102 protein-coding genes and 2 pseudogenes (1 of these 104 cut by a window edge) are annotated in these 113,413 nt (G+C 60.5%); 58 read left to right on the forward strand and 46 right to left on the reverse strand.

Annotated features, from left to right (window positions below; all coding sequences use genetic code 11):
* Positions 1 to 73 precede the first annotated feature (73 nt).
* Both amn and ACXR0M_RS20720 read left to right on the forward strand, forming a co-directional pair.
* Positions 74 to 1,573, forward strand: a complete 1,500-nt coding sequence (gene amn, locus ACXR0M_RS20715) for an AMP nucleosidase (protein WP_458833753.1) — start codon at positions 74 to 76, stop codon at positions 1,571 to 1,573.
* Between the two features lie 72 nt (positions 1,574 to 1,645).
* The gene (locus ACXR0M_RS20720) at positions 1,646 to 2,281 is read left to right on the forward strand and encodes a pseudouridine synthase (protein WP_458833629.1); all 636 of its coding nucleotides are present in this window, start codon (positions 1,646 to 1,648) and stop codon (positions 2,279 to 2,281) included.
* Here ACXR0M_RS20720 and ACXR0M_RS20725 read toward each other — a convergent pair.
* Both ACXR0M_RS20725 and ACXR0M_RS20730 read right to left on the reverse strand, forming a co-directional pair.
* Positions 2,276 to 2,485 carry a DUF2788 domain-containing protein gene (locus ACXR0M_RS20725; protein WP_458833630.1) on the reverse strand — a complete coding sequence of 70 codons (210 nt, stop codon included), beginning with the start codon at positions 2,483 to 2,485 and terminating at the stop codon, positions 2,276 to 2,278. The genes ACXR0M_RS20720 and ACXR0M_RS20725 overlap by 6 nt on opposite strands.
* A gap of 217 nt (positions 2,486 to 2,702) precedes the next feature.
* Positions 2,703 to 3,182, reverse strand: a complete 480-nt coding sequence (locus ACXR0M_RS20730) for an Lrp/AsnC family transcriptional regulator (protein ID WP_007909658.1) — start codon at positions 3,180 to 3,182, stop codon at positions 2,703 to 2,705.
* 454 nt (positions 3,183 to 3,636) lie between these two features.
* Here ACXR0M_RS20730 and ACXR0M_RS20735 point away from each other — a divergent pair, with 454 nt between their 5' ends.
* Positions 3,637 to 4,647 (forward strand): DUF6515 family protein, encoded by a 1,011-nt coding sequence (locus tag ACXR0M_RS20735; RefSeq protein WP_458833631.1) that lies wholly within the window; start codon positions 3,637 to 3,639, stop codon positions 4,645 to 4,647.
* A 27-nt stretch (positions 4,648 to 4,674) separates the two neighbouring features.
* Here the strand turns inward: ACXR0M_RS20735 and ACXR0M_RS20740 are convergent, their stop codons facing one another.
* Both ACXR0M_RS20740 and ACXR0M_RS20745 read right to left on the reverse strand, forming a co-directional pair.
* Positions 4,675 to 5,583: a cation diffusion facilitator family transporter gene (locus ACXR0M_RS20740; RefSeq protein WP_458833632.1), complete on the reverse strand. Its 909-nt coding sequence runs from the start codon at positions 5,581 to 5,583 to the stop codon at positions 4,675 to 4,677.
* A gap of 15 nt (positions 5,584 to 5,598) precedes the next feature.
* A complete protein-coding gene (locus ACXR0M_RS20745) occupies positions 5,599 to 6,018 on the reverse strand; it encodes a polyribonucleotide nucleotidyltransferase (protein ID WP_458833633.1) in 420 nt (139 codons plus the stop codon).
* A gap of 363 nt (positions 6,019 to 6,381) precedes the next feature.
* Here ACXR0M_RS20745 and hrpB point away from each other — a divergent pair, with 363 nt between their 5' ends.
* On the forward strand, positions 6,382 to 8,901 hold the full coding sequence (hrpB, locus tag ACXR0M_RS20750; protein ID WP_458833634.1) for an ATP-dependent helicase HrpB: 2,520 nt from the start codon (positions 6,382 to 6,384) through the stop codon (positions 8,899 to 8,901).
* A 105-nt stretch (positions 8,902 to 9,006) separates the two neighbouring features.
* Here hrpB and ACXR0M_RS20755 read toward each other — a convergent pair.
* Both ACXR0M_RS20755 and ACXR0M_RS20760 read right to left on the reverse strand, forming a co-directional pair.
* A pseudogene (locus ACXR0M_RS20755) lies at positions 9,007 to 9,904 on the reverse strand (EamA family transporter).
* A gap of 45 nt (positions 9,905 to 9,949) precedes the next feature.
* Positions 9,950 to 11,227 (reverse strand): MFS transporter, encoded by a 1,278-nt coding sequence (locus ACXR0M_RS20760; protein WP_458833635.1) that lies wholly within the window; start codon positions 11,225 to 11,227, stop codon positions 9,950 to 9,952.
* 151 nt (positions 11,228 to 11,378) lie between these two features.
* Here ACXR0M_RS20760 and ACXR0M_RS20765 point away from each other — a divergent pair, with 151 nt between their 5' ends.
* On the forward strand, positions 11,379 to 11,831 hold the full coding sequence (locus ACXR0M_RS20765) for a winged helix-turn-helix transcriptional regulator (protein ID WP_458833636.1): 453 nt from the start codon (positions 11,379 to 11,381) through the stop codon (positions 11,829 to 11,831).
* Between the two features lie 16 nt (positions 11,832 to 11,847).
* Here the strand turns inward: ACXR0M_RS20765 and ACXR0M_RS20770 are convergent, their stop codons facing one another.
* A complete protein-coding gene (locus tag ACXR0M_RS20770; protein WP_458833637.1) occupies positions 11,848 to 12,927 on the reverse strand; it encodes an endonuclease/exonuclease/phosphatase family protein in 1,080 nt (359 codons plus the stop codon).
* A 74-nt stretch (positions 12,928 to 13,001) separates the two neighbouring features.
* A complete protein-coding gene (locus ACXR0M_RS20775; protein ID WP_458833638.1) occupies positions 13,002 to 13,676 on the reverse strand; it encodes a YciC family protein in 675 nt (224 codons plus the stop codon).
* 178 nt (positions 13,677 to 13,854) lie between these two features.
* Between ACXR0M_RS20775 and ACXR0M_RS20780 the strand changes: the two genes are divergently transcribed.
* From ACXR0M_RS20780 to ACXR0M_RS20790, 3 genes are all read left to right on the forward strand, one after another.
* Complete coding sequence (locus ACXR0M_RS20780) at positions 13,855 to 14,610, forward strand: DUF2076 domain-containing protein (RefSeq protein WP_458833639.1); 756 nt, start codon at positions 13,855 to 13,857, stop codon at positions 14,608 to 14,610.
* Between the two features lie 244 nt (positions 14,611 to 14,854).
* On the forward strand, positions 14,855 to 15,334 hold the full coding sequence (locus ACXR0M_RS20785; RefSeq protein WP_007949802.1) for a LabA-like NYN domain-containing protein: 480 nt from the start codon (positions 14,855 to 14,857) through the stop codon (positions 15,332 to 15,334).
* Between the two features lie 36 nt (positions 15,335 to 15,370).
* On the forward strand, positions 15,371 to 15,976 hold the full coding sequence (locus ACXR0M_RS20790; RefSeq protein ID WP_458833640.1) for a 3'-5' exonuclease: 606 nt from the start codon (positions 15,371 to 15,373) through the stop codon (positions 15,974 to 15,976).
* A gap of 131 nt (positions 15,977 to 16,107) precedes the next feature.
* On the opposite strand, the gene ACXR0M_RS20795 is transcribed toward ACXR0M_RS20790, so the two are convergent.
* On the reverse strand, positions 16,108 to 16,560 hold the full coding sequence (locus tag ACXR0M_RS20795) for an Lrp/AsnC family transcriptional regulator (RefSeq protein WP_458833641.1): 453 nt from the start codon (positions 16,558 to 16,560) through the stop codon (positions 16,108 to 16,110).
* A 163-nt stretch (positions 16,561 to 16,723) separates the two neighbouring features.
* On the opposite strand from ACXR0M_RS20795, the gene yedA reads away from it, so the two are divergent.
* Complete coding sequence (yedA, locus tag ACXR0M_RS20800) at positions 16,724 to 17,665, forward strand: drug/metabolite exporter YedA (protein ID WP_458833642.1); 942 nt, start codon at positions 16,724 to 16,726, stop codon at positions 17,663 to 17,665.
* A gap of 52 nt (positions 17,666 to 17,717) precedes the next feature.
* Entirely contained in the window at positions 17,718 to 19,055 is a 1,338-nt protein-coding gene (locus ACXR0M_RS20805) for a DEAD/DEAH box helicase (RefSeq protein ID WP_458833643.1), read from the forward strand.
* A 422-nt stretch (positions 19,056 to 19,477) separates the two neighbouring features.
* Here ACXR0M_RS20805 and ACXR0M_RS20810 read toward each other — a convergent pair.
* The 3 genes and pseudogenes from ACXR0M_RS20810 to ACXR0M_RS20820 form a co-directional block, all read right to left on the reverse strand.
* Positions 19,478 to 20,620 (reverse strand): annotated as a pseudogene (locus ACXR0M_RS20810) (IS481 family transposase).
* Between the two features lie 112 nt (positions 20,621 to 20,732).
* Positions 20,733 to 21,980 (reverse strand): TIGR03862 family flavoprotein, encoded by a 1,248-nt coding sequence (locus ACXR0M_RS20815; RefSeq protein ID WP_458833644.1) that lies wholly within the window; start codon positions 21,978 to 21,980, stop codon positions 20,733 to 20,735.
* 278 nt (positions 21,981 to 22,258) lie between these two features.
* Entirely contained in the window at positions 22,259 to 23,179 is a 921-nt protein-coding gene (locus tag ACXR0M_RS20820; RefSeq protein ID WP_458833645.1) for a histone deacetylase family protein, read from the reverse strand.
* Positions 23,180 to 23,274: 95 nt separating this feature from the next.
* Between ACXR0M_RS20820 and ACXR0M_RS20825 the strand changes: the two genes are divergently transcribed.
* The 3 genes from ACXR0M_RS20825 (at position 23,275) to ACXR0M_RS20835 (ending at position 25,409) form a co-directional block, all read left to right on the forward strand.
* Entirely contained in the window at positions 23,275 to 23,844 is a 570-nt protein-coding gene (locus ACXR0M_RS20825) for a GNAT family N-acetyltransferase (RefSeq protein ID WP_458833646.1), read from the forward strand.
* Between the two features lie 105 nt (positions 23,845 to 23,949).
* Complete coding sequence (gene tesB / locus ACXR0M_RS20830; protein WP_458833647.1) at positions 23,950 to 24,819, forward strand: acyl-CoA thioesterase II; 870 nt, start codon at positions 23,950 to 23,952, stop codon at positions 24,817 to 24,819.
* Positions 24,816 to 25,409 (forward strand): HAD family hydrolase, encoded by a 594-nt coding sequence (locus tag ACXR0M_RS20835; RefSeq protein ID WP_458833648.1) that lies wholly within the window; start codon positions 24,816 to 24,818, stop codon positions 25,407 to 25,409. Before tesB ends, ACXR0M_RS20835 begins: the two co-directional genes overlap by 4 nt.
* Positions 25,410 to 25,525: 116 nt before the next feature.
* Here ACXR0M_RS20835 and ACXR0M_RS20840 read toward each other — a convergent pair whose 3' ends face one another.
* Together ACXR0M_RS20840 and ypfJ are read right to left on the reverse strand one after the other, a co-directional pair.
* Entirely contained in the window at positions 25,526 to 26,479 is a 954-nt protein-coding gene (locus ACXR0M_RS20840; protein WP_458833649.1) for an alpha/beta fold hydrolase, read from the reverse strand.
* Positions 26,480 to 27,370, reverse strand: coding sequence for a KPN_02809 family neutral zinc metallopeptidase (gene ypfJ, locus ACXR0M_RS20845; RefSeq protein WP_458833650.1), 891 nt, complete (start codon positions 27,368 to 27,370; stop codon positions 26,480 to 26,482).
* Positions 27,371 to 27,725: 355 nt separating this feature from the next.
* On the opposite strand from ypfJ, the gene ACXR0M_RS20850 reads away from it, so the two are divergent.
* Entirely contained in the window at positions 27,726 to 28,604 is an 879-nt protein-coding gene (locus tag ACXR0M_RS20850) for a DMT family transporter (RefSeq protein WP_458833651.1), read from the forward strand.
* A 123-nt stretch (positions 28,605 to 28,727) separates the two neighbouring features.
* Here ACXR0M_RS20850 and ACXR0M_RS20855 read toward each other — a convergent pair whose 3' ends face one another.
* Positions 28,728 to 30,065 carry an MFS transporter gene (locus tag ACXR0M_RS20855; RefSeq protein WP_458833652.1) on the reverse strand — a complete coding sequence of 446 codons (1,338 nt, stop codon included), beginning with the start codon at positions 30,063 to 30,065 and terminating at the stop codon, positions 28,728 to 28,730.
* A gap of 340 nt (positions 30,066 to 30,405) precedes the next feature.
* On the opposite strand from ACXR0M_RS20855, the gene quiC reads away from it, so the two are divergent.
* Positions 30,406 to 32,307 (forward strand): 3-dehydroshikimate dehydratase QuiC, encoded by a 1,902-nt coding sequence (gene quiC, locus ACXR0M_RS20860; RefSeq protein WP_458833653.1) that lies wholly within the window; start codon positions 30,406 to 30,408, stop codon positions 32,305 to 32,307.
* A gap of 102 nt (positions 32,308 to 32,409) precedes the next feature.
* Positions 32,410 to 33,087 carry a TetR/AcrR family transcriptional regulator gene (locus ACXR0M_RS20865; RefSeq protein WP_458833654.1) on the forward strand — a complete coding sequence of 226 codons (678 nt, stop codon included), beginning with the start codon at positions 32,410 to 32,412 and terminating at the stop codon, positions 33,085 to 33,087.
* Positions 33,088 to 33,197: 110 nt separating this feature from the next.
* On the opposite strand, the gene ACXR0M_RS20870 is transcribed toward ACXR0M_RS20865, so the two are convergent.
* The 4 genes from ACXR0M_RS20870 to ACXR0M_RS20885 form a co-directional block, all read right to left on the reverse strand.
* Positions 33,198 to 34,052, reverse strand: coding sequence for a shikimate dehydrogenase (locus tag ACXR0M_RS20870; RefSeq protein WP_458833655.1), 855 nt, complete (start codon positions 34,050 to 34,052; stop codon positions 33,198 to 33,200).
* Positions 34,049 to 34,498, reverse strand: coding sequence for a type II 3-dehydroquinate dehydratase (gene aroQ, locus ACXR0M_RS20875; RefSeq protein WP_458833656.1), 450 nt, complete (start codon positions 34,496 to 34,498; stop codon positions 34,049 to 34,051). Before aroQ ends, ACXR0M_RS20870 begins: the two co-directional genes overlap by 4 nt.
* A gap of 196 nt (positions 34,499 to 34,694) precedes the next feature.
* Positions 34,695 to 35,774, reverse strand: a complete 1,080-nt coding sequence (gene trmA / locus ACXR0M_RS20880; RefSeq protein WP_458833657.1) for a tRNA (uridine(54)-C5)-methyltransferase TrmA — start codon at positions 35,772 to 35,774, stop codon at positions 34,695 to 34,697.
* The gene (locus ACXR0M_RS20885) at positions 35,771 to 37,066 is read right to left on the reverse strand and encodes an NCS2 family permease (RefSeq protein ID WP_458833658.1); all 1,296 of its coding nucleotides are present in this window, start codon (positions 37,064 to 37,066) and stop codon (positions 35,771 to 35,773) included. The genes trmA and ACXR0M_RS20885 overlap by 4 nt, the downstream gene beginning before the upstream one ends.
* 222 nt (positions 37,067 to 37,288) lie before the next feature.
* On the opposite strand from ACXR0M_RS20885, the gene ACXR0M_RS20890 reads away from it, so the two are divergent.
* The gene (locus ACXR0M_RS20890) at positions 37,289 to 37,738 is read left to right on the forward strand and encodes a DUF4879 domain-containing protein (protein WP_458833659.1); all 450 of its coding nucleotides are present in this window, start codon (positions 37,289 to 37,291) and stop codon (positions 37,736 to 37,738) included.
* Between the two features lie 67 nt (positions 37,739 to 37,805).
* Positions 37,806 to 38,357 carry a DJ-1 family glyoxalase III gene (locus ACXR0M_RS20895; protein WP_458833660.1) on the forward strand — a complete coding sequence of 184 codons (552 nt, stop codon included), beginning with the start codon at positions 37,806 to 37,808 and terminating at the stop codon, positions 38,355 to 38,357.
* 5 nt (positions 38,358 to 38,362) lie between these two features.
* Here ACXR0M_RS20895 and ACXR0M_RS20900 read toward each other — a convergent pair whose 3' ends face one another.
* Positions 38,363 to 38,644 carry a HigA family addiction module antitoxin gene (locus tag ACXR0M_RS20900; RefSeq protein ID WP_458833661.1) on the reverse strand — a complete coding sequence of 94 codons (282 nt, stop codon included), beginning with the start codon at positions 38,642 to 38,644 and terminating at the stop codon, positions 38,363 to 38,365.
* 111 nt (positions 38,645 to 38,755) lie between these two features.
* The gene (locus tag ACXR0M_RS20905; protein ID WP_458833662.1) at positions 38,756 to 39,994 is read right to left on the reverse strand and encodes an MFS transporter; all 1,239 of its coding nucleotides are present in this window, start codon (positions 39,992 to 39,994) and stop codon (positions 38,756 to 38,758) included.
* A gap of 542 nt (positions 39,995 to 40,536) precedes the next feature.
* Here ACXR0M_RS20905 and ACXR0M_RS20910 point away from each other — a divergent pair.
* The 3 genes from ACXR0M_RS20910 (at position 40,537) to ACXR0M_RS20920 (ending at position 43,268) form a co-directional block, all read left to right on the forward strand.
* Positions 40,537 to 41,982: a cytochrome ubiquinol oxidase subunit I gene (locus ACXR0M_RS20910; RefSeq protein WP_458833663.1), complete on the forward strand. Its 1,446-nt coding sequence runs from the start codon at positions 40,537 to 40,539 to the stop codon at positions 41,980 to 41,982.
* A 3-nt stretch (positions 41,983 to 41,985) separates the two neighbouring features.
* Positions 41,986 to 42,993 carry a cytochrome d ubiquinol oxidase subunit II gene (cydB, locus tag ACXR0M_RS20915; RefSeq protein WP_458833664.1) on the forward strand — a complete coding sequence of 336 codons (1,008 nt, stop codon included), beginning with the start codon at positions 41,986 to 41,988 and terminating at the stop codon, positions 42,991 to 42,993.
* A 107-nt stretch (positions 42,994 to 43,100) separates the two neighbouring features.
* Positions 43,101 to 43,268, forward strand: coding sequence for a DUF2474 domain-containing protein (locus ACXR0M_RS20920; RefSeq protein ID WP_458833665.1), 168 nt, complete (start codon positions 43,101 to 43,103; stop codon positions 43,266 to 43,268).
* 73 nt (positions 43,269 to 43,341) lie between these two features.
* Here the strand turns inward: ACXR0M_RS20920 and ACXR0M_RS20925 are convergent, their stop codons facing one another.
* Together ACXR0M_RS20925 and ACXR0M_RS20930 are read right to left on the reverse strand one after the other, a co-directional pair.
* Positions 43,342 to 44,466, reverse strand: a complete 1,125-nt coding sequence (locus ACXR0M_RS20925; RefSeq protein ID WP_458833666.1) for a methyltransferase — start codon at positions 44,464 to 44,466, stop codon at positions 43,342 to 43,344.
* A gap of 148 nt (positions 44,467 to 44,614) precedes the next feature.
* On the reverse strand, positions 44,615 to 45,343 hold the full coding sequence (locus ACXR0M_RS20930) for an autoinducer binding domain-containing protein (RefSeq protein ID WP_458833667.1): 729 nt from the start codon (positions 45,341 to 45,343) through the stop codon (positions 44,615 to 44,617).
* A 316-nt stretch (positions 45,344 to 45,659) separates the two neighbouring features.
* On the opposite strand from ACXR0M_RS20930, the gene ACXR0M_RS20935 reads away from it, so the two are divergent.
* Positions 45,660 to 46,436: a ferredoxin--NADP reductase gene (locus ACXR0M_RS20935; RefSeq protein ID WP_458833668.1), complete on the forward strand. Its 777-nt coding sequence runs from the start codon at positions 45,660 to 45,662 to the stop codon at positions 46,434 to 46,436.
* A gap of 42 nt (positions 46,437 to 46,478) precedes the next feature.
* On the opposite strand, the gene mscL is transcribed toward ACXR0M_RS20935, so the two are convergent.
* Positions 46,479 to 46,892, reverse strand: coding sequence for a large-conductance mechanosensitive channel protein MscL (gene mscL / locus ACXR0M_RS20940; protein ID WP_458833669.1), 414 nt, complete (start codon positions 46,890 to 46,892; stop codon positions 46,479 to 46,481).
* Between the two features lie 285 nt (positions 46,893 to 47,177).
* Between mscL and katB the strand changes: the two genes are divergently transcribed.
* The 3 genes from katB to radA are packed head-to-tail and all read left to right on the forward strand — an operon-like array spanning position 47,178 to position 50,725.
* On the forward strand, positions 47,178 to 48,719 hold the full coding sequence (gene katB / locus ACXR0M_RS20945; protein WP_458833670.1) for a catalase KatB: 1,542 nt from the start codon (positions 47,178 to 47,180) through the stop codon (positions 48,717 to 48,719).
* A 58-nt stretch (positions 48,720 to 48,777) separates the two neighbouring features.
* On the forward strand, positions 48,778 to 49,314 hold the full coding sequence (locus ACXR0M_RS20950; RefSeq protein ID WP_458833671.1) for an ankyrin repeat domain-containing protein: 537 nt from the start codon (positions 48,778 to 48,780) through the stop codon (positions 49,312 to 49,314).
* A 43-nt stretch (positions 49,315 to 49,357) separates the two neighbouring features.
* Entirely contained in the window at positions 49,358 to 50,725 is a 1,368-nt protein-coding gene (gene radA, locus ACXR0M_RS20955) for a DNA repair protein RadA (RefSeq protein WP_003228407.1), read from the forward strand.
* A 99-nt stretch (positions 50,726 to 50,824) separates the two neighbouring features.
* On the opposite strand, the gene ACXR0M_RS20960 is transcribed toward radA, so the two are convergent.
* Positions 50,825 to 51,193, reverse strand: a complete 369-nt coding sequence (locus ACXR0M_RS20960) for a PilZ domain-containing protein (RefSeq protein WP_458833672.1) — start codon at positions 51,191 to 51,193, stop codon at positions 50,825 to 50,827.
* Between the two features lie 159 nt (positions 51,194 to 51,352).
* On the opposite strand from ACXR0M_RS20960, the gene ACXR0M_RS20965 reads away from it, so the two are divergent.
* From ACXR0M_RS20965 to lanM, 5 genes are all read left to right on the forward strand, one after another.
* Positions 51,353 to 53,419 (forward strand): carbon starvation CstA family protein, encoded by a 2,067-nt coding sequence (locus ACXR0M_RS20965; RefSeq protein WP_458833673.1) that lies wholly within the window; start codon positions 51,353 to 51,355, stop codon positions 53,417 to 53,419.
* Between the two features lie 15 nt (positions 53,420 to 53,434).
* Positions 53,435 to 53,632, forward strand: a complete 198-nt coding sequence (locus tag ACXR0M_RS20970; RefSeq protein ID WP_003228401.1) for a YbdD/YjiX family protein — start codon at positions 53,435 to 53,437, stop codon at positions 53,630 to 53,632.
* Positions 53,633 to 53,794: 162 nt separating this feature from the next.
* Complete coding sequence (yjiA, locus tag ACXR0M_RS20975) at positions 53,795 to 54,766, forward strand: GTPase (protein ID WP_458833674.1); 972 nt, start codon at positions 53,795 to 53,797, stop codon at positions 54,764 to 54,766.
* Positions 54,767 to 54,959: 193 nt separating this feature from the next.
* The gene (locus tag ACXR0M_RS20980; RefSeq protein ID WP_458833675.1) at positions 54,960 to 55,112 is read left to right on the forward strand and encodes a hypothetical protein; all 153 of its coding nucleotides are present in this window, start codon (positions 54,960 to 54,962) and stop codon (positions 55,110 to 55,112) included.
* 58 nt (positions 55,113 to 55,170) lie between these two features.
* Positions 55,171 to 58,251, forward strand: a complete 3,081-nt coding sequence (lanM, locus tag ACXR0M_RS20985) for a type 2 lanthipeptide synthetase LanM (RefSeq protein WP_458833676.1) — start codon at positions 55,171 to 55,173, stop codon at positions 58,249 to 58,251.
* A 6-nt stretch (positions 58,252 to 58,257) separates the two neighbouring features.
* On the opposite strand, the gene ACXR0M_RS20990 is transcribed toward lanM, so the two are convergent.
* The 7 genes from ACXR0M_RS20990 to ACXR0M_RS21020 all read right to left on the reverse strand — a co-directional run bounded on the left by ACXR0M_RS20990 (position 58,258) and on the right by ACXR0M_RS21020 (position 68,136).
* Positions 58,258 to 58,959: a GntR family transcriptional regulator gene (locus tag ACXR0M_RS20990; RefSeq protein ID WP_458833677.1), complete on the reverse strand. Its 702-nt coding sequence runs from the start codon at positions 58,957 to 58,959 to the stop codon at positions 58,258 to 58,260.
* A gap of 26 nt (positions 58,960 to 58,985) precedes the next feature.
* A complete protein-coding gene (locus tag ACXR0M_RS20995; protein ID WP_458833678.1) occupies positions 58,986 to 59,690 on the reverse strand; it encodes a FadR/GntR family transcriptional regulator in 705 nt (234 codons plus the stop codon).
* Positions 59,691 to 59,774: 84 nt separating this feature from the next.
* On the reverse strand, positions 59,775 to 61,088 hold the full coding sequence (locus ACXR0M_RS21000; protein WP_103303615.1) for a C4-dicarboxylate transporter DctA: 1,314 nt from the start codon (positions 61,086 to 61,088) through the stop codon (positions 59,775 to 59,777).
* Between the two features lie 259 nt (positions 61,089 to 61,347).
* Positions 61,348 to 61,902, reverse strand: a complete 555-nt coding sequence (locus ACXR0M_RS21005; protein WP_458833679.1) for a hypothetical protein — start codon at positions 61,900 to 61,902, stop codon at positions 61,348 to 61,350.
* A gap of 81 nt (positions 61,903 to 61,983) precedes the next feature.
* Positions 61,984 to 62,556 (reverse strand): hypothetical protein, encoded by a 573-nt coding sequence (locus ACXR0M_RS21010; RefSeq protein ID WP_458833680.1) that lies wholly within the window; start codon positions 62,554 to 62,556, stop codon positions 61,984 to 61,986.
* 240 nt (positions 62,557 to 62,796) lie between these two features.
* Positions 62,797 to 64,050, reverse strand: coding sequence for a serine hydroxymethyltransferase (gene glyA, locus ACXR0M_RS21015; RefSeq protein WP_458833681.1), 1,254 nt, complete (start codon positions 64,048 to 64,050; stop codon positions 62,797 to 62,799).
* A gap of 240 nt (positions 64,051 to 64,290) precedes the next feature.
* A complete protein-coding gene (locus ACXR0M_RS21020) occupies positions 64,291 to 68,136 on the reverse strand; it encodes a sensor domain-containing protein (RefSeq protein ID WP_458833682.1) in 3,846 nt (1,281 codons plus the stop codon).
* Between the two features lie 285 nt (positions 68,137 to 68,421).
* Here ACXR0M_RS21020 and ettA point away from each other — a divergent pair, with 285 nt between their 5' ends.
* Positions 68,422 to 70,086, forward strand: coding sequence for an energy-dependent translational throttle protein EttA (gene ettA / locus ACXR0M_RS21025; protein ID WP_458833683.1), 1,665 nt, complete (start codon positions 68,422 to 68,424; stop codon positions 70,084 to 70,086).
* A 479-nt stretch (positions 70,087 to 70,565) separates the two neighbouring features.
* Positions 70,566 to 71,906: an NADP-specific glutamate dehydrogenase gene (gene gdhA / locus ACXR0M_RS21030; protein ID WP_458833684.1), complete on the forward strand. Its 1,341-nt coding sequence runs from the start codon at positions 70,566 to 70,568 to the stop codon at positions 71,904 to 71,906.
* On the opposite strand, the gene ACXR0M_RS21035 is transcribed toward gdhA, so the two are convergent.
* From ACXR0M_RS21035 to ACXR0M_RS21050, 4 genes are all read right to left on the reverse strand, one after another.
* Complete coding sequence (locus tag ACXR0M_RS21035) at positions 71,903 to 72,397, reverse strand: GreA/GreB family elongation factor (protein WP_458833685.1); 495 nt, start codon at positions 72,395 to 72,397, stop codon at positions 71,903 to 71,905. The genes gdhA and ACXR0M_RS21035 overlap by 4 nt on opposite strands.
* A gap of 70 nt (positions 72,398 to 72,467) precedes the next feature.
* Complete coding sequence (locus ACXR0M_RS21040) at positions 72,468 to 72,824, reverse strand: hypothetical protein (protein ID WP_458833686.1); 357 nt, start codon at positions 72,822 to 72,824, stop codon at positions 72,468 to 72,470.
* Between the two features lie 155 nt (positions 72,825 to 72,979).
* On the reverse strand, positions 72,980 to 74,833 hold the full coding sequence (locus ACXR0M_RS21045) for an Lnb N-terminal periplasmic domain-containing protein (protein WP_458833687.1): 1,854 nt from the start codon (positions 74,831 to 74,833) through the stop codon (positions 72,980 to 72,982).
* Positions 74,834 to 75,097: 264 nt separating this feature from the next.
* Complete coding sequence (locus ACXR0M_RS21050; RefSeq protein WP_007909797.1) at positions 75,098 to 75,586, reverse strand: DUF3015 domain-containing protein; 489 nt, start codon at positions 75,584 to 75,586, stop codon at positions 75,098 to 75,100.
* A 301-nt stretch (positions 75,587 to 75,887) separates the two neighbouring features.
* On the opposite strand from ACXR0M_RS21050, the gene ACXR0M_RS21055 reads away from it, so the two are divergent.
* Both ACXR0M_RS21055 and ACXR0M_RS21060 read left to right on the forward strand, forming a co-directional pair.
* Positions 75,888 to 78,326, forward strand: a complete 2,439-nt coding sequence (locus ACXR0M_RS21055; RefSeq protein ID WP_458833688.1) for a Lon protease family protein — start codon at positions 75,888 to 75,890, stop codon at positions 78,324 to 78,326.
* A gap of 327 nt (positions 78,327 to 78,653) precedes the next feature.
* On the forward strand, positions 78,654 to 78,971 hold the full coding sequence (locus ACXR0M_RS21060) for a PA4575 family protein (protein ID WP_458833689.1): 318 nt from the start codon (positions 78,654 to 78,656) through the stop codon (positions 78,969 to 78,971).
* A 51-nt stretch (positions 78,972 to 79,022) separates the two neighbouring features.
* Here the strand turns inward: ACXR0M_RS21060 and ACXR0M_RS21065 are convergent, their stop codons facing one another.
* Positions 79,023 to 80,855, reverse strand: coding sequence for a hypothetical protein (locus ACXR0M_RS21065; RefSeq protein ID WP_458833690.1), 1,833 nt, complete (start codon positions 80,853 to 80,855; stop codon positions 79,023 to 79,025).
* A 174-nt stretch (positions 80,856 to 81,029) separates the two neighbouring features.
* On the opposite strand from ACXR0M_RS21065, the gene ACXR0M_RS21070 reads away from it, so the two are divergent.
* The 3 genes from ACXR0M_RS21070 to ACXR0M_RS21080 all read left to right on the forward strand — a co-directional run bounded on the left by ACXR0M_RS21070 (position 81,030) and on the right by ACXR0M_RS21080 (position 82,699).
* The gene (locus ACXR0M_RS21070; protein ID WP_458833691.1) at positions 81,030 to 81,518 is read left to right on the forward strand and encodes a TIGR00645 family protein; all 489 of its coding nucleotides are present in this window, start codon (positions 81,030 to 81,032) and stop codon (positions 81,516 to 81,518) included.
* A 135-nt stretch (positions 81,519 to 81,653) separates the two neighbouring features.
* On the forward strand, positions 81,654 to 81,959 hold the full coding sequence (locus ACXR0M_RS21075) for a DUF6482 family protein (protein WP_458833692.1): 306 nt from the start codon (positions 81,654 to 81,656) through the stop codon (positions 81,957 to 81,959).
* Between the two features lie 122 nt (positions 81,960 to 82,081).
* Positions 82,082 to 82,699 carry an FKBP-type peptidyl-prolyl cis-trans isomerase gene (locus ACXR0M_RS21080; RefSeq protein ID WP_003228367.1) on the forward strand — a complete coding sequence of 206 codons (618 nt, stop codon included), beginning with the start codon at positions 82,082 to 82,084 and terminating at the stop codon, positions 82,697 to 82,699.
* A 110-nt stretch (positions 82,700 to 82,809) separates the two neighbouring features.
* On the opposite strand, the gene ACXR0M_RS21085 is transcribed toward ACXR0M_RS21080, so the two are convergent.
* The 3 genes from ACXR0M_RS21085 to ACXR0M_RS21095 all read right to left on the reverse strand — a co-directional run bounded on the left by ACXR0M_RS21085 (position 82,810) and on the right by ACXR0M_RS21095 (position 84,781).
* Positions 82,810 to 83,067, reverse strand: coding sequence for a PA4570 family protein (locus tag ACXR0M_RS21085; RefSeq protein ID WP_458833693.1), 258 nt, complete (start codon positions 83,065 to 83,067; stop codon positions 82,810 to 82,812).
* Positions 83,068 to 83,273: 206 nt separating this feature from the next.
* On the reverse strand, positions 83,274 to 83,615 hold the full coding sequence (locus ACXR0M_RS21090; RefSeq protein WP_095057175.1) for a zinc ribbon domain-containing protein YjdM: 342 nt from the start codon (positions 83,613 to 83,615) through the stop codon (positions 83,274 to 83,276).
* Positions 83,616 to 83,812: 197 nt separating this feature from the next.
* Complete coding sequence (locus ACXR0M_RS21095; RefSeq protein ID WP_458833694.1) at positions 83,813 to 84,781, reverse strand: polyprenyl synthetase family protein; 969 nt, start codon at positions 84,779 to 84,781, stop codon at positions 83,813 to 83,815.
* A gap of 241 nt (positions 84,782 to 85,022) precedes the next feature.
* On the opposite strand from ACXR0M_RS21095, the gene rplU reads away from it, so the two are divergent.
* The 5 genes from rplU (at position 85,023) to ACXR0M_RS21120 (ending at position 88,778) form a co-directional block, all read left to right on the forward strand.
* Positions 85,023 to 85,334, forward strand: coding sequence for a 50S ribosomal protein L21 (rplU, locus tag ACXR0M_RS21100; RefSeq protein WP_003228361.1), 312 nt, complete (start codon positions 85,023 to 85,025; stop codon positions 85,332 to 85,334).
* A gap of 35 nt (positions 85,335 to 85,369) precedes the next feature.
* Entirely contained in the window at positions 85,370 to 85,627 is a 258-nt protein-coding gene (gene rpmA, locus ACXR0M_RS21105) for a 50S ribosomal protein L27 (RefSeq protein ID WP_003228360.1), read from the forward strand.
* Positions 85,628 to 85,820: 193 nt separating this feature from the next.
* On the forward strand, positions 85,821 to 87,044 hold the full coding sequence (gene cgtA, locus ACXR0M_RS21110) for an Obg family GTPase CgtA (RefSeq protein ID WP_108590524.1): 1,224 nt from the start codon (positions 85,821 to 85,823) through the stop codon (positions 87,042 to 87,044).
* 134 nt (positions 87,045 to 87,178) lie between these two features.
* Positions 87,179 to 88,297 (forward strand): glutamate 5-kinase, encoded by a 1,119-nt coding sequence (gene proB / locus ACXR0M_RS21115; protein ID WP_458833695.1) that lies wholly within the window; start codon positions 87,179 to 87,181, stop codon positions 88,295 to 88,297.
* A 13-nt stretch (positions 88,298 to 88,310) separates the two neighbouring features.
* The gene (locus tag ACXR0M_RS21120; protein WP_458833696.1) at positions 88,311 to 88,778 is read left to right on the forward strand and encodes a CreA family protein; all 468 of its coding nucleotides are present in this window, start codon (positions 88,311 to 88,313) and stop codon (positions 88,776 to 88,778) included.
* Between the two features lie 173 nt (positions 88,779 to 88,951).
* On the opposite strand, the gene rpsT is transcribed toward ACXR0M_RS21120, so the two are convergent.
* Entirely contained in the window at positions 88,952 to 89,224 is a 273-nt protein-coding gene (gene rpsT / locus ACXR0M_RS21125; protein WP_003228351.1) for a 30S ribosomal protein S20, read from the reverse strand.
* 252 nt (positions 89,225 to 89,476) lie between these two features.
* On the opposite strand from rpsT, the gene murJ reads away from it, so the two are divergent.
* The 6 genes from murJ (at position 89,477) to ispH (ending at position 97,052) form a co-directional block, all read left to right on the forward strand.
* Complete coding sequence (gene murJ / locus ACXR0M_RS21130) at positions 89,477 to 91,015, forward strand: murein biosynthesis integral membrane protein MurJ (RefSeq protein WP_458833697.1); 1,539 nt, start codon at positions 89,477 to 89,479, stop codon at positions 91,013 to 91,015.
* Positions 91,016 to 91,144: 129 nt separating this feature from the next.
* Positions 91,145 to 92,083: a bifunctional riboflavin kinase/FAD synthetase gene (ribF, locus tag ACXR0M_RS21135; RefSeq protein ID WP_458833698.1), complete on the forward strand. Its 939-nt coding sequence runs from the start codon at positions 91,145 to 91,147 to the stop codon at positions 92,081 to 92,083.
* Between the two features lie 13 nt (positions 92,084 to 92,096).
* The gene (gene ileS, locus ACXR0M_RS21140) at positions 92,097 to 94,928 is read left to right on the forward strand and encodes an isoleucine--tRNA ligase (RefSeq protein WP_458833699.1); all 2,832 of its coding nucleotides are present in this window, start codon (positions 92,097 to 92,099) and stop codon (positions 94,926 to 94,928) included.
* Positions 94,921 to 95,433: a signal peptidase II gene (gene lspA / locus ACXR0M_RS21145; RefSeq protein WP_458833700.1), complete on the forward strand. Its 513-nt coding sequence runs from the start codon at positions 94,921 to 94,923 to the stop codon at positions 95,431 to 95,433. Before ileS ends, lspA begins: the two co-directional genes overlap by 8 nt.
* A 7-nt stretch (positions 95,434 to 95,440) precedes the next feature.
* Complete coding sequence (gene fkpB / locus ACXR0M_RS21150; RefSeq protein ID WP_262143304.1) at positions 95,441 to 95,878, forward strand: FKBP-type peptidyl-prolyl cis-trans isomerase; 438 nt, start codon at positions 95,441 to 95,443, stop codon at positions 95,876 to 95,878.
* A 229-nt stretch (positions 95,879 to 96,107) separates the two neighbouring features.
* On the forward strand, positions 96,108 to 97,052 hold the full coding sequence (gene ispH / locus ACXR0M_RS21155; protein ID WP_086792860.1) for a 4-hydroxy-3-methylbut-2-enyl diphosphate reductase: 945 nt from the start codon (positions 96,108 to 96,110) through the stop codon (positions 97,050 to 97,052).
* Here the strand turns inward: ispH and ACXR0M_RS21160 are convergent.
* Complete coding sequence (locus tag ACXR0M_RS21160; RefSeq protein WP_458833701.1) at positions 97,009 to 97,578, reverse strand: GspH/FimT family pseudopilin; 570 nt, start codon at positions 97,576 to 97,578, stop codon at positions 97,009 to 97,011. The genes ispH and ACXR0M_RS21160 overlap by 44 nt on opposite strands.
* A 130-nt stretch (positions 97,579 to 97,708) precedes the next feature.
* Between ACXR0M_RS21160 and ACXR0M_RS21165 the strand changes: the two genes are divergently transcribed.
* The 7 genes from ACXR0M_RS21165 to thiO are packed head-to-tail and all read left to right on the forward strand — an operon-like array spanning position 97,709 to position 104,478.
* Positions 97,709 to 98,182: a GspH/FimT family pseudopilin gene (locus ACXR0M_RS21165; protein ID WP_458833702.1), complete on the forward strand. Its 474-nt coding sequence runs from the start codon at positions 97,709 to 97,711 to the stop codon at positions 98,180 to 98,182.
* The gene (pilV, locus tag ACXR0M_RS21170; RefSeq protein ID WP_458833703.1) at positions 98,179 to 98,628 is read left to right on the forward strand and encodes a type IV pilus modification protein PilV; all 450 of its coding nucleotides are present in this window, start codon (positions 98,179 to 98,181) and stop codon (positions 98,626 to 98,628) included. The genes ACXR0M_RS21165 and pilV overlap by 4 nt, the downstream gene beginning before the upstream one ends.
* Positions 98,625 to 99,338: a PilW family protein gene (locus ACXR0M_RS21175; RefSeq protein WP_458833704.1), complete on the forward strand. Its 714-nt coding sequence runs from the start codon at positions 98,625 to 98,627 to the stop codon at positions 99,336 to 99,338. The genes pilV and ACXR0M_RS21175 overlap by 4 nt, the downstream gene beginning before the upstream one ends.
* A gap of 11 nt (positions 99,339 to 99,349) precedes the next feature.
* Complete coding sequence (locus ACXR0M_RS21180; RefSeq protein ID WP_458833705.1) at positions 99,350 to 99,829, forward strand: pilus assembly PilX family protein; 480 nt, start codon at positions 99,350 to 99,352, stop codon at positions 99,827 to 99,829.
* The gene (locus tag ACXR0M_RS21185) at positions 99,816 to 102,905 is read left to right on the forward strand and encodes a pilus assembly protein (RefSeq protein WP_458833706.1); all 3,090 of its coding nucleotides are present in this window, start codon (positions 99,816 to 99,818) and stop codon (positions 102,903 to 102,905) included. Before ACXR0M_RS21180 ends, ACXR0M_RS21185 begins: the two co-directional genes overlap by 14 nt.
* Before the next feature lie 15 nt (positions 102,906 to 102,920).
* Positions 102,921 to 103,322 carry a type IV pilin protein gene (locus ACXR0M_RS21190; RefSeq protein WP_458833707.1) on the forward strand — a complete coding sequence of 134 codons (402 nt, stop codon included), beginning with the start codon at positions 102,921 to 102,923 and terminating at the stop codon, positions 103,320 to 103,322.
* 55 nt (positions 103,323 to 103,377) lie between these two features.
* On the forward strand, positions 103,378 to 104,478 hold the full coding sequence (thiO, locus tag ACXR0M_RS21195) for a glycine oxidase ThiO (RefSeq protein ID WP_458833708.1): 1,101 nt from the start codon (positions 103,378 to 103,380) through the stop codon (positions 104,476 to 104,478).
* A gap of 129 nt (positions 104,479 to 104,607) precedes the next feature.
* Here the strand turns inward: thiO and ACXR0M_RS21200 are convergent, their stop codons facing one another.
* From ACXR0M_RS21200 to ACXR0M_RS21215, 4 genes are all read right to left on the reverse strand, one after another.
* The gene (locus ACXR0M_RS21200; protein WP_458833709.1) at positions 104,608 to 105,954 is read right to left on the reverse strand and encodes a sigma-54-dependent transcriptional regulator; all 1,347 of its coding nucleotides are present in this window, start codon (positions 105,952 to 105,954) and stop codon (positions 104,608 to 104,610) included.
* Complete coding sequence (locus ACXR0M_RS21205) at positions 105,951 to 107,540, reverse strand: sensor histidine kinase (RefSeq protein WP_458833754.1); 1,590 nt, start codon at positions 107,538 to 107,540, stop codon at positions 105,951 to 105,953. The genes ACXR0M_RS21200 and ACXR0M_RS21205 overlap by 4 nt, the downstream gene beginning before the upstream one ends.
* A complete protein-coding gene (locus tag ACXR0M_RS21210; protein WP_458833710.1) occupies positions 107,530 to 107,763 on the reverse strand; it encodes a PP0621 family protein in 234 nt (77 codons plus the stop codon). The genes ACXR0M_RS21205 and ACXR0M_RS21210 overlap by 11 nt, the downstream gene beginning before the upstream one ends.
* Before the next feature lie 126 nt (positions 107,764 to 107,889).
* On the reverse strand, positions 107,890 to 108,906 hold the full coding sequence (locus tag ACXR0M_RS21215; protein WP_458833711.1) for an outer membrane protein assembly factor BamD: 1,017 nt from the start codon (positions 108,904 to 108,906) through the stop codon (positions 107,890 to 107,892).
* A gap of 150 nt (positions 108,907 to 109,056) precedes the next feature.
* On the opposite strand from ACXR0M_RS21215, the gene rluD reads away from it, so the two are divergent.
* The 3 genes from rluD to clpB all read left to right on the forward strand — a co-directional run.
* Positions 109,057 to 110,019, forward strand: a complete 963-nt coding sequence (gene rluD / locus ACXR0M_RS21220; RefSeq protein ID WP_007963852.1) for a 23S rRNA pseudouridine(1911/1915/1917) synthase RluD — start codon at positions 109,057 to 109,059, stop codon at positions 110,017 to 110,019.
* Positions 110,016 to 110,738: a peptidoglycan editing factor PgeF gene (pgeF, locus tag ACXR0M_RS21225; RefSeq protein ID WP_458833712.1), complete on the forward strand. Its 723-nt coding sequence runs from the start codon at positions 110,016 to 110,018 to the stop codon at positions 110,736 to 110,738. Before rluD ends, pgeF begins: the two co-directional genes overlap by 4 nt.
* Before the next feature lie 130 nt (positions 110,739 to 110,868).
* Positions 110,869 to 113,413, forward strand: the 5' portion of a protein-coding gene (gene clpB, locus ACXR0M_RS21230; protein ID WP_458833713.1) for an ATP-dependent chaperone ClpB. 20 nt of this gene lie beyond the right edge of the window; only the first 2,545 of its 2,565 coding nucleotides appear in the window; the start codon lies at positions 110,869 to 110,871; its stop codon lies off the right edge, out of view.

Consider the following 113,413-nt stretch of genomic DNA (forward strand, 5'->3'; position numbering starts at 1 on the left):
GGTATCTCCATATTTGGGAGATTTGGTTGCAGCCACAACGCCACTGTTCCCGTGCGACCACGATGCAGGCAAGATGAAGGCCTGCAAGTCAGAACACAGGAAGCTGATCGTGACCGAAGCGTTTATTGTCGTTCAAACCGCCGAACAAGCCGTGGACCGTCTGGCCGAGCTGCATGAGCGGGCCACCACTGCGCTGAACTCGGCGCTCAAGCGTTATCTCAAGGATCGCGTCGAACCCGACGCCGAACAGCGTGCCCTGTTTCGTTATCCCGAACTGCGTCTGACCTACCTGTGTCAGGGCGAGGTCCCGCAGTCCACCCGCGCCTACGCCAAGGTGCAACTGCCGGGCACTTACAGCGTCACCGTCACCCACCCCAAGGCGTTCCGCAAATACCTGCTGGAACAACTGGTGCCGTTGATGCACGACTTCACCGTGACCGTGGAAGTCGGCGTCAGCCAGCAGAATATTCCGTACCCCTACGTGGTCGAGCAGGGCGATGAACTGGCCGGTTCCGGCGTCACCGCTGCGGTGCTGGCACGGGTGTTCCCGAGTACCGACCTGTCCGCCGCCACCGATGGCATCGCCGACGGCCTCTACGACTGGGAAAACACCGATCCGCTGCCGCTGGCGCTGTTCGACGCCGCGCGCGTCGACTTTTCCCTGCGCCGCCTGGTGCACTACACCGGCAGCGACTGGCGCCATGTGCAGCCGTGGATCCTGCTGACCAACTATCACCGCTACGTCGACCAGTTCATCGTTCATGGTCTGGAGCAACTGCGCAACGACCCGCGTTTCGTGCGCATGGTCCTGCCGGGCAACGTGATCATCGAGAAGGGCATGGATCACGGCGAAGCCTCGGCGATTGCCGCCGGCGTGGTCTGGCACCGTTATCAGATGCCGGCCTATCACCTGATCGCCAACGATGGTCATGGCGTGACCCTGGTCAACATCGGCGTCGGCCCGTCCAACGCCAAGAACATCACCGACCACCTGGCGGTGCTGCGTCCGCATTGCTGGCTGATGATCGGCCACTGCGGCGGTCTGCGCCAGTCGCAGACCATCGGCGACTATGTGCTGGCCCACGCCTACATGCGCCGCGACGGGATTCTTGATCGCGTGGTACCGCCGAACATTCCGATCCCGGCGCTGGCCGAGGTGCAACTGGCGCTGCAACAAGCGGCGGCCAATATCACCGGCGAGAAGGGCGAACAGCTGAAAAAACGCCTGCGCACCGGCACAGTGTTGACCTATGACGACCGTAACTGGGAGCTGCGCTGGGCTCAGGAACGTCCGTTGATCAACCTGTCGCGCGCCGTGGCCGTGGACATGGAAAGCGGCACCATCGCCGCCCAGGGTTATCGTCTGCGGGTGCCGTACGGCACGTTGCTGTGCGTGTCGGACAAACCGCTGCACAGTGAAATCAAGCTGCCGGGTTCGGCCAACGCGTTCTACGAGCGTGCGGTCAGCCAGCACTTGAAGATCGGCATCGAGGCAGTGGATCTGCTGCGCACCGAACTCAACTCCCTGCACTCGCGCAAACTGCGCAGCTTCGACGAGCCGCCGTTCCGTTAACGGTTAGTCGTGGCCATTTGGCGGTCGGGGCACTAGCATTAGCAGCCTTGATCGCCAGATGTTGTTTTGCCCATGTCCCGTCCCCCACGCCCACCTTCGCGCCGCCCTGGCGTGAAGCCTCAGTCGTCCTCACCGCGCCGTGTCGCCAAGGCGCCGCCGGCCGAGCCGAAGCTGATCCTGTTCAACAAACCGTTCGACGTGCTGACGCAGTTCAGCGACGAAGGCGGCCGGGCGACGCTCAAGGATTTCATCGACGTGCCCGGCATCTACCCGGCCGGACGCCTTGATCGCGACAGCGAAGGCCTGTTGCTGCTGACCAACGACGGCCAGTTGCAGGCGCGCATCGCTGATCCGAAACACAAACTGGCGAAAACCTATTGGGTGCAGGTCGAAGGCGTGCCGACAGCCGAGCAGTTGCAGCGTCTGCGTGATGGCGTCGAGTTGAACGACGGCATGACCTTACCCGCCGAAGCGCGGCAACTGGACGAGCCTGAACTCTGGCCGCGCAATCCACCGGTGCGCTTTCGCGCAACCATACCCACCTCATGGCTGGAGTTGGTGATTCGCGAGGGGCGCAACCGCCAGGTCCGGCGCATGACTGCGGCGGTCGGGCTGCCGACGTTGCGGCTGGTGCGGGTAAGAATCGGCGACTGGACGATCGACGGTCTCGATCAGGGCCAATGGAAAGAAGTGCCGGCGCGGCTATAGCGCGCCGGATTCGATCAGGCCGATCACCACGCTCTTGATGATGAACGCGGCCACGCCCAGGCCCAGCACGAAAAACAGAATGAACGAGCCGAAACGCCCGGCCTTGGACTTCTTCGCCAGATCCCAGACGATGAAACCCATGAAAGTGATCAGGATGCTGACCAGGCCGGTCATCATCCACTCTTCGAATACTGCAGGATCCATCGGGCATCTCCGGCGCAGGCGCGGCTGAAAGGGCTTGGCGATTATACGCCGAGGGTGGCTCAGGCCGCATTGATCTGCGTCGGTGTGCCGCAGTGATGGGCTGCCTGTACCGGCCTCTTCGCGAGCAAGCCCGCTCCCACAGGTGATCTCCGTTGTACACAAATTGTGTGCTCGACGAAGATCAAATGTGGGAGCGGGCTTGCTCGCGAAAGCAGTTTCAGCTGCGCAAATGAGTCAGCGGCAATTCAGTGCTGTTGAGCACCTGGTTCAGCACAAAGCTCGAGCGCACGCTGGTCACGCCTTCAATGCGGGTCAGGTGCCCCAGCAGCAGTTTCTGATAGTGATCCATGTCCGGCACCACCACCTTCAATTGATAGTCAGCATCGACGCCGGTCACCAGGCTGCATTCCAGCACCTGCGGCAGGGTGCGGATCGCCGCTTCGAAGTTCTCGAAACGCTCCGGCGTGTGTCGGTCCATGCCGATCAGCACGTAGGCGGTCAGGCTCAGGCCCAGCATCTTGCGATCAAGCAGGGCGACCTGACGGGAGATGTAGCCGTCGTCCTCCAGTTGCTTGACCCGGCGCGAGCACGGGGAGGGCGACAGACCGATGCGCTCGGCCAGTTCCTGGTTGGAGATGCGGGCGTCGCGCTGCAATTCGGCCAAAATACTCAGGTCGTAGCGGTCGAGTTTGCTCATGAATCTGTCCTTGTTTGTAACTATTGCGGCGGATTATCTATCCAGGGTTAAAAATTGCGCAAGTAGTGTTTATTTGAGCAATCTTCGCAATCCTCTGTCGCGGCCTCCGGCCTATTCTTATCACCAGAATCACTGCTCGGTAACACAGTCCACTGCGGCCCGCCAATCAGGCCCGCCGCGGCCGCCACCCCCACCGGGGATGTGCCGGCCCCCGAGCTGCACACTGTCCAGAAGACGGCGTGAGGTGAGCCGACGTCAAAAGCGTCGAGCCAGGACGAAGTTCTCTAAAGGGAGGCCGACGGGTCTCCCTTTTTTCTTGCCTGCGATTTTTGTGCCTTGCCGCCCGGCGATCCTCAATAAATAAGTTGCGTGACTGATAACCTGTCGCAGAACCCGGTGTGTGTGAGCCCGGTCTTAGTAGCAAGCCCTCTTGATACCCGTAGTGAGGAAAAGCATGAAGTCGCGCATCTGGCGTCTGGCCGGTGTTGGTTTGCTGTGTGTGAGCGTCAGTGCGCAAGCGCTGGCCGACGAGCCACAGAACCGTGGCCCCGAAAACAATGGGCGCGGTGGTGAGCATCAGGGCAATCAGGGGCATGGTGGGGACCGTCAGCCCCACGGGCCGAACAATCCGCCACCGCAGAACAACGAAATCATTCGTGGCGACAACAGCCGCCAGTTCGAGCACAACGGCCCGCAGCACAATAACGGCCAGTGGCAGAACCGCGAGCCCAATCAGCCTGCGCCGGGTCGTCAGGCGCCGCCAAACAGCCTGCCGATCCAGCCACGGCCCGACACCGTGCGCCAGACTCAGGAGCCGCGTCAGGGTTATTACCGTGACGAGCGTCCGCAGAATGGCTACCACAACCAGCAATGGCAAACCGACAACCGGCCCAATGAGCATCGCTGGCCGGGTCGCCCGGACGGGCATGGCAACGGCTGGGGGCCTGGCCCGCAATACCGCCCGGGGCATGTGATCGACCGCTTCCCGGATCGCGAATACCGCGTGCCGTATCGTGGTCAGGATTACTTCTATTCCGGCGGCTACTGGTATCGCCCGCAGGGCCCGCGCTACATCGTCGTGCAGCCGCCACGCGGGATTCGCACCCAGTATCTGCCGGACTACGCCCGTGAAGTATGGATCGGCGGTGCGCTGCTGTTCCTCGCTGCCGGTTCCTACTACGCCTATGAGGAAGCCACCCAGGATTACGTCGTGGTCGAGCCGCCGGTGCAAGCACCGCCGCCACCGCAGCCGCAATCCCAGGGTTATGACGTCGTGGCTTATCCAGCCAACGGTCAGTCGCCGCAACAGGTCCAGCAGGACGGTTACCAGTGCTACCAGTACGCGGTGCAGCAAAGTGGTTTCGATCCGCGCACCGCAACCTATCAACCAGCGCCCGAAGTGGTGCAGGCGTACCGCCAGGCTCAGGGCAATTGCCTGAGCAGCCGCGGTTATCAAGTGCAGTAGAAACAGTTGCGAGCTGCAGGTTTCGAGCTACAAGCTTGAAGCTTGGGGCTCGCGGCTTGGCGCTGCTTTTATCGGATCGGCGTGCACCAGCACCTCAGCTCGCGGGTAGGCGGCGTGAATCGCATCCGCCGCCTGATCGCTGATGCCATGCGCGACTGACAGTGTCAGCTCTCCCGGCAACTCCAGGTGCAATTGCACGAACCAGTGATTGCCCGAGATCCGCGTACGCAGGTCATGCGCGCCCAGCACGCCGGGTACACCGCAGGCCAGTTCGAGCATGTGCTGGCTGACATCGGTGGGCAACTCTTCATCCATCAGCACCGAAAAACTTTCCCGGGCGATCTGAATCGCACTCCACAAAATATACGCGGCAATCCCCAGACCGAACCACGCGTCGAGCTGATGAAAGCCCATGCCGGCGAGGATCAGCGCAAGCAGAATGCTGCCATTGAGCAGCATGTCCGAGCGGTAGTGCAGCGAGTCGGCGCGCACCGCGTTGGACCCGGTCTCCTTGATTACCCGATGTTGCAGCGTCAGCAGCGCGGCGGTCAGCAACAGCGAGAACACGATCACGCCGATGCTCAGCCACGGAGCGCCCAGCGGCTCCGGCTGCTGAATGCGCTCGTAAGCCTGAAAGGCGATCAGCAGCGCACTGCCACCGATGAACAACGCCTGCGCCATGCCTGCCAGCGATTCGGCCTTGCCGTGGCCGTAACGATGATCGTCATCGGCCGGGCGCAAGGCGTAATGCACCGCCAGAAGATTGAGCAGCGAGGTGATGCCGTCCAGCGCCGAGTCGGTGAGGCCGGCGAGCATGCTCACCGAACCGCTGAGCCACCAGGCGATGGCTTTGGCGATGATCAGCGTGCAGGCCACCGCCACCGAGGCGCGGGTTGCCAGTCGCAGCAGGCGGGCGTGTTCGGGGCTGGATGTCATGGGCTATTGAGATCCTTATGCGGCAGGTTGCAGGCCATACATCGCCAGTTGCTGGGTGCTGCCCTTGTGCTGGATCAGGCGCGGATCGTCCAGCGGCAGGTTGCGGCCCAGCTCGGTTTCGAGAATAGCCTGCAACTTGAGGTTATCGACCTGACCGTCCGGGCCGATGGCCTGTTTCAGTTTGGCTGGATCGACTTGTGCGGTGTGACCCGGCTCGAAATAGATCGCGCCGGTGGTGAAGTCCACTGCAAACGCGATCAGCCCGGGAATTACGTAGAACAGCAGGCCCACGGCGTCGAGCACGGCAATCGCCGGATCAATCTTGCCATCGATCTGCCCGCGCCGGTCCGGGTAGAAAATCGAACCGCAGGCGCTGATTTGGGTGAGCAGGGTAGCGACCAGTACACCGCCGATCAGGCGAGAAGGTAAACGCATGGGAAATCTCCTGAGTCATCTGATAACGAAGCTTCGTCTTGTGAAGTTAAGACCCTGACGAACGCCCGGCAGTTCGCCGTTATACTCGCCGCTGGCAGGGCGTGCCCACAGTAAATTGCGGCCTCGTCTCACCCCTACCGAAATATGTTGAGGATTGAAGTTGTTTTCTCCAGATCGACACCGCGTGAAGGCTGATGAATCCTGTAGGGGTTTGGCCCTCCGGGCTAAAGCTGTGAGCGCGCCATGCTGCGTTGCGGAACTTGGCAAGGAAACGACCCTTACCTGCGTCCCGCGCCTTGCCTGGCACGCTCACAGCTTTAACGCGACTCGCAATTTACTGTGGGCACGCCCTGGGGAGCCAGCATGATTTCCCTGCCGATCGATGAAGTTTTACCCGCCCTGCGTGAAGCGTTGGCGACACGTCACGAAGCCGTGCTCGAAGCACCGCCCGGCGCCGGTAAAACCACCCGCGTGCCCTTGGCCTTGCTTGATGAAGCGTGGCTGGCCGGGCAGACCATTCTGATGCTCGAACCACGCCGTCTGGCGGCGCGGGCAGCGGCGGAACGGTTGGCCAGTGAGCTGGGCGAGAAGGTCGGGGAAACCGTCGGTTATCGCATCCGCCTCGACAGCAAGGTTGGCCCCGATACCCGTATCGAAGTGGTCACTGAAGGCATTCTCACCCGACGTCTGCAGGATGATCCGGCGCTGGAAGGCGTGGGCCTGCTGATCTTCGACGAATTTCACGAGCGCAGCCTCGATGCCGATCTGGCACTGGCCCTGAGTTTGAACGGGCGCGAACTGTTCCGCGCTGAACAGCCGCTGAAGATTTTGCTGATGTCCGCCACGCTGGAGGGCGAGCGCCTGTCCGGCTTGCTGGATGACGCGCCGATCCTGCGCAGCGAAGGGCGCATGTACCCGGTGACGATGCGCTGGGGCCGGCCGTTCCAGCCCGGCGAATACATCGATCAGCGCGTGACCCAGACTGTCCTCGAAGCCCTGCACGATGAGACCGGCAGCCTGCTGGTGTTTCTGCCGGGGCAGGCGGAAATCCGTCGCGTGCATCAGCAATTGAGTGATGCCATTGGCGAGCGCAGCGACGTTTTGCTCTGCCCATTGCATGGCGAACTGGATCTGAACGCCCAACGCGCCGCCATCGATCCGGCCCCGGCCGGCCAGCGCAAAGTGGTGCTGGCGACCAACATCGCCGAGACCAGTCTGACCATCAACGGCGTGCGCGTGGTGATCGATGCCGGGCTGGCGCGGGTGCCGCGTTTCGATCCCGGCAGCGGCATGACCCGCCTCGACACCCAGCGCATTTCCAAGGCCAGCGCCACCCAGCGCGCCGGACGGGCGGGGCGGCTGGAGCCGGGGGTGTGTTATCGCCTGTGGTCGCAGGATCAGCACGAACAACTCGCCGCGTATGGCAGTGCGGAAATTCTTTCGGCGGACCTCGCGAGTCTGGCGTTGCAACTCGGACGCTGGGGCGTGACCCCGGGCGAACTGGTCTGGCTCGACGTGCCACCGGCCGCAGCGTATGCCCAGGCGCAGGATTTACTCGCACGTCTCGGCGCACTCGACGGGCAGAGCCTGAATGCTCACGGTCAGGCCATGGCCGAATTACCGGCGCACCCGCGCATCGCGCATTTGTTGCTGCGCGGTCAGGCGCTGGGGCTGGCGAACATGGCGTGTGACGTCGCGGCACTGCTCGGCGAGCGCGACATCCTGCGCGGTGCCGGCGCGGATCTGCACAGCCGCCTGGTTCTGCTCTCCGGCGAGGAACGTGCGGCGCGCGGCGCTCAGGGCGGGGTGCAAAGAGCCCGGCAACTGGCGCGGCAGTATCGTGGTTATTTGCGCGGCAAACCCAGCGAGCCGGTCAGCGATCCTGATCATCCGCGCTGGCTCGGTGCGTTGCTGGCGCTGGCCTATCCGGACCGCGTCGCCCAGCAGCGTCGTGCCGGCGGTGCGGAATACCGTCTGGCCAATGGCCGCGCAGCGCTGTTCGCCGAAGCGGACAGCCTGATGAAGGAGCCGTGGATTGTCATCGCCGACCTCGGCAGCCGGCAGGGCCAGCGTGAGGAGCGGATTTATCTGGCGGCGGATTTCGATCCGGCGCTGTTCGATTCGGTGTTGGCCGAGCAGGTGAGCTGCGTCGATCAACTGGACTGGGACGAGCGCGAAGGCGTGCAGCGTGCCGAGCGCCAGCGCAAGGTCGGCGAGCTGATCCTCAGCCGCGAACCGTTGACCGGTCTCGACGAGGCGGCGCGCAGTCAGGCGCTGGTCAATCTGGTGCGGCGCAAGGGCCTGGAGCTGCTGCCGTGGACACCTGAGCTACGCCAGTGGCAGGCGCGGGTGGCGTTGTTGCGCAAACTGGATCTCGACGGCAAGGGTGAAAGTCAGTGGCCGGATGTCAGCGACGCGACCCTGCTCGAGACTCTCGAAGACTGGCTGATGCCCTATCTGGGCAAAGTCTCGCGACTGAGCCATTTCGCCAACCTCGACCTGTCGAACATCGTGCGTAACCTGTTGCCGTGGCCATTGCCGCAGCAGCTCGATGAGCTGGCGCCGCATCATCTGAGCGTGCCGTCCGGGTCATCGATTCGTCTGGATTACAGCGAGCATCCGCCGATTCTCGCCGTGCGTTTGCAGGAACTGTTCGGCCTCGCCGAGACCCCGCGAATTGCCGGCGGGCGGCAGGTGGTCAAGTTGCACCTGCTGTCTCCGGCGCGGCGGCCGGTGCAGGTGACGCAGGATCTGGCCAACTTCTGGCGCAGCACCTATGCCGAGGTGAAGAAAGATCTGAAGGGGCGCTATCCCAAGCACTATTGGCCGGACGATCCGCTGGTGGCAGAGGCGACGGCGCGGGCCAAGCCCAGAGGGACGTGAGCCTGGTGTGAGCCCCGGCTGACCGGGGCCTGGCTCAAACTCCATGGCTGCGGTGGGCGATGCGCTCCGGGCAACGCGCGTCGCCAATTTCACGTCTTCCCAGACTCATATTGAAGTGCGCGCAGAACGCGCAAACGCAGCATTGAAAATCCGCTGTCCATAGAGGCCGACGGCCAGACCCAGCACGATCAGCACCACCGCCAGCACTTTGTTCGCCGGTACGCTTTCGTGAAAGATCACCACCGAGCCGAGCATGCCGAAGATCGGCACCAGCAACGACAGCGGCGCGACCGTCGATACCGGGTAGGTCTTGAGCAGCGAGTTCCAGATCCAGTAGGCGAACAGCGTGTTCGGATAAACCTGGAACAGAATCGACAACACCGCCGTGCTGTCGGCCTGCTGGATGAACGTGGTGTAACCGGCGCTGCCGTTCACCGCGTAATCCAGAGCAAACAGCGGGATGGGCGCAAAGGCGCTCGACCACACCAGAAAGCCGAAGACCTCTTTGGTGCTGGCCTTCTTGTTGATGATGTTGGCGACACTCCAGGACGCTGCGCCCAGCAGCACCAACAATACGCCCGGCAGACTGACCGAACCGTCACTGATGAGGATGATGCACAGCAGGCCGCCGAGTGCGATGAGCATGCCGAGCACTTGAAAGCGGGTCAGTGCTTCCTTGAATACCCAACCACCGAGCAGGAGGGTGAAGAACGCGCTGAACTGCAGCACCAGCGAGGCGATGCCCGCCGACAGCCCGGCCTTGATGCCCAGGTTGACGACGCCCCACAGACCAATGCCGAACACCAGGCCGTAACCGATGATGAAGCGCCATGGCACGTTCGGTTTACGGATGAAAAAGATCGCCGGTAATGCACAGAGACTGAAGCGGATTCCCGCCAGGATAAACGGATCGACGGTGGCCAGGCCCAGCTTGATCACCGAGAAGTTGACCCCCCCAGATTGCCGTGATCAGAACAGCCAATACGACGTGCAATGGTTTCATGGATGATTCGCCTTGTTAGGTGCGGAGGATGGCATGCGACGGATGTCAGGTGTTCGGCGAGGATCGGGCGGTCAGTTGCAGATAACACCAATACAGCAGGGCAACGCCGCTTATCAGCGCGCCCAATAGACAAACAGCGACCCAGCCCAGGTGCGCATAGGTGTAAGTAGCGGCAATTGCACCGGCGCCGCTGCCCAACGAGTAGAAACACATGTAAGCGCCCACCAGTCGGCTCTGGGCGTCGGGCCGTGCGGCGAAAAGCAGACTCTGGTTGGTGACGTGGACGGCTTGCACGGCGAAGTCCAGCAGCACCACGCCGACGACCATGGCCAACAGCGAGCTTTCGACAAATGCAGTGGGCAGCCACGACATCGTCAGCAGCGCCAGGGCTATGCCGGTGGTGCGATTGCCCTGGCCCTTATCGGCCAGGCGCCCGGCCTTGGCCGCCGCCAGCGCACCGGCGACACCGGCCAGCCCGAACAGGCCGATCTGGGTGTGCGACAGCGACAGCGGCGGTGCGCTGAGCGGCAGCACCATGGCTGTCCACAACACGCTGAACGCGGCGAAGATCAGCAGGGCAAAGATGCCTCTGACGCGCAAGGTTCGTTCAGTCAGAAAGAGCTGCAACACCGAACCCAGCAAACGCCAGTAGCTGCCTTTGGCCGGCGGGGTGGTGGAGGCCGGCAGGGTCCGATACAGCACCAGCGCCATGCCCACCATCAGCGCCGCCGAGACGAAGTAGACACCGCGCCAGCCCGCCAGATCGGCGACTGCGCCGGAGACGAAACGCGCCAGAAGAATCCCCAGCACCACGCCGCTGGTCACCGTGCCGATGGCTTGGCCTCTCTGCTCGGGGCTGGCCAGGGTGGCGGTGTAGGCGACCAGCACTTGCACCACCACCGCCATCATTCCGACCAGCACCATCGTGCCGAGCAGCATGCCCCAATCCTGCGCCGCACCCACCGCGCACAGCGCAGCGGCGGACAGCAGCATTTGCGTGAGGATCAAGCCTTTGCGGTTGAGCAGATCGCCCAATGGCACGACAAACAGCAAGCCAAGCGCGTAGCCAGCCTGGGTCGCCGTCACGACGATGCCGATGGTGCCGGGCGCCACGGACAAGCTGGCGGCCATGGATTGCAGAAGGGGCTGGGCGAAATAGACGTTGGCCACCGCCATGGCGCAGGTGATGGCGAAGAGGAATGTCTGGTAACGGCTTAGCTCGCTGTTTTGTGCATTGCCGAGCGATGCATTTGTACGGACTGCCGCGCCTGAGTTTTCGGTTTCGACGTCCATTTTCGAAGGCTTCAGGGGATTCAACGGCATCATTTCGTCCTTGGAAATACTGGTTTCGAAACGAAACCGATGCGTTGATTTTTAACTGAGCTGGTTTTAATCTGCAACCGGTTTTATAGATATTTTTGTCTGTCGTTAGCGCTTTTTTTCTAGCGTGTTACCCCTCAAAAACTGGAGAGACATGGCCAGACAACAATTACTGGCTGAAAGCGAATGCCCTGTGGCGCGCACGCTTGAGGCCATCGGCGACCGCTGGATGCTGATGATCATCCGCGACGCCTTCGACGACGTGCGTCGTTTCAGTGAATTTCAAAAACGCCTGGGTCTGGCGAAAAACATCCTGACGGTCAAGCTCAAGAAGCTGGTCGAGTTGGGCGTGTTGGAGATTCAGCCCGCCTCAGACGGCACGGCTTATAAAGAATATGTACTGACCGAGATGGGACGATCGGTATTCCCCATCGTCATCAGCATGCGGCAGTGGGGCGAACGGTTTCTGTTCAGTCAGGGCGAGAGTCATTCGGTGCTGCTGGATAATGAGAACGCCGAATCCATCGAGACGATTAGCGTGCGCTCGAAGGCTGGCAAGGTGCTGGGGCCGGCCGACTGCCACCGGCGGCTGGTCAAGCGCCGCTGATGGCAACGCCGTCCGTTCAAGGGGCGGCGGGCAGGAGGAAGCGCGCGATGACTGGTAAATGGTCGGAAATCCGCAACGTGTCGTCCTGGCGTACGGTGGCCTCGAGCCGTTTGATCTTCGGACTGTAGAACAGGTAGTCGACCGTGCGATCCGGGCCATTCAGGCCGGGGTCGTTGGGGTAGTGGGTCAGCCACTTCGCGCGGTCGATGCCACTGGCTTCGTTGTTGGTCGGGATCATCGGATACTTGTCCCACAGCAGGTGCAGCGCGCTGTCGATCGAGTAGGGCGTGCGCTGCTCGGCGGGCAGGCGTTGATACTGACCCAGCGGCAACAGATTGAAGTCACCGCCGATCAGCCATGGCAGTCCCTGACTTTCATACTTGTCGAGCACTTTGGCCACCGCCGTCACTTGCGCCTGCACGGTGTCGTCGGGCTGGCTGGCGCGGTCCAGATGGGTGTTGAACACCGTCAGTTGTCCGCCATCACTCAGCGGCAGTCGAGTAGCGAGCAGGGCATCCTTGGGGGCGAATTGACGGGTGATAAAGTTCGCCGGGGGAACCGGCAATTGCAGGCGTTCCGCATGATCGATGCGGTAGCGGCTCAACGTCGCCAGCTGTCGGCCAACGCTGCCGAAGATATGCGGGTCAGGGACGAAATCGGCCTTCCAGTCGAAGGCGTGGGCGCTGCATGGGTAGAGGTCGGTAACCCGCTCCTGCAGCAGTTTCAGCTGATTCTGGTAATCACTGGCCTTGGCGCCATCATCCAGTTCCTGCAGCAGCACCACGTCCGGCTGCTCGTCGCGAATCACCCGCGCCACTTCGTCGAGGCTGAAGGCCATGTCTTCGGTGGTCGGCGCTTCGTCAGTGCCCTGGGCCAGATCATTCCAGAATACGTAGCGCTTGCCCGCCAGGTACTGCACGTTCCAGGTCATCACTTTCAGGGCTTGCCCGGGCACCAGACTCGGTGGGCTACCCGTGCAGGTGACAGGCAAGGTTTCCCGGGCCTCCGGGCGCCAGGTCAGGCTGTAGATCAACCCGCCGATCAGGGCGATGGCGAGCACAATCAGTAACAGGGTGTAGCGCAGCAGACGGGGCATGGCTCGGCTTATCGCGTTACAAAGATGGCCCCGAGCATACCCGAGCGCAGGCGTCTGGCCCAAGGCCTCTGCAGTCAGATTGCTCCACTGCGTTTGTCAGGCAATTCGCTGATCAGCATGAACAGACGGAACAGCACCACGCTGGTGAAAAGTTGCAGGAAGCTGTGCGCACTGTCGATCAATATCGCGAGCAACGGATTTTGCGGGTCGGGATACACCGCCAGGGTCGCGCCCTTGAGCAGCCACAACGGCCCCATCACACACAGAATGCACAACAGGATCCGCCAGAAATGCCCACGGGTCAGGCGCAGGCTTTCCTTCATCGCCTGCAACGGCCCGAGGCCGCGCAGCACCAGCAGGTATTCGGCGAACGCCAGCATCACCATCAGCATCAGGCCCGGCAGAAAGTACAGCGACAGCCCCAGCAGAATCAGCAAGGTATTGAGCGCGGTGAGCAGGGCGAAGCGCGGCCACAGCCGGGCAGACATCGCCAGCAAGTCGAGCGTGCCGGGGGCTTCGCCACGGGTGCGAGCGTCGAGGAACAGGATCAGCGCGGCGGTGTACAGCGGATACACCAGCAGACCGACCACCACACTGGCGGCAGAGAAACTGTCCGGGTCGGTGACGTGGTCCACCACTTGCTGCAACGCAGCCTCGAAGATCACCAGCGGCAGGCACAGCTGCACGATGCTGACCAGGTGGCGTTTGAAAAAATACAGCGAGTCACGCAGTACATCGAAGGCATTCATCAGTCGGTATCGCAGGTCGAAAACAGTGGCTCACTTTAACCGATGATGCGCGGGCCGACACAAACGTAAACATTCGGTAAAGGTCGTTGAAACATCCTCTTACTGCCTCCATTACAGAGGGGCGCCATGTCCACCGTGGACACGGGCAACGTTATCTCCGGCAATCTACGAGGTCGCCATGAACAGCGAAGAGCAAACCCTGATCGATGGACTGTTTTCCCGGCTGCAACAGGCCGAAACGGAGGCAGCCCCGCGCGACGCCCAGGCCGAGGCGCGGATCAAGGAACACCTGACCCGCCAGCCGGCGGCAGGTTATTTCATGACCCAGGCGATTCTGGTGCAAGAGGCGGCGATCAAGAGCCTCGACGAGCAGAACAAACAACTGACCCAGCAAGTCCAGCAATTGCAGGCCGAACTGCAAGCGGCCAAGGCCCAGACGTCGGCCCCGGCATCCAGCGGTGGCGGTGGCTTTCTGTCCAGCATCTTCGGCGGCAGCTCGCGTCCGGCCCCGACTCAGAGTGCTCCGGCGTCCACCGGCGGCTGGCGTGAACCGGCCCCGCAACAGAATTACGCAGCACCCGCGCCCCAACAGAACTATGCCGCGCCACCGCCCAACTACGCACAGCAGGCGGCGCCGGCAGCTGGCAGCAGCTTCCTCGGCGGCGCCCTCAAAACCGCCGCTGGCGTGGCCGGTGGTGTGATGCTGGCACAGGGCATCAGCAGCCTGTTCCATCACAATCAGCAGCCTGAAGAAATCGTTGAAGTGATCAAGGAAGAGCCGGCGCAAGTGGCGGACCAGAGCAACAACGACTGGGGCAACGATCAGCGCATGGCCGGCAACGACAGCTTCGGCAACGATCAGGGCGGGTTCACCGATACCGACTACAGCGACGACAACTCGTCGTTCTTTGATGACGATGATTCCTTTGTCTGACTGATCAGCCGCCAGTACCAAACTTGTGGTGAGGGGATTTATCCCCGATGGGCAGCGCAGCGGCCCCCTGAAATGGGACTGCTGCGCAGTCCATCGGGGATAAATCCCTTCGCCACATCCACCATCCGTCCGGAGGGGTGGGGCGATTATTCGCTGAACATTCCTCTTGGCTGGCATACTGAGCGCCTTTTTCGGGCCCGGCGCCTGATCCCGCTTCGTGCGCTACGCGCTCACAGGAATCCCGGTGAAAAAAATCGCAGTGTTCGCCGACGTGCAGAACCTCTACTACACCGTGCGTCAGGCCTATGGTTGTCACTTCAACTACGCCGCGTTGTGGGCCGACATCAGCAAGGACGGGCAGATTGTCGAGGCCTATGCCTATGCGATCGACCGTGGCGACAGCAAGCAGCAGCAGTTCCAACAGATCCTGCGCAACCTCGGTTTCACCGTGAAACTCAAGCCATATATCCAGCGCAGTGATGGCTCGGCCAAGGGCGATTGGGACGTCGGCATCACCTTGGACATCATGGACGCCGCCGACCATGTCGACGAAATCGTCCTGGCCTCCGGTGACGGCGACTTCGACATGCTGCTCGAACGCATCATCAGCAAGCACGGGGTCCAGGCCGTGGCCTACGGCGTGCCCGGCCTGACCGCCAACTCGCTGATCCGCGCCGCCAGCCGTTACGTGCCGATCGAAGGCGCGCTGTTGTTGAAGAACTGAACAGTTATTGAAGATTTGTACGGAGTTGAACCCGGTTTGGAACGCATTGCAGTCATCGACTTTGAAACCACCGGCCTGTCGCCGAACAGCAGCTGTCGCGCCACGGAAATCGCCGTGGTCATGCTGGAAAACGGTCGTATCGTCGAGCGTTACCAGAGCCTGATGAACACCGGCGTGCGCGTCCCGGCCTTCATCGAACAACTGACCGGCATCAGCAACGCCATGCTGCGCACCGCGCCTGCGGCCGAGCGAGTGATGGAAGAGGTCAACGAGTTCGTCGGCTGCACGCCGCTGGTCGCGCACAACGCTTCGTTCGACCAGAAGTTCTGGGACTTTGAACTGGGGCGGATCAAGCGTACGAGATTGCAGAACTTTGCCTGCTCGCTGCTGCTGGCGCGGCGCTTGATGCCGGCGGCGCCGAATCACAAGCTCGGAACGCTCACCACCTTCGCCCGCCTGCCGCACACCGGCCAGGCGCACAGGGCGATGGCGGATGCGGAGATGGCGGCCAACCTGATGGCGCATCTGGCCGGAGAATTGCGGCACAAGCATGGCGTGCGTGAGTTGAATCACGACCTGTTGTGCAAATTGCAGAAAGTCCCCGCCGCCAAAGTCAGCGAACACCTGCAGCGCTACCGCTGATCACAAAGCCCCCCTGTAGGAGCTGCCGCAGGCTGCGATCTTTTGATCTTGCTTTTAAGAAGATCAAGGTCAAAAGATCGTCCGATCGCGGCCCGAGCCTGCGGCAGCTCCTACAGGGGACGGTGCCCGAATCATTTTCCGTTATGTTCGATATGGCTGAGCGGCACGCGCTTCTCGATCGCGCTCGACAACACAATCGAGGTCTTGCTGAAGCCGAACTTCGCCACGCGATTGATCAACTCCTCCAGCTCTGTCATCGATCCCACTGCACCCTTCATCATCACGCATGGATCGCCCGTGACCCGGAAACATTCGGTCAGTTGCGGGATTTTCACCAGTTCGTCGTAAACCTTCTGGCTGCCGTTCTGGTGCAGGCGCAGTTCGATCATGCACTGGATCGGCAAACCGATTTTCGACAGGTCGATGTTCGCCTGATACCCGGTGATCACCCCGGACGCCTCAAGCTTGGCCACGCGCTCGGCCACCGCCGGGGCGGACAGGTTCACTTTGCGCGCCAGATCGGCGTAGGACGCGCGACCGTTTTCCAACAGGGCGCTGAGCAGCATGCGGTCGTATTTGTCCACGGCCGGACTCCTGAAATTGCCAGACTTTCGAAATCGTGGTTTATTCCGCCGATCTCCGTTCTTTCAAAAGTGTACCGGCGCGATAAACAGGTTTTGTAGCTTATTTTTGCTCGCGGGCCTTTCTAGAATAATTCATCCGCTACCGCTGACTGTCGAGCTGCCCATGCCTGCCTTGCGCCGTTTTTCCTTGCCGTTGATCGCTGCGTTTTTCGCGTTGTATGTGATTTGGGGATCGACCTATCTGGTGATCCGCCTCGGCGTCGAATACTGGCCGCCGCTGCTGCTGGGCGGGGTGCGCTTCGTGATTGCCGGTAGTCTGATGTACGCTTTTCTGCGCTGGCGCGGGGCACCGGCGCCGACCTGGGCGCAGTGGAAAGCGGCGGGGCTGATCGGAATTCTGCTGCTCAGTTTCGGTAACGGTGCGGTCAGTGTCGCCGAGCACACCGGCGTGGCTTCCGGTGTGGCCGCTTTGGCGGTTGCCACGGTGCCGTTGTTCACATTGCTCTTCGGTTATTTCTGGGGCGCGCGCAATACGCGGCTGGAATGGGCCGGGGTAGCGTTGGGGATTATCGGCATCGCCATGCTCAACATGGGCTCCAACCTGCAATCCAGTCCGCTGGGCGCGGCGTTGCTGATCTTCGCGGCGGCGACCTGGGCGTTTGGTTCGGTGTGGAGCAAACACCTTCCGCTGCCCCAAGGCGCGATGGCCAGTGCGGTGGAGATGCTGGTGGGCGGCGTAGTGCTGTTGATTGGCAGCGCGGTCAGTGGCGAACATCTGCAAGCCATGCCGCCCCTCGAAGGCTGGCTGGCGCTGGCCTATCTGATCTTTTTCGGCTCGATCATCGCCTTCAATTCCTACATGTACCTGCTCAAACACGTGCGTCCGGCGGCGGCCACCAGTTATGCCTACGTCAACCCGGCGGTGGCGGTGTTGCTGGGGATCGTGTTTGTCGGCGAAACCATTGGCGTGGAAGAAGCGCTGGCCATGCTGGTGATCATCAGCGCGGTGGTACTGATCGGTCTGCCGCAATGGCGGCGCCCGGCGCAGCCGCTCGTCGCGGAGCCAACGAAGACTGCCGTGTCCGCGGAGCAGCGTGCGAATTAGGGTAAACTGCGCGCCATCGCACACTTGCTCTGATTTTTCCTACGGTACTCCCATGACTTTCGCCTCTCTTGGCCTGATCGAACCCTTGCTGCGCTCCCTCGAGACGCTCGGCTACCAGACTCCAACGCCGGTTCAGGCGCAAGCCATTCCGGCGGTGCTGGCCGGTCGTGACCTGATGGCCGCGGCCCAGACCGGCACCGGCAAGACCGCCGGTTTCGCCTTGCCGCTGCTACAGTTGCTGGCCATGGAAGGGCCGAAAGTAGCCGCTAATTCGGCGCGTGCGCTGATTCTGGTGCCGACCCGCGAGCTGGCGGAGCAGGTTCATGAGTCTGTGCGCCAGTATGCGGAAAATCTGCCGCTGCGCACTTATGCGGTGTACGGCGGCGTCAGCATCAATCCGCAGATGATGAAGCTGCGCGGTGGTGTGGATGTGCTGGTCGCCACGCCTGGTCGCCTGATCGATCTGTTCCGCCAGAACGCGTTGAAACTCGATCAGTTGCAAACCCTGGTGCTCGATGAAGCAGACCGCATGCTCGACCTGGGCTTCTCCGAAGAACTGGCGAACATTTACCGCATGCTGCCGAAAAAACGCCAGACCCTGCTGTTCTCCGCGACCTTCTCCGATGACATCCGCCTGCTGGCCGGGCAGATGCTCAACGATCCGCTGAGCATCGAAGTCAGCCCGCGCAACGTCGCAGCCAACACCGTCAAGCAGTGGGTGGTGACGGTGGACAAGAAGCGCAAGCCGGAACTGTTCGTGCACTTGATGCGCAAGAACAAGTGGAAGCAGGTGCTGGTGTTCGCCAAGACCCGCAACGGCGTCGACGCGCTGGTGGAAAAACTCCAGGGCCTCGGGGTTAACGCCGACGGCATCCATGGTGACAAGCCGCAAGCGACCCGTCAGCGTGCGCTGGATCGTTTCAAACTCAGTGAAGTGCAGATTCTGGTGGCCACCGACGTGGCAGCCCGTGGTCTGGATATCGAAGACTTGCCGCTGGTGGTCAACTTCGACCTGCCGATCGTTGCCGAGGATTACATCCACCGCATCGGTCGTACTGGCCGCGCGGGTTCGACCGGTGAGGCGATCTCGCTGGTATGCGCGGATGAAGTGAACATGTTGTCGGCGATTGAAATGCTGACCCGCAGCACGTTGAAGCGTGAGGTTGAGCCGGACTTCGTGCCTGAGCACCGCGTGCCGGACACCGATGCCAGTGGCCAGGTGATCAAGAAGCCGAAGAAACCGAAAAAGCCGAAGACCTCCGGCGGTGGCGGCAAGCGTAATCTCGGCAAGTGGGTGGACAGTGGCGAGACTCAGGCGCCGGAGCCTTCGATCAAGCCTGTGCGTAAAGTGCCGGTGTTCAATACCGGGCCGCGCAAGCGTAAACCTTAAAGATCAAAAGCCCCTCACCCTAACCCTCTCCCAGAGGGAGAGGGGACTGATCGAGTTGTTTTGGCGAGTTATGCCGACCTGAAATCCCGAGTCGAACTCAGGTTATGCAAAGCACCTGATCGAAGAATCCATACTCGACTCGGTCTTTCAGGTCGACGGATGACGCTCGGTCGGCACCCTCTCCCAGAGGGAGAGGGGACTGATTGGGGGATGCTCGAATTTACGCCGACCTGACTCTGTGGCGGTGAATCCATAATCGACCGGGCGTTCGCCAGTTACCTCGTCGGCTGACCGAATCCATACTCGACTCGGTCTTTCAGGTCGACGGATGACGCCAGACGCCTCGGTCAGCTCCCTCTCCCTCTGGGAGTGTATGTACCGGAGACATGGTGGACACATGTTCGGAGACATGGTGGACGGTTTTAGATCTTCTTACCTGCCGTCACGATCTGCAAGTTCAAGTCGATTCGGGCGATACGATGTCTACTCCAGTAGACATCGTGGATGCCGTCCTCCGTCGTTTCCCGGATAGCTACTTATCTTCCGTAAAAAGCCTTTCCGACCGTGTATTCACGATTCCCCCAGTAAATCTCGCCTTTCACCTGAACCTTTCTGACCACATCACCCTCGTCGTACTCCGGGGCCGCAGGTTGCTCCTGATATTCCCGTGGGCTGCTGCTGTAGCGAGTAGCAGGCACCTGCATGTCCAACGCTTGATGTGGACGCTTCTGGTTGTAGATATCACGCCAGATATCAAACGCCCGTTGCGCGTCGTTGAGATCGATAAAGTGCCGGTCTCGCAGGACTTCATTTTTCAGGCTGCGGTGGAAGCGTTCCAGCTTTCCTTGGGTTTGCGGATGATAAGGACGAGAGTGGCCGACCTTGATGCCTTGGCTCATCAGCCAGACCTCCAGTGCGGTATAAACGCCTGTCTCATCACCCCAAGGCGAACCGTTGTCCATCGTCATGCGTAAAGGCAGGCCGAAGCGCCGAAAGGACCGGATTAGGTGCTCCTGAACGGTTTGGCGGCGCTCATTGATGCATGCCGCGATGCACAGCGAAAACCGTGAATGATCGTCCAATATCGTCAACGGATGGCAACGCCCCTGAGCCAGGCTGATATGCCCCTTGAAGTCCATCTGCCAAAGAGCGTTGGGCGCTTCATGCTCGAACCGGATAAACGGTTTGATCTCAGCGGCCTTTGGATCAACGCGCGAATGACGCTGTAAAACCGCATGCACGGTACTGACTGAAGGCATCACTTTGCCGTCGTCTTCCAACACACGCTTGAGCTTGCGAGCGCCCCAAGCGGCGTACTCCTGACTCACAGTCAGAATCTGATGCTCAACCTCGCCAGCGCAGCGTTTGGGTGATGTCTTTGGTCGTCGAGACTGATTGATCAATCCCTCTGCACCTGAGGTTTCAAACCTCTTGAGCCATTTGTAGGCAGTGCTTGGGCTGATATTGAATCGGCGGCAAAGCTGCCGAATATTGGCCCCTTCCTGCCGAGCCAAAAGCACGAATTCTGTACGAAGCTGCACGGTGGACACCTCTTCCCAAGACACAGGCCATCTCCTTCGTGATGAGCAATGTGTCTATTAAAAAGTGTCCACCATGTCTCCGAACACCTGTCCACCATGTGTCCGGTACATACAGGGAGAGGGGTGGGGTGAGGGTTCAGGCAGACGCCTCGGACTTGAGCCACTGCAAGACGCCCAACCCCGCCGCCCGCCCGCTGGCAAAACACCCGGTCAGCAGATAGCCGCCCGTCGGCGCTTCCCAATCCAGCATTTCCCCCGCGCAGAACACCCCCGGCAACGCCTTGAGCATCAAGCGCTCATCCATCGCTTCGAACGTCACGCCACCAGCGCTGCTGATCGCTTCGTCCAGCGGACGGGTTTTCACCAACGTCAGTGGCAATGCCTTGATCGCCCGGGCCAACGCCGCTGGATCGGCAAAGGCCGCGGCATCCGTCAGTTCGCGCAACAACGCGGCTTTTACACCATCAATCCCGACCTGACTGTGCAGATGCTTGGCCATCGAACGCGAACCACGCGGCTTGCTCAACGCGGCCTGCACTTTATCCACAGGCCGGCCGGGCAGCAGATCGATGTGCACTGTGGCTGAGCCATGCGCGTTGATCGCCTCACGAATCGGCGCCGACAGCGCGTAGATCAGGCTGCCTTCAACCCCGGTGGCGGTGATCACGCATTCACCCAAACGCGGGATGTTATCGCTCAGGCCGATGGCGACATTTTTCAGCGGGGCGCCGGCGAATTTGCTGACAAGCAATTCGCTCCAGGCCTGCACTTCGAAGCCGCAATTGCTCGGCTGCAGCGGCGCCAGTCCCACGCCTTTTTGCTCCAGTGGCAGCATCCACGCACCATCGGAACCCAGACGCGACCAACTGCCGCCGCCGAGGGCGAGCAGGGTGGCGTCGGGGCTGACGCTGATTTCGCCGTCCGGGCTGGCGATGCGCAGTGCGCCGTGTTGATCCCAGCCGAGCCAGCGATGGCGGGTGTGGATAACCACGCCGCTGTCACGCAGGCGCTTGAGCCAGGCGCGCAGCAATGGCGCGGCTTTCATGTCGGTGGGGAACACCCGGCCGGAGCTGCCGATAAAGGTTTCGATGCCCAGATCATGAATCCAGCGGCACAAGGCGTCGGCGTCGAAGGCGCGCAGCAACGGCGCGATCTGCGGTGCACGTTCGGCGTAGCGCGCGAGGAACGCCGGGTAGGCTTCGGAATGGGTAATGTTCATGCCGCCGACCCCGGCCAGCAGGAACTTGCGCCCCACTGAAGGCATGCCGTCGTACAGATCGACACGCACGCCGGCCTGGCTCAGCACTTCGGCGGCCATCAGGCCGGCGGGGCCGCCGCCGATAATGGCGACGTGAGCGGGGGAAGGGGCGGAAGTCTGGGTCATGGCTGCGCTGCGGTATGGCGGAATAAGGCGCGCATTCTAACAGCCGGGATCCCTGTAGGAGCTGCCGCAGGCTGCGATCTTTTGATCTTGAATCTGGGAAAACAAGATCAAAAGATCGCAGCCTTCGGCAGCTCCTACAAAGGAAGCAAGAGCGGACTTCGGAATCTGGTTGAAAATTGATCAGCGCGCTACAGGCCATAGTCAGTATGGCCTGTAGTCCCTTTCGCTCAGGTTATCCACAGGCCGTTCCACAGCGATTGTGGGTAACGCAGCACAGCTTAATGACAGCCGTGTGACGTCCAGACCCGTTGCGCGCTGTGATGCAGGATGCCGTGGCGGCGGGCGAGGGCGTGGCGGTCCTTGCTGTAGCCGCCGCCAATCACGCCCATCACTGGAATATCGCGGCCCAGGCAATGGCGCATCACGCTTTCATCGCGGGCGGCGACGCCTTCGTCGGTCAGTTGCAGATAACCGAGGGCGTCGTCCTTGTGCACGTCGACCCCGGCGTCGTACAGCACCAGGTCCGGTTGATACAGCGGCAGCAGGTAGTTGAGCGTGTCTTCCACCACCTTCAGGTAATCGGCGTCGCCCATGCCTTTGGGCAACGGAATGTCCCAATCACTTTCAGCTTTGCGTGCAGGAAAGTTCTTCTCGCAGTGCAGGGAAACGGTAATCGCCTCCGGCGTGTCATGCAGAATTCGCGCAGTGCCGTCGCCCTGATGCACGTCGCAATCGAAGATCAATATCCGATTCACCCGGCCACTTTGCAGCAGGTAATGGCTGATGATCGCCAGGTCATTGAAGATGCAGAACCCGGCCGGGTAATCGTAGTGGGCGTGGTGGGTGCCGCCGGCCAAATGGCAGGCCAGACCGTGCTCCAGGGCTTTCTCCGCTGCCAGAATCGAGCCGCCGACCGCCCGCACGGTGCGTCGGGCCAGCGCTTCGTTCCACGGCAGGCCGAGGCGCCGCTGGTCTTCGCGGGACAACTCGCCGCTCATGTAACGTTCGATATAACCACAGTCATGGGCCAGGGCGAGGATGTCGTTGGGACAGATCGGCGGGCGCAGCAGGTCGGCGTCGCGGGTCAGGCCGCTGTCGACCAGGTGATCGCGCAGCAGACGGAACTTGTCCATCGGGAAGCGGTGCTCCGGCGCAAATTCGGGGCTGTAGTCTTCGTGATAGATCAGCGGCAAGGGCATGGCAATTTCGTATGGCTGTTGAAGAGAGGGAACGCAGGAAAGCGTGAACGATCCTACCAGCGATGTAGACTTGCGGCATGGAAATGGAGGGCACGATGGAGCCGATACTGCAACTCGAAAGCGCACGCCTGCTGTTGCGTCAGTGGAGCGATGAAGATTTGCCGGCATTTGCCGCGATGTGCGCCGATCCGCAGGTGATGCGCTACTTTCCACAAGCGCTGAGCAGGCTGGAAAGCGCATCGATGATCGGCCGCGTGCGCGGGCATTTTGCCGAACACGGATTCGGTCTATGGGCGCTGGAGCGCAAGGATACCGGCGAATTCATCGGTTTTACCGGGCTTGGCGTGGTTGGCTTCGATGCGCCGTTTACTCCGGCAGTGGAGATCGGCTGGCGTCTGGCCAAAGAGCATTGGGGCCTGGGTTACGCCAGTGAGGCGGCATGGACGGCGCTGCGCGCCGGTTTCGATCGGTTGGCGCTAGAGGAAATCGTGTCCTTCACCGCGCAAAGCAATCTGCCGTCGGAGAAGGTCATGCAGGCGATTGGCATGCATCACGATCCGGCCGATGATTTCGATCACCCCAAGCTTGCCGCCGATCACCCGTTACGCAGGCACGTGCTGTATCGCATCACCCGGGAGCAATGGCTGCAGACCTTGCATGGCTAAGCCGACACGGACGTTTACAATGGCGCGACAATGGCTCGCGCCAGAACCAGAATGGGCCGCCGCAGCCAAGACTGCGCGGCATAGCGTTGTGTGAGGAGAGTCTGAATGAGCCAAGTGTTGGAAGATCTGGTCGATTTGCTGACCCTGGAACCGATCGAGGAAAACCTGTTCCGTGGCCGCAGCCAGGACCTGGGTTTCCGTCAGTTGTTTGGTGGTCAGGTGCTCGGCCAGTCGCTGTCGGCGGCCAGTCAGACGGTTGAAGAAACGCGCCATGTGCATTCGATGCACGGCTATTTCCTGCGTCCGGGCGACGCCAAGTTGCCGGTGGTGTATTCGGTGGATCGTGTGCGTGACGGCGGCAGCTTCAGCACCCGGCGGGTCACGGCGATCCAGAAGGGACACCCGATCTTTACTTGCAGCGCATCGTTCCAGTACGACGAGGCAGGTTTCGAGCACCAGAGCCAGATGCCAATGGTGGTCGGCCCGGAAAACCTGCCGTCGGAGCTGGAATTAACCCAGCAGCGCGCACACCTGATCCCCGAGCACATGCGCGAAAAACTGCTGTGCCCGAAACCGATCGAAGTGCGCCCGGTCACCGAAAAAGACCCGTACAACCCGCAACCGGCGGATCCGATCAAATACGTGTGGTTCCGTGCCGACGGTGCGTTGGCCGACATTCCGGCATTGCATAAATACCTGCTGGCCTACGCCTCGGACTTCGGTCTGCTGACCACCTCGATGCTGCCCCACGGCAAGTCGGTCTGGCAGAAGGACATGCAGGTCGCCAGCCTCGATCACGCGTTGTGGTTCCACAACGATCTGCGTGCCGACGACTGGCTGCTTTACGCGATGGACAGCCCGTGGGCCGGCAATTCCCGCGGTTTCTCTCGGGGCAGCGTGTACAACCGCGCCGGGCAACTGGTGGCCTCGGTCACTCAGGAAGGCTTGATCCGGCACCGCAAGGACTGGGCATGAGCCTGAGTGAGGTGAAGCATTGGGTGTTCGACATGGACGGCACCCTGACCGTCGCCGTGCATGATTTTGCCGCGATCCGCGTGGCCCTGGCGATTCCGCCCGAGGACGACATCCTCACTCACCTCGCGGCGTTGCCCGCCGATGAAGCGGCCGCCAAACATGCGTGGTTGCTCGAACATGAGCGTGATCTGGCGCTGGGTTCCAAACCGGCGGTGGGGGCGGTGGAGCTGGTGCGCGATCTGCATGGGCGCGGCTATCGCCTCGGCATCCTGACCCGCAATGCGCGGGAGCTGGCGCATGTGACGCTTGAAGCGATTGGCCTGGCCGACCGCTTCGCCGTGGACGATGTGCTGGGCCGCGACGAAGCACCGCCCAAGCCGCATCCCGGCGGTCTGCTGAAACTGGCCGAGGCCTGGCAGGTGCCGGCCAGCGAGATGGTGATGGTCGGTGATTACCGCTTCGATCTGGATTGCGGACGCGCGGCCGGGGCGCGCACGGTGCTGGTGAATCTGCCGGATAATCCGTGGCCGGAGCTGACGGATTGGCATGCGCGGGATTGTGTCGAGTTGCGGCGGATGCTGTCGGCCTGAGGCCTCTCGTCGTCTGTCAGACCGCCTTCGCGAGCAAGCCCGCTCCCACAAGGGAATTCATTTCAATTGTGGGAGCGGGCTTGCTCGCGAATGGGCCATAACTGTCACCGCAAGGTTTACTGATCGAACAACGCTTTCTGCCCCTCCGGTGACGTCAGCATCCCGTCACCGTTATGCCCGACTCCGGGCACTTCAACCAGCCGCTGATTGACCCCTTCCGGATGCCGGCGCAGCAGGTAACTGAAAAACGCCTTGCCGCGCTCCAGGCGATACGCGCCCTGGGCCTCGGCGGCGCAGCTCTTGTCCAGCGCCGGATGCTGCGGGTCGATGTCCTGCTGGCCGAGCAGATAGATCACCTCGCGCTTGATGTAACTGCTTTCAAGCTGCAACGGCGTCTGCCCGCCGGCGTAGACCGGCATGTCGCTCAGACCATACTTCCAGCGATTGAAACCTGCGCACTGCGCATGATCGAACGCCACTGGCCGTTGTTCGTTGAAGTACGCATAGGACGACGGGTTGGCCACCACGTAGCGCAGACGAATGCCGTTGGTTTTCAATGCCGGCTGATCCTTGGCCAGCAGGGCATAGCGCTGCACCACCTGACCGCCGCCGGAATGGCCGAAAATCACGATCTGCTTCACGTCGGGAAACTGCTTGCGGTCGCTGACCCGGGCGACGATTTCATCCAGCGCGGCGTAAGAGCTCAGCGGATTTGGCCCTGTGGATAAACCACCACCCATCCACTCGTTGCCTTTCCAGCGCAGCAGGGTGTTGGGCAGGGAGTACAGGGCGACGTCGCTTTCGTTGAGAAACTGCGGGGCGATCACCAGGGTGTGCGCGGTTTGCCCGGCCAGTTCGGCGGCGCGCTCGGCGCTTTTGCGATAGGTTTCGGCGTTGCGCAGGCGACCGTGGATGATGATCAGCACCCGCTCGATCTTCTCCGGCGCCGGGCTGATGCCGACGGCCATTTCCCCGGCCTTCAATTGCAGGCGGCCGGGACTGATCGCATCGACCCCGGCGGCCTGGGCACTGCCGCCGATGATCAGTAAAGCCAAAAGCCATTTGCGCATTTACAGGTTTTTCGCGGCAAAGGTATCGCACTGGCCGACCTGGCCCTGGGCGAATCCGGTTTTGAACCAGCGCACTCGTTGCGCCGACGTACCATGGGTAAACGAGTCCGGGACCACGCGGCCCTGACCCTGTTGCTGCAGGCGATCATCACCGATGGCGTTGGCCGCGTTCAAGGCTTCTTCGACGTCACCGGGTTCCAGCCAGTTCAGGCGCTTCTGCGCATGGTAGGCCCAGACGCCGGCCAGACAGTCGGCCTGCAATTCCTGACGCACCAGCAAACCGCCGTCGCCCTGCATCTGCCGCCCTTGCTGGCGCGCCGTCTGGATTTTTGCCGAGACGCCGAGCAGCGTCTGCACATGGTGACCGACTTCGTGCGCGATCACGTAGGCTTGAGCGAAGTCGCCAGCGGCCTTGAAGCGCTGGGCCATTTCCTGGAAGAACGCCATGTCCAGATAGACTTTCTGATCCGCCGGGCAATAGAACGGTCCGGTGGCCGAACTCGCCAGGCCGCAGGCGGAATTCACCCGGCCGCTGAACAGCACCAGGGTCGGGTCCTTATATTGGCGCCCGGCCTGCTGGAAGATCGCGCCCCAAGTGTCCTCGGTATCGCCGAGGATCGAGCGGACGAATTCGGCCTGTTGGTCATTGGCCGGTGGCGCCTGCCGGGTTTGTGTGCTGGCCGGCGCCGATTGCTCGCTCATCTGCCCGGTGAGCTGGCCGAGGATTTGCAACGGATCCTGCCCGGTGATCCAGCCGATGCCGACGATCAGCAGGATCGCCCCGAGGCTCAAGCCCTTGCCGCCACCGAAACGCATGCCGCCGCCACCGCCGGTATCATCGCCACGGGCATCGACGACGTTGTCACTGCGTCGGCCTTTTTTCCATAGCATGGGGAAATCCTCTTTCTATACGGTGAAGGTTGCGTGCTGATGAGTGTTGCTGGTGCGTGGAAGCGGCGCCAGTCCGGTCGTCAGACCATCGTCCGCGACGACGGTTCTGCCCGGTATCCGCAGGCGTCTCCAAGGTTACCGCGTCGCGGCGCGGAAAGTGGATGTGAATGTGCTGAGAACCCGTCGGCTGCCGACAAAGATGAAAATGGCTTTTTTCGCTATTAACCTGTCGAAGGTAGCGATCCCGCTATGGCATGGGCGATGCCGTGCGCTATTCGCCCACTATTTGGTTTGTTGTCTGTGAGAGTCTGACGCCTGGCTCTAGATTGTTGCGCAGTGTCTACAAGGAGAACTCATGACCGTCAGCACCCCGTTATCCGGCGTCAACCAACCCTTCAAGGGGATCCTGCTGATTGTCGTGGCGACTTTCCTGTTTTCCAGCCACGACGCCCTGTCGAAATACCTGTCCGGTTTCTACCCGATCATCATGGTGGTCTGGGCGCGCTATCTGGTGCATACCTTGCTGATGGCGGGGATTTTCCTGCCGCAATCGGGGCTGCGGGTGCTGCGTACCAAACGGCCGTTATGGCAGCTGGCGCGGGCGCTGTGCCTGCTCGGCACCAGTCTGTTTTTCACCACGGCGCTGCTGTATATCCCGCTGGCCGAGGCCACCGCGGTCAACTTTCTTGCGCCGGTGCTGGTCACGGCGTTGTCGGTGCCGTTGCTCAAGGAACGGGTGACGCGCGGCCAATGGATTGCGGTGATCTGCGGCTTTATCGGGGTGCTGATCATCGTCCACCCGGGCGGCGAATTGTTCACCCCGGCGGTGCTGCTGCCGTTCTGTTCGGCGCTGTTTTTCTGCTTCTATCAACTGCTCACGCGCAAGCTCAGTGAGTACGACAGCCCGACCACCAGCAACTTTTTTGCCGGCCTGTGCAATACGCTGGTGATGAGTGCGCTGGTGCCGTTCTTCTGGCAAGTGCCGAGCTTCGGACATGGGCTGTTGATGCTGGCGCTGGGCAGTTGCGGGATGACCGCGCACCTGTTTCTGACCCAGGCTTTCCGTCACGCCGCGCCGGCGTTGCTGGCGCCGTTCGGCTATTGCCAGATCGTGTTTGCCGGGTTGCTGGGCTGGCTGGTGTTCAATCACACGCCGACGCTGCTGACGGTGATCGGCATCGCGGTGATCTGTTGCAGCGGCCTGGCGGCGGCGTGGCAGCAAAGCCGCCGTTGAGAGAGGTACATAACCCTGTGGGAGCGGGCTTGCTCGCGAAGGCGGTGTTTCAGTCGCCATCTTCAGTGACTGACTGAACGCTTCGCGAGCAAGCCCGCTCCCACAGGGGGAGTGGGGGGCGGATTACTCAGTGATGTCAGGAATCTTGCGCGGGGCCATGAAGTACATCCAGGTCAGCGCCAGGAAGTACATCGCCGGAATCAGCGTGAACAGCACGGTGTAGTTGTTGTTGGTGACGGTCAGGATGTGGCCGACGATCTGGGTCATGAACATCCCGCCGATCGCTGCGCACATGCCGCCGAAGCCGAACACCGTACTCATCATGTGCTTGGGCGTGTAGTCCATCACCAGGCTCCAGATGTTTGCGGTCCAGGCCTGATGCGCGCCGATCGCGAGGGAGATGGCCGCCACCGCGACCCACAGATTGCTCGAGCCGGCCGCCATGATCACGCCGATGATGCAGCAGGCGAACAGCAACATCGACAGCAGCCGCGCCTTGATCGGGTTCATGCCGCGACCGATCAGGAACGAAGACAGAATGCCGCCGCCGACACTGCCGAAATCCGCAGTGACGTAAATGATGATCAGCGGGATGCCCATCTGGGTCACGTTGATGCCCAGGTTGTATTGCTGATTGAGAAACGGCGGCAGCCAGTACAGGTAGAACCAGAACACCGGCGCGGTCAGCGCATAGGCAAGGGCGAACGCCCAGGTGCCACGCATGCGCAGGATGCGCGAGAACGGCACGCCGGCCTGTTCCGGTTCGAGTTCTTGCTGGATGTAGTCCAGTTCCGACTGTTTGACGCTCGGATGGTCTTCCGGGTTGAAGTACTTCAGGCCCCAGAACAGCAACCAGACCCCGCCCAGCGCCGACATGCACAGGAACGCCGCCTGCCAGCCCCACACATGCAGGACCAGCGGCAGCAGCATCGGGGTGAACATGGCGCCGACGTTGGTCCCGGCGTTGAAGATGCCGGTAGCCACCGCTCGTTCACCGGCCGGGAACCACAGGCGCGTGGTTTTCACGCAGGCCGGGTAGTTGGCGGCTTCGGTCAGGCCGAGGATGAAGCGGCAGACCATGAAGCCGACGGCCGATGTCGCCAGACCGTGGGCGCCGGTGGCCAGGCTCCAGAGCAGCACGGCGCAGAAGAACACGCGCTTGACGCCGACGCGGTCGATCAAGCGTCCCTGGAGGACGAAGCCGATGGCGTAGCCGACCTGAAACCAGAAGTTGATGTTGGCGTAGTCCATCGCCGTCCAGCTCATTTCCTTGGCGAGGATCGGCTGCATGACGCCGAGGGCGGCGCGGTCGATGTAGTTCAGGGTCGTGGCGAAAAACACCAGCGCCAGCATGCCCCAACGGGTCTTGCCGACGGCCATGGCGCCGCGGATCTTGTCGCCGATGCCACCCGTGGCAGTGCTCATGGCCGGGGCCATGCGGGAAGTCTGTGAAGGAATCATTGTTCCACCCGTTTTTGAATTTGTTATGTGGTGTTGTTTGCAAGGCACTGCGACCGAAGGTTCACTTGCGGACTCAATGTGGCGTCGATGGTGGGCAGTGGACGAAAAATCGTCAATTCGTCGAATCGCCATTGTGTTCGATAATCGCACGCAAAACTAACCGGCTGGTACACTTTAAATTGCTGTGCACCGCCATGCAGCCAATAATTTCCCTCACTACAAAAACATTCTCTGTAGGAGCTGCCGAAGGCTGCGATCTTTGTTTTTCAAGATCAAAAGATCGCAGCCTTCGGCAGCTCCTACCTCAAAGACAAGCGCGGCGAAGTCCGGGAGTAGAAACATGCAGCGTTCCATTGCCACCGTTTCCCTGAGCGGCACCCTGCCGGAAAAGCTCGAAGCCATCGCCGCCGCCGGTTTTGACGGCGTCGAGATCTTTGAAAACGATCTGCTGTATTACGACGGCAGTCCGCGGGAAATCAGGCAGATGTGCGCTGACCTGGGCATCGCGATCACTCTGTTCCAGCCGTTCCGCGATTTCGAAGGCTGCCGGCGTGATCGGCTGGCGCGCAATCTGGAGCGCGCCGAGCGCAAGTTCGACCTGATGCAGGAACTCGGCACCGACCTGGTGCTGGTGTGCAGCAACGCCTCGGCGGACAGCGTCGGCGACCGGCAGATTCTGGTCGATGACCTGCGCTTGCTGGCCGAACGTGCCGGCGCTCGCGGGCTGCGCATCGGCTATGAAGCGCTGGCGTGGGGACGGCACGTCAATACCTATCAACAGGTCTGGGACATCGTGCGTCAGACCGATCATCCGGCGCTCGGCGTGCTGCTCGACAGTTTCCACACCCTGTCGCTCAAGGGCGATCCGGCCGCCATCGCTGATATTCCCGGCGACAAGATCTTCTTCGTGCAAATGGCCGACGCGCCGATCCTCGCCATGGATGTGCTGGAGTGGAGCCGGCATTTCCGCTACTTCCCCGGGCAGGGCGAATTCGATCTGCCGGGGTTCCTCGCGCCAATTATCCAGAGCGGTTACACCGGGCCGTTGTCGCTGGAAATCTTCAATGACGGCTTCCGCGCCGCGCCGCCACGGGCCAATGCCGCCGACGGTCTGCGCTCGCTGTTGTACCTGGAAGAGAAAACCCGTGAGCGTCTGGAACAACGGGTCCCGCCGGTGGCCAACCGCGAAATTCTCTTCGAAACGCCGCAGGCCAGCGAGTACAACGGCATCGAGTTTCTGGAGTTCGCGGTGGACGAAGCGCTCGGCGCGAAACTGACGAACTGGCTGGAGCGCCTCGGTTTCGTCAAGGCCGGGCAGCACCGCTCCAAGAGCGTGAGCCTGCTGCGTCAGGGCGATATCAACCTGATCCTCAACGCCGAACCGTATTCGTTCGGCCACAGCTTTTTCGAGGCCCACGGTCCGTCGCTGTGCGCCACCGCCGTGCGGGTCAAGGACAGCGCCAGTGCTCTGGCCCGTGCGGTCGCATACAAAGGCCAGCCCTATCGCGGACTGGTCGGCCCCAACGAGCTGGAACTGGCCGCCGTGCGCGCCCCGGATGGCAGCCTGATTTATCTGGTGGATGAGGCAGCGGACGTCTATGGCACCGACTTCAATCTGCGGCCAGACGCCGTCGCCGGTGGCGGGCTGAAACGCATCGACCATATGGCCATGGCGCTGCCGGCCGACAGCCTCGACAGTTGGGTGCTGTTCTACAAGAGCCTGCTGGATTTCGAGGCCGACGATGAAGTGGTGCTGCCCGACCCTTACGGTCTGGTGAAGAGCCGCGCGTTGCGCAGTCGCGACAGTTCGATCCGTTTGCCGCTGAACATCTCCGAGAATCGCAACACTGCGATCTCCCATGCGCTGTCGAGTTATCGCGGCTCCGGCGTGCATCACATCGCCTTCGATTGTGATGACATCTTCGCTGAAGTCAGCCGCGCCAAAGAAGCCGGCGTGCCACTGCTGGATATCCCGCTCAACTACTACGACGACCTGGCGGCACGCTTCGATTTCGATGACGAGTTTCTCAGCGAACTGGCCTATTACAACGTCCTGTACGACCGTGATGCCCAGGGCGGCGAGCTGTTTCATGTCTACACCGAACCGTTCGAGGGACGCTTCTTCTTCGAGATCATCCAGCGCAAAAACGGTTATGCCGGTTACGGTGCGGCGAACGTTGCGGTGCGTCTGGCAGCCATGGCCAAGTCGCGCAGCGGCGCGGTGCGCCAGGCGAAGTTGTAGGGAATTCGTAAACGCGGTGTTAAACAGCCGCCGCGTGGCTTCCTTCACTGTGCAGTGCGGCCCATAATCGCCAACCTGTGCAGTGATGGCCGTGAGCCCGCAATGACAATGACTTCAGAACTCCCCGCCGCTCCCGCCCTGCCGGGCATCGAGCCGCGCAAGAGTCGCAAGAACAACCCGGAAAAGACCCGCGAGAACATCCTGCAGGAGGCGATCGTCGAGTTCGTCCAGCAGGGTTTGTCCGGCGCCCGCGTCGACGCGATCGCCGAGCGCATCCACACCTCCAAACGCATGATCTATTACTACTTCGGCAGTAAGGAGCAGTTGTACGTTGAGGTGCTGGAAAAGCTGTACGGCGACATCCGCAGCACCGAAAGCCGCCTGCATCTGGCCGAGCTGCCACCGGTGCAGGCGATCCGTCGGCTGGTTGAGTTCACCTTCGATCACCACGACCGCAACGTCGATTTCGTGCGCATCGTCAGCATCGAAAATATCCACAATGCCGAGTTCGTGAAGCGTTCCGATGCGATCAAGGCGATGAACAACACCATCCTCGATTCGCTGGGCGAGATTTTGCGCCGTGGCGCCGAAGAGGGTGTGTTCCGCGCCGGACTCAATGCGCTGGATGTGCATCTGCTGATCAGTTCGTTCTGCTTCTATCGCGTGTCGAACCGCCACACGATTGGCGAGATCTTCCAGATCGACCTGCCGGACGAAACCACCAAGCAGCGCCATCGCGAGATGATCTGCGAGTCGGTATTGCGTTACCTGCAGCCGTGACGCTGTCCCCTTGTGGGAGCGGGCTTGCTCGCGAAGGCGGTGTGTCAGCCAACCGTTCTATTGATTGACAGTACGCTTTCGCGAGCAAGCTCGCTCCCACAGGGGGGTGTTCAGCCGTTCATGCTTTGAAAATGCGCAAGCATCCGCGGCGCATCCGCCACCACGCCGCTGAACAGTTCAAACGCCTTCACCGCCTGAAACACCGCCATGTTGCCGCCGTCCAGCGTGCGACATCCGAGCGCGCGGGCATCGCGCAGCAGTTCGGTTTCCAGCGGGAAATACACGATCTCCGCGACCCACATTTCCTTGCGCAGCAACTCTGCCGGCACTGGCGTACCCGGCAGCTTGGCCATGCCCATCGGTGTGGTGTTCACCAGCCCGTCGGCCTGACTCAGGTTGCCCGCCAGGTCGCGTCCGGCGACCGCCCGGCCGGCGCCGAAATGCTGGTTGAGATTATTCGCCAGACTCTCGGCGCGCTCGCGGTCGACGTCGAAAATGCTCAGTTGCCCGACACCTTCGCTCAGCAACGCGTGGGCCACCGCCGCCCCGGCGCCGCCCGCCCCCATTTGCACCACGCGCTCACGGGCGACGTCGGGCAAGCCCCGGCGAAAACCTTCGGCAAAACCCAGGCAATCGGTGTTGTGACCGATGCGCTTGCCGTCCTTGAGCACCACCGTGTTGACCGCGCCGATGCCTCGGGCCTCCGGCGACAGTTCGTCGAGCAGCGGGATGATCGCCTGCTTGCACGGAAAGGTGATGTTCAGGCCGGTGTAGTGCATGCGTTCGGCGGCCTGCAGCAGATCGGGCAGGGCGTTGCTGTCCAGTTGCAACTGATCGAGGTCGATCAGCCGATACAGGTAGCGCAGGCCTTGGGCGTCGCCCTCATGTTCATGCAGTGCCGGCGTGCGCGAAGCCTGAATGCCGGCGCCGATCAGACCGGCCAGTATTACCGGTTTGCGAGTCATGCTGCGTGCCCCTTCAACCGTTGACTGAAATGTTCCAGAGCCAGCCGATAACCGTGGCTGCCGAAGCCGCACATCACTGCCGTGGCGATGGCCGAGACGAACGAATGATGGCGGAACGGCTCGCGCGCATGCACGTTGGACAGGTGCACTTCGATCACCGGCAACTCACTGGCGACCAAGGCGTCGCGAATCGCCACCGAGGTGTGCGTCCACGCCGCCGGATTGATCACGATCCCGGCGCAACGGCCGCGTGCCGCATGAATCCAGTCGAGCAACTCGCCTTCGTGATTGGTCTGGCGAAACTCCACCGCCAAGCCGAACTCTTCGGCGGCGCGTCCGCACAGCGCCGAGATATCTGCCAGGGTTTCGTGACCGTAGGTCGCCGGCTCGCGCGTGCCGAGCAGGTTGAGGTTCGGGCCGTTGAGCACCAGAACGATAGGGGGCATCGGGCAAACTCCACTTATTGTTTTTGGCTTTGGCCGGGTGTTCCGACCTGTGGAGGTAAAATGTACCAGATGGTTACCATGGTCAATTGAAGTACTTGAACGTGGAAGCTTTGTGTTCGGTGATCGCACACATCAAAAATGCCAGCCACAAAAAAGCCGTCATCACGACGGCTTTTGTGCATCCGGGAACCGGCAATCAACGCCGGGTCAGCAGCACCCCGGATTCCATGTGATGCGTCCACGGGAACTGGTCGAACAACGCGCAGCGGGTGATGCGGTGCGTGTCGTGCAACTGGGCGATGTTGGCGGCCAGGGTTTCCGGGTTGCAGGAAATGTACAGGATGTTGTCGAAGCGTCGGGTCAGCTCGCAAGTGTCCGGGTCCATGCCGGCACGCGGCGGATCGACGAATACGCTGCCGAACTCGTAGCTCTTGAGGTCGATGCCTTGCAGGCGACGGAACGGGCGCACTTCGTTCAGCGCTTCGGTCAGTTCTTCGGCGGACAGTCGCACCAGCGTGACGTTATCCACAGCGTTTTCGCTGAGGTTGCTCAGTGCGGCATTGACCGAGGTCTTACTGATTTCGGTCGCCAGCACTTTGCGCACACGGGTGGCGAGCGGCAGGGTGAAGTTGCCGTTGCCGCAATACAGCTCCAGCAGGTCGTCAGTGCGATCGCCCAGTGCGTCGTATGCCCAGTTGAGCATCTTCTGGTTCACCGTGCCGTTAGGCTGGGTGAATGCGCCTTCGGGCTGGCGATAGCTGAAGGTACGGCCGCCGACGTCGAGTTTCTCCACCACGTAATCGTGGCCGATGACTTCGCGCTTGCCCTTGGAGCGACCGATGACGCTGACCTTGAGATCAGCGGCCAACTGAGTAGCCGCCGCATGCCAGTGCTCGTCCAGCGGACGGTGATAGCACAGGGTGATCATCGCATCGCCGGCCAGAGTAGTCAGGAACTCCACTTGGAACAGCTTGTGGCTCAGCGCCGAACTGGCCTGCCACGCCGCTTTGAGCTGCGGCATCAGCTGGTTGATGCGCAGGCTGGCGATCGGGAATTCTTCGATCAGGATCGGCGTGCGTTTGTCGTCCTGGGAGAACATTGCGTAGTGCCGCTCGCCGGCCTCGCGCCACAGGCGGAATTCGGCGCGCAGGCGGAAGTTCTGCAGCGGCGAGTCGAACACAGTCGGCTCTGGCGCATCGAACGGGGCGAGCAGGTCACGCAAGCGCGTGACCTTTTCTTCGAGCTGAGTGGCGTAGGCCTGGGAATCGAAAGTCATGCGTTGAACCAACCCAACTTGATCACGAACAGAATCGACAGGATCACCAGCGCCGGGTTCAGCTCACGGGCGCGGCCCGACAGCAGCTTGATCACGGTCCAGGAAATGAAGCCGAAGGCGATGCCGTTGGCGATCGAATAGGTAAACGGCATCGCCAGTGCGGTGACCACCACCGGTGCGGCAACGGTGATGTCTTCCCAGTCGATTTCCGCCAGGCCCGAAGTCATCAGCACGGCGACGAACAGCAGCGCCGGTGCAGTGGCGAAGGCAGGCACGCTGGCAGCCAGTGGCGAGAAGAACAGTGCCAGCAGGAACAGCAGCGCGACAACGATGGCCGTCAGACCGGTGCGGCCGCCCGCACTGACGCCGGCGGCGGATTCAATGTAGCTGGTGGTGGTCGAGGTGCCCAGCAGCGAACCGGCCATGGCCGCGGTGCTGTCAGCGATCAGCGCACGGCCCATTTTCGGCATGTGGCCGTCCTTGCCCATCAGGCCGGCACGCTTGGCGACGCCGATCAGGGTGCCGGAGTTGTCGAACAGGTCGACGAACAGGAAGGCGAAGATCACGCTGACCAGACCGATGTCCAGCGCGCCTTTGATGTCCAGTTGCATGAAAGTCGGGGCCAGCGAAGGCGGCATCGAGGTCACGCCGCCGAACGGGGTGAAGCCCATGGCGATCGACACGATGGTCACCGCCAGAATGCCGATCAGTACCGCGCCGCGTACTTTCAACGCTTCGAGGCCGACGATCAGGGCGAAACCGAGGGTCGCGAGGATCGGCGCCGGCGCTTTCAGGTCACCGAGGCCGACCATGGTCGCCGGGTTGCTGACCACGATGCCGGCGTTGTGCAGGGCGATCAGCGCGAGGAACAGGCCGATACCCGCGGCAATCGCCGAACGCAGCGGCAGCGGGATGCTATTGATGATCCATTCACGAATGCGGAAGATCGACAGCAGGAAGAAACACACCGCCGAAATGAACACCGCGCCCAGCGCCACTTGCCAGGTGTGGCCCATGTGCAGGACCACGGTGTAGGTGAAGAAGGCGTTCAGACCCATGCCCGGTGCGAGGGCGATCGGGTAATTGGCGATCAGGCCCATGATGGTCGAACCGATCGCGGCGGCCAGGCAGGTGGCGACAAACACCGCGCCCTTGTCCATGCCGGTCTCGCCGAGAATGCTCGGGTTGACGAACAGAATGTAGGCCATGGCCAGGAAGGTCGTGACGCCCGCCAGAATCTCGGTACGCACGTTGGTGTTGTGTGCCTTGAGTTGAAACAGCCTTTCCAGCATGTCTGCTCCCCGTGGCGCGCGCGGCGCCGTGAATGTATCGACCTCAACAGCAAAGCACAGACCGTCGCAAGCGCCTGGGAATTTATGGTGGGCCGGAAAAAGCCGCGCATCATACCAGCAGCGTGAGCAAGATGGCGGTTGTTGGTGCCGAACGTCGTCGAAGTTTTGCCACAGCGCCAACTGCGCCATACTGCGCGCTGATTTTATCGGGGTGGGGAATGCATGGGTACGCGCGGGATGAAGGCTTGGGGTTTGATCGCAGCAATGATGACCGTGGCTCCCGCAGCACTGGCCGCCTCGGCGCAGCCGTTGACGCAAGTGAAAGTGATCAAGGTCCAGTCGCCGGCCTGTGGTCTGGAAGACATCGCTGACGGGCAGACCCAGACCCAATGCAATCACGCCGGGCCGAGCATCAAGGTGTACGTTCTGGAAATCGGTTATGGCCAGAATCAGCCACAGGCCACACTCGACGGCTTTGAAGTGAACGGTACGCGGGCGCCGGTGTGTGCCTTCGATAACGGCAACCTGACCGAATGCACACCCGGCCGCAATACCGTAGGCTCGCTGTACACCTTCGATCTGGCGGGCAAGCAGGAAGGCACGTTCAGCTTCAGCAATACCTCGATCAACGCGCCACGCAATACGTTGTCGGCTCAGCTTTACATCAAGTAACGGCTTTCGCTGAACGGGGCCGGGCAAAGCTGACTACGCTTTGAAGACCCTTCAGTGGAAAACGCCCATGACCTTTAGAGCCCTGATTACCCTCGCCGAGGGCATCGATGATCTGCAAAGCGTGACCCTGATCGACGTGCTGCGCCGCGCCGGCATCGAAGTCGTGGCAGCCAGCATCGAAGGCCGGCGCATGCTGACCTGCGCGCGCGGCACGCGTCTGACCGCGGACGGCATGCTGGTCGATGTGCTGGCGCAGACCTTCGACCTGATCGTCCTGCCCGGCGGCGCCATCGGCGCGCAACACCTCGCGGCGCATCAGCCGCTGCAACAACTGCTCAAGGACCAGGCCAGCGCCGGACGCCTGTTCGCCGCCATCGCCGAATCCCCGGCCATCGCCCTGCAAGCCTCAGGTCTATTACGCCAACGACGCATGACCTGCCTGCCGAGTGCCAGCCATCAACTGTCGGGCTGTACGTTTGTTGATCAACCAGTGGTGGTCGATGGCAATTGCATCACCGCGCAAGGCTCAGGCGGCGCACTGGAGTTTGCCCTGACGCTGGTTGAGCAACTGGGCGGCAAGGCGTTGCGGGGCAGGGTGGCGGGGGAGATATCGGGTTGATGGGATCAGGCATGGGCCGCAATAGGCGCAATTGCCGGTTGCTCCCGATGCTCTGCTTGCCACAGATCGTAATCCGTTTGCACGCCTAGCCAGACGCGCGCCTTGCCAATTCCTGCACGCTCAAGGCGTACAGCCAGATCCGGGCTGATCGGCGCATGGCCGTGCAGCACGCGGGAAAGGTGAGGGCGGGCGAAACCGAGGTGTCGGGCCAATTCGGTCACGCTGATGCCAAGCTCGGGCAAGACATCCATCAGCAGTGTTTCACCAGGGTGTGGCGGGTTGTGCATGGGGACCCTGAAGGATTTGATCATGGCTGCGAGTGTAAGGCGATACATTACACTCTGTGCGGTAATTATGTACCGCACCTTTGCGGAAAATTTGTGTTTGTCAGGCTGATTTCAAACCTTCGCCTCTTCCACCGGAACATGCATCCGGTCGCGGTTGGCCAGGGTCGGGAACAGTTTGATCCACGTGCCGGTGACCACCAGGGTGCCGATTCCGCCCATCACCACTGCTGGCACGGTGCCGAACCAGTGGGCGGTGAGGCCGGACTCGAACTCGCCGAGCTGATTCGAAGCGCCGATGAACAGGCCATTGACCGCGCTGACCCGACCGCGCATTTCGTCCGGGGTTTCCAGTTGCACGAAGGAGGCGCGGATCACCATGCTGATCATGTCTGCCGCGCCCAGGACCACCAGCACCGCCAGCGAAAACCAGAACGAAGTCGACAGGCCGAAGGCGATGGTTGCAACGCCGAACACGCCGACTGCGGTGAACATCACCCGACCGACGTTACGCTCAACCGCGAATCGCGCCAGGAACAGCGACATCCCCAACGCGCCGACGGCCGGCGCCGAACGCAGCAGGCCCAGCCCCCACGGACCGGTGAGCAGGATGTCCTTGGCAAACACCGGCAGCAGCGCGGTGGCGCCTCCAAGCAGCACGGCGAACAGGTCCAGCGAGATCGCCCCTAGAATGTCCGGACGGCTGCGAATGAAGCGGATCCCCGCCAGCAATGAATCCAGCGTGGCTTTGCCTTTGTTCAGCGGCGTCTGTCGCGCGGGCAGGTTGAGCATCAAGGTGCAGGCGATGACGTACAGCAGCACCGTCGGGCCGTAGACCCAGACGCTGCCGAACGCATAAAGCAGACCGCCAAGAGCCGGTGCGACGATGGTGGCGGACTGTTGCGCCGATTGCGCGGCAGCGACCGCTCGTGGGAACAGTGCCGTGGGCACGATGCTCGGCAGCAGCGCCTGAGTGGTCGGCATTTCGAAGGAGCGCGCCGCACCGAGCAGGAAGGCGAGGATAAAGATCATTTCCCGGGTGACATGGTCGGTGGCACTGCCAATGGCCAACGCCAGCGCGATCAAAGCCTGCAACGACTGACAGATCGCCGCCACCCGACGTCGGTCATAACGGTCGGCGACATGCCCGGTGTGCAGCATGAACAGCACCCGTGGCGCGAACTCGACCAGACCGACCAGACCCAGGTCGAGCACGTTGCCGGTCAACTGGTACAGGTTCCAGCCGATCGCCACGGTGAGCATCTGAAAGCCGCTGGCCGTGAAGATCCGCGCAAACCAGAACGCGAGAAACGGACGGTGGTGACGTAACAGCAGGGGCTCTTGGCTGGGCATCTGAAGGCAGGTCTGGCTCGGGGGAGAACTGGGAGGTTATCACCTGTCTGTAACAGGAAGTTGCCATGACAAAAAATTTAGTTAGGCAGATACCTATCGTTCCGTTGCATCCCGCATTCCATTGTGGCGAGGGGATTTATCCCCGATCGGCTGCGCAGCAGTCGTAAAAATCAACGGCGCAACCAAAAGGCAGAATGTATCCGGGGGCTGCTTCGCCGCCCATCGGGGATAAATCCCCTCACCACAAGGGATCGAGATGCCTCAGAACCTGTCTTTCAGGCCATTCCCCGATCCTGAGGCAACTTGTCACGCGGCAAACGACCACGCGGTTCTTCGTCGGAAATGGGACTACTCTTTCAACGTTGCTTGATCCAGATCAAGACCCTCCCGGGCCATGCTCTGGTGGCCAGTCGGCCAGACTCCCTGCGTTGCGATGGTTATTAAAAAGAACGAATCAGAATTCGCCGCACTCCATATCGTGGGGGCAGTAGGTGCAAGGGCCACAAGCCCCGACGCCGGTATTACCTGACAGAGGAAGACTTATGTTCGGCTTAGAGGCACTCGATCTCGCCCGAATCCAGTTCGCGTTCACGATCTCGTTCCACATCCTGTTCCCGGCCATCACCATTGGTCTGGCGAGCTACCTGGCGGTGCTCGAAGGCCTGTGGCTGAAGACCCGCAATGACACCTACCGGGATCTCTACCACTTCTGGTCGAAGATATTTGCCGTCAACTTCGGCATGGGCGTGGTGTCCGGGCTGGTCATGGCTTATCAGTTCGGCACCAACTGGAGCCGTTTCTCCGACTTCGCCGGCGCCGTCACCGGGCCGTTGCTGACCTATGAAGTGCTCACGGCATTCTTCCTTGAGGCCGGTTTTCTCGGCGTGATGCTGTTCGGCTGGAACAAGGTCGGGCGTGGCCTGCACTTCTTCTCCACGGTGATGGTGGCGATCGGCACGCTGATCTCGACGTTCTGGATCCTCGCCTCCAACAGCTGGATGCAGACCCCGCAGGGCTTCGAAATCGTCAACGGTCAGGTGATCCCGACCGACTGGCTGGCGATCATTTTCAACCCGTCGTTCCCGTATCGCCTGATGCACATGGCGACAGCGGCGTTCGTCGCCACGGCATTCTTTGTCGGCTCGTCGGCGGCGTGGCACCTGCTGCGTGGCAAAGACAACCCGGCCATTCGCACCATGCTGTCGATGGCGATGTGGATGGCGCTGATCGTCGCGCCGATCCAGGCGGTCATCGGTGACTTCCACGGCCTCAACACCCTTGAGCATCAGCCAGCGAAAATCGCTGCAATCGAAGGCCACTGGGAAAACAAAGGCGACGAAGCGACGCCGCTGATTCTGTTCGGCTGGCCGGACATGAAAGAAGAGCGCACCAAATTCGCCGTAGAAATTCCGTATCTGGGCAGCCTTATCCTGACCCACTCGCTGGACAAGCAAGTGCCGGCGCTCAAGGAATTTCCGCCGCAAGACCGGCCGAATTCGACCATTGTGTTCTGGTCGTTCCGGGTCATGGTCGGCCTCGGTTTCCTGATGATCTTCACCGGGCTGTGGAGCCTGTGGTTGCGCAAGCGTGATTCGCTCTACACCTCCCGGCCGTTCCTGTACCTGGCGTTGTGGATGGGGCCGTCCGGCCTGATCGCGATCCTGGCGGGCTGGTTCACCACTGAAATCGGCCGTCAGCCATGGGTGGTCTACGGGTTGATGCGTACGGCGGATGCCTCGTCCAACCACAGCTTCCTGCAGATGAGCATCACCCTGATCACCTTTGTCGTGGTGTATTTCGCCCTGTTCGGTGCAGGTCTCGGCTACATGATGCGTCTGGTGCGCAAAGGGCCGAAGATCAGCGAAGGCGCCGAGACGCCGGACGGTGGTCCGGGCAAGAAACGCACCCCGGCGCGTCCGTTGTCCGCAGCCGACGATCCGGCCGAGGGCGAGCACGAAGACAACACTCGCTTGACCAAGGAGATTTGACTCATGGGTATTGATCTTCCGCTGATCTGGGCCGTGATCATCATCTTCGGCATCATGATGTACGTGGTCATGGACGGCTTTGACCTGGGTATCGGCATTCTCTTCCCGTTCATCCCGGGCAAAACCGATCGTGACGTGATGATGAACACTGTGGCCCCGGTGTGGGACGGCAACGAAACCTGGCTGGTACTGGGCGGCGCTGCGCTGTTTGGCGCGTTCCCGCTGGCCTATTCGGTGGTGCTCTCGGCGCTATATCTGCCGCTGATCTTCATGTTGATCGGGCTGATTTTCCGCGGTGTGGCGTTCGAGTTCCGCTTCAAGGCCAAGGATCACAAGCGTCATCTTTGGGACAAGGCGTTCATCGGCGGCTCGGTGGCGGCGACCTTCTTTCAGGGCGTGGCGCTCGGGGCGTTCATCGACGGCTTGCCAGTGGTCAATCGGCAATACGCCGGCGGCTCGCTGGACTGGCTGACACCGTTCACCCTGTTCTGCGGCGCCGCGCTGGTGGTGGCCTACGCCCTGCTCGGCTGCACCTGGCTGATCATGAAGACCGAAGGCAAGCTGCAGGAGCAGATGCACAATCTGGCGCGGCCGCTGGCGTTCGTGCTGCTCGCGGTGATCGGCATCGTCAGCCTGTGGACGCCGCTGGCCCATCCGGAAATCGCCACACGCTGGTTCAGCACGCCGAATCTGTTCTGGTTCCTGCCGGTGCCGATTCTGGTGCTGGTCACCCTCTATGGGTTGATCCGCGCCGTGGCGCGCAATGCCAACTACAAGCCGTTCCTGCTGACCCTGGTGCTGATTTTCCTCGGCTACAGCGGTCTGGGCATCAGTCTGTGGCCGAACATCGTGCCGCCGTCGATCTCGATCTGGGACGCCGCCGCACCGCCGCAGAGCCAAGGCTTCATGCTGGTCGGTACGCTGTTCATCATCCCGTTCATCCTGGGCTACACCTTCTGGAGCTACTACGTGTTCCGCGGCAAGGTCACCCATGAAGACGGTTACCACTGACGTGTAGGAGCTACGGCACGCTGCGATCTTTTGCTTTTGCGGAGCAAATAATCGCAGCTTGTTTCACTCAGCATTGCTGCGGCACGAATCAACTGAGGAACGATGCAATGAACGGCAAACATTCCCTGCACGAGATTGAGCAAGCCGAAAAAAAGCCGCTGTGGCAGCGGCTCGGCTGGTTGGCCCTGATCTGGATCGGTAGCGTCGGCGCGCTGTTCATCGCCGCCAGTCTGATGCGCCTGTTCATGAACGCAGCCGGCCTGACCACGCACTGATACATCCCGTCCCGTTGCCCTTGGGCACGGTTTATGACCCTCTGTACCGCAGAGGGTTTTTTTTGCCTGGGGTTTACTTGCGGGCCTTGAGAATCACGAACTTCGGCGTGGCCGCTACTTGCTCGATGCCACGGAACAGCCGCGCCAGTTTGCTGTGATAACCCAGGTGCCGGTTGCCGACGATGTACAGCGCGCCGCCCACTACTAACGCTTCACGGGCCTGCTGGAACATGCGCCAGGCGAGGAAGTCGCCGACCACCTGTTGTTGGTGGAACGGCGGATTGCACAGCACCACGTCCAGCGACTGCGGCTCCTGGCCGGCCAGACCATCGCCGGCGCGCACGATGACTTCACGCTCGCCGAGGGCCGCGCGCCAGTTTTGCGCGGCCGATTGCACGGCCATGAACGATTCGTCGACCAGTGTGTAATGCGCGTCCGGGTTGTGCAGTGCACTGGCGATGGCGAGTACGCCGTTGCCGCAACCAAGGTCGGCGACCCGGGCGCTGCCCAGACTCTTCGGCAGGTGCGGGAGAAAAGCCCGGGTGCCGATATCCAGGCCTTCACGGCAAAACACGTTGGCGTGGTTGAGCAGCTCGATGGCTGGATCATCGAGCCGATAGCGTGAAGGGTAGGGCGAAGTCGCCGGAGCTTTGGCCTCGGGTGTGGCAATCAGCAGGCGGGCCTTTTTCACCGCCAGCGAAGCCTGCACCGGGCCGATGTAGCGTTCCAGCAGATCCCCGGCCGCACGTGGCAGGTGCTTGACCATGGCCGCCGCCACCACTTCAGCACCGGGCGCCAGTTGCCCTTGCAGGCGAATCAGCTGTTCTTCCAGCAGCGCGAGGGTCTTCGGGACACGGATCAGCACCCGGTCAAACGGCCCGACCAATGGCTCGCTGGCTGCGATGCCGCGCACTGTGTCGAACGCCAAACCATTGCGTACCAGATTCTTTTCCAGGCCCTGAAATGCCAGAAACGAGTCGCCACTGCTGCTGACCCGAACCTTGCCGACGAGACTCGCCGCCAACGCTCCGAAACTGTCGTTGAGCACCAGCACTCGGGTCTCGGCCGTCGGTTGCTGGGACGCCAGATGATTGAGCAGGTATTCGTCAGCCGCATCGAAGGCTTGCAGCGGTTCATTCTGCTGTTCGGGCTGGCGGATCAGGTCGAGTTGGGCGAAGGGCGTTTCGAGCAAAGGCATGGGGCGAGAACTCTGGTTAATCAACGGGTGGTTCGCAGCCCAGGGTGTCGCGGCGGAACCGTCCGAGTGGACATCGGTGTCTGACTCACACCATCACTCAGGAAGGTCGCAAATGGTACGTTCTTTTTCGCGCAAATACTCGCTGGTTTTAGGCGGTAGGGTGGTCGAGCAGGCCGCATTGGCTGGCCTTGGAGACGGCGGAAATCTTGTTGCAGACGTTCAGTTTGAGAATCACGTTTTGCACGTGGTAGTTCACGGTCCGCTCGCTTAGACAGAGAATCCGGGCAATCTCGTAGGCTGTCTTGCCCAGAGCCGAGAGCTGCAGCACTTCCAGTTCCCGCGTCGAGAGCTGCGGCTGCGAAGTTTTTTTGAGCGGTTTGGGCAGGGTACTGGCAACCACTTCACTCAGATGGCTGGACGCGTAAAGCATATAGCCGAAGTGCTCGTACAGTTCGAGCGGGCTCAACTGGCCGGTGTTTCGCGCAAAGCTGAGGGTGCTGCACAGTCCAGTGGATTCATGGTGGAACGACTGAGACCAGCCATGGCGCAATCCATGTTGCTGCTTTGCGTTCCACAGTTGCGGGGTTTGCGAATACACCTGTTCGGTCCAGACGATAGGCAACATTGAGTGATTGCAGTGTGCTATTACCGGGTCGATATTGATGTAATGTTTTTCTTCATAGAGTTCATTCCACTGCTGAGGATAGTTATTGATTTGCAAGGCTTTAAAGTCAGCGGTCCGATTAATTGACGTCAATGAGATAGCGCAAAAACTGAAACCAATGTTTTGGGCAAATCCCAGCAATATCGGATAAGCGGTCTCTATTTCTCTTGCGAAAGTCAGTTGCGTTAATTGCGACTCCTTCCACATTTTCATCACAAAACTCTCCATGAGTCATTTCGGGGGTGCCTTGTTGGATCCAAAGAATCCTGCACGCTTCCGAGTGTAGGACATGTCCTACATTCAGCGTTGGATTTTTTTGCTCTTTGAAAAGAGTTATTGCTCACAAGAAAGTTATTAGTTTGCGTGCGCGCGATATATTTGAGTTGTCATTCAATGATGGCGCTGGATGACTGTTACGGATGATTTTATTTCTCAGTTACTTCGTCGCCTGAGATGACCTGATAAAACACGGGTGTTTATAGAGGGCGATTGGGGCGAAACTGTCAGGGTCCGTTCAGTGGAGTACCTCATGACTGCCAGCACAGAGAAATTCACCACCCAGACCTTGCTTGATGTGCAGCCCTTGACCCCAAGTCTGTTTACCTTGCGTACCACGCGCGACCCGGGTTTCAGATTCCGCGCCGGGCAGTTCGCCCGCCTCGGGGTGACCAAACCTGATGGCAGCACGGTGTGGCGTGCCTATTCGACGGTTTCCTCACCCTTCGATGAGTTTCTCGAATTCTTTTCCATTGTCGTGCCCGGAGGTGAGTTCACCGGCGAACTGAGCCGCCTGCATCCGGGCGATAAATTGCTGGTGGAGCGCCAGGCGTTTGGCTACCTGACGCTGGACCGTTTTGTCGACGGTCGCGATCTGTGGCTGTTATCCACAGGGACCGGGGTTGCGCCGTTTCTATCGATCCTGCAGGACTTCGAAGTATGGGAGAAGTTTGAGCGAATCATCCTGGTGTACAGCGTGCGTGAAGCCCGGGAACTGGCCTATCGGGCGCTGATCGATGGCTTGGCCCAGCGTGATTATCTGGCGGAGCACGCGCACAAACTGCAGTTCATACCGACCGTTACCCGCGAACAGGTTCCGGGCGCCCTGCACGGTCGCATCACTCATTTGATTGAAAGCGGTGAGCTGGAGCGCGTTGCGGGGGTGGCAATGACCGCCGAGCACTCGCGTGTGATGTTGTGTGGCAATCCACAGATGATCGACGACACCCGGGCGCTGCTCAAACAACGCCACATGAGCCTGAGCCTGACGCGGCGACCGGGGCAGGTGGCGGTGGAAAACTATTGGTAAAAAAAACGGCGCCATCAGGCGCCGTGTTCGTTTATCTCGCGGTCATGGCCGGTTGTTCTGGGCCTTGAGCAGATCGCGGATCTCGCCGAGCAGTTCTTCTTCCTTGGTCGGAACCGGTGGCAGGGAAGGGGCCACGGCTTCTTCACGCTTGAGGCGGTTGATGGCTTTTACCCCCATGAAGATCGCGAAGGCGACGATCACGAAGTCGAGGATGCTCTGGATGAATTTACCGTAAGCCAGAACCACTGCCGGGGCCGAGCCTTCGGCGGCCTTGAGCGTAATGGCCAGATCACTGAAGTCCACCCCACCGATCAACAGGCCGATTGGCGGCATGATCACGTCACCGACAAACGATGAAACGATTTTGCCGAAGGCGGCACCGATGATGATACCGACGGCCATGTCGACCACATTGCCTTTGACCGCGAAGGCCTTGAACTCACTTAGCACGCCCATAGGTTATTCCTTGTTACAGATGAGGTTGGTGTACGCAGTGTAAATCAGCAAAACGCGTCCTGCGCGCAACACCTTCTTACAATGCCCGTTTTTATCGACACATGGATCAACGATTAGTTTGCAAAGTGCCACTAATCGCGCGCGGAATACGCCGTAACTCGCTGGTAGGGAAGCCAAAATTTTCAATCATTGGCTTACGAACTTTCTATTTATGTTCGCAGACATAGCCCTCTAGCCTTTGGTTGGCGCACCTGGATGCGCCCAAAAAAACCAGAGGAACCTGATATGAACTCTACCCTTGGATTGGGGGCTTTTCCCCATCGCCGTACGCTCGGTGTACTGACCGCCAGCCTGTTGACCTTCTCCGTGCACGCCGCGCCCCTGACCCGGGATAACGGCGCAGCGGTCGGCGACAACCAGAATTCGCAGACTGCCGGCGCCACCGGCCCGGTACTGCTGCAGGATGTGCAACTGATCCAGAAACTGCAGCGTTTCGACCGTGAGCGCATTCCCGAGCGTGTGGTGCATGCGCGCGGCACGGGCGCCCACGGTACGTTCACGGTAACCAACGACCTCAGCGATCTGAGCAAGGCCAAGGTGTTTACCGCCGGCCAGGTGACGCCGGTGTTCGTACGCTTCTCTGCCGTGGTGCATGGCAACCACTCCCCGGAAACCCTGCGCGATCCGCGGGGCTTCGCCACCAAGTTCTACACCGCCGATGGCAACTGGGACCTGGTGGGCAACAATTTCCCGACGTTCTTCATTCGCGATGCGATCAAATTCCCGGACATGGTGCATGCCTTCAAGCCTGATCCGCGAACCAACCTGGACGATGACTCGCGCCGTTTCGACTTCTTCTCTCACGTCCCGGAAGCCACCCGCACGCTGACCGAGCTGTACTCCAACTCGGGAACGCCAGCCAGTTATCGGGAGATGGATGGCAACGGTGTACACGCCTACAAGTTGGTCAATGCCAAAGGTGAAGTGCACTACGTGAAGTTTCACTGGAAGAGTTTGCAGGGCATTAAAAACCTGACGCCAAAACAAGTCGCAACGGTTCAGAGTCAAGACTACAGTCATATGACTAACGATCTGGTTACCAATATCAACAAAGGTAACTTCCCGAAGTGGGACTTGTACGTTCAAGTGCTGAATCCGCAAGATTTGTCCAAGTTTGATTTTGATCCATTGGACGCCACCAAGATCTGGCCCAATGTTCCAGAACGGAAAGTTGGACAAATGGTGTTGAATCGTAATCCGGCCAACGTATTCCAGGAAACCGAACAAGTTGCCATGGCGCCGGCCAATGTTGTTCCAGGTATCGAACCTTCCGAAGACCGTTTGTTACAAGGTCGTGTGTTCTCTTATGCCGATACGCAGATGTACCGCTTGGGTGCCAACGCCCTGCAATTGCCGATCAATGCGCCGAAAGTTGCGGTGAACAATGGCAATCAGGATGGTGCGATGAACTTCGGCGCCAGCCAGTCCGGCGTCAACTACCAGCCAAGCCGTCTGCAACCGCGTGAGGAGACACAGAGCGCGCGTTACAGCCAGCTGGCGCTGGCGGGCAGCACGCAGCAGGCGAAGATCCAGCGTGAGCAGAACTTCAAGCAGGCCGGTGATCTGTACCGCTCGTTCAGCCAGCAGGAGCGTCAGGACCTGATCGACAGCTTCGGCGGCTCGCTGGCAACCACCGATGACGAGAGCAAGCACATCATCCTGTCCTTCCTTTATAAGGCTGACCCGGAATACGGGACCGGCGTGACCAAAGTGGCCAAGGGCGACCTGAGCCGGGTCAAGGCACTGGCAGCGAAACTGGTCGACTGATTTCGACGCCATGCACGCGGGGCCTGACCCAGGCCCCGTTCTGCTCAGGAGAGCGTATATGCGTACTTTTCTTCTACTGTTGCTCGGATGCCTGTCTTGGACAACGCACGCCGAGCAAAGCCCCGAGGCGATCAAGGTTCAGTTGCAGGATTATTACTTCGACGCCGCCCGACGCGGTGACGTGCCGATGCTCGAGACCTTTATCGAATCCGGTTATTCCCTTGATACCCGCGACAGCAAGGGTTACACCGCGCTGATTCTGGCGGCGTATCACGGCCAGAGCGCGGCGGTGGAGCGCTTGCTGGCGGCGGGCGCCGACGCCTGCGCGCAGGATCAGCGCGGCAACACGGCGTTGATGGGCGCTATTTTCAAGGGCGAAATGCAGATTGCCCGGCGTCTGATGGCCACCGATTGCAGCCCGGATCAACGCAACGGCGCCGGACAGACGGCGGCGATGTACGCCGGACTGTTCAAGCGCGTCGAACTGCTCGACGCGCTCAAGGCCAAGGGCGCCGACCTTGATGCCGAGGATTCGCTGGGCAACAGCGCCGCGCGTCTGGCCAACGGCGAAATCCGCACTGCCGCGCCGCGCTGAACGGTGGCTGCGTTATCATCGCGGTTTTTCCCGGGGGATCCAGATGGCCAAGGCCAAGCGCATGTACGGCTGCACCGAGTGCGGCGCAACCTTTCCCAAGTGGGCGGGCCAGTGCGGCGAGTGCGGCGCCTGGAACACCCTGACCGAAACCATGATCGAGAGCGGCGGCGCCACGGCACCCACCGGGCGCACCGGCTGGGCCGGGCAGCAGGCGCAGATCAAGACCCTGGCCGAAGTCAGCATCGAAGAGATTCCGCGCTTCTCCACCGCGTCCGGTGAGCTGGACCGGGTGCTCGGCGGCGGTCTGGTCGACGGTTCGGTGGTGCTGATCGGCGGTGACCCGGGCATCGGCAAGTCGACGATCCTGCTGCAGACCCTGTGCAACCTCGCCAAGAGCATGCCGGCGCTGTACGTCACCGGCGAAGAATCTCAGCAGCAAGTGGCCATGCGCGCGCGCCGCCTGGGCTTGCCGCAGGACCAGTTGCGGGTGATGACCGAAACCTGCATCGAAACCATCATCGCCACCGCCCGTCAGGAAAAACCCAAGGTAATGGTGATCGACTCGATCCAGACCATTTTCACCGAGCAATTGCAGTCAGCCCCCGGCGGCGTGTCGCAGGTGCGTGAAAGCGCGGCGCTGCTGGTGCGCTACGCCAAGCAGAGTGGCACGGCGATTTTCCTCGTTGGTCACGTCACCAAGGAAGGCGCGCTGGCCGGTCCTCGGGTGTTGGAGCACATGGTCGATACCGTGCTGTATTTCGAAGGCGAATCCGATGGGCGGTTGCGTCTGTTGCGCGCGGTGAAAAACCGTTTCGGTGCAGTCAACGAACTCGGTGTGTTCGGCATGACCGACAAGGGTTTGAAAGAAGTCTCCAACCCTTCGGCGATTTTTCTTACTCGCGCTCAGGAAGAAGTGCCGGGCAGTGTGGTCATGGCCACGTGGGAAGGCACCCGGCCGATGCTGGTGGAAGTGCAGGCGCTGGTCGATGACAGTCATCTGGCCAATCCGCGGCGAGTGACCTTGGGTCTGGATCAGAACCGCCTGGCGATGTTGCTGGCGGTTTTGCACCGTCATGGCGGTATTCCGACGCACGATCAGGATGTGTTCCTCAACGTGGTTGGCGGGGTCAAGGTGCTGGAAACCGCGTCCGACCTGGCGTTGATGGCGGCGGTGATGTCGAGCCTGCGCAACCGACCGTTGCCGCACGATCTGCTGGTGTTCGGCGAGGTCGGGCTGTCCGGCGAAGTACGTCCGGTGCCGAGCGGCCAGGAACGCCTGAAGGAAGCGGCCAAGCACGGCTTCAAACGCGCGATCGTGCCCAAGGGTAACGCGCCGAAAGAGGCGCCGGCCGGGTTGCAGATCATTGCCGTGACGCGGCTGGAACAGGCCCTCGACGCACTCTTCGAGTAATACAAAAAAACCTGTAGGAGCTGCCGCAGGCTGCGATCTTTTGATGTTGTTTTAGAAGCAAGATCAAAAGATCGCAGCCTTCGGCAGCTCCTACACGGATCAGATTTCGATCAGCGCGCCCAGTTCGCGTTCCAGTTCTTCCGGATCAGCGAGGTTCAGTTCTATCAACCGCCGCAAGCGCTGGATCGATTCCAGGCTGATATGCCGGCAGACAAATCCCAACTGGCCACGTTCTTCGTGGGCTAACTGCACATCCATCTCGATATCAATGTCATCGCTCAGATGAATGTCGACGAAGAAGTCTTTCTCCTTATCCCCCAGCCACGGCTCCGGCCGCTCGATCAGCAGCCCCTTGAGCGACAGATCGATCAGCTTGACCGGCCAGATGAATTGGCCCTGACTCAGCTCGGTTCTGGCATCGAACGCAATACGTTTGAAGCGACGGCGATTGGCTGGGTGTTCGCTCATGACGCAATCCTCAAAGGGGTTCGCTGACTATAGACCCCAGCGGCGGGGGCCTGCCAATCGATAAGGCGTCTAGACCAATGTCGGGGTATGGCCTTTGGCGCCAGTAGCGCTAAACTCGGGGTGGCTGTCTTTCTTGTCCACCCTGGCTGGAATAATAAAATGAAAAATAATAATAGCCTGCTACGCCACTTACCCTGGCTAGTGCTGGCAATCGTAGGAGCGTGCGCCCTGGGCGTAGTGGCATTGCGCCGAGGAGAGGCGATCAACGCCTTGTGGATCGTGGTCGCGGCCGTGGCCATTTATCTGGTTGCGTACCGTTACTACAGTTTGTTCATCGCCAACAACGTGATGCAACTCGATCCGCGTCGGGCCACCCCCGCCGTGCTCAACAACGACGGTCTGGACTACGTGCCGACCAACAAACACATTCTTTTCGGTCACCACTTTGCCGCGATCGCCGGCGCAGGCCCGCTGGTCGGTCCGGTGCTGGCGGCGCAGATGGGTTATCTGCCCGGCACGCTGTGGCTGATCGCCGGGGTGGTGCTGGCGGGCGCGGTGCAGGACTTCATGGTCCTGTTCATGTCGACCCGCCGCAACGGCCGATCCCTGGGCGACATGGTGCGCGAAGAAATGGGCCGCATCCCTGGCACCATCGCGCTGTTCGGCTGCTTCCTGATCATGATCATCATCCTCGCGGTGCTGGCGCTGATCGTGGTCAAGGCGCTGGCGGAGAGCCCGTGGGGCATCTTCACCGTGATGGCGACCATCCCGATCGCGATGTTCATGGGCATCTACATGCGCTATATCCGTCCGGGGCGCATTGGCGAGATCTCGGTCATCGGCGTGTTGCTGCTGCTCGGTTCGATCTGGCTCGGTGGGCAGATTGCCGCTGATCCGGTGTGGGCCAAGGCCTTCAGCTTCACCGGTGTGCAAATCACCTGGATGCTGATCGGTTACGGTTTTGTCGCGGCAGTGTTGCCGGTGTGGCTGATTCTGGCGCCACGTGACTACCTCTCCACGTTCCTCAAGATTGGCACTATCATCGCCCTGGCGATCGGTATTCTGGTGACCATGCCCGAGCTGAAAATGCCGGCGCTGACCCAGTTCGTCGATGGCACCGGTCCGGTGTGGAAGGGCGGTCTGTTCCCGTTCCTGTTCATCACCATTGCGTGCGGCGCGGTATCGGGCTTCCACGCGCTGATTTCTTCGGGCACCACGCCGAAGCTGCTGGATAACGAAACCAACGCCCGGTACATCGGTTACGGCGGCATGCTGATGGAATCGTTCGTGGCGATCATGGCCATGGTTGCCGCTTCGGTGATCGAACCGGGCGTGTACTTCGCCATGAACAGCCCGGCCGCGGTGGTCGGCGGTGACGTGGTGGCGGTGGCAACCGCAGTCAGCAACTGGGGCTTTGCCATTACCCCGGAAGCCCTGCAGGCCGTAGCGCATGACATCGGCGAAACCACCATCCTCGCCCGTGCCGGCGGTGCGCCGACCCTGGCGGTCGGTATTGCGCAGATCCTGCACAGTGTCCTGCCGGGTGAAAACACCATGGCGTTCTGGTACCACTTCGCGATCCTGTTCGAAGCGCTGTTCATCCTCACCGCTGTGGACGCCGGCACCCGTGCCGGGCGCTTCATGCTGCAGGACCTGCTCGGCTCCTTCGTGCCGGCGCTGAAGCGCACCGAGTCGTGGACCGCCAACCTGATTGCCACCGCCGGTTGTGTGGCGATGTGGGGCTGGTTGCTGTACCAGGGCGTGATCGATCCACTGGGCGGCATCAACACCCTGTGGCCGCTGTTCGGTATCTCCAACCAGATGCTGGCCGGTATCGCGCTGATGCTCGGCACGGTTGTGCTGATCAAGATGAAGCGTCAACGCTATATCTGGGTGACCCTGCTGCCGGCGGCCTGGCTGCTGATTTGCACCACCACCGCAGGCTTCATCAAGCTGTTCGACGCCAACCCGGCGATCGGCTTCCTGGCCCTGGCCAAGAAGTACAGCGATGCCCTGGCTGGCGGTCAGGTGATTGCACCGGCCAAGAGCATCGAGCAGATGCAGCACGTGATCTTCAACGCCTACACCAACGCAACGCTTACCACGCTGTTCCTGTTCGTGGTCTTCAGCATCCTGTTCTATGCGCTCAAGGTCGGCATCGCCGCCTGGGGCAAGAAAGAGCGTACGGATAAAGAATCGCCATTCCAGGCCCTGCCGGACGCGTAACCAGAGGATTGCACCATGTTCAATGACCTGAGTCGCCTCGGTAAATACCTCGGTCAGGCCGCGCGCCTGATGGTCGGCATGCCCGACTACGACACCTACGTCGAGCATATGCAGACCAAACACCCGGACAAACCGGTGATGAGCTACGAGATGTTCTTTCGCGAACGTCAGGAAGCGCGTTACGGTGGCAAGGGTGGGCCGAAGTGCTGTTGAGCTGACAGCCCTCGGTTGAGGTAATCCCCTGTGGGAGCGGGCTTGCTCGCGAAAGCGGAGCGTCAGTCGATGATTGTGTTGACTGATACACCGCATTCGCGAGCAAGCCCGCTCCCACAGTTGTTTTTGTGTTGTTCATTCATTTTGTGAAGGGGATCGATTTTGTCTTCTCCAATACCGGTCACGGTACTCAGCGGTTTCCTCGGCGCCGGCAAGACCACCTTGCTGCGCCATCTGCTCAAGGCCGAGCACGGTCTGAAAATCGCCGTGATCGAAAACGAATTCAGCGACGCCGGCATCGACACCCAGTTGCTGGGCGATGAGCCGGTGCAAGTCATGACCCTGGCCAACGGCTGCGTCTGCTGCACCATTCACACCGACCTGACCAAGGCCTTGTATCTGCTGCTCGAACGCCTCGACAGCGGCGAGATCGCCTTCGACCGGCTGGTGATCGAGTGCACCGGGCTGGCCGATCCGGCTCCGGTGGCGCAGACCTTTTTCATTGATGAAGAACTGCGCGAGCGTTATCTGCTCGACGGCATCATCACCCTGGTGGATGCCGCTCACGCCGACCAGCACCTGACCCAGACCATTGCCCAGGCACAGATCGGTTTCGCCGACCGTTTGCTGGTGAGCAAGACCGATCTGGTCGATGAAGCGACGCTCGGCGCACTGAACGAACGTCTGACGCGGATCAACCGGCGTGCGCCGATCCGTGTGGTCGAGCACGGCAACATCGATCTGGCGGAACTGCTCGACGTGCGCGGCTTCAATCTCAACGCTGACCTCGGTGGCGGGGTCGGTTTGCGCCCGGTAAGCAAGGCGCCCTCGATCGACCGCATCTCGAGTCTGGTGCTGCGCACTGACCAGCCGCTCGATATCGATCAGCTCAGTGAGTTCATGAATGAGTTGCTGGAAGAGCACGGCAAGCAATTGCTGCGCTACAAGGGCGTACTGAGCATCGCTGGCGAAGATCGGCGCCTGGTGTTTCAGGGCGTGCTGAAACTTTATGGTTTTGATTGGGACAGCGAGTGGGGCGAGGGAGAAGTGCGGGAAAGTGTGATTGTTTTTATTGCTGATGATTTACCGGAAGAGAAAATTCGGGCAGGGTTTGCGCGGGTTGCAGGTGTATGAGTTCAAGCGATTTGATCATTGTTTGTAACTGTTTTTTTTTGATTTCAAGTGTCTTGTTGAGCGTTTGAGCTAGTTGGCAGGTGTGAATTGGGCAGGTTTACATTTTGTTCGAATTGATAAGCGGTGGCATGGAGTATTGAGTGATAACTTGAATAAGCGCCAATCAAGGCGACTAAGTTATCAGGAGAAAAACATGCAAGAGCAAATCATGGACATGTCCGGTGAACTGGATGCCGAGTTCGAAGCTTATGTAAGTGCCAGTGATGCCAATGTCGCTGGGGAAGCCATCTGCACCAACCTCTCGTGCGGAACCCTGGGCTGCACCGTTCTGGACTGCAGCTGCTAATTATCCCCAAAGGCGAGGTGGGTCGGGATCCACCTCGCCTTTTCACGAGCGGTAGGCAATGTTGACTGATGTTTTAAGTTTCACTGAAGGTTATTCGTGCGGCGTGGGACCAGCACTCGATCAAGAAACACTTCGCAAGACTCTCGAACTTTTACACAGGAATGACGAAGCCGTTCTGTGCCATTTTGGTGTCGGCCGGGAAGCATTGCTTGAAGCTGGTTTTCTTCGTGCACACTTCGAGGGTGCCGATGATTCACTATTATTTGAAAAGCATGAAGAAGCAATTAAGACGGTTTGTCTGTTGTCCCTTGCGTGCGAGGTTGAGGGTAAAGAAAGTTTCAACAGGTTTTACGCTTCCTGGGTGGGTTACTTTAAGTATGTTTTCGAAAAACACGTCAGATACAAACATGTTAGTGGCTTGATTGATGTCACAGCGATACTGTCCGATGCAGGTGTTTATGTAACGACCCGAGTGAAATATCTTGCGGAAAAGTCGTTGGTTCATCAGTTGAACAGCCTGATAGCCGAAGGTGCCGTGCTGGATCTGGAGACGTTTGACCATGCGCTGGCGGGCGAGTCATTGCTGGACTTCCTGAGGGCCTACCCTGTACTGGTGAGGTTGCTGACGGAAATGGTCGAGGACACGGTGACCTACCTGTACAAGGTCATCGAGCATTTCGACCAGGACTTCAGTCGACTCGCGCCGGCCTTTGCATTGGACACCAGGCGCATCGACTCAATAGTCCTCGGCCAAGGAGACGCTCATGCCAATGGTGAAACGGTCTGTTTCATTGAGGTCAGTGGTCGTTCGCTGGTGTACAAGCCAAGAAGCAACCACGAAGCGATTTTTTATGGCGCCTTGCTGCAGCGTCTGCATGACCGTACCGCAGATTCCGGTTTTGCCATTTACTCACCCGTCATGGTGTCTCTGGAAAACCGTTGCTGGATGGAAAAAATAGAAAATCGGGCCTGCGAGTCGGAAGCGCAGCTGGCGGTTTTTTTTCAGCGCCTGGGCTCCCAGGTCGCGGTCATACACGCCTTGAATGGCATCGACTTTCATTACGAAAACCTGATCGCCTGCGGCAGTAGCCCGGTGATGATCGATCTGGAATGCCTGTTCACTTCGACCACCATCGATTTGCGCACCCGTCTGCCGCACAGCGGTGCGCTGTTCAAAGCCATCAAGCTCACTGGGCAGTCAGTATTTGCCAGTGGCTTCTTGCCTTATTCCGCGAGCTCGGACAATGACTACAGCGGGTTGAGCCGACAGCAGCAGTTTGCCGGAAAAAGAAACCAGTTGGTGCGGGAAAACGCTTATTACCGCTTGAAAAAGGTCGACTTCGACAGTCGCCCGGTGCTTCGGCATTTGCCGGTTTTCAATGGCGAAACGCACTCGGTTACAGACTACAAAGAGGCATTTCTGCGTGGTTTCGAGTGCGGATACGATCAAATGATCAGTCATCGCGGCGCGGTGCTCGACTTGCTCGCGCAGCATGCCGGCGCGTTGAAGACCCGTGTGCTGATCAAAAATACCCAGCGTTACGCGGACTTCATCTCGATGATGATTCATCCGCGCTTCACCCGGTGCGCCGTTCAACGGGAACTGCTGTTGGCGACCCTGTGGTCTGAACTGAGCGAAGCACTCAATGATTACGGGGTTCCCGCACATGAAATTGCCGATCTGCGGAGGGCCAACATTCCATGCTTCACGCTGCCTTTGCTTTCGAACCGCCTGCTCGATGCCCATGGTCAGGAGGTTGCTGCGTTGGCCATCGAGTCTCCGTTTGACAGTTGCCGGCGCAAGATGGAACACCTTTCCTGCGCAGACAAAGCGTTGCAAATGCATATCTTGCAAATGTGTCTGTTCCCCGTCGCCAATGAAGCGCTGCCACTCAACCGTGCACATCATTTGAAAGCAGCAAAGGTGCTGAGCAAAGCACAATATCTCGAAGGCGCCATCAGCATTCACGGGATCACGGCGAGACAGCGCATCGACGGGGAGGAAGGGGATGTCGCCTGGACATTCATGGACACCCACCCCCGAACCCGACGATCTTTCATAGCGCCCATGGGCAACGGTTTGTATAACGGGATGGGTGGCCTGGCAATTTTTTATTTGAGCTTGTTCCGGACCAGTCGGGCGCCTGGCTATTTGCGCGACGTCGAGCGTATCTTGTGTGCAATGACCCGGTCTCAAGACCATTTCCCGCACGAATCGAGCGTCAGTGCCTATTTTGGTATCACGTCCTATCTGTACGTTCTGGTCAATTATCAGCTAATCAGCGGCCATCGGTCTTACCAGGCGGTCATTGAGGAACAGCTGCTCAAACTGGGGGATTTTCCCCGGGACGGCGACGAATTCGATGTCATTCACGGTTGGTGCGGAGCCGTGATCGTATTGGTCAATTATTATCAACTTGAAAAACGCGAAACGTTACGGCCTCTGATCGAAAGGTACTCGCAGGCCATTCAATCCGCCCTGACCCTGGAAAACGGCAAGTTGCTCCTCAAGACGACGGGAAAACCGCTATGGACGGGTGTTTCCCACGGCATTTCCGGCGTGCTGATCGCGTTGGGAAAAGTCTGGGAGGTGACGAGAGATCCGCTCTTGCCAGGGGTGATCAGTCAATGGCTGCAAGCAGAGAACCGCCTCATGGCCGATGGTTTCTGGCTTGATCTGCGGGAGAACGCCGCGTCTTCGACCACGATCAAATGGTGCCATGGCGACGCGGGCATTCTGCTTTGCCGACACGGATTGCTTCAGACGATGGCGGAGGTCCTGGACGCCGACACCAGAGTCATGCTTGAGCAGGATGCACAGCGTTGCGAACGTCATGTCTGGCAGCATGGGCTCGGCTCTGGCTACAGCCTGTGTCACGGCGATTTCGGCAACCTTGTGTGCTTGCTGAGATTCTACCGTGACACTCACAACGACCGGGGTATCGCCAAGGTCAACCGCGCGCTCTCGCAGGTGGCTCACAACTTCTTCAAGGAAGACTTTCTTGAAGAGCGCAATGTCCCGGATCTGGGGTTGATGCTCGGTATTGCCGGCGTCGGTCAGGCGCTGCTGCATGCGCTGGATGACGGTTTGCCGGATGTGCTGTGCATGGACTTTGCACGATCGACGCCGCCTGCATGAGAACCTTTATTGCGGTGCGCAGCCCAGGCTTTGTTCAAGTGCATCCAGGTACTGTTTGGTCAATTGCACTGCAGTAGCGACTTCACCTTGCTCGATGGCATCCACGATCGCCGCGTGTCGCCACGAGCAGCAAGCGCTTTCAATATCGGCCGCGAAACGCGCAATCGCCATGGAGGTTAGCGGTACAAGGCTGCCGAGAAAATGCGCCAGAGGGCTATTGCCTGCGATGCGCGCCAGTTGCAGGTGGAACTCGCCGCACAGGCGGATAGCGCCTGCACGCTGACCATGCTCCAGATGTCGGCATCGAATTTCTATCAGGTCTCGTAGCGTCTTCAGGTCACCGGGGCTGTGGCGCTGGCTGGCCAGTTCCACCAATGTTGTTTCGGCCAAACGCCGTGCGTGCAGTATCTGTCGGGTCTGCTCACGGGTTGGTGTTGCGACGCGTGGGCGATGATTGGGTCGCAGGATGATCACTTGCTCGTGGTGCAGGCGTGTCAGCACCCGGCGGACTTCGCTTCGACCCGCATCGAACATCTGCCCGAGACTGTCTTCGGTAAAACGGCGGTGGGAATCAATGCGCTGGTCAACGATGGCGTCGAAGATCAGTGAATAGAGCTCATCAGCCGAGCGCTTCTGGCCCAGGGCAGGGTAGAAGGGTGGCGTCGCAGACAGAGTGCGGTCGTATTGCGCTGAGGCGCAGCTGTTCATGGCCAGTCTCCAGTTCGAAAAGGTTTTCAACTGCGCAGGTCGTCTTCCGGAATATTCAACTCGATGCCCATCCGCTGGCCTTCGCGCAGGATGTGCCGACGCATTTCGGCGCTGGCCTGAGCGCTGTTCTTGCTGCGGATGGCGCGCACCACCGCTTCGTTTTCTTCCAGGCGTTCGGCCAGATGCTCCGGCGAGTTGCGCAGCACTTCGGCGCTTTGCTTGAGGGCATTGCTGGTTTGCTGGACCACGCTCTGGAAGATCGGATTCGAGGTCAGGGTAAACAGTTCTTCGTGGAAGGCGATGTAGGCGCTGACCCCGGCCTCGCTGTCGCCCGCTTCAAGGGCTTCGCGCATGTCCATCAGGGTCAGGCGCAGTTGGCCGACCTCCTTGCTGCTGATCGACTGTGCGACCAGGCCGACGATAAACGGCTCCAGGGTGTAGCGCAGTTGCAGCACGTCTTCGAGGCTGGCGCTGGCCACCGCGCTGTCGTGGCTCTGGCTGTCACTGAGCCGGGCGTCGAGCACCACCACGCCCTTGCCCGGCATCGAACGCACCAGGCCGAGGGTTTCGAGGACGATCACCGCTTCGCGCAGGCTCGGGCGGCTGATGCCCAGTTGTTCGGCCAGTTCGCGCTGGCCCGGCAGCATCTCGCCGGAGCGCCACTGACCACGGGCGAGGGCGGCGCGGAGTTTCTCCACGACTGAGTTGACGACGGTTGATGTGGTTATCACTTGTCTAGCTCCGTAAGCCCACAGGAGATGCCGCAAACAAGATCAAAAGATCGCAGCCTGCGGCAGCTCCTACAGGGTTGAAAATCAGAACTCTTGCTGGTGCGCCGGAGTTGCTGTTTTACGCGGTTGAAAGGTGTAGCCCTGCTGACCGCTGAGTACTTTGTTTGCCCGTTGTACGTCGATGTCTTTTTCCCAGCGGGCGATGGCTACAGTGGCGACGCAGTTGCCGATCAGGTTGGTCAGCGCCCGGCCGATGCCCATGAACCAGTCTACCGCCAGCACCAGTACCAGGCCGACCACCGGAATTGCCGGGATCGCGGTCAATGTTGCCGCCAGAATCACCAGCGCCGAACCGGGGATGCCGTGGGCGCCTTTGGAGGTGATCAGCGACACCAGCAGAATCGTCAGCAGGTCGGTCATCGCCAGCGGCGTGCCGGTGGCATTGGCGATGAACACGATGGCCAGGGTCAGGTAGATCGAAAAGCCGTCGAGGTTGAACGAGTAGCCGGTGGGAATCACCAGGCCAACCGTCGAGCTGCCGATACCCAGGTGTTCGAGTTTGCGCATGATCTGCGGCAGCACGGCGTCGGACGACGCGGTGCCCATGACGATCAGCAGTTCTTCGCGCAGGTACTTGAGCAGCGGCCACATGCGCAGGCCGGAAGCCCGCATCACCAGACCGAGAATCACGCTGACGAACGCGATGCAGGTCAGGTAGAACAAACCGACCAGACTACCCAGATGCTGCAACGAATCGAGGCCGTATTTGCTGGTGGTGAAGGCGATGGCGCCGAATACGCCGATCGGCGCCAGACGCACAATCATGCCCATGATCCGGAAGATCACATGGCTCAGTTCGTTGATCAGCCGCGAAATCCCGGACGCCGCTTCACCCACCAGATTCAACGCACTGCCGAACAGCACCGAGAACAGCAGCACCTGCAGGATATTGTTGTCGGCGAAGGCCCCGATCACCGAGGTCGGGATCAGGTCCATCAGAAACTGCGTGGTGGTGTGCATGTGCTGGCCGCGTTCGGCGATGTCGCCCATGTCGGCGGCGGACAGTTGCTCCAGATGGATATTCGCACCGCTACCGATCCCGGTGCTGAAGGCGAATACCAGACCGATCACCAGTGCGATGGTGGTCAGCACTTCAAAGTAGATCACCGACTTGAGGCCGATGCGCCCGACCTTCTTCAGATCACCGGCGCCGCTGATGCCGCTGACTACCACGCAGAACACGATCAGGCCGATGAGCATCTTGATCAGTTTGATGAAGCCGTCGCCCAGCGGTTTGAGCTGAGCCGAGTATTCGGGAAGGGTCAGTCCACAGACGATGCCGAGCATCAGTCCGAGCACCACTTGAAGGAAGATTGAACGCGAGCACCATCTGAGCATGGGAGGAATCCTGGTCGGTGTCCTGGCTGCCGTGTGCGGGGCACATCAGATTCAGGACTTAATTATTGTGGTCTTACCGGTATGTCCAGTGCAGGCGCAGTCTACGCTCGGGTTTTTCTGCAATACAAGAGCAAAACCGAAAATTGGCATGACCGGTCTGACCAGTGGTGTTCCCTGGCGGTAAGCCGACCTTGATGAAAAAAAGCCCGGTCAGGAATGACCGGGCTGGATGGGACTGGCGTTATGGACTGAAACCGGATCAGTACGGCACGTTGCGCTGCAGGATATTCAGCTTGAAGTCCAGCACACCGGCGCTGCGATTCTTGTCGGTGCGGACAAACGTGCCCACCTTCGGATCATGTTTGGCCCGACTCTGCCCGGCACATAACAACGCACCGCCTCGGGTCTGGATTCTGAGGGTAGGGGAATCGGTGTCGATCTGATCGAGAGTAATGATCTTGCCCTGAGCGTTGAGCAAGTTGAACGTGGTCTGATCGCCGTCTTCGGTGGCATAAGCGTTCAGGAAGTCTTTTTCTTCCCGGCTGAGGGTTCTGTAGTAATACTCGCCTGGGGTGAAAATATAAATCGTGTAATAGTCGTTGTGGCAGCGGAAGTAAAAGGTCAGGGCATTCGGTGCAACATTCGGCTTGAGGAACAGATAGTTCGAAACGTCAATATGATGAGAGAACGTGAAGGCTTCATAGTCAGGACGTGGCGTGGTGATCTTTCTGCCATACGTCAGTCTCGGGAAGTGCGGGTAGCCATAACGGGTGCTCAATGTCGCAGTAAAGGATTTTTCCTGGTTGGTACTCATGGCGTTGCTCTTTTATTGATTGTGGAAATATAAACAGCCGGGCTGCTTATTGCGTAAGTAGTGAATGTCTGGGAAGTGCTGTCAGACTTCGTCGGGATCGTTGAGGAAAGCTGCGTTGCGCTCGGTGATGCGCAGCGTGAAGGGCAGGCCTTCGTTTTTCGTATCGGCGAGGTAGCTGTACGGCGCGCCTCGGCGACGCAGGGCGCTTATTTGCCCGGCGTTTCGGGCTTTGAGCCGAACATGCTGGGTGTCACCGCGCATGTCTTGCAGCGTGATGATTCGATTGTCCAGGCTCAGCAGATTGAAAGACGTGGTGTCGCCGCCCGCTGGCAGAAAGGCGCCCAGCACCCCCGCAGCATCTTTGCTGAGGCAATAGCCGCTGTGGGTGGCGTGAGCGCGGATATACAGGTGGTAGTAGTCGTCCGTACAGCGCAAGTAAAGCTGTAAGGGTTGAGCATGGGTTGTTTCGCCGAGCGGGCGACGGCCCAACAAGTGGGCGTCATTGAGTACAGCGGCGGCGCCGGTATAGAAACCACCCGAGAATAAAGTGCTGTTGCGCAAGATTGGCGTGTCATACAGTGAACCAAGAAGGTTCAGATGATGCTGGTAAAGTGTAAGTGTGGCGAAAAAGGATTTCTGTCTGTTAGTTGTCATGGGCTCTTCCTTGAGCTGTTCTGTTGGAGTTTGAAGGTGTTGAGTTTTTAAGGGTGCCTGTATTTGCTCTGTGTGTTTGAACAGTAACAGCAAAGTTTTTATAGTGTTCGATTGTTTAATAAGTTTGTTGTTTCAAGTTTTAAATGAAGATTGCCTGAAGTTGGACTTTGTCTTTCGCACAGGCGAAAAAAAACCGGCCATCACTGGCCGGTTTTTCATGCTGCTGGTTTAACGTCGCAATTAAGCGCCGTACACCGGCAGTTTCTTGCAGATGGCTTTGACTTTCTCACGAACGGCGTCGATCACCGCTTCGTTGTTCAGGTCAGCCAGGATGTCGCAGATCCAGCCGGCCAGCTCTTTGCACTCGACTTCCTTGAAACCGCGAGTGGTGACAGCCGGGGTACCGAAGCGCAGACCGGAAGTGACGAACGGCGAGCGTGGATCGTTAGGCACGGAGTTCTTGTTCACGGTGATGAACGCTTTACCCAGAGCGGCGTCGGCGTCTTTACCGGAGATGTCCTGCTTGATCAGCGACAGCAGGAACAGGTGGTTCTTGGTACCGCCGGAAACCACGTCGAAACCGCGCTCGATGAACACCTCGGCCATGGCCTGGGCGTTCTTCACCACTTGTTGCTGGTAGGCCTTGAACTCAGGCTGCAGCGCTTCCTTGAAGCAGATCGCTTTAGCGGCGATCACGTGCTCCAGCGGGCCACCCTGGGCGCCCGGGAATACTGCGGAATTGAGTTTCTTCTCGATGTCGGCGTTGGCGCGCGCCAGGATCAGGCCGCCACGTGGACCGCGCAGGGTCTTGTGCGTGGTGGTGGTGACCACGTCAGCGAACGGCACCGGGTTCGGGTAGACACCAGCGGCGACCAGACCGGCCACGTGCGCCATGTCGACGAACAGGTAGGCACCGACTTTATCGGCGATTTCGCGGAAACGCGGGAAGTCCAGGATCTGCGAGTAGGCAGAGAAACCGGCCACGATCATTTTCGGCTTGTGCTCAACCGCCAGACGCTCGACTTCGTCGTAGTCGATCAGGCCGTTGGCGTCGATGCCGTACTGCACCGCGTTGTACAGCTTGCCGGAGGACGAAACGCTGGCGCCGTGGGTCAGGTGACCGCCGTGGGCAAGGCTCATGCCCAGAATGGTGTCGCCACCTTGCAGCAGGGCCAGGTAGACCGCAGCGTTGGCTTGCGAACCGGCGTGCGGCTGAACGTTGGCGTAATCGGCGCCGAACAGTTCCTTGGCGCGGTCGATGGCCAGTTGCTCAACCACGTCGACATACTCGCAACCACCGTAGTAGCGCTTGCCCGGGTAGCCTTCGGCGTATTTGTTGGTCAGTACCGAGCCTTGAGCTTCCATCACCGCAGGGCTGGTGTAGTTTTCCGAAGCGATCAGCTCAATGTGCTCTTCCTGGCGCTGAGCTTCTTGCTCCATGGCGGCAAAGAGATCGGCGTCGTACTTGGCAATAGTCAAATCACGGCTGAACATGGCGGTCCTCAAGGATCGGGGGCAGAAAAGGGGGGCATTCTAACTCAACGGGTTTTGGATGGCATATGAAACGACATCATGTCGCAGACAAGTGGCGTTCATGACAGATGTGCGGTGCTTTTGAGGGCCCCATCGCTGGCAAGCCAGCTCCCACAATGACTGTATTTCAGCCTGAGAATATTGATCCATGGCAAGTCCCTGTGGGAGCTGGCTTGCCAGCGATGGCAGCGCCACGGATCTTCAGTCGAACATGAACAGCGCATCATTGCTGAACTGCGCTTCAAACCGGCTCGCCGGCATCGGCCGACCGAACAGATAGCCCTGCACCTCGTCGCAACCATGCTCGCGCAGGAAGTCCAGTTGCTCATGGGTTTCCACGCCCTCGGCGATCACCGCCAGATTCAGGCTGTGGGCCATGGCGATGATGGCGCGGGCGATCTGCGCGTCCTGCTCGCCGGACGGCAGGCCGTCGACGAAGGTGCGGTCGATCTTCAGCACGTCGATCGGGAATTGCTTGAGGTAGTTCAGCGACGAATAACCGGTGCCGAAGTCGTCGACCGCAATGCTCAGGCCGAGGTTTTTCAGGCCGGCGAGAATCTGCATCGCTTCGCTGACTTCACGCATCAGGATACTTTCGGTCAGTTCCAGCTCCAGGCACGCCGGCGGCAGCCCGGTTTCGCGCAGGATCGTGGCGATCCGCGTGCCGAGCTGGCCGTCGGAGAACTGCCGGGCCGAGATGTTCACCGAGACTTTCGGTACGCGCACCCGGTTCTGGTGCCAGGTCTTGAGCTGCCGACAGGCTTCGCTGATCACCCAGTCGCCGACATCCACCACCAGCCCCAATTCTTCCAGCACCGGAATGAAATCCCCCGGCGGCACCAGCCCACGCCGCGGATGACGCCAGCGCAGCAGCGCTTCGGCACCGGTCAAACGTTTGCCGTCACCGCTGAATTGCGGCTGGTAATACAGGACGAATTCGTTCTGTTCCAGCGCATGCCGCAGGTCGCTTTCCAGTTCCAGACGCTCCAGCGCACTGGCGTTCATGTCGGCCTGATAGAACTGGAAGTTGTTCTTGCCGCGTTCCTTGGCGTGGTACATCGCGGTGTCGGCGTTCTTCATTAACTGGCTGAGTTCGTTGCCGTCCTGCGGGCTCAGGGCGATGCCGATACTGGCAGTGACGAAGAACTCGCGGCCCTCCAGCACGAACGGTTTCACCAGACTGGCGAGAATCTGCTCGGCCACGTGAATCGCCCGGTTCAGCGCCATCTCGCGGCTGGAGCGATGTTGCAGCAGCAGCGTGAACTCGTCGCCGCCCATGCGCGCCACGGTGTCGTCATCGTCGACGCAGGCCAGCAGGCGCGTGGCCATGTCTTTGAGCATGCGGTCGCCGGCGGCGTGACCGAGGGAGTCGTTGATCGGCTTGAAGCGGTCGAGATCGAGGAACATCAACACCACCCACGACTTCTGCCGCTCGGCCGCTTGCAGCGCGGTGTGCAGGCGATCCTGGAACAGCGTGCGGTTGGGCAGATGGGTCAGGGCGTCGTAGTAGGCGAGGCGGTGAATCCGCTGCTCGCTGGCCTTGCGTTCGCTGATGTCGCTGAAGAAACACACGTAACTGGCGAGGTCGCCTTCGTCGTCGAGCACCGCGGTGATGCCAACCCACGCCGGGTAATGCTCGCCATTGCGCCGTTTGAGCCAGACTTCGCCTTCCCAGGTGCTGTGCTGGTGCAACTGCTTGAGCACATAGCGCAGGTGCGCGTCCTGCTGTTCGTCGACGGTGAGCATGTTCGGCAACTGGTCGAGGACTTCCGACACCGCATAACCGCTGACCCGGCTGAACGCCTCGTTGGCCTGGACGATGTAACCGGCCGGGTCGGTGATCAGGATCGCCGAGGTCGAGTGCTCGAAAACCGTGGCCGCCATGCGCAGGTCTTTCTCGGCGCGGCGTTGCTGGCTGATGTCACGGCCGACGCCGAGCACGCCTTCGAACGCACCGTGTTCGTCCCACACCAGCACCAGGCGCAGTTCGATCGGGATCTTGCGGCCATCGGCGCGCAGGCAGTCGAACAGGAACATCTGGGTCTGCACCTGATTGCGCAGTTGCGCCAGTTGCTCGGGTTTGTCCAGCGCCTTGCTGACCCGATCCATCAAGGTGTAAATGCCGCTCAGCTGTTGTGGGTTGGCGATGGTCGATTGCCAGCCGTTCTGGAAAATCCATTCGGCGTCGTAGCCCAGCACTGCCTGCACCGAAGGGCTGACGTAGTTCAGCGACAGCTTGCTGTCGGTGGAGAAAATCACGTCGCTGATGCTTTCGGCGAGCATCCGGTAGCGTTCACTGTCACGCAGCGACTCGCTGGCCTCGATCTGCTCGGTGATGTCCTTGGCGACGCCGATGATCCGCGTGACCTGATCGTGTTTGTCCCGGGCCAGCGCCTGTTCGCGGATGTCGAAACGCCGCCACTTGCCGTCGCGATGGCGGAAGCGCAACTGGCACTGCAGCAACTGGCTGTAGCCGGCGTGTCGCTGCAGCTGCCGCGAACGGTGGTAATAGTCGGCGTCTTCCGGGTGCAGCAGGATTTCCCAGAAATACTCGCCCATCTGATGCAGCTCGGAGCGGTTGTAACCCAAGGTCTGCCCGAGGTGGTGGTTGCTGAAAATCATCCGCTGGCTGATCACGTCCTGTACGTACAGATGATCCGGCACGGTGCGCACCACGTCCGACCAGAAGCCTTCGCGCTCGAGCAACGACAGTTCGATCAGTTTGCGACTGGTGATGTCGTTGATGCTCAGGATCACCGCTTTGTAGTCGTGCTGTGCCTCGGGCAGACGCAGCACCATCCACAGGTGCTGGTCGCGGCCGTTGATGTCCGGCAGGCGGATTTCCAGCTCCAGCTGGTTCTGGCGCTGCAGGACGGCATCCAGCACCTGGTTGCCGATGGCGCACGGATTGTGCGGCTGACCGTCGATCAATAGTTGCCAGGCTTGCTCGCAGGAATTGACGTTGAGCAGTTGCAGCGCCACCTGATTGACTTCGGTGACCCGCAGCTCCTGCAGCAATTGCTGGCGCTGGGCCGGTTGATCGAGCCAGGCCTTGAGTTGATCGCTGGTCTGGATCTGCGCTTTATCAAAGACCTGCTTGAGGCCGGACAGGTCGAGCACACACAACGCCACGCCGGTGCCTTCGAAAATGTCCTGATAACGCCGCCGCCCTTCATGCAACTGGCGCTGGCGCCGGCGCATGTTGAGCAGGGCGATCACCGGCAACATCGAGAACGCCAGGCCCAGCAGGCATTTGCCGATGAACGCTGGCAACAGCTCTTCGAGCACGCGCTGGCGATCGAACAGCCCGCGCAATTGCCAGTCGCTGGCGCTCAGTGGCACGGTCAGCACGGTGTTGGCCAGGTCGTCCGGGCTCAGTACGCCTTGCTTGGCCGAGGGCCGGGCTTCGTCGCGGCTGATGATTTGATGGTTGAGACGGTTTTCCACCAGCCACAACGGGCGAATCCCGGTTTCGCCCTGTTTGGTCAGTGAGTCGAAGAACGTCGGAGTCAGGCGCAATACCCAGTAGCCGCGCGTGCTGCCACTGGCCTGATGCAATAACAGGTGCACCATCGAGCCGTCGTCGGCGTTGCTGAAGTAATGCACTTGGGCGCGGCTGCGGCGCACCAGTTCGCTGAGGTAGTCGGCGTCGTGGCTGTCTTCGGCACTGTCGCTGATGATTTTCCCGGACGGGCTGAGCAGGGCCAGGCTGCGCAGGTCGGGCAGCGATTGCTGGAGCTTGCGCAGCAGCGCCTGCTGTTCGTCGGACGATTGCGGTTGTTCGACGATCGGTAGCAGGTTGAGGGCGATTTGCGCATTCAGCGACATGTTCAGGCTGACCTGCGCGGCGAGGTCGGCGGTGTAATCGATGGTGTACTGGCGCTGGCTTTTCTGGGTTTCACGCAGTTGATCGAGCAGTTGCCAGAACAGAAGCACCAGCAGCATAAGCACAAGTGTCGCCAGCGCGCCCTTTAAAGTCCCGCGCAGGGGCGAGCCGGTCCCCGGATTGGACGCGCTCACAGAAGCTGGCGGGGTAACGTTGGACAAGCTGAAATCCTGCGGTTGGGCTGGACTGACGCGACGTGCACTATAAGCCGGACGCCCGAAGGGCGGCTAGCATGCCTTGAGTTGTGGCGAAGTGCCAGCCCCACCCGGCTGGACTGCCTTCCGTCATTCAGGTAGCTTTGCCGGTTAAGCGGGAGCGTTCCAGCTCCTAAAATCAGACTTTTTCAGCGCGCACGCATTGATCACCATTAAGTGAACGACGCGCATGGTCTGGCCGGGCATCGCCTGCGCTCCAATCATTCATCTGTCACTGACCCAAGGTTCTCCATGGCTCAATACGTCTTCACCATGCATCGGCTGGGCAAAGTTGTTCCACCGAAGCGGGAAATCCTGAAAAATATTTCGCTGTCGTTCTTCCCCGGCGCCAAGATCGGCGTACTCGGTCTCAACGGTTCGGGTAAATCCACGCTGCTGAAAATCATGGCCGGCGTTGATACCGAGTTCGAGGGCGAAGCCCGTCCGATGCCGGACCTGAACATCGGTTACCTGCCGCAAGAGCCGCAACTGGATCCGACCAAGACCGTGCGTGAAGTGGTCGAGGAAGCGGTGAGCGTGATCAAGGACGCGCAGGCGCGTCTGGACGAAGTCTACGCCGCCTACGCCGACCCGGATGCCGACTTCGACAAGCTGGCAGCCGAGCAGGCCAAGCTCGAAGCGATCCTGCAGGCCAGCGACGGTCACAACCTGGAGCGCCAGCTGGAAGTCGCAGCCGACGCCCTGCGTCTGCCGGCCTGGGACGCCAAGGTCGAGCACCTGTCCGGTGGTGAAAAACGTCGTGTGGCCCTGTGCCGTCTGCTGCTGTCCGCTCCGGACATGCTGCTGCTCGACGAACCGACCAACCACCTGGATGCCGATTCCGTCGCCTGGCTCGAGCACTTCCTGCACGACTTCCCGGGCACTGTGGTCGCGATCACGCACGACCGTTACTTCCTGGACAACGTCGCCGGCTGGATTCTGGAACTCGACCGCGGCGCCGGTATTCCTTACGAGGGCAACTACTCGGGTTGGCTCGAAGCCAAGTCCGATCGTCTGGCCCAGGAATCCAAGCAGCAGTCGGCTCACGAAAAAGCCATGAAGGAAGAACTGGAGTGGGTGCGCAAAGGCGCCAAGGCCCGCCAGTCGAAATCCAAGGCACGTCTGCAACGCTTCGAAGAAATGCAGTCGCAGGAATTCCAGAAACGCAGCGAAACCAACGAGATCTATATCCCGGCCGGTCCGCGCCTGGGCGACAAGGTCATCGAATTCAAGAACGTCACCAAAGGCTACGGCGATCGCGTACTGATCGACAACCTGTCGTTCTCCATGCCGAAAGGCGCCATCGTCGGCGTGATTGGCGGTAACGGTGCCGGTAAATCGACCCTGTTCCGCATGCTGATGGGCAAGGAAACCCCGGACTCCGGCACCATCGAGATCGGTGAAACCGTGCAACTGGCCTGCGTTGATCAGAGCCGCGAGGACCTCGACGGCAGCAAGACCGTATTCCAGCAGATCTCCGACGGTTCGGACCAGATCCGCATCGGCAACTACGAGATCCCGTCGCGCACTTATGTTGGTCGCTTCAACTTCAAGGGCGGCGACCAGCAGAAGTTCGTCAAGGACCTCTCCGGTGGTGAGCGCGGTCGTCTGCACCTGGCGCTGACTCTGAAGGAGGGCGGTAACGTCCTGCTGCTCGACGAGCCGTCCAACGACCTCGACGTTGAAACCCTGCGCTCCCTGGAAGAAGCCCTGCTGGACTTCCCGGGCGCCGCCATTGTGATCTCTCACGATCGCTGGTTCCTGGACCGCGTCGCGACGCACATCCTGGCGTACGAAGACGACTCGCAAGCCGTGTTCTTCGAAGGCAACTACACCGAGTACGAAGCCGACCGCAAAAAGCGCCTCGGCGAAGCCGCTGCCCAGCCACACCGGGTACGCCACAAGAAACTGGCCTGATTCGGGCTGGTTGCATAAAGAACGGAGCCTTCGGGCTCCGTTTTTTTATCCTGGGTTTTCAGATGGACCGCGTCGCGGCCTTCGCGAGCAAGCCCGCTCCCACAGGGGGAACGCATTCCAAATGTGGGAGCGGGCTTGCTCGCGAAGACTGTCTTCCTGTTGGTGCAAGGCTTGTTTTGTGAATCACCATTCGGGTGCAAAACAGGCCAAAGATTTATATCCGGTGCACCATTTCCACGGGGGAACGCATTCCAAATGTGGGAGCGGGCTTGCTCGCGAAGACTGTCTTCTGTTGGTGCAAGGCTTGTTTTGTGAATCACTATTCAGGTGCAAAACAGGCCGAAAACCCAGCTTATTTATATCCTGTGCACCATTTAATTTCATAACTGCGACATTTTGCGCTGTTCCAGTGCGCAATCCGTTTGTTACAGTCCGGCTCAATCTCTTCCAACGACAATAAATTTGCCGAGACTTTTCCCATGATCGAATCCGTCGAATCCTTCCTCGCCCGACTGAAAAAACGCGACCCGGATCAACCCGAATTCCACCAGGCTGTCGAAGAGGTCCTGCGCAGCCTGTGGCCGTTTCTCGAAGCCAACCACCCGCACTACCTGACCTCGGGCATTCTGGAGCGCATCTGCGAGCCGGAGCGGGCGGTGGTGTTTCGTGTGTCGTGGGTCGACGATCAGGGCAAGGTTCAGGTCAATCGCGGGTTCCGCATCCAGATGAACAGCGCCATCGGCCCGTACAAGGGCGGCTTGCGCTTTCATCCATCGGTGAATATGGGCGTGCTGAAGTTTCTCGCCTTCGAACAGACCTTCAAGAATTCGCTGACCTCGCTGCCCATGGGCGGCGGCAAGGGCGGTTCGGACTTCGATCCGAAGGGCAAGAGCGACGCCGAAGTCATGCGTTTCTGTCAGGCGTTCATGAGCGAGCTGTACCGGCACATTGGTGCTGATGTCGACGTGCCGGCCGGCGATATCGGTGTCGGCGCACGGGAGATCGGTTTCCTCTTCGGCCAGTACAAACGCCTGAGCAACCAGTTCACCAGCGTGCTGACCGGCAAGGGCATGACCTACGGCGGCAGCCTGATCCGCCCGGAAGCCACCGGTTTCGGTTGTGTGTATTTCGCCGAAGAGATGCTCAAGCGCCGCGCGCAGAGCGTCGAAGGCAAGCGCGTGGCGATCTCCGGTTCCGGCAACGTCGCGCAGTACGCGGCGCGCAAGGTCATGGACCTCGGCGGCAAGGTGATTTCGCTGTCCGACTCTGAAGGCACGCTGTACTGCGAGTCGGGCCTGAGCGAAGAGCAATGGCAGGCGCTGCTGGAGCTGAAGAACGTCAAGCGTGGACGCATCAGCGAGTTGGTCGCCGCATTCGGTCTGGAATTCCGCGCCGGACAATTGCCGTGGTCGCTGCCGTGCGACATCGCGCTGCCTTGCGCCACGCAGAACGAACTCGATGCCGACGCCGCACGCACGTTGCTGCGCAACGGCTGCGTGTGCGTGGCCGAAGGCGCGAACATGCCGACCACGCTTGCGGCTGTGGATATCTTTATCGAGGCGGGCATTCTGTTCGCCCCGGGCAAGGCGTCCAATGCCGGCGGAGTCGCGGTGAGCGGTCTGGAGATGTCGCAAAACGCCATGCGCCTGCTGTGGACGGCGGGCGAGGTAGACAGCAAGCTGCACGCGATCATGCAGTCGATCCACCATGCGTGTGTGCATTACGGCGAAGAGAACGGGCGGATCAACTACGTCAAAGGCGCGAACATCGCCGGCTTCGTCAAAGTCGCCGATGCAATGCTCGCGCAGGGTGTGGTTTAAGCCGGTTCGATGCGAATCACTTCAATCAGTTGATCGCCGGCGGGCCGCTGCCACAGCACTTCGTCGTGGAGCCGGGCGCCGAGCAGCGCCCGGCCCAGCGGCGAGGCCCAGTTGATCAGGCCGCGGCTGGCATCGGCTTGATCCTCGCCGACCAGTTGCACTCGCTGCTCGCTGTCGTGCTCATCGGCGTAGGTCACCCAACTGCCGATCTGCACCTTGTCGGTAGACGTCGCGGTAACCGCGACCTGTGCGCTGCTCAGGCGCTGATTGAAATAACGCAAATCCCGTTGCAGATCAGCCAGCCGCTGCTTGTCGGCCAGTTCACCTCTGGCTGACTGTTCGGCGTGCAGGCTCTGCAGTTCCGCGACCTTGGCTTGCAACTGGGCCAGGCCCTGCGGCGTTACGTAATTGGGCTGCGCGCTGACCTGCCGTTCGACGGGTTGATCGGCTTGCGCGGCAGCGTTGTCTTCGTTGACGAAAGCGCGGCTCATGGTGTCCTCCTGTTATAGGAATTGGGCCATGGTCGCCGGCAATTGGTTTCACCGGATGTCTGCAAACGACCTACTGCGAGCGATACGCCCGTCCGGCGTCCTGCTCTTTCTGCTGCTGCCAGGCACGCTCGCGTTCGTCCCAGTGTTCGTTGCGATATTCCTCGCGATCCTTGTTCTCCAGCATCGCCTGACACTGACGGAAACCGTCGGTCCAGCCTTCGGCGTATTGCTTGTCCTTGAGATAACGCGGCACGTTCTTGCGAAACTCGCCACTGATCGACCCAGCGGCTTGTCGGCCACTGACGCAACCGTCATCGAAGCCGTCGGCGAAGGCTGGTGGATAACCTTTGGCGATCAAATCTTCATGGGTGGTCTGGCAACCCCCGAGCAACAGCACAACACTCAACACACCCGCACACCGCCACATCGCACTCTCCCGCGCCGGTTCTCCGGCTTATGAGGAAAGTCTAGAAGGGGATTCGTGGGTGGGATGTGAAAGAAAGATCAAAAGATCGCAGCCTGCGGCAGCTCCTACAGGAAAAATGCGTTCCAACTGTAGGAGCTGCCGCAGGCTGCGATCTTTTAATAGTGATACCACTTCACTTCGAGCATCACTTCGGTTTCGGGCGTCGCCACATGGCTGAACTCGCGCTGTGCACTCAGGCGCAAACCGAGGTTGCGCGACAATTCCCATTGCTGATTCAGGCTCAGGCTGCGGCGCACTTCGCCGTTGAAGAAATAATCGCCCTTGGCTTCCAGGCTGAGATTGCCCAGCGGGTTTTTCCACAGTACGCCGGTATTGAAACCGCCGGCCGGGGAGACGAACGCGGCGAAATCATTGTTGTGTTCAACGCGCACAGTGCCGAGGGCGAAACCCAGTACATCGTCACCCAGCGCCCAGGTGCCACCACCGCCACCGTTGACGTGGCTGACCAGGTTTTCGTCATCGTGTTTGCCCGGCACCCGCTCAAGGCCGCCGGTGACTTGCCACGACAGCGGCTGCAGCAGCTCGTTGCGCGGAGTCAGGGAGCGGATGGTCGCCAGGTCCAGTTGCTGGAACTGCCACTGGTTGCCTTCGTACTGACGCAGTTTCATCTGCAGGATTTCGATCTGCGCGCCGAGGGGGAAACTTTCGGCGTTGTCGTTGAGGTCGTGATAGGCCATGCGCAGGCCGTACTCGCCGAAGGCACGATCGCCCCGGGTGCCGACGCCGGCCTGCCAGGTGCGCGATTCGTGACCGTCTTCCGGCAGCCCCGGTTGTGGAATCTGCAGCTCCGGTGCCGGGTTCTTGTTGATCGCCCGCAGCAGTTCGAAGCTGCGCTGCGCTCGTTTTGCGTCACGTTCCTGGCCGTTGGCCCGGTAGCGCTCCAGACGATACGCAGCATCAATGATCAGTGCCTGCCGATCCTGCGGCAGGGCCTTGAAGGTTGGCTCCTGCAACACCTGCTGATCGGCGCTGACTTTAAGCACCCATTGTTGCTCGTCGCTGCTCAACGGCGCGGCACGGCTGAGCAGCTCGCGCTCGCGGGACGGGCGGTATTCGACACTTTCCACCAGCCCGGCTTCCTTGACTGCCTTGACCGTGTCGGTAGGGATCGCGGTCAGCGGGAATTGCTCGGTCAGACGCAGGCTCGGGCGTGCCACCTGCAGCAGCTCGAGCAGGCGGTACGAGCAGTTTTCGTCAAAGAAGAAATAGTCGAACTGGATCTGCTTGAGCTCCCACACATGCTCGACCATGCGCGCGGTTTCGGCCTGCGTCAGGTTCAGCCGGTACTCCCACAGGTCGCGGTTTTCCAGGCTGCGGTATTCGGAGAGTTTTTCCTGATACGGCACCAGCGCGAACAGCCCAGGGTAGCCGCCCATCAAGCCTTTCCAGGCGTAGAGGATGCTGTTGTCGGAGCCTTCGATGTAGGCGCCGAAGTTGATCGCGTAACTGAGCAGCGAGGTCTTGTCGGCCTGCACGTCAGCCTGGTCGATGCGCAGCAGGGTGTGGCCGAACATCGACGACGGGCTGTTCAGATAGGCCGCCGGGAAGATCATCACCGCGCTGTGCGGCGAGACATCCTTGAACCATTTTTTGAACTCGGCGCAATCGGGAGCGGGCAGGTCGTTGAGATTGAGCTGCGCTTTCAGCCAGCGCGTGCGTGCCGGGTACACGCACTGGGCGTGTTGCTCACCAAGACTGGCCGGGGCGTACAGCGCTTGCACGGTGGCGGCCAGCTCACGGTCGGGGTGCTCATTGCCGTCTGGCGCAAGAAAGAATTTCTTGTCGCTGACATAGCTGCGCCAGCCGCCGAGCTTGGCGGTTTCGTAATGACCGAGGGAAATCCAGAAACGGTCGTTGGCCAGCTGCTGCAAACGTTGAGGGTCGATGTGGGGCGCGGCGGACAGCGGGGCGCAGACACAGAGCGCCAGCCAGGCAAGGCGTTTGAGCATAGGTGGCAACTTAAGTCGAAAGAAAATAAAACCCGAATCGGGAGCTGATCACACCACCCTGTGGCGAGGGGATTCATCCCCGATGGGCTGCGAAGCAGCCCTGGAACCTGTACCCCAAATGCATCGGATTCACCGCATGCACAAGTTTCACGACTGCTTCGCAGCCGATCGGGGATGAATCCCCTCACCACAGGTTCAGCGTCACATTCGAGTGATTGCATTCAAAAATAAAACCCGCTTCCCGAAGGAAGCGGGTGGTCGAGCTTAAGCCTGAGTAGCGTACTTGGCCAGACGAGGGTCCGATTTCAGTACGGCCAGGGTGTTGGTATGCACGTCTTCAGCGGTCACGTCAGCCTTGCTGAAGATCTGCTGGAAGTGCTCGTGAGTCACCGCTGCGAAGTGCGCACGGTCTTCCGGCGCCACGCCCAGCACCACGGCATAAGTCGTCAGCGCTTCGCCGTTGCCTTTGGCCATGTCTTCGGACAGTTCGTTCATCATGCCATTCATGGCGAACCAGGATTTACCGCCGTAAGTCAGCGACGCGTTGGTCGAGCAACCGTTGGTGCCGGAAGTCATACCGAACGTGGCGTTACCGGAGGTGCCGTTGGTGGTGGATGCCAGGAAGTGCGCCGGGGTGCCACGCTGACCTTCGAACAGCATGTTGCCCCAACCGCAATCCGGGCCGCCTGGCGCCTGAGCCATGGCGTTGATGGAAACAGCGGTGAAGAGAGTACCGAGAAGAATCCGTTTCATAGCTTTGTTCTCTTTATGTGCATACCAATGGACAGGGTTCCGGCCCCCCAAGCTCTGTACGAAACAGAGCCAAACGAAGCCAGTGGGCCAGTATTAGTTCCAGCCGCGCAGTTTGGAGTTTAGGCGCGTTCCAGGGGTTCCGTGATTTTTTGCAAAATATTTGGAATAAACCCCGGTTTCAGGGGGCGAGCAGCGCGGAGCGGCGCTTGTCTATGCTTTGTCATATGGCGCGCCTTGCCAGTGGGGCACGGGCAGCGCCAGAATGCCGCTACCTGCCCCGCCTGATTGTTAAGGAAGCCCGATGCCTGATTCTGTTGCTGCCAGCTTGCGTCTAGCGCCCGAAGCGCTGACCCGTCCGTTTTCCGCTGAACAGTTCAGCTTCACTACCACCAATGATCTGGAGCCCTTTCGCGGTGTGCTTGGCCAGGAACGCGCGGTCGAAGCCCTGCAGTTCGGTGTGGCCATGCTACGCCCCGGTTACAACGTATTCGTCATGGGCGAGCCCGGCACCGGGCGCTTCTCGTTCGTCAAACGCTACCTCAAAGCCGAAGGCAAACGCCTGCAGACCCCGGCGGACTGGGTCTACGTCAACAACTTCGATGAACCGCGCGAGCCCCGCGCGCTGGAGCTGCCGTCGGGCACCGCCGGTGCGTTCATCGGCGACATCAACGGCTTGATCGACAACTTGCTGGCGACCTTCCCGGCAGTGTTCGAACACCCGTCCTACCAGCAGAAGAAAAGTGCCATCGACCGCGCCTTCAACCAGCGCTACGACAAGGCATTGGACGTCATCGAGCGCCTGGCCCTGGAGAAAGACGTCGCGCTGTACCGCGACAGCAGCAACATCGCCTTCACCCCGATGCTCGAAGGCAAGGCGCTGGACGAAGCCGAGTTTTCGCAATTGCCGGAAGCCGAGCGTGAGCGTTTTCACGAGGACATTTCCGGTCTTGAAGAGCGCCTGAACGAAGAACTCGCCAGCCTGCCGCAGTGGAAGCGCGAGTCGAACAATCAGTTGCGTCAGCTCAACGAAGAAACCATCACCCTGGCCTTGCAGCCACTGCTGTCGCCGCTGTCGGAGAAGTACGCGGAAAACGCTGCGGTCTGCGGTTACCTGCAGGCGATGCAGGTCTACCTGCTGAAAACCGTGGTCGAGCAACTGGTCGACGACAGCAAGACTGACGCGGTGGCGCGCAAGCTGCTCGAAGAACAATATGCGCCAAGCCTGGTGGTCGGTCACCCGGCCAGTGGCGGCGCGCCGGTGGTGTTCGAGCCGCACCCGACTTACGAAAACCTGTTCGGCCGCATCGAATACACCACCGACCAAGGCGCGCTTTACACCACCTATCGCCAATTGCGTCCGGGTGCATTGCATCGCGCCAACGGCGGCTTCCTGATTCTTGAAGCGGAAAAAATGCTCAGCGAGCCGTTCGTGTGGGACGCGCTGAAACGCGCCCTGCAATCGCGCAAACTGAAGATGGAATCGCCGCTGGGCGAGATGGGCCGGTTCGCCACCGTGACCCTCAATCCGCAGCACATTCCGCTGCAGGTCAAAGTCATCATCATCGGCGCGCGGTCGCTTTACTACACGCTGCAGGACCTCGATCCGGACTTCCAGGAGATGTTCCGGGTGCTGGTCGACTTCGACGAAGACATCCCGATGGTCGACGAAAGCCTGGAGCAGTTCGCCCAGTTGCTGAAAACCCGCACCTCGGAAGAAGGCATGGCGCCGCTGACCGCTGATGCGGTGGCGCGTCTGGCGACCTACAGCGCACGTCTGGCCGAGCATCAGGGGCGTTTGTCGGCGCGTATTGGCGACCTGTTCCAACTGGTCAGCGAGGCCGACTTCATTCGTCACCTGGCCGGCGATGAAATGACCGATGCCGGGCACATCGAGCGCGCGCTGAAAGCCAAGGCCACACGCACCGGCCGGGTATCGGCGCGGATTCTCGACGACATGCTCGCCGGGATCATCCTGATCGACACCGACGGCGCCGCGGTCGGCAAGTGCAACGGCCTGACCGTGCTCGAAGTCGGTGATTCGGCATTCGGTGTGCCGGCGCGGATTTCCGCCACGGTGTACCCGGGCGGCAGCGGCATCGTCGACATCGAGCGCGAGGTCAACCTCGGTCAGCCGATTCACTCCAAGGGTGTGATGATTCTCACTGGGTATCTGGGCAGCCGTTACGCCCAGGAATTCCCGCTGGCGATTTCCGCGAGCATCGCCCTGGAGCAATCCTATGGTTACGTCGATGGCGACAGTGCCTCGCTGGGCGAGGCCTGCACGCTGATTTCGGCGCTGTCGAAAACCCCGCTCAAGCAGTGCTTCGCAATCACCGGGTCGATCAACCAGTTCGGCGAGGTGCAGGCGGTCGGCGGGGTCAACGAGAAGATCGAAGGCTTCTTCCGCCTCTGCGAGGCCCGCGGGCTGACCGGCGAGCAGGGCGCGATCATTCCGCAGGCCAACGTCGCCACGCTGATGCTCGACGAGAAGGTTCTGGCGGCGGTACGTGCCGGGCAGTTCCACGTGTACGCCGTGCGCCAGGCCGACGAGGCGCTGAGCCTGCTGGTCGGCGAGCCGGCGGGTGAGCCGGATGCCGATGGCCAGTTCCCCGAGGGCAGCATCAACGCACGGGTGGTGGAGCGTCTGCGCGATATCGCCGAGATGATCAGCGAAGACGACCTCAAGGAAGCCGAGAAGGAGCTGGCTCAGGAAGCATTAGCCGAAGCAAAACCGGCCTAAAGCCTTACGCGGTCAAAAACTGTGGGAGCGAGCTCGCTCGCGAATGTGGTGGATCAGTCGACAACATCGGTTGACTGACCCACCGCTTTCGCGAGCAAGCTCGCTCCCACAGTTGTTTTGCAGATTGAAATTTGTGGCGAACGTCGGGAAAAGTGCCACTACTCTGGCGTCAGAATTCACACAATGACCATTCGGCGCCTTCTGGTTCTATCCGGCTTGCGCGGCAGACTTTTCTTCTATTCTCAGCTCAAGGACATCGACAGTATCACTGGATCGAAACAGCCTTCGCGTGAAGGCTGAATACCGGCTTTACCGAGGGTCGCCGCCATGTCGCGCAACCTCTGCCTCACCCGTCAATGCCTGGGTCTCGTGACCCGTATCGAGTGCGCCGTCAAGCCGTTGGCCGGCGATAACGGCATGTGGACGCTGCTCTTCGCCGCCGGCATGGCCGGTGAACAACCTTCCGCGATCAAGGCACAGGGACCGTTCCACGGCCCGGTCGCCGCCGAGTCGATTCTCGACACCATTGTGGAAAGCCTGACAATGCACGGCTATGAACTGGCCGACGATCCGCAGATCTGGAGCCTGCACCTGCAGGCGCAACTGCGGCAGATCAACGGAGGACGCGGGCGCACCCTCAATTGAAACCTGGCCATGTAGGAGCTGCCGCAGGCTGCGATCTTTTGATCTTGCTTTTCAGGGCGCCGAGTCGGCCAGCTGCGCCTTGTCGAGCTTGACCTCAAAGCCGTATTGCACGGTGTTGAGCTCGGTTCGTTGATAGGTCTCCACCTGCGTTGGACGGCCATAGAAGTAATGCACGCCAAACAGCGCCGGGCCTTCCGCGCTCGCATCATGGCTGACCGAGAGGATCTGCTTCAGGTAGTTGCCGCTGTCGTCCTTGACGAAGAATCGCCAGGCGTTGGCCGGGAACCGTTTGAGGTCCACTACCAGCGTGTTGTTCTTGATTTCCAGGCCTTTGGGCAGCGACTTGGCGTCGTAGGTTTGCTTGTCTACGGTGGCGAGAAACAACGGCATCGAACCCACTGCAATCGCCGGGGTTTCCGGGAACAGGTTCAAATCGTAGGTAATGGTCGCTTGCAGCGGATCGACCTGATACGCCTCGGGCGGCAATTCGATTGGCTCATCGAGTTTGCCGCTGCGCTTTTCGGTGAAGAACGTCACCGGGCTTTCGCCGGGGCTGAAATCGTCGCCAAGCAGTTCATCGTTGAAGGTTCGCCGGTGGGAGAACTCGATGCGCGCCGCACTGGGCTCTTCAACGGATTGGTGGATGCGAACGCCGGCCTTCAGCGCCTCCTCGGTCAGGCTCGCGCCTTTGAGCCAGTTCGGTGCCAGATCGTCATACACCACCACCGCCGGGTCCAGTGGCTGGATGGTTTTGTCCGTGGTGTGCTGGCTGAAGGTGCGCACCGGCAGGTCCAGCGCCTTGCGGGTCACGGTCGCTGATGAGAAATCCAGCACGCTGACTTCCAGAGTGTCGATGGGGCCGTTGAAGTAGACTTTGTTGTAGCGGCGTGGATGCTGCTGTTCGAAAGCGTGCTGTTGGTCCTCCAGCTGTTTCTCCAGAGACTCGCTCCAGGTTTTCTGCTGTTGCAGCTGCGCCAGTTGTTTTTCATAGAACGCGACCTGGGCCGGGCTTTCGTTGATCGAGCCGGCGCGTACCAGGTATTGCCCGGTGGTATCGCGGGCCTGAACGATCAACGGATTGAGCGGAGCGCCTTCGACCTCCGGGGCCAGCGGCAGGCTGTTGCTGAACTCGACCTCGGCGTAGTTCTTTTCCAGCTTCAGCAGGGTAACGCTGAGGTTGTCATCGGTGCGGGTCTGGCCGACGTCCTTCTGGCTCAGGTTGAAGCTGAACAGCCGGCGCGGGGTGATGACTTCGACGTTACCTTGCAGGCTCACCGGTTGCGGCTGAGTCTTTTTGTCCACGTCCAGCCCCTCAATGAACGGGTAAGTCACGGTCAGGTCATCGGGGTTGTTGACGTTGGAGCTGGACGGGCTCAACTGGATGCCGGGATCGGTTTCCGACCATTCCGGCTGATAGGCGACCACCCGTTTGTTGCTCAGCGTCACCGACTGCCATTCCACGCCGTGGGGGAACAGAAAGCCGCCGGGCACGTTGAGATTGAAGGGGAACACCGGTTGCAGATCGGTGAGGTAATCGGAGCTGGCGTCTTTGTTCAGTACGAACAAGCCATTGATGTAAGTGTCGACCAGCGCCTGCGTCGAAGGGTAGTGCTTGAGGAGGCCGAGGGTGTCTTCGCCATACACGGTTTTCAGCGGGGTGCTGTCGAGCTTGAGTTGCGCGCGCTCGAGCAGCAGCAGCGAACCGCCGAGCTCGGTCACGGCGTCCTTGAGCTTCGGATCGGTGATGGCGTCCAGTGAATGTTCGAAGCTTGCCGTCTTCGCGTCGAGGCTGACCGAGTGTTTCTTTTCTTCGCCGGGAGAGCAGCCACCCAGCAGCAGAGCGAGACAAATTCCGGTACTCGTCAACGGCAATCGCACATGCATTTCCAGTCGTCCTGTCCACTTTCGCTAGGCGGTCAATGGTTTGGACAGTAGCAGAAAAAAAATCACATACACACGCAGGTCGCGGTGATTGGAGGTATGAGCCAGGCGGTTTCTGGCTGTCACGGGCGGCTGGTATACTCGCCGCCGATTTCAATCCTTATTGTGTGAGAGTCAATGGAACGCTTTATCGAAAATGCAATGTACGCCACGCGCTGGCTGCTGGCGCCGATCTATATCGGGCTGTCCCTCGGGCTGCTGGCGCTGGCATTGAAATTCTTCCAGGAAGTGTTTCATGTCATTCCCAACGTATTCTCCATGGCTGAATCGGAGCTGATCCTGGTGCTGCTGTCGCTGATCGACATGGCACTGGTGGGCGGCTTGCTGGTGATGGTGATGATTTCCGGCTACGAGAACTTCGTGTCCGAGTTGAACATCGACGAAGGCAAAGAGAAGCTCAGCTGGCTGGGCACCATGGACTCCTCGTCGCTGAAGATGAAAGTGGCGGCGTCGATCGTGGCGATTTCCTCGATCCACCTGCTGCGGATCTTCATGGACGCGAAGAACGTCGATCCCCAGCATTTGATGTGGTACGTGATCATTCACATGACCTTCGTGATTTCGGCGTTTGCCATGGGTTATCTGGACAAGCTCACCAAGCACTGATCATTGCCTGCTCGCTGGAAAAACACCGCCCGTCTGTTGCGAAACAGACGGGCGGTGTCGTTTGTGGCTTGTGCTTTGGTGCGCGCAGGCCTATCCCTGTAAGGGTCCTGGCTCGCCACCGCACGAGGTGCGTTCATGAACCTGCAAGAGTTGAATGCGTTCGCCATTGCCAGAAAGGTCGATGAACTGAACCTGATCTCCATGGAAGGCGGAATTTATCTGCTTGAGGCGCGGATGCATGGTGCGGCGTATCCGCTGAGTGATCTCAAGGGCAAGATGCTGCAGCTGCGTTCGGTGGAGCATGCGCGGGACTTGCTGCACAACTTTCCGGTGCTGCCGTTCAACCTCGTACACACCTCGGTGCATGACGAAATGTGCGGCCTGGCCAGCAGAGACGATGAAAGCCTGAAAGTACCGCTGGCCTGGCGCTCGGCCCTGTAGGCCTTGCGCGCCATCGCCGGGCATCTGTGCTAGTCTTCTCGCCCTTTTAGGTTCCGGGCGTGCCGGGACGCGCTGTGTACGCACGGCAAGTCTGATGGCCGTCCGCACAGCGGAGCAGTGTCATGTCCGAAGTAAATCTGTCCACCGACGAAACCCGCGTCAGCTACGGCATCGGCCGTCAGCTGGGTGACCAGCTGCGCGACAACCCGCCACCGGGTGTCAGCCTGGACGCGATCCTGGCCGGTCTGACCGACGCATTCGCCGGCAAACCAAGCCGTGTGGATCAGGAAGCAATGTCCGCCAGCTTCAAAGTGATCCGCGAGATCATGCAAGCCGAAGCCGCCGCCAAGGCTGAAGCCGCCGCTGGCGAAGGCCGTGCGTTCCTGGCTGAAAACGCCAAGAAAGAAGGCATCACCACCCTGGCTTCCGGTCTGCAATTCGAAGTGCTGACCCAGGGCGAAGGCGCCAAGCCATCCCGTGAAGACACCGTGCGGACTCACTACCACGGCATGCTGATCGACGGCACTGTGTTCGACAGCTCCTACGATCGTGGCCAGCCAGCCGAATTCCCGGTAGGCGGCGTGATCGCCGGCTGGACCGAAGCGCTGCAACTGATGAATGCCGGCAGCAAATGGCGCCTGTACGTGCCAAGCGAACTGGCCTACGGCGCCCAAGGCGTTGGCAGCATCCCGCCGCACAGCGTTCTGGTATTCGACGTCGAGCTGCTGGACGTTCTGTAAGACCTTTGTGGGAGCGAGCTCGCTCGCGAATGCAGGCGACTCGGTCTAACTTGAGATTCGAGTTGAAGCCTTCGCGAGCGAGCTCGCTCCCACAGGTTTTGTGTTGATCCTCATATTTCGATCTTGTGCTGCACTTCACCGGTCGGGCGCAACGCCCGGGCGTAGCAGAACAGGAACAGATTGCGTACCAGCTCCTTGAGCACCAGTGGCTCGCTGGAATTCAGGCTGCTGACGTCCAGATCGCCTTGATCCTGCAGCTCATGCAGGGCGTCTTCTTCCAGTACCGCACAGACTTCCCCGGTTTCCCGATGCAGGATCCTGAGGTACGGATGTGGGCGGTCCAGCCAGGCATCGATCAAATAAGTCATGGGTCGTATCTCCTTGAAAGGTTTCAATGAGAATAATTCTTATTCGTCAAATAGCAAGCGCCTATGGACAGAATGCGATTTTTTTCGGGTAAAGAGTGCGTAAGGTCAAAACGGCTGGCGTCTGGCTATCACGCGGGTGAGCGGGGGTAAAGCGGGGGAGGGCAAAGCACCATCCCGCGTCGGGCGCGGGATGGCTGGCAGCAGGATCAGACCTTTCTGACGAACTCGGACTTGAGCTTCATCGGGCCGATGCCGTCGATCTTGCAGTCGATGTCGTGGTCGCCATCGCACAGGCGGATGTTTTTGACCTTGGTGCCGACCTTGACCACCAGCGAGGTGCCCTTGACCTTCAGGTCCTTGATCACGGTGATGGTGTCGCCATCCTGCAGGACGTTGCCGACCGAATCTTTCTTCACGGCATCATCGGACGCCGCTTCAGCTTCGCCGCCGGCCGACCACTCGTGGGCGCACTCAGGGCAGATCAGTTGGGCACCGTCTTCGTAGGTGTATTCGGAATTGCATTTCGGGCAGGGTGGCAACGTGCTCACTAAGGCTCCTTGGAGAGGGGATCGCTAAAAGTCGCACATTGTATAGGGTTTTGTGCGGAGGAGGGCATAGCGCAGAAACAACTGTGGGAGCGGGCTTGCTCGCGAAGGCGTCAGTTCAGTCAACATTGAAGTTGACTGGCTAATCGCATTCGCGAGCAAGTCGAATCGTCGCACCGCCGCTCCCACAAAGGGCAGAATCAGTGCGTGCGTGCGACCGCAAACTCACTCAATTCCACCAGCGCATCGCGATACTCGCTGGCCGGCAGCGCCTCGAGGCACTTGATCGCACGGGCCACGTAGTCGCGGGCCAGTTGCGCGGTGTACTCCAGCGAACCCGAGGCTTCCACGGCGACGCGGATACTTTCGAGGTCTTCGATACCGCCTTTCTGAATCGCCTGACGCACCAGCGCCGCCTGTTCAGGCGTGCCTTCGCGCATGGTGTAGATCAGCGGCAGGGTTGGCTTGCCCTCGGCCAGATCGTCACCGACGTTCTTGCCCAGGGTCTCGGCGTCGCCCTTGTAGTCGAGCAGGTCGTCGACCAATTGGAACGCCACACCCAAGTGGTCGCCGAAGGTGCGCAGGGCTTCGCTCTGCTCGGCGGTGGCGCCGGCCAGCGCCGCAGCGCTGTGGGTCGAGGCTTCGAAAAGCATCGCGGTCTTGCCGCGGATGACTTCCATGTAGGTTTCTTCGGTGGTGCTGGCGTCGCGGACCTTGGACAGTTGCAGCACTTCGCCTTCGGCGATGATGCGTGTGGCCTGGGACAGGATTTTCATCACCGGCATCGAGCCCAGTTCGACCATCATCTCGAACGAGCGCGAGTACAGGAAGTCGCCGACCAGTACGCTCGGGGCGTTGCCCCACATGGCGTTGGCGGTCGAACGGCCACGGCGCATGCCGGACATGTCGACCACGTCGTCATGCAGCAGGGTCGCGGTGTGCAGGAATTCGATGGTGGCGGCCAGCAGGCGCAGGTCATCGCCTTCGCGACCCAGGGCCTTGCCACACAGCAGCACCAATAAAGGACGCAGGCGTTTGCCGCCGGCCGAAGTGATGTAATCGCCGATTTTCGATACCAGCGGCACTCGGGAAGTCAGCTGCTTCTTGATGATGCCGTCGACGGCGCTAAAATCGTCCGCCACCGCGCGGTAGAAAGCTTGGGGTTGCATCAGCGACAGTTGCTCCAGAAGGGTTGCGCGGCATGCTAGGACCCCCACCGGGGCCTGTCAAGGCGCGATGGACGGCCCCTTGCGTGACTCTCGTTGCTTGCGTACAATCGCGCACCCTGAACTTCCTGGGCAGCACCTGCCTTACGCAATTGCACTTGGGCCGTTCCAGCCCCATGCAGCCATGCCAGCCAATACCTCTTCTTATAAAGAGCTGGGTGAGCAGGATTATCGGAGAAATACCATGTACGCAGTAATCGTTACCGGCGGTAAGCAATACAAGGTCGCTGAAGGTGAATACCTGAAGATCGAAAAACTGGAAGTCGCCACTGGCGAATCCGTGACTTTTGACCGCGTTCTGCTGGTCGCCAATGGCGACGACGTGAACATCGGCGCACCTGTTGTTGCTGGCGCAACCGTCAAGGCTGAAGTGATCTCCCAAGGTCGTCACGATAAAGTCCGCATCATCAAGTTCCGTCGCCGTAAGCACCACATGAAGCGTATGGGCCACCGCCAGTGGTTCACCGAGATCAAAATCACCGGTATTCAGGCTTAATTACAGCCTAATTCCTCACTAGGAGAATTGAACTCATGGCACACAAAAAAGCTGGTGGTAGTACCCGTAACGGTCGCGACTCAGAAGCCAAACGCCTTGGCGTGAAGATGTATGGCGGCCAGGTCATCAAGGCCGGCAACATCATCGTGCGTCAGCGCGGCACCCAATTCCACGCTGGCTACGGCGTTGGCATGGGTAAAGATCACACCCTGTTCGCGAAAATCGAAGGCGTGATCAAGTTTGAAGTAAAAGGCGCCTTCGGTCGTCGTTACGTGAGCGTTGTCGCGGCTTAATCGCGAGATCGCTGGAAGAGCCCTGTCTTGCGACGGGGCTTTTTCGTTTGTGGGATGAGTCTCTTGCAAAACTGTTTGTATGGGCTGTCGGCAGTGCGCTGCAAGTCGTGTTTTGGGTCGCTGCGCTCATTTTTGCAAGAGTCTTATGTCTTGATTGTTTTTCGGCTCGTCCGTATGGCGAGAGGCGTTGGTTATGAAGTTTGTTGATGAAGTATCGATTCGCGTAAAGGCTGGTGACGGCGGCAATGGCGCCATGAGTTTCCGTCGGGAAAAATTCATTGAAAACGGTGGCCCGAACGGCGGTGATGGCGGTGACGGCGGTTCCATCTACATGATGGCCGACGAAAACCTCAACACTCTGGTCGACTACCGTTACACCCGGCACTTCGATGCCGAGCGTGGCTCCAACGGCGGCAGCACCGATTGCACCGGCAAGAAGGGTGAAGACCTGATCCTGCGCGTGCCGGTCGGCACCACTGTGATCGACTCGGCCACCCAGGAAGTGATCGGCGACCTGACCAAGGCCGGCCAGAAACTGATGGTGGTGCAGGGCGGCTGGCACGGTCTGGGCAACACCCGTTTCAAATCCAGTACCAATCGTGCGCCACGCCAGACCACTCCGGGCAAGCCGGGTGAGCAGCGTGACCTGAAACTGGAAATGAAAGTGCTGGCCGACGTCGGTCTGTTGGGCTTGCCGAACGCCGGTAAAAGTACCTTCATTCGTTCGGTGTCGGCTGCCAAGCCGAAAGTCGCTGACTACCCGTTCACCACGCTGGTGCCGAACCTCGGTGTGGTCAGTGTCGATCGCTGGAAAAGCTTCGTCATCGCCGACATTCCAGGGCTGATCGAAGGCGCTTCCGACGGTGCCGGCCTGGGCATTCGCTTCCTCAAGCACTTGGCGCGTACCCGCCTGTTGCTGCACCTCGTCGACATGGCACCGCTGGATGACACCAGCGCACCGGACGCGGCGGAAGTGATCGTCAACGAGCTGGTCAAGTTCAGCCCGTCGCTGGCCGAGCGTGATCGCTGGCTGGTGCTGAACAAATGCGACCAGATCCTCGAAGAAGAACACGAAGAGCGCGTCAAGGAAATCGTTGATCGTCTGCAATGGGAAGGTCCGGTCTACGTGATCTCGGCCATCGCCAAAGAAGGCACCGAGCGCCTGACTCGCGACATCATGCGTTATCTGGAAGATCGTGCCGATCGCCTGGCCAACGACCCTGCGTACAAGGAAGAGTTGGCCGATCTCGATCAGCGCATCGAAGACGAAGCCCGTGCCCAGCTGCAGGCACTGGATGACAAGCGTGCCCTGCGTCGCAGCGGCGTGAAGTCGGTCCACGACATCGGCGACGATGACTGGGACGAAGAAGATGTGGATGACGAAGACGGTCCGGAAATCATTTACGTGCGTGACTGATCCGTTGCGATAAACTTGAACGCCGCTCAATCGAGCGGCGTTTTAGTATCTGGGAATCGGCTGGTCACGAAGAGCCACGAATAACGTCACGGGCAGCGCTGGGTCGCGCCGCCCTCAAGCTAAGGTTGAAGATGATGCGGAGCAAAGTGACAGGTGCGCAGCGTTGGGTCGTGAAGATCGGCAGCGCGTTGCTGACGGCGGACGGCAAGGGGCTCGATCGCCAGGCAATGGGTGTCTGGGTCGAGCAGATGGTGGCGCTGCATGAAGCAGGCGTCGAGCTGGTGCTGGTGTCTTCCGGCGCCGTGGCAGCCGGCATGAGCCGCCTGGGCTGGACCGCACGACCCAGTGCGATGCACGAGCTCCAGGCCGCTGCTGCAATCGGCCAGATGGGCCTGGTGCAGGCCTGGGAATCGAGCTTTGCCGAGCATGGCCGGCACACCGCGCAGATTCTCCTGACTCATGACGATCTGTCCGACCGCAAGCGCTACCTGAACGCCCGCAGCACTCTGCGCGCATTGGTCGAGCTGAAAGTCATTCCGGTGATCAACGAAAACGACACGGTGGTCACCGACGAGATCCGTTTCGGCGATAACGACACGCTGGCGGCGCTGGTGGCCAATCTGGTCGAGGCGGATCTGCTGGTGATCCTCACTGATCGCGATGGCATGTTCGACGCTGACCCGCGCAACAATCCGGATGCGCAGCTGATTTATGAGGCGCGTGCCGATGATCCGACTCTCGATGCAGTGGCGGGCGGCACTGGCGGTGCGCTGGGGCGCGGCGGCATGCAGACCAAGCTGCGTGCGGCGCGTCTGGCCGCGCGTTCCGGGGCGCATACCATCATCGTCGGTGGGCGTCTGGAGCGTGTGCTTGATCGCCTGAAAGCGGGCGAGCGCATCGGTACGCTGCTGTCGCCTGAGCGCGGCATGCTTGCGGCGCGCAAGCAGTGGCTGGCCGGGCATCTGCAAACTCGCGGCACGCTGGTGCTGGACGAGGGTGCGGTCTCGGCGTTGTCGCAGGGCAACAAGAGTTTGCTGCCGGTTGGCGTGAAGCTGGTACAGGGCAGTTTCCGTCGTGGCGAAATGGTGGTGTGCGTGGCGCCGGATGGTCGTGAGATCGCCCGTGGCCTGGCCAACTACAGTGCTCTGGAAGCGCAAAAAATCATTGGTCAGTCGTCAGATGCGATCGTCGGCGTGCTGGGCTACATGGCTGAGCCGGAGCTGGTTCACCGTGACAACCTGATTCTGGTCTAAGGAAAAAAAACGCATGCGCATGGCAAAAGGATTGTTGGGTCTGCTGATGGCGTTGCCATTGCTGGCCTCGGCCGAGGAAATCGGTCAGGTGTCGACGGTGTTCAAGTTTGTTGGCCCGAATGACCGGATCGTGGTCGAGGCCTTTGATGATCCGAAGGTCGATGGCGTGACGTGCTACCTGTCGCGCGCCAAGACGGGCGGGGTGAAGGGTGGTCTGGGGCTGGCGGAAGATCGCGCCGAGGCGTCGATTGCCTGCCGTCAGGTCGGTCCGATCAAGTTCAAGGGCGAGCTGAAGGATGGCGACGAGGTGTTCAAGGAGCGCACCTCGCTGGTGTTCAAGACCATGCAGGTGGTGCGTTTCCTCGACAAGAAGCGCAATACGCTTGTGTACCTGGTCTACAGCGATCGCGTAATCGAGGGCAGTCCGCAGAATGCGGTGACAGCGATCCCGATTATTCCGTGGGTACCGGTTCAGCAATAACAGCATCAAGCCAAATGTGGGAGCGGGCTTGCTCGCGAAGAGGTCGTGTCAGTCAATAGAAGTATCGGCTGGCAGATCGCATTCGCGAGCAAGCTCGCTCCCACATTTTTATTTGCCAAATTGCAGGCAATAAAAAACCGACCCTAAGGTCGGTTTTTTAATGACTACGTCGATTAAGCAGCTTCTTTCAGCGCTTTGACGTGGCCATTCAGGCGGCTCTTATGGCGAGCAGCCTTGTTCTTGTGGATGATGCCTTTATCGGCCATGCGGTCGATAACTGGCACAGCCAGAACGTATGCAGCTTGAGCTTTTTCAGCGTCTTTTGCGTCGATGGCCTTAACTACATTCTTGATGTAGGTACGAACCATGGAACGCAGGCTGGCGTTGTGGCTGCGACGCTTCTCAGCCTGTTTTGCACGTTTTTTGGCGGAAGGTGAGTTGGCCACCGTCGAGCTCCTCGAAAGACTTTTTAGGAAATAGCAAACAAAATAGGCCGCGAATCATGCCGATGAAGAGATGTCTTGTCAAGGGCGCTTGAAACGTTCCGCTAAGTGGTAGGTGTAAAGAGGCGGGATATTTATTTCCGGCGCTTGACCTGTAAACTCGCGAGCTTTGGCTCTGTGCTGTTGCGGCGCGGAGTATCGCACAAGTAGGCGCATTGTTCGCCTGCTGTTTATCGACAGGCACACATTTCCTCAATGAATCTGCTCAAATCGTTGGCCGCCGTCAGCTCTATCACGATGCTTTCCCGGATTCTCGGGTTTGTTCGTGACACGCTCATTGCTCGCACCTTCGGCGCCGGAATGGCGACGGACGCCTTCTTTATTGCCTTCAAACTGCCCAACCTGCTGCGGCGCATCTTTGCCGAGGGCGCGTTCTCTCAGGCGTTCGTGCCGATTCTGGCGGAATACAAAAGCCAGAAGGGCGAGGAGGCGACCCGTACCTTTATTGCTTATGTTTCCGGCTTGTTGACGCTGGTGCTGGCGCTTGTCACCGCGCTGGGCATGATCGCTGCGCCTTGGGTGATCTGGGCCACGGCGCCCGGATTCACCGATACCCCGGAAAAATTCCAGCTCACCTCCGATTTGCTGCGGGTGACGTTCCCCTATATATTGCTGATCTCCCTGTCATCGCTGGCCGGAGCGATCCTCAACACCTGGAACCGCTTCTCGGTGCCGGCCTTCGTGCCGACCTTGCTCAACGTCAGCATGATCGTGTTCTCGCTGTTCCTCACGCCGTATTTCGATCCGCCGGTCATGGCCCTCGGCTGGGCGGTGCTGGTGGGTGGTCTGGCGCAATTGCTCTATCAACTGCCGCACCTGAAAAAGATCGGCATGCTGGTGCTGCCGCGCCTCAATCTGCGTGATAGCGGCGTCTGGCGGGTGATGAAGCAGATGCTGCCGGCGATCCTTGGTGTATCGGTCAGCCAGATTTCGCTGATCATCAACACCATTTTTGCCTCGTTTCTGGTGGCTGGCTCGGTGTCGTGGATGTACTACGCCGACCGTCTGATGGAATTGCCGTCCGGCGTACTCGGCGTGGCGCTGGGCACAATCCTGTTGCCGACGCTAGCCAAGACCTACGCCAGCAAGGATCGCCACGAGTATTCGCGGATTCTCGATTGGGGCCTGCGGCTGTGTTTTGTGCTGGTGCTGCCATGTTCGCTGGCGCTGGGGATTCTCGCCGAGCCGCTGACCGTTTCGTTGTTCCAGTACGGTCAGTTCGGCGGCTTCGATGCCGAGATGACCCAGCGCGCGCTGATTGCCTATTCGGTCGGTCTGCTCGGAATCATCGTGATCAAAGTGCTGGCGCCGGGCTTTTATGCGCAACAGAACATCCGCACCCCGGTGAAAATCGCCATCTTCACCCTGGTCTGCACGCAACTGTTCAACCTGATGCTGATCGGCCCGTTGGCGCATGCCGGTCTGGCCTTGGCGATCAGCGCGGGTGCCTGCCTGAATGCCGGGCTGCTGTTCTATCAACTGCGCAAACAAAAGATGTATCAGCCGCAACCGGGCTGGTACCTGTTCGCTTTCAAGCTGGTGGTGGCGGTAGCGGTGATGTCAGCGGTGCTGCTGCTGGGCATGCATTTCATGCCGGCGTGGGATCAGGGGCATATGCTTGAGCGTTTCCTGCGCCTCGGTGCGCTGGTGGTGGCTGGCGTGGTGGCCTACTTCGGCATGTTGCTGCTGCTCGGTTTCCGTCTGCGCGACTTCAATCGCAAGGCCTTGAGCTGAGGTTTCAGCCTTTAAGGACGGGCATGGGCCGGCAGTTTTGTCGGCTCGTTCACTTTGCGTTACGGTGTTGCCTGTCGTCGGCCGTCGGGTGTGGTTATAATCGACCACTTTATGAGCAAGAAGCGCGTTATGCAGCTGGTTCGAGGCCTCCACAACTTGCGCCCCCAGCATCGGGGCTGCGTCGCCACTATTGGCAACTTTGACGGTGTTCACCGTGGTCACCAGGCTATCCTGGCCCGACTGCGTGAGCGTGCGCTCGAGTTGGGCGTACCCAGCTGCGTGGTGATTTTCGAGCCGCAGCCACGGGAATTCTTCGCCCCCGATACCGCGCCGGCACGTCTGGCGCGCTTGCGCGACAAACTGCAACTGCTGGCTGCCGAAGGCGTCGACCGGGTCCTGTGCCTGGCGTTCAACCAGCGCCTGAGCAAGCTCAGCGCCAGCGAATTCGTCGACACCATCCTGGTGGATGGCCTCGGCGTTCAGCATCTGGAAGTTGGCGACGATTTCCGCTTTGGCTGCGACCGCCTCGGCGATTTCGATTTCTTGCTGCAAGCCGGACAAGTCCACGGTTTTACCGTGGAAGCCGCGCAAACCGTCGAGCTGGACGGCATCCGCGTCAGCAGCACCCAGGTGCGCAACGCATTGGCCGCCGCCGACTTTGCCCTGGCTGAACGCCTGCTCGGCCGCCCGTACCGGATCGTCGGGCGCGTGCTGCATGGCCAGAAACTGGCCCGGCAACTGGGTACGCCCACAGCCAACATTCAACTCAAACGTCGTCGCGTGCCGTTCACCGGGGTCTATCTGGTGGATGTGGACATCGACGGCAAGACCTGGCCCGGCGTCGCCAACATCGGCGTACGGCCCACGGTGCAAGGTGATGGCAAGGCCCACCTTGAAGTTCACTTATTGGATTTTGCCGGCGATCTGTATGACCGGCGTCTGACGGTGGTTTTCCACCAAAAGCTGCGTGAAGAGCAGCGTTTCGCCTCCCTGGAGGCACTGAAAACGGCGATCAACGCGGATGTCGCCGCCGCCCGTGCACTAGCCGCACCTAGCGCCCATCGCTAATGAAGAGCCTTAAATGACCGACTATAAAGCCACGCTAAACCTTCCGGACACCGCCTTCCCAATGAAGGCCGGCCTGCCACAGCGCGAACCGCAGATCCTGCAGCGCTGGGACAGTATTGGCCTGTACGGAAAGTTGCGCGAGATTGGCAAGGATCGTCCGAAGTTCGTCCTGCACGACGGCCCTCCGTACGCCAACGGCACGATCCACATCGGTCACGCGCTGAACAAGATTCTCAAGGACATGATCATCCGCTCGAAGACCCTGTCGGGCTTCGACGCGCCGTACGTTCCGGGCTGGGACTGCCACGGCCTGCCGATCGAACACAAGGTTGAAGTGACCCACGGCAAGAACCTGGGCGCGGACAAGACCCGCGAACTGTGCCGTGCCTACGCCACCGAGCAGATCGAAGGGCAGAAGTCCGAATTCATCCGTCTCGGCGTGCTGGGCGACTTCGCCAACCCGTACAAGACCATGGACTTCAAGAATGAGGCCGGCGAAATCCGTGCCCTCGCCGAAATCGTCAAGGGCGGCTTCGTGTTCAAAGGCCTGAAGCCGGTGAACTGGTGCTTCGACTGCGGCTCGGCCCTGGCCGAAGCGGAAGTCGAGTACGAGAACAAGAAGTCCTCGACCATCGACGTTGCCTTCCCGATCGCTGACGAAGCCAAACTGGCCGCCGCGTTCGGTCTGCCATCGCTGGGCAAGCCTGCCTCAATCGTGATCTGGACCACCACCCCGTGGACCATCCCGGCCAACCAGGCGCTGAACGTGCACCCGGAATTCAACTACGCGCTGGTGGATATCGGCGACAAGCTGCTGGTGCTGGCCGAAGAGCTGGTCGAAGCCTGCCTGGCCCGCTACGGCGTTGAAGGTTCGGTCATCGCGACCACCACCGGTAAGCAACTGGAGCTGATCAACTTCCGTCACCCGTTCTACGACCGTCTGTCGCCGGTGTACCTGGCCGACTACGTGGAACTGGGCGCCGGCACCGGTGTGGTTCACTCCGCCCCGGCCTACGGTGTGGACGACTTCGTGACCTGCAAGAAGTACGGCATGGTCAACGACGAAATTCTCAACCCGGTGCAGAGCAACGGCGTGTACGTACCGTCGCTGGAATTCTTCGGCGGCCAGTTCATCTGGAAAGCCAACCCGGCCATTGTCGAAAAACTGACCGAAGTCGGTGCGCTGATGCACACCACCGTCATCGAACACAGCTACATGCACTGCTGGCGCCACAAGACCCCGCTGATCTACCGCGCCACCGCACAGTGGTTCATCGGCATGGACAAGCAGCCAACCAGCGGCGATACCCTGCGCGTACGCTCGCTCAAAGCCATCGAAGACACCAAATTCGTTCCGGCCTGGGGCCAGGCGCGTCTGCACTCGATGATCGCCAACCGTCCGGACTGGTGCATCTCCCGTCAGCGCAACTGGGGCGTGCCGATCCCGTTCTTCCTCAACAAGGAAAGCGGCGAGCTGCACCCACGCACCGTTGAGCTGATGGAAGAGGTCGCCAAGCGCGTTGAAGTCGAAGGCATCGAAGCCTGGTTCAAACTCGACGCCGCCGAACTGCTGGGCGACGAAGCGCCGCAGTACGACAAGATCAGCGACACCCTCGACGTCTGGTTCGATTCGGGCACTACGCACTGGCACGTACTGCGCGGTTCGCACCCGATGGGTCACGAAACCGGCCCGCGTGCCGACCTGTACCTGGAAGGTTCCGACCAGCACCGCGGCTGGTTCCACTCCTCCTTGCTGACCGGTTGCGCCATCGACAACCACGCGCCGTACCGCGAACTGCTGACCCACGGCTTCACCGTCGACGAGTCCGGCCGCAAGATGTCCAAGTCGCTGGGCAACGTGATCGCGCCGCAGAAAGTCAACGACACCCTCGGCGCCGACATCATGCGTCTGTGGGTCGCGTCGACCGACTACTCCGGCGAAATGGCCGTGTCCGAGCAGATCCTGCAGCGCAGCGCGGATGCCTATCGTCGTATCCGTAACACCGCGCGCTTCCTGCTTTCCAACCTGACCGGTTTCAACCCGGCCACCGACCTGCTGCCGGCTGAAGACATGCTCGCGCTGGATCGCTGGGCCGTGGACCGTACCCTGCTGCTGCAGCGCGAGCTGCAAGAGCATTACGGCGAATACCGTTTCTGGAACGTCTACTCGAAGATCCACAACTTCTGCGTGCAGGAGCTGGGTGGGTTCTACCTCGACATCATCAAGGACCGCCAGTACACCACCGGCGCCGACAGCAAGGCCCGTCGTTCGTGCCAGACCGCGCTGTTCCACATCTCCGAAGCGCTGGTGCGCTGGATCGCGCCGATCCTCGCGTTCACCGCCGACGAGCTGTGGCAGTACCTGCCGGGCGAGCGCAACGAGTCGGTGATGCTCAACACCTGGTACGAAGGTCTGACCGAGCTGCCGGAAGGCTTCGAGCTGGGTCGCGCCTACTGGGATCGCATCATGGAAGTGAAGGTGGCAGTCAACAAGGAAATGGAAATCCAGCGCGCGGCGAAAGCCGTCGGTGGCAACCTGCAGGCCGAAGTCACGCTGTTCGCCGAAGAGGCGCTGAGCGCTGATCTGGCCAAGCTGAGCAACGAGCTGCGCTTTGTCCTGATCACCTCGACCGCCAGCGTGGCGCCTTTCGTTCAGGCACCGGCAGACGCAGTAACCACCGAAGTCAGCGGCCTGAAGCTGAAGATCGTCAAATCGGCCTTCGCCAAATGTGCGCGTTGCTGGCACTGCCGCGAAGACGTCGGCGTGAATCCGGAGCATCCGGAAATCTGCGGTCGTTGCGTCGACAACATCAGCGGCGCCGGCGAGGTTCGTCACTATGCCTGATTCCGTTGGCCGTTTCGGACGGTTGAGCTGGCTCTGGTTGAGTTTGCTGGTTCTGGTCATCGACCAGGCCAGCAAGTTCTACTTCGAAAACAGGCTCGAAATGTTCCAGCAGATCGTGATCATTCCCGATTACTTCAGCTGGACCCTGGCCTACAACACTGGCGCCGCGTTCAGCTTTCTGGCCGACAGTTCCGGCTGGCAGCGCTGGCTGTTCGCCCTGATCGCGATCGTGGTCAGTGCGGTGCTGGTGGTCTGGCTCAAGCGCCTGGGCCGCAACGACACCTGGCTGGCCGTCGCTCTGGCATTGGTGCTGGGTGGCGCGCTGGGCAATCTGTATGACCGCATTGCCCTGGGCCATGTGATCGACTTCATTCTGGTGCACTGGCAGAACCGCTGGTACTTCCCGGCGTTCAACTTCGCTGACAGCGCCATTACCGTTGGCGCGATCATGCTGGCACTGGATATGTTCAAACCGAAGAAAACCGGAGAAGCCGTTCATGACTGAACAGGTATTGGCTGAGCAACGCATCGGTCAGAACACGGAAGTCACCTTGCACTTCGCATTGCGCCTGGAGAACGGCGACACGGTCGACAGCACTTTCGATAAAGCCCCGGCGACCTTCAAGGTCGGCGATGGCAACCTGCTGCCGGGTTTTGAAGCCGCCCTGTTCGGCTTCAAGGCCGGCGACAAGCGCACGCTGACCGTCGAGCCGGAAAACGCCTTCGGCCAGCCGAACCCGCAAAATGTACAGATCATCCCGCGTTCGCAGTTTGCCGACATGGAGCTGTCGCCGGGTTTGCTGGTGATCTTCAACGATGCGGCCAATACTGAGTTGCCGGGCGTGGTGAAAGAGTTCGACGACGCGCAAGTGACCGTCGACTTCAACCACCCGCTGGCCGGAAAGACGCTGACCTTTGACGTCGAGATCATCAACGTCAAAGCGATCTGACTGACCGCACGCGGTCAAAAATGTGGGAGCGGGCTTTTGTGGTGAGGGGATTTATCCCCGATGGGGTGCGAAGCGCCCCCTATCCAGACACCTCCGTCCGTGCTGGAACCGCGTCGTCAGGATTTGGGGGGCTTTGCCCCCATCGGGGATAAATCCCCTCGCCACAAAGCTTTACTCCTACAAGGGCTGTATTGATCTAATTTCTTGCGCGCAAGACACGAGGCACAGCATGCAAATCAAACTCGCCAACCCCCGTGGCTTCTGCGCCGGCGTGGACCGGGCGATCGAAATCGTCAACCGCGCCCTGGAAGTCTTCGGGCCGCCGATCTACGTGCGTCATGAAGTGGTGCACAACAAGTTCGTCGTTGAAGACCTGCGCAACCGTGGCGCGATTTTCGTCGAGGAGCTGGATCAGGTGCCGGACGACGTCATCGTGATCTTCAGTGCCCACGGAGTTTCTCAGGCGGTGCGCAACGAAGCCGCCGGTCGTGGCCTGAAAGTGTTCGACGCCACCTGTCCGCTGGTGACCAAGGTGCACATCGAAGTCGCCAAATACAGCCGCGACGGCCGTGAGTGCATCCTGATCGGCCACGCTGGTCACCCGGAAGTCGAAGGCACCATGGGCCAGTACGACGCCAGCAATGGCGGCGCAATCTACCTCGTCGAAGACGAAAAAGACGTGGCTGAGTTGCAAGTGCGTAACCCGGAAAAACTGGCGTTCGTGACCCAGACCACGCTGTCGATGGACGACACCAGTCGCGTCATCGATGCCCTGCGCACACGTTTCCCGGCCATCGGTGGTCCGCGCAAGGACGACATCTGCTACGCCACGCAAAACCGTCAGGACGCGGTCAAGCAACTGGCCGACGAATGCGACGTGGTATTGGTGGTGGGCAGCCCGAACAGCTCCAACTCCAACCGTCTGCGTGAGTTGGCCGAGCGCATGGCCACGCCGGCCTACCTGATCGACGGTGCCGAAGATCTGCAGAAAAGCTGGTTCGATGGCGTCGAGCGTATCGGCATCACCGCCGGTGCTTCGGCGCCGGAAGTACTGGTGCGCGGCGTGATCCAGCAATTGCAGGCGTGGGGTGCGACCGGTGCCGATGAATTGGCCGGGCGTGAAGAGAACATCACCTTCTCGATGCCGAAAGAGCTGCGCGTGCGTTCGATCTGACGCCTTGCGCTTTCTCGCACAGCGCCTGCGCGGTTTTCTCCCGCATCAGGCGCACTCGACCGGTCGCCGCCAGCACCACCTGGAGCTGGCTGACCGGCTCGTGTGTCGAACACAGATGTAACGTCCCGGCCTGAAATGCCCGCCCGGGCATCAGCGGTTGTCCCAGACTGCTGAAACGCACGTAACGACTGACCGCCCAATTGCCGACAATCGGTATCTGCGCAGCACTCGCCTGTTCCTGCAGCAGGGGATTGTCGCGGTCCTGCGGCCCCTTGCCGCTGATATCCAGAATGATCCGCCAGCCCTGACTCCAGTCGCCGTTGATGCCGTGAATCACCACGCTCTGATTGCGTGTGATCGCCTGCGTGCGGGCATTGCGAATGCCCTCGAGCAACGACTGCGCCGCCTGGTCACGCCGGGTCGATTCGTTGAAAGCGGCAAACGCCGGACTGACCAGCGCCAGAACAATTGCGCCAATCGCCAGTCCCATAAGCAATTCAATCAGGCTGAAACCCTGTTGCGGCATGAACACATCCTCCCTGAAGCATGAGGCCCGGCGCGGTCCGTGCGGCGGGCAGGGCAAATCAACCGACGCGAAGCGGTTGAATGTTCTAGTTTGTAGAAGCAGGTATAGCCGACGGCAACGGAGGGCATCGATGGATCATCGTACAAAAGGTTTCACGCTGCCCGAGTTGCTGGCGGCGGTGGCGGTGATGGTGATCCTCATCACCCTGGCAGTACCGGGCTTTACCCGTTCGATCCAGAGCAGCAGGGCCGATACCGAAATGGGCGATTTGCAGCGGGCCATCAACTATGCGCGTCTGGAGGCGATCGATCGCGGCGTGACCACGCGGCTGCGGCCGAGCGCTGGTGGCAGCGTGTGGACTGGCGAGCTGGCGGTCTATGACAGTACTGGCACTCCGGCCAATGTGTTGCGGGTTGTTCCGGCGATGAGCAGTGGCGCGACTCTGACGCTACCCTCAGGAGTGACCGCACTGGATTTCAACAATCTCGGTGGTCTGGCGGCGCCGTCGACGGCGGTGGCCATCAGTTATGTGCTGGGAACGCAAAGCAGGACGCTGAACGTGTGTCTGAACGGAAGAATTCAATTGGGTGGAAGTTGCGGATGAGGGCAGGGAGCCAACAGGCACAGGAGGGCATGTCGCTGATCGAGGTGCTGGTCGCGTTGCTGATTTTGACCGTCGGCATTTTGGGCGCGGCCGCCGTGCAGCTCAATGCGCTGAAGTACACCGACAGTTCGCGGATGACCAGCCAGGCGAGTTTCATCGCCTACGACATGATGGACCGCATCCGCGCCAACGCCGCCGCCGACTATACGGTGCCGCCGCCGACCTCGGGCAACCTCAGTGTTGCTCGCGATCAGGACCTCTACGACTTCACCACCAACATTGTCAATTTCGGCGGGCCGAGCGCCACCGGCACGATCACCCTCAATCAGCGGGTGTACACCATCACCATCAACTGGAACGACTCGCGGGCGGCGAATGCCACCGGCACCACGCGCAGCTTCGTCCTCACCAGTCGCGCCACGGTCGACCCGGTGGCCACGCCATGAAGCAGCGCAACCGTGGTTTCGGCCTGATCGAAATGCTCATCGCCCTGGCGCTGGGGCTGATCATCGTATTGGGTGTGGTGCAGACCTTCCTCACCGCGAAAAACACCTACGTCAGCCAGAATACGGCGGCCGCGATGCAGGAAGACGCGCGTTTCGTGTTGAGCAAGATGATTCAGGAATTACGCATGGTCGGGATGTTCGGCTGTCTCGGCAGCATTACCGACGCGAGCTCCGCTGGGGACTTCAGTGCGGCGCAGATCACTCCGATCAGTTGGGACAACAGCAACCTCAAACTGACCCTGGTCACTGCCGATGTTGGCGGCAATGGCGGGACGCCGACCTGGACGGTGGTCTCCGATTGCCGCAACAGCTCCACTGCATATACCGGGTTACGCGCTGCCGCGAGCGGGCAGATCGCCTTTCCGATCCGTCGCCTGATCTACACTTTCAGCAACAACCAGATCCTCATGGGCACTGGCGTCGGCAACCCGACCCAGCAGGTGCTGGTAAATAACGTCAGTGCCTTCAACGTGACCTTCGGTCTGGCCGCGTCCGCCACTGATGTCGCGGCGTCCTCCTACAGCAGCAACCCCAGTGATCCGGCGCGCATCCGCAGTGTGCGCCTGAGTCTGACCCTCACCGACCCGAACAATCGGGTGGCCAATCAAACCTTCAATGTGGTTGCCGCTTTGCGCAACCGCTTGCAGTGAGGGCCGGGTCGATGAAAATTTCCTTGCATCAGCGGCACACCCAGCGCGGCATGGTGCTGCTGGTCAGTCTGGTGTTCCTGTTGCTGCTGACACTTGTGGGCCTGTCGTCGATGCAGAGCGCCAACCTGCAGGAAAAAATGGCCGGCAGTGTCAGCCTGCGCAATCAGTCGTTTCAGACCGCCGAAGCGGCGCTGCGTATCGGCGAGAGTGCGGTGCAGCTCGACAGTTATTCACTGGCGGTGTGTGCCAGCACCACGCAATGTGCGCCGCCGGCAGAGTCGTCGGTGGTCAGCGCGGCGGGGTTCAATTCGACCTCGGGGGTAACGTGGATCGCCGCCGGCAATGGCTTCTATGGTGTGCAAAACATCGGTACCACCCTGACGGCAGTGAACGTGCCGAGCAATACCTCGGCGACGCTGTATCGGGTCACCGCGGTCGGCATCGCCGGTACCTCGCGTAGCGTGGTGGAGAGTGTTTATGCGAAGTATTGAACGCTGCCGGACACTGTTGGCCGGCATGCTGCTGAGCCTGTATCTGGCGGCGCCGGCCTATGCGTTCACTCCGTCCGATTCGCCGCTGTTGAGCGCGGCGGCGGTGCCGCCCAACGTGATGCTGCTGATCGACGATTCCGGCAGTATGAACAGCATCATTTACGCGGCAGGCTTCGATCCGGACGTCGCACGCACACCGGCCCGGCAGTGCAATGCGTTTCTCGGGCTATGCTCGGCGTTGAATGCGCCGCAGATAATTGGCGATTCGATATTCCTCTCGAGTCTGCCGACCTCTGGCTGTTCCGGCGGCGCCTTCGCCTTCTACAACAACAGCGTCGCGCCGCTGTGCCTGAAACTGCCGGACCCGGTGGGCGGCGGCAACACCCGCTACACCGGGGATTACATCGCCTATCTGGTCGGGCTGGCGCTCAACAACGGCACACGCGATTTCACCACCGGGGCGATTCCCAATGACTACCGGATCAACGTGGCGCGCAACGTGTCCACCGCGCTGGTCACCAGCAACCGTAACTTGCGCATGGGGCTGTCGACGTTCAATCCGGCCACCAGCAACAACCCCGGCAATGGCGGTTATATCGCGCGAACCATCAGCGACCTGTCACCGGTTTCCGGCAGCGTGACCCAGGCGCAGGCCGACGCCAACTACAATGCGCTGATTTCATCGATCAACGGTTTGAGCGCCGTAGCCAACACGCCGCTGGCGGAAACCTATTACGAAATCACCCGCTACATGCGCGGCATTGCGCCGTACTACAACAGCACGCCGGCCACCTACACCAGCCCGATCCAGTACCGCTGCCAGAAGAACTACGGTGTGGTAATCACCGACGGCCTGCCGACCTACGACCGCACATTCCCGACCAACGACCCGTTGGGCGGCAGTCGTCTGCCGAACTGGGACGGCATCAACAATGACGGCGATAACCTCAATGGCGACAGCGAAGGCGACACGCTGTACCTGGACGACATCGCCAAATTCGCCTTCGACATCGACATGCGCTCGACGGGGACCGACGCCGCCGGCAAAAGCTGGAACGCGGTGGATTTTCCCAAGCAGAACATGAACACCTACACCGTGGGTTTCACTGCCGACAACGACATGCTTTCGGACGCCGCCGCGTACGGTCAGGGTCGCTATTACCAGGCCACCGACAGTACCGGCCTCAACGCTGCGCTGTCCTCAGCGTTGAGCGACATCACTTCCAAGGCCGGCTCCGGCGGCAGCGGTGTCACCAGCGGCACCACGCTGGCCAGTGGCACCAGTTATTTTCAGACCAGCTATGACCCCAAAGACTGGCGCGGGACGATCAAATCGTTCGGCTTCACCGCAGCCGGTGCAGTGAACACCTCGGCGGCCTTGTGGAGCACCGACACCACCATTGTTCCGGGTGCGACCGCACCGACCTATCAATCGTGGAACACCACCAGCAACGCCGCCGTCACCCTGGCTTACGGCAATTTTTCCGCCGCCCAACAGAGCACGCTTAGTCAGGGGCTGCCCAGCGGTATCAGCGGCAGCGACCTGGTGGAGTGGAGCAAGGGCACCAACAAGAGCGGGTTGAAGGTGCGCAGCGTATTGCTTGGTGACATCATCAACTCGCCGCTGGCACTGGCTTCTCCCAGCGACAAAACCGCCTCCGATCTCTCCGGCGACAGCACTTACACCTCGTACCTGACCACCAAGGCGGCGAACATGAATTCGAGCCTGGTGGTGAATGCCAACGATGGTTTCGTCAACGTGATCAACTCGGCCAACGGCACCCGGCGCTACGCCTACATGCCGTCCAGCGTGCTGCCGTCGCTGCGACTGATTGCCGACCCTGCGTACGTCAACGGCGTCAGCCACAAGTTTCTGGTGGACGGACAGGTCGGCGTGTACGACGCGCAAATCAATAGCGCCTGGAAAGCCCTGGCCATTGGCGGCACCGGTGCCGGCGGCAAAACCTTTTATGCATTGCAGCTGTTCGACGCGTCAGCTGGCAATGTGGTGAGTGCTTTGTGGGAAGTCAGCGCGCCCGCCACGGCCAATACCGCCAACGTTTTTAATGATCTGGGTTACGCCTATGCCCGGCCGGAAGTGGCACGCTTGGCCGATGGTCGCTGGGCGGCGTTCATCGCCAATGGTTATGGCAGCAACTCGGGTGTGGCGGCTTTGTATGTGCTGGATGTGCGCGACGGTTCGCTGATCAGGAAAATCGTGATCGACAGCAGCGAAACCACCAATGGCCTGTCGTCGGTGAAGCTCAAGGTCAACTCTTCGAACGTGGTGCAGGCCGCTTATGGCGGCGATCTGAAAGGGCGTCTGTGGAAGTTCGACCTCAGCGCGACCTCGACCGATAGCTGGGGCGTGGCGTTTTCCGGCAAGCCGTTGTTCACCACGGCGGGCGGAGCGACCCAGCCAATCACCGCGCAGCCATTGCTGGCGGACAACTCGCTGGGCGGCAAACAGATCTTTGTCGGCACCGGCAAATTCAACGAGACCGCCGACAAGACCAACAAGGATCTGCAGGCGTTTTATTCGGTGTGGGACGCCGACGGCGGTTCCGGACAGCTGACCGTCAGCAGCCTGCAGGCGCAGGCGGTGACCGGGGTGTTCTCCGGCAGCAGCGGGCAGTTCATCACCACCAGTCAGAACGACACGACTTATCCGGGGGAGAAGGGCTGGTACCTGCCACTGGTGTACAACAACGTGCTGACCGGCGAGCGGGTGATCAATCAGGCCAGCCTGGTGCTGGGGCGTATCGTGTTTACCACTGCCAGTGTCGACACCACCGACCCGTGTGCCAGTTTCGGTACAGGCAAACTGGTCGAACTCGATGCGTTCAGCGGTAAGATGCTCAACTACGCGGTGCTCGATACCAACGCCGATGGTGTGGTCGACAGCAACGACACGATTTCCAGTGGCGTGGTGTTCACCGGCGGCATTCCGACCCTGAACGCCATCGTCAACGGCGCAACGCGCAAGATCGTCAACGATTCCAGTGGTACCGTCACCACGCTGGTGGAAAAATCCGGCGGTGGCAGCCGTCGTATCATGTGGCGACAAATACAGTAAGCGAGAGTTTGAGGCATGCGCAGATTCAACCGGGGCTTCACCCTGATCGAAATCATGATCGTGATTGCGATCATCGGGATCATCATCACCATCGCCGCACCGAGCTACACCGAGTACCTGAAAAAGGGCCGGCGCGCCGAGGTGGTTTCGCTGCTCTCGGAACAGGCGCAGAGCCTCGAGCGCTTCTACACCAAAAACAACGTCTACACCGGCATTACCGGGTTGAGCACGGGCAATGATTTCTACACCATCACCCCGACCATAGCCGACCAGACCTTCCTGCTGACCGCCACCCGCAAGGCCGGCACCGCCATGGCCAGCGACAAGTGCGGTGACTTCACCCTGAGCAACACCGGCGTCAGAAGCATGAACAACGCGACCACCGGGCTGACCACCAAGGATTGCTGGGGCCGCTGAGGTACTTTCTTTCCGGCGCCTTTTGCGCCTCCTGTCTTTTACGGTTGGATCAAACATGACCAGGCAACAGCAAGTGGTGATTGTCGGTGGCGGGGTGATTGGCCTGCTGACCGCCTACAACCTCGCCTCCGAAGTGCGCAGTGTGGTGCTGCTGGATCGCTCGAATGTCGGCCAGGAATCGTCCTGGGCCGGTGGCGGCATCGTTTCGCCGCTGTACCCGTGGCGCTACAGCCCGGCGGTCACCGCGCTGGCGCACTGGTCGCAGGATTTTTATCCACAGCTGGGCGAGCGCCTGTTTGCCGATACCGGGGTTGATCCCGAGGTTCACACCACCGGCCTGTACTGGCTGGATCTGGATGATGAAGCCGAAGCATTGGCCTGGGCTGCGAGGGAGAACCGTCCGCTGCGCGCTGTGGATATCTCGGCGGCCCATGACGCGGTGCCGGTACTCGGCGGCGGATTTTCCCGGGCGATCTACATGGCCGATGTGGCCAACGTCAGAAACCCGCGACTGGTGAAATCGCTGAAAGCGGCCTTGCTGGCCTTGCCGAACGTGACGCTGCACGAGCAGTGTGAAGTCAGTGGGTTTGTTCGCGAAGGGGAGCGGGTTGTTGGCGTCGAGACGTCGCAGGGTGTGATCAAGGGTGATCAGGTGGTGCTGACGGCGGGGGCATGGAGCGGTGAGCTGCTCAAGACCCTGGATCTTGCGCTGCCGGTGGAGCCGGTCAAAGGCCAGATGATTCTTTACAAGTGTGCGGCGGATTTCCTGCCGAGCATGGTGCTGGCCAACGGGCGTTATGCGATTCCGCGGCGCGACGGGCACATCCTGATCGGCAGCACCCTGGAGCATGAAGGCTTCGACAAGACCCCGACCGATGTCGCGCTGGAAAGCCTCAAGGCTTCCGCGATCGAGCTGCTGCCGGCGCTGGCGCAGGCCGAAGTAGTAGGACATTGGGCGGGTTTGCGCCCGGGGTCGCCGGAAGGGATTCCGTATATCGGGCGGGTGCCGGGGTTTGAAGGGCTGTGGCTGAACTGCGGGCATTACCGCAACGGCCTGGTGCTGGCGCCGGCGTCGTGTCAGTTGTTTGCCGATGTGATGTTGGGGCGTGCGCCGATTATTGATCCGGCGCCGTATGCGCCTGAGGGGCGTATCTAGTCAGCTAATTTTGTTTCGCCTGACAGATTGCTTTCGCGGGCAAGCCCGCTCCCACAGGGTTTTGTGGTTTGCATGAATTTTGTGTACGCCACGGATACTGTGGGAGCGGGCTTGCTCGCGAAGCGGCCCTCAATCCAGACCGAGCTTCTTCAGCCGGTAGCGCATCGAGCGAAACGACAGACTCAACCGCTGCGCCGCCGCCGTGCGATTCCAGCGGGTTTCCTCCAGCGCCTGCAAAATCAGTTTGCGTTCGACGTTCTCCAGATAATCCTCAAGGTTGTCGATCTGCGTCAGGTCGGCAATGCCGCCCTCGACCGCACAGCTTCCTTCGCTCAAGCGCAGATCCTCGGCCTCGATCACCTGGTTTTCGCACAGCGTGTGCGCGCGTTCAAGGACGTTCTCCAGTTCCCGCACATTGCCTGGAAAGCGGTAGCCCTTGAGTGCTTCCAGCGCCTGCGGATGCAGTCGCGCAGCCACTTGGCCACTGCCGCTGGCCAGACGCTGGAGCACATGCGCGGCCAGCGCTTCGATGTCGTCGCGGCGTTCGCGCAGCGATGGCACCCGCAGTTCGATCACGTTCAAGCGGTAATACAGGTCCTGACGAAAGCGTCCGGCGGCGACTTCCGCTTCGAGGTCTTTGTGCGTGGCGCACAGGATGCGCACATCGACCACGGTTTCCTGCTGGCCGCCGACACTGCGCACGGCTTTCTCCTGAATCGCCCGCAGCAGTTTGACTTGCATCGACAGCGGCAGGTCGGCCACTTCATCGAGAAACAGGGTGCCGCCGTGCGCCGCCTGAAACAGCCCCGGTTTGTCGTCAATCGCACCGGTAAAGCTGCCTTTGCGATGGCCGAAAAACTCGCTTTCCACCAATTCCGAGGGAATCGCCCCGCAGTTGACCGGCACGAATGGCTGATGGACGCGCGGCCCCTGTTCGTGGATCAGCCGCGCGACCAGCTCTTTGCCACTGCCGGATTCGCCGCTGATATAGACCGGTGCCTGACTGCGCGCAAGCTTGTCGATTTGTTTGCGCAGCGTGCGCATCGGTGGTGAGTCACCCAGCAGGCGTCGGTCGATCGAGGCGACGCTGGCGCCGGCGGCAGGCATGCGCAGCGCGCTGTTGACCAGTTCGCGCAGGCGGGTGAGGTCAACCGGTTTGGTGAGGAAGTCGAACGCCCCGGCCTTCAGCGCGTTGATCGCGGTTTCCAGGCTGCCGTACGCGGTGATCATGGCCACCGGCAGTTGTGGATAACGTTGCTGGATGTGATGCACCAGCTCCAGCCCGGTGCCGTCCGGCAGGCGCATGTCGGTCAGGCACAGGTCGAACGCATTGCGTTGCAACAGTGCCTGGGCTTCGCCGAGATTGCGCGCGCTGAAAGTGTCGAGTTTCATCCGCCCGAGGGTGATTTCCAGGAGTTCGCGGATATCCGGTTCGTCGTCGACGATGAGGATTTTTTGCCGTGGGCTCGTGTTCAACTTTGTTTCCGTCCGTGAGCAAAGGTGATGCGAAAGCAGCCGCCGCCTTGGCGTGGTTTGAAGTCTAGGCGCGCCTGGTTGCTTTCGCACAGCTCACGGGACAGATAAAGCCCAAGGCCGGTGCCCTGGCTGCTGGTGGTGAAGAACGGTTCGAACAGATGCGCTTGCTGATCCAGCGGCACGCCGGGGCCGTTGTCATGGACTTCGAGCACCGCCAGCTGGCTGTCGGGATCGACGAACAGCGCCAGCCAGACTTCGGCCGGGTCATGCAGCAGCGCGCTGTGACGCCAGCCGTTGCGTACCAGGTTATCGAGAATTTGCGCGAGCTGGTCGGGGTCCATCAGGGTGATGAAGTCCCCGGAATTGATGCGCAAATGAATCGATTGGCGCTCAGCGGCCTGTTCGCGGCAGTCGGCAACGAACTGCTCCAGCCACGGCTTGAGGTCCAGTCGTTGCGGCGCACTCTGCTGGCGACGCGACAGTTGCAGGACGTTTTCGATGACTCGGTTCATGCGCTGGGAGTGGTCTTGAATGATCTGCGTCAGACGCCGATCGGCGCCAGCGAGTTCCTCGGACTCGGCCAATAGCTGCGCGGCGTGGCTGATGGCGCCCAGCGGATTGCGGATTTCGTGGGATATGCCGGCGGTCAGTCGGCCCAGCGCGGCCAGTTTGAGTTGCTGGGCTTGCTGCGCGACTTGCGCCAGGTCTTCGAGAAACACCAGGGTTTGCTGGTTGGGACTTTGTTTGAGGGCGATGAAGTTCGGTTGCAGCTCCAGGCCATTACCGGGAATCTTCAGGCTTTGCGGGCGTAGGGTCGGATTGTTCAGCCACAACTGCAGGCGATCGACCAGCGGCCAGGAATATTCGTCAATCAGGTGCCCCTCAAGCTGCGCCTCGGCCAACAGGCTTTTCGCGCTGTGATTGGCCAGTTGCACCCGACGCTGCTCGTCGAGCACCAGGATGCCGGTGCGCATGCGTTGCAGAATCAGCGCGTTGAGCGCTTCGAGGCTGACGACTTCGCTGGCGCGTTGTTCGGCGAGGTGCTCACTGACCTCCAGGCGCCGGACCAGACCCTGCACCAGTAACGAGGCGGCAAAGCACAAGGCGCCGAGGGTGCCGGCCTGCAGATAATCATTGGCGCTCAGCGGGTGGCTGAAATTCAGCAGGAAGCTCGAACCGACAATGCCCAGTGCGCCAATGGCAGCAATCAGCAGGCCGATGCGTCGGCGCAGCAGGGTGTTGCTGATCGCCACCGAGACAATCAGCAGGTTGCCGATGGCGCTGGCGACTCCACCCGCCGCGTAGAACACTGCGCACAGCAACAGGACGTCCAGCAAAGCGAGGCTGAACAGCTGCGCCGGGCGCCGGGTGTTTTCCAGAAACACCACCAGCAGTATGTTCAGCACCAGATACAGCCAGCTGCCGCTGCGCAGCAGATCGTCATCGGCCGAGGTCAGCAGGCGGTTGTCCATGTTGCTGGAAATCAGCAGCACCAGCGTGATGCCGACGCTTAAACGGTAAAGATGATAAAGACGCAGCAGGCGCTGCGCCTGTTTGCTGTCGGCGTTGTCGGCCTCAGCGATCACTGGAACCCGGGCCTTGCTCAAGGTGAGCCTGGCTGCAATACCACTGTTGCTGAAGGTTCAGCGCCCGATCGCGCGGCAGGTGCACGCCGCAATGGGCGCAACGCACCATCGGTGCGGCGTTTTGTTCGCGGGGAGCCTGGGCAGACGAGGCGGGTGCCTTGAATTTGCGCCACAGCCATACCGCAGCAAAAATCAGGGCAATCCAGAACAGTAAACGGAGCATGATGGGCGGCTTTTCGAATGATGATCCGGCAGTTTAGCCAAGCAGCCGACGGGCGCACAGCCCATTAACGAGCGGCAATGAAAAAGGGAGATCCGAAGATCTCCCTTTTTCGTGTTGCTGCGCTACTCAGTCGAACAGACCAAAGGTCAGGTAGCTGAAGATCGAGCGGTCGGAATTGCTGGATTCAGGCTCCGGCTGTTCGATCACGTCGCCATTCTCGTCTTTCGGCTTGAGCTCGTTCGGGATCGCGTCTTTGGCGTCCTGGAACTGCTTCTGCACGTCCTGGTTGGCGCGGGTTTCGCCCGGCGGCAGCGGTGGACGCGATTCGATCAGGCCCAGGGTGGCCTTGCTCAGGAACGAACGGTTGTCGGACTCGGCAACCGACGGCACGAACTGACCGTCCTGCAGGCTCGGATGGTTCGGGTAGTTGAGCTTCAGGGTTTCCAGGCTGGTGGCGGCCAGGTCGTCCAGGTGCAGACGCTGGTAAGCCTCGGTCATCACTGCCAGGCCGTCGCCGACCGATGGGGTTTCCTGGAAGTTTTCCACCACGTAACGGCCACGGTTGGCGGCCGCTACGTAGGCCTGACGGGTCAGGTAGTAGTCGGCCACGTGGATTTCGTAGGCAGCCAGCAGGTTGCGCAGGTAGATCATGCGCTGCTTGGCGTCCGGCGCGTAGCGGCTGTTCGGGTAGCGGCTGGTCAGCTGGGCGAACTCGTTGTACGAATCGCGCGCAGCGCCAGGGTCACGCTTGGTCATGTCCAGCGGCAGGAAGCGCGCCAGCAGGCCGACGTCCTGGTCGAACGAGGTCAGGCCCTTGAGGTAGTAGGCGTAGTCCACGTTCGGGTGCTGTGGATGCAAACGGATAAAACGCTCGGCGGCGGACTTGGCAGCTTCCGGCTCGGAGTTTTTATAGTTGGCATAAATCAGTTCAAGCTGTGCCTGATCCGCGTAGCGACCGAACGGATAGCGCGATTCCAGAGCCTTCAGCTTGGCCGTGGCGCTGGTGTAGCTGTTGTTGTCCAGGTCGGTCTGAGCCTGCTGGTACAGCTCGGCTTCGCTCAGGTTTTCGTCGACGACTTCCTTCGATGAGCAAGCAGCGGTCAATGCGAGGATGGCGATCAGCAGCAGGTGTTTCACTTGCATGGCGGCTTGCGTCCCTATGACGGCCGCTGTCTTGGGCGGGGCCGTCCTGTTATGATGAGCGCCCCGTTGAAAAGCCTCGGGGCAAAAGACGCCGTATTTAACCACAAGCGCGCAGCCGAAACCAAAGGCTGTGCCGACGCCAGTCAGAGCATGTCCGATAAAATTGAACTTCGCGCAGAGGTGCCGTCCGATTTGGGCGGCCAACGCCTCGATCAAGTCGCCGCCCAACTCTTCGCTGAGCACTCACGCTCGCGCCTTTCCGCCTGGATCAAAGAAGGTCGCCTGACTGTGGACGGGGCGGTCATCCGTCCGCGCGACATCGTGCATGGCGGGGCCATCCTTGAGCTGACTGCCGAGCAGGAAGCCCAGGGCGAATGGATCGCCCAGGACATCGAGCTCGACATCGTCTATGAAGACGACGACATCCTGGTGATCAACAAGCCTGCGGGCCTGGTGGTGCACCCGGCTGCCGGCCATGCCGATGGCACCTTGCTCAACGCCTTGCTGCACCATGTGCCGGACATCATCAATGTCCCGCGCGCCGGTATCGTGCATCGTCTGGACAAGGACACCACCGGTCTGATGGTGGTGGCCAAGACTATTCAGGCGCAGACCAAGCTGGTTGCCCAGTTGCAAAGCCGCAGCGTCAGCCGGATCTACGAGTGCATCGTGATCGGCGTGGTCACCGCCGGTGGCAAGATCAACGCCCCGATCGGCCGCCACGGCCAGCAACGCCAGCGCATGGCCGTGATGGAAGGCGGCAAGCCGGCCGTCAGTCACTACCGCGTGCTGGAGCGTTTCCGTTCGCACACCCACGTGCGGGTAAAACTGGAAACCGGTCGTACGCACCAGATCCGCGTGCACATGTCGCACATCAACTTCCCGTTGGTCGGCGATCCGGCGTACGGCGGGCGTTTCCGCATTCCGCCGGCGGCGAACCCGACCATGGTCGAGTCGCTCAAGCACTTCCCGCGTCAGGCCCTGCATGCGCGTTTCCTCGAGCTGGATCATCCGACCACCGGTGAACGCATGAGCTGGGAATCGCCGCTGCCGGAGGATTTCGTCTGGCTGCTGACCCTGCTCAAGCAGGATCGCGAGGCATTCGTCGGATGAACTGGCTGACGCCGGACTGGCCTGCGCCGGCCAGCGTCAAGGCCTGTGTCACCACCCGCGAGGGTGGCGTCAGCGAGGCGCCGTTCGACAGCCTCAATCTGGGCGATCACGTCGAGGATCGCCCCGAGGCGGTTGCCGAGAACCGTCGGCGCCTTACCGATCACTTCTCTATAAAGCCTGCCTGGTTGCAGCAAGTGCACGGGATTGCCGTGGCCCATGCTGATCCTGCCGTCGTCGCGACGGCGGACGCCAGCTGGACGGCAACGCCGGGCATTGCCTGCGCGGCGATGACGGCAGACTGTTTGCCGGCATTGTTCTGTGATCGCGCCGGGACTCGCGTTGCAGCGGCTCATGCCGGCTGGCGTGGGTTGGCTGCGGGTGTGCTGGAAGCAACACTCGACACACTGGATGTCCCGGCACAGGACGTGCTGGTCTGGCTCGGCCCGGCCATCGGCCCGACAGCCTTTGAAGTCGGACCGGAAGTGCGGGAAGTTTTCGTCAATCAACTCCCTGAAGCGGCGTCTGCGTTTGTGCCGAGCCACAATGCCGGCAAGTTCATGGCCGACATCTATAAGCTGGCGCGTCTGCGTTTGGCCGAACGCGGTGTTACCGCCGTGTATGGCGGCGGTTTTTGCACCGTGACCGATTCACGCTTCTTCTCCTATCGCCGTGCCTCGCGCACCGGTCGCTTTGCCTCCCTTGTTTGGCTCACCCGCTAGACTTGTCTGACTTGTATCAACTCTCCGACGCTTGAATCTCCCAGAATCGACCACATCTACAGTGGTATCTGGCAGGTTTCTTTATTCAGGATGGTTTTCAGGTCCGGCCTGCTCAAAAGGAAGGTGACCCATGCGTATAGACCGTTTAACCAGCAAATTACAGTTGGCGTTGTCCGACGCCCAATCCCTGGCCGTCGGCCACGATCATCCGGCCATCGAGCCGGCGCACTTGATGCAAGCCATGCTTGAGCAACAGGGTGGTTCGATCAAACCCCTGTTGATGCAAGTGGGCTTTGACGTCAACAGCCTGCGCAAAGAGCTGACCAAAGAGCTCGACCAATTACCGAAAATCCAGAACCCGACCGGCGACGTCAACATGTCGCAGGACCTGGCGCGTCTGCTCAATCAGGCGGATCGTCTGGCTCAGCAAAAGGGTGACCAGTTCATTTCCAGCGAACTGGTGCTGCTCGCCGCGATGGACGAGAACAGCAAACTCGGCAAATTGCTGCTCGGCCAAGGCGTGAGCAAGAAGGCCCTGGAAAACGCGATCAACAACCTACGCGGTGGCGAGGCGGTGAATGACGCCAACCACGAAGAGTCGCGTCAGGCTTTGGACAAGTACACCGTCGACCTGACCAAGCGCGCTGAAGACGGCAAGCTCGACCCGGTGATCGGTCGTGACGACGAAATTCGCCGCACCATTCAGGTCCTGCAGCGCCGCACCAAGAACAACCCGGTACTGATCGGTGAGCCTGGCGTGGGTAAAACCGCGATTGCCGAAGGTCTGGCGCAGCGCATCATCAACGGCGAAGTGCCGGACGGGCTCAAGGGCAAACGTCTGCTGTCGCTGGACATGGGCGCGCTGATTGCCGGTGCCAAGTATCGCGGTGAGTTCGAAGAACGCTTGAAAGCGCTGCTCAACGAGCTGTCGAAGCAGGAAGGACAGATCATTCTGTTCATCGACGAACTGCACACCATGGTCGGCGCCGGTAAGGGTGAAGGTTCGATGGACGCCGGCAACATGCTCAAGCCGGCACTGGCGCGCGGCGAGTTGCATTGCGTTGGCGCGACCACGCTCAACGAGTACCGCCAATATATTGAGAAGGACGCGGCCCTCGAGCGGCGCTTCCAGAAAGTCCTGGTGGACGAGCCGAGCGAAGAAGACACCATCGCCATCTTGCGTGGCCTCAAGGAGCGTTACGAGGTTCACCATAAAGTGGCGATTACCGACGGCGCGATCATCGCTGCGGCCAAGCTCAGTCATCGCTACATCACTGACCGGCAGTTGCCGGACAAGGCCATCGACCTGATCGACGAGGCCGCCAGCCGCATCCGCATGGAAATCGACTCCAAACCGGAAGTGCTGGATCGTTTGGAGCGCCGCCTGATTCAGTTGAAAGTGGAATCCCAGGCACTGAAAAAAGAAAGCGACGATGCGGCGAAAAAACGTCTGGAGAAACTCCAGGAAGAAATCGAGCGTCACGAGCGTGAATACTCGGATCTGGAAGAAATCTGGAACTCGGAAAAAGCCGAGGTACAGGGTTCTGCGCAGATTCAGTTGAAGATCGAGCAGTCGCGGCAGGAACTGGAAGCCGCACGCCGCAAAGGCGACCTCAATCGCATGGCCGAATTGCAGTACGGGGTGATCCCGGATCTGGAACGCAGCCTGCAAATGGTCGACCAGCACGGCGAGAGCGAAAACCAGTTGCTGCGCAGCAAGGTCACCGAAGAGGAAATCGCCGAAGTCGTATCGAAGTGGACCGGTATTCCGGTGTCGAAAATGCTCGAAGGCGAGCGCGACAAGCTGATGAAGATGGAAAGCCTGTTGCACAAACGGGTGATCGGTCAGGAAGAGGCGGTGGTCGCTGTGGCCAACGCGGTACGGCGTTCGCGCGCCGGTTTGTCCGACCCGAATCGTCCAAGCGGTTCGTTCATGTTCCTCGGCCCGACTGGTGTGGGTAAAACCGAGCTGTGCAAGGCGCTGGCCGAATTCCTCTTCGATACCGAAGAGGCGATGGTGCGGATCGACATGTCCGAGTTTATGGAGAAACATTCCGTGGCACGCCTGATCGGTGCACCACCGGGCTACGTCGGTTACGAGGAGGGCGGTTACCTGACCGAAGCGGTGCGCCGCAAGCCTTACTCGGTGATCCTGCTGGATGAGGTGGAGAAAGCGCATCCGGACGTGTTCAACATCCTGCTGCAGGTGTTGGAAGATGGGCGTCTGACCGACAGTCACGGGCGTACCGTGGATTTCCGTAATACCGTGATCGTCATGACGTCGAACCTCGGTTCGTCGCAGATCCAGGAACTGGTGGGTGACCGTGAGGCGCAGCGTGCAGCGGTCATGGACGCGCTGACCAGTCACTTCCGTCCCGAGTTCATCAACCGGGTCGACGAAGTGGTGATCTTCGAGCCATTGGCGCGGGATCAGATCGCCGGCATTACCGAGATCCAGCTGGGTCGTCTGCGCAGTCGTCTGGCCGAGCGCGAGCTGAAGCTGGAACTCAGCCCGGAGGCGATGGACAAGTTGATCGCCGTTGGTTACGACCCGGTGTATGGCGCACGTCCTTTGAAGCGGGCGATTCAGCGCTGGATCGAAAACCCGTTGGCACAGTTGATCCTCTCGGGTCACTTCATGCCAGGCGACACGGCGACCGGCAAGGTGGAGAACG

This window comes from Pseudomonas sp. Eth.TT006 (assembly GCF_054456575.1).

Coding starts and splice junctions, on each gene's coding strand:
- hrpB (WP_458833634.1), top strand. CDS start 6,382: ATGATTTCCCTGCCGATCGATGAAGTTTTACCCGCCCTGCGTGAAGCG.
- proB (WP_458833695.1), top strand. CDS start 87,179: ATGCGGAGCAAAGTGACAGGTGCGCAGCGTTGGGTCGTGAAGATCGGC.
- ACXR0M_RS21185 (WP_458833706.1), top strand. CDS start 99,816: ATGCGAAGTATTGAACGCTGCCGGACACTGTTGGCCGGCATGCTGCTG.
- ACXR0M_RS20865 (WP_458833654.1), top strand. CDS start 32,410: ATGACAATGACTTCAGAACTCCCCGCCGCTCCCGCCCTGCCGGGCATC.
- ACXR0M_RS21080 (WP_003228367.1), top strand. CDS start 82,082: ATGTCCGAAGTAAATCTGTCCACCGACGAAACCCGCGTCAGCTACGGC.
- ACXR0M_RS20780 (WP_458833639.1), top strand. CDS start 13,855: ATGAACAGCGAAGAGCAAACCCTGATCGATGGACTGTTTTCCCGGCTG.
- ACXR0M_RS20980 (WP_458833675.1), top strand. CDS start 54,960: ATGCAAGAGCAAATCATGGACATGTCCGGTGAACTGGATGCCGAGTTC.
- ACXR0M_RS21010 (WP_458833680.1), bottom strand. CDS start 62,556: ATGACAACTAACAGACAGAAATCCTTTTTCGCCACACTTACACTTTAC.
- lanM (WP_458833676.1), top strand. CDS start 55,171: ATGTTGACTGATGTTTTAAGTTTCACTGAAGGTTATTCGTGCGGCGTG.
- radA (WP_003228407.1), top strand. CDS start 49,358: ATGGCCAAGGCCAAGCGCATGTACGGCTGCACCGAGTGCGGCGCAACC.
- glyA (WP_458833681.1), bottom strand. CDS start 64,050: ATGTTCAGCCGTGATTTGACTATTGCCAAGTACGACGCCGATCTCTTT.
- ACXR0M_RS20775 (WP_458833638.1), bottom strand. CDS start 13,676: ATGAATGCCTTCGATGTACTGCGTGACTCGCTGTATTTTTTCAAACGC.
- rluD (WP_007963852.1), top strand. CDS start 109,057: ATGTCCGATAAAATTGAACTTCGCGCAGAGGTGCCGTCCGATTTGGGC.
- ribF (WP_458833698.1), top strand. CDS start 91,145: ATGCAGCTGGTTCGAGGCCTCCACAACTTGCGCCCCCAGCATCGGGGC.
- katB (WP_458833670.1), top strand. CDS start 47,178: ATGAACTCTACCCTTGGATTGGGGGCTTTTCCCCATCGCCGTACGCTC.
- ileS (WP_458833699.1), top strand. CDS start 92,097: ATGACCGACTATAAAGCCACGCTAAACCTTCCGGACACCGCCTTCCCA.
- amn (WP_458833753.1), top strand. CDS start 74: ATGAAGGCCTGCAAGTCAGAACACAGGAAGCTGATCGTGACCGAAGCG.
- tesB (WP_458833647.1), top strand. CDS start 23,950: ATGAGCCAAGTGTTGGAAGATCTGGTCGATTTGCTGACCCTGGAACCG.
- ACXR0M_RS20770 (WP_458833637.1), bottom strand. CDS start 12,927: ATGCCCCGTCTGCTGCGCTACACCCTGTTACTGATTGTGCTCGCCATC.
- ACXR0M_RS20925 (WP_458833666.1), bottom strand. CDS start 44,466: ATGCCTTTGCTCGAAACGCCCTTCGCCCAACTCGACCTGATCCGCCAG.
- ACXR0M_RS21215 (WP_458833711.1), bottom strand. CDS start 108,906: ATGCAAGTGAAACACCTGCTGCTGATCGCCATCCTCGCATTGACCGCT.
- ACXR0M_RS20920 (WP_458833665.1), top strand. CDS start 43,101: ATGAACGGCAAACATTCCCTGCACGAGATTGAGCAAGCCGAAAAAAAG.
- ACXR0M_RS20965 (WP_458833673.1), top strand. CDS start 51,353: ATGAAAAATAATAATAGCCTGCTACGCCACTTACCCTGGCTAGTGCTG.
- lspA (WP_458833700.1), top strand. CDS start 94,921: ATGCCTGATTCCGTTGGCCGTTTCGGACGGTTGAGCTGGCTCTGGTTG.
- thiO (WP_458833708.1), top strand. CDS start 103,378: ATGACCAGGCAACAGCAAGTGGTGATTGTCGGTGGCGGGGTGATTGGC.
- ACXR0M_RS21060 (WP_458833689.1), top strand. CDS start 78,654: ATGTCGCGCAACCTCTGCCTCACCCGTCAATGCCTGGGTCTCGTGACC.
- ACXR0M_RS21210 (WP_458833710.1), bottom strand. CDS start 107,763: ATGCTCCGTTTACTGTTCTGGATTGCCCTGATTTTTGCTGCGGTATGG.
- ACXR0M_RS21095 (WP_458833694.1), bottom strand. CDS start 84,781: ATGCAACCCCAAGCTTTCTACCGCGCGGTGGCGGACGATTTTAGCGCC.
- ispH (WP_086792860.1), top strand. CDS start 96,108: ATGCAAATCAAACTCGCCAACCCCCGTGGCTTCTGCGCCGGCGTGGAC.
- ACXR0M_RS21055 (WP_458833688.1), top strand. CDS start 75,888: ATGCCTGATTCTGTTGCTGCCAGCTTGCGTCTAGCGCCCGAAGCGCTG.
- ACXR0M_RS20820 (WP_458833645.1), bottom strand. CDS start 23,179: ATGCCCTTGCCGCTGATCTATCACGAAGACTACAGCCCCGAATTTGCG.
- mscL (WP_458833669.1), bottom strand. CDS start 46,892: ATGGGCGTGCTAAGTGAGTTCAAGGCCTTCGCGGTCAAAGGCAATGTG.
- pilV (WP_458833703.1), top strand. CDS start 98,179: ATGAGGGCAGGGAGCCAACAGGCACAGGAGGGCATGTCGCTGATCGAG.
- quiC (WP_458833653.1), top strand. CDS start 30,406: ATGCAGCGTTCCATTGCCACCGTTTCCCTGAGCGGCACCCTGCCGGAA.
- rpmA (WP_003228360.1), top strand. CDS start 85,370: ATGGCACACAAAAAAGCTGGTGGTAGTACCCGTAACGGTCGCGACTCA.
- ettA (WP_458833683.1), top strand. CDS start 68,422: ATGGCTCAATACGTCTTCACCATGCATCGGCTGGGCAAAGTTGTTCCA.
- ACXR0M_RS20730 (WP_007909658.1), bottom strand. CDS start 3,182: ATGAGCAAACTCGACCGCTACGACCTGAGTATTTTGGCCGAATTGCAG.
- ACXR0M_RS20825 (WP_458833646.1), top strand. CDS start 23,275: ATGGAGCCGATACTGCAACTCGAAAGCGCACGCCTGCTGTTGCGTCAG.
- gdhA (WP_458833684.1), top strand. CDS start 70,566: ATGATCGAATCCGTCGAATCCTTCCTCGCCCGACTGAAAAAACGCGAC.
- cydB (WP_458833664.1), top strand. CDS start 41,986: ATGGGTATTGATCTTCCGCTGATCTGGGCCGTGATCATCATCTTCGGC.
- ACXR0M_RS20835 (WP_458833648.1), top strand. CDS start 24,816: ATGAGCCTGAGTGAGGTGAAGCATTGGGTGTTCGACATGGACGGCACC.
- ACXR0M_RS20745 (WP_458833633.1), bottom strand. CDS start 6,018: ATGCGTTTACCTTCTCGCCTGATCGGCGGTGTACTGGTCGCTACCCTG.
- yedA (WP_458833642.1), top strand. CDS start 16,724: ATGCCTGCCTTGCGCCGTTTTTCCTTGCCGTTGATCGCTGCGTTTTTC.
- ACXR0M_RS21160 (WP_458833701.1), bottom strand. CDS start 97,578: ATGCCGCAACAGGGTTTCAGCCTGATTGAATTGCTTATGGGACTGGCG.
- ACXR0M_RS21085 (WP_458833693.1), bottom strand. CDS start 83,067: ATGACTTATTTGATCGATGCCTGGCTGGACCGCCCACATCCGTACCTC.
- ACXR0M_RS20760 (WP_458833635.1), bottom strand. CDS start 11,227: ATGCCGTTGAATCCCCTGAAGCCTTCGAAAATGGACGTCGAAACCGAA.
- ACXR0M_RS20840 (WP_458833649.1), bottom strand. CDS start 26,479: ATGCGCAAATGGCTTTTGGCTTTACTGATCATCGGCGGCAGTGCCCAG.
- ACXR0M_RS20850 (WP_458833651.1), top strand. CDS start 27,726: ATGACCGTCAGCACCCCGTTATCCGGCGTCAACCAACCCTTCAAGGGG.
- ACXR0M_RS20720 (WP_458833629.1), top strand. CDS start 1,646: ATGTCCCGTCCCCCACGCCCACCTTCGCGCCGCCCTGGCGTGAAGCCT.
- ACXR0M_RS20970 (WP_003228401.1), top strand. CDS start 53,435: ATGTTCAATGACCTGAGTCGCCTCGGTAAATACCTCGGTCAGGCCGCG.
- ACXR0M_RS20960 (WP_458833672.1), bottom strand. CDS start 51,193: ATGAGCGAACACCCAGCCAATCGCCGTCGCTTCAAACGTATTGCGTTC.
- ACXR0M_RS21040 (WP_458833686.1), bottom strand. CDS start 72,824: ATGTGGCGGTGTGCGGGTGTGTTGAGTGTTGTGCTGTTGCTCGGGGGT.
- ACXR0M_RS21165 (WP_458833702.1), top strand. CDS start 97,709: ATGGATCATCGTACAAAAGGTTTCACGCTGCCCGAGTTGCTGGCGGCG.
- ypfJ (WP_458833650.1), bottom strand. CDS start 27,370: ATGCTATGGAAAAAAGGCCGACGCAGTGACAACGTCGTCGATGCCCGT.
- ACXR0M_RS21005 (WP_458833679.1), bottom strand. CDS start 61,902: ATGAGTACCAACCAGGAAAAATCCTTTACTGCGACATTGAGCACCCGT.
- ACXR0M_RS20815 (WP_458833644.1), bottom strand. CDS start 21,980: ATGACCCAGACTTCCGCCCCTTCCCCCGCTCACGTCGCCATTATCGGC.
- ACXR0M_RS20900 (WP_458833661.1), bottom strand. CDS start 38,644: ATGCACAACCCGCCACACCCTGGTGAAACACTGCTGATGGATGTCTTG.
- ACXR0M_RS20990 (WP_458833677.1), bottom strand. CDS start 58,959: ATGAACAGCTGCGCCTCAGCGCAATACGACCGCACTCTGTCTGCGACG.
- ACXR0M_RS20855 (WP_458833652.1), bottom strand. CDS start 30,065: ATGATTCCTTCACAGACTTCCCGCATGGCCCCGGCCATGAGCACTGCC.
- ACXR0M_RS20895 (WP_458833660.1), top strand. CDS start 37,806: ATGACCTTTAGAGCCCTGATTACCCTCGCCGAGGGCATCGATGATCTG.
- ACXR0M_RS20765 (WP_458833636.1), top strand. CDS start 11,379: ATGGCCAGACAACAATTACTGGCTGAAAGCGAATGCCCTGTGGCGCGC.
- ACXR0M_RS21035 (WP_458833685.1), bottom strand. CDS start 72,397: ATGAGCCGCGCTTTCGTCAACGAAGACAACGCTGCCGCGCAAGCCGAT.
- ACXR0M_RS20950 (WP_458833671.1), top strand. CDS start 48,778: ATGCGTACTTTTCTTCTACTGTTGCTCGGATGCCTGTCTTGGACAACG.
- ACXR0M_RS20905 (WP_458833662.1), bottom strand. CDS start 39,994: ATGCCCAGCCAAGAGCCCCTGCTGTTACGTCACCACCGTCCGTTTCTC.
- pgeF (WP_458833712.1), top strand. CDS start 110,016: ATGAACTGGCTGACGCCGGACTGGCCTGCGCCGGCCAGCGTCAAGGCC.
- ACXR0M_RS20930 (WP_458833667.1), bottom strand. CDS start 45,343: ATGAAAATGTGGAAGGAGTCGCAATTAACGCAACTGACTTTCGCAAGA.
- trmA (WP_458833657.1), bottom strand. CDS start 35,774: ATGACTTTCGATTCCCAGGCCTACGCCACTCAGCTCGAAGAAAAGGTC.
- ACXR0M_RS21045 (WP_458833687.1), bottom strand. CDS start 74,833: ATGCTCAAACGCCTTGCCTGGCTGGCGCTCTGTGTCTGCGCCCCGCTG.
- ACXR0M_RS21075 (WP_458833692.1), top strand. CDS start 81,654: ATGAACCTGCAAGAGTTGAATGCGTTCGCCATTGCCAGAAAGGTCGAT.
- ACXR0M_RS21190 (WP_458833707.1), top strand. CDS start 102,921: ATGCGCAGATTCAACCGGGGCTTCACCCTGATCGAAATCATGATCGTG.
- ACXR0M_RS20910 (WP_458833663.1), top strand. CDS start 40,537: ATGTTCGGCTTAGAGGCACTCGATCTCGCCCGAATCCAGTTCGCGTTC.
- ACXR0M_RS20870 (WP_458833655.1), bottom strand. CDS start 34,052: ATGACTCGCAAACCGGTAATACTGGCCGGTCTGATCGGCGCCGGCATT.
- ACXR0M_RS21120 (WP_458833696.1), top strand. CDS start 88,311: ATGCGCATGGCAAAAGGATTGTTGGGTCTGCTGATGGCGTTGCCATTG.
- ACXR0M_RS21065 (WP_458833690.1), bottom strand. CDS start 80,855: ATGCATGTGCGATTGCCGTTGACGAGTACCGGAATTTGTCTCGCTCTG.
- aroQ (WP_458833656.1), bottom strand. CDS start 34,498: ATGCCCCCTATCGTTCTGGTGCTCAACGGCCCGAACCTCAACCTGCTC.
- murJ (WP_458833697.1), top strand. CDS start 89,477: ATGAATCTGCTCAAATCGTTGGCCGCCGTCAGCTCTATCACGATGCTT.
- ACXR0M_RS21050 (WP_007909797.1), bottom strand. CDS start 75,586: ATGAAACGGATTCTTCTCGGTACTCTCTTCACCGCTGTTTCCATCAAC.
- ACXR0M_RS20935 (WP_458833668.1), top strand. CDS start 45,660: ATGACTGCCAGCACAGAGAAATTCACCACCCAGACCTTGCTTGATGTG.
- ACXR0M_RS20805 (WP_458833643.1), top strand. CDS start 17,718: ATGACTTTCGCCTCTCTTGGCCTGATCGAACCCTTGCTGCGCTCCCTC.
- ACXR0M_RS20890 (WP_458833659.1), top strand. CDS start 37,289: ATGGGTACGCGCGGGATGAAGGCTTGGGGTTTGATCGCAGCAATGATG.
- ACXR0M_RS20885 (WP_458833658.1), bottom strand. CDS start 37,066: ATGCTGGAAAGGCTGTTTCAACTCAAGGCACACAACACCAACGTGCGT.
- ACXR0M_RS20725 (WP_458833630.1), bottom strand. CDS start 2,485: ATGGATCCTGCAGTATTCGAAGAGTGGATGATGACCGGCCTGGTCAGC.
- ACXR0M_RS20735 (WP_458833631.1), top strand. CDS start 3,637: ATGAAGTCGCGCATCTGGCGTCTGGCCGGTGTTGGTTTGCTGTGTGTG.
- rplU (WP_003228361.1), top strand. CDS start 85,023: ATGTACGCAGTAATCGTTACCGGCGGTAAGCAATACAAGGTCGCTGAA.
- ACXR0M_RS21180 (WP_458833705.1), top strand. CDS start 99,350: ATGAAAATTTCCTTGCATCAGCGGCACACCCAGCGCGGCATGGTGCTG.
- ACXR0M_RS20740 (WP_458833632.1), bottom strand. CDS start 5,583: ATGACATCCAGCCCCGAACACGCCCGCCTGCTGCGACTGGCAACCCGC.
- ACXR0M_RS21175 (WP_458833704.1), top strand. CDS start 98,625: ATGAAGCAGCGCAACCGTGGTTTCGGCCTGATCGAAATGCTCATCGCC.
- ACXR0M_RS21070 (WP_458833691.1), top strand. CDS start 81,030: ATGGAACGCTTTATCGAAAATGCAATGTACGCCACGCGCTGGCTGCTG.
- cgtA (WP_108590524.1), top strand. CDS start 85,821: ATGAAGTTTGTTGATGAAGTATCGATTCGCGTAAAGGCTGGTGACGGC.
- ACXR0M_RS21000 (WP_103303615.1), bottom strand. CDS start 61,088: ATGCTCAGATGGTGCTCGCGTTCAATCTTCCTTCAAGTGGTGCTCGGA.